The organism is Streptomyces sp. NPDC005706, from assembly GCF_040631045.1.
Classification (GTDB): Bacteria; Actinomycetota; Actinomycetes; order Streptomycetales; family Streptomycetaceae; genus Streptomyces.
In genome coordinates this window covers 1-99,672 of sequence record NZ_JBEXYS010000027.1, presented here as the reverse complement: position 1 = coordinate 99,672, position 99,672 = coordinate 1, and the positions used below count along the sequence as shown (strand labels likewise).

Below are 99,672 nucleotides of genomic sequence, written 5' to 3'. Positions count from 1 at the left end.
CTGTCGCTGCCCGGCTCGCCGATCCTCTACTACGGCGACGAGATCGGCATGGGCGACAACATCTGGCTCGGCGACCGCGACGCCGTCCGCACCCCGATGCAGTGGACCCCAGACCGCAACGCGGGCTTCTCGTCGTCGGATCCGGGGCGCCTGTTCCTGCCCACCATCATGGACCCGGTCTACGGCTACCAGGTCACCAACGTCGAGGCGTCCATGTCGTCGCCCTCGTCGCTGCTGCACTTCACCCGCCGCATGATCGAGATCCGCAAGCAGAACCCCGCCTTCGGGCTCGGGTCCTACACCGAGCTGCAGTCCTCGAACCCGGCGGTGATCGCCTTCCTGCGCGAGTACGAGGACGACCTGGTGCTGTGCGTGCACAACTTCTCGCGATTCGCGCAGCCCACGGAGCTGGACCTCAGGCCGTTCACCGGGCGCCACCCGGTCGAGCTGTTCGGCGGGGTGCGGTTCCCGGCCATCGGTGAACTGCCGTACTTGCTGACCCTCGCGGGCCACGGCTTCTACTGGTTCCGGCTGCGCCGGGACGCGGCGTAGTCCCCACCGGGTGGGGCGGCCGGCGGTTTCCGCCGCCCCACCCTGGGCACGCAACAACCACACCCCGACGATCCGGGGAAAGGAACGTGACGCCCATGGCGGAAACGGTCACCCCCTTCGGCACCGACCGCACGACCGGCCACCTCCTCACATCGCTCGATCCGCTGCTGCGCGAGTGGCTGCCCCGGCAGCGCTGGTTCGCGGGCAAGGGACGCCCGGTCACCGGGTTCACCCAGGTGGCCGTCACCGAACTGCTGCCCCCGGACGGCCGGCTGGGCCTCTACCACCTGCTGCTGCGGGTGCACCAGCCGCCCGTACTGGGCGCGCCGGCGCACCCCGGTGACTGCTACCAGCTGCTGATAGGCGTGCGCGAGGCGCTGCCGCCCCGGCTGGCGCCCGCGCTGATCGGGCATGTGGAGCAGGGTCCGCTCGCCGGACGCACGGTGTACGAGGCCCTGTACGACCCCCGGCCCGCCGAGGTGCTCCTGGAGGCCCTGCGCTCCCGGGCGCGCATCGGCGGGCTGCGGTTCGAACGGGACCCGGACCAGGAGATCAGGAGCGGCCTCGTACCCCGGCTGATGACCGCCGAGCAGTCCAACTCGTCCGTCGTGTACGGCGATACGTTTATCCTGAAGCTGTTGCGCCGGGTGGTCCCGGGGATCAACCCCGACCTGGAGATACCGCTCGCCCTGGCCCGCGAGGGCTGCGACCGGGTGCCGGCGCCGACGGCGTGGCTGCTCGCCGGGCCTGACCCGGAGCCGTACGTCCTGGCCGTGCTCCAGCCGTTCCTGAACGGCGCGGACGACGGCTGGGAGCTGGCGCTGCGCGAACTGGCCAAGGGCGAGGACTTCGTCGCCGAGGCCCGGGCACTCGGCCGGGCGGCCGCCGAGGTGCACACCGCGCTGGCCCGCGCCCTGCCGACGGTCACCCTGGGCCAGGCCCAGCTCCGGCTGCTGGTGGACGGCATGACCGAGCGGCTGGAGGCTGCGGTACGGGCGGTGCCGGCGCTGCTGCCGTACGAGCGCGGGCTGCGTTCCGCCTTCGAGGCGCTGGCGGACCTGGCCGCCGAGGGGCACACCTGGACCGCCCAGCGCGTCCACGGCGATCTGCACCTCGGCCAGTGCCTGCGCTCGCCGTCCGGCACCTGGTCGCTGATCGACTTCGAGGGCGAGCCGGCCCGGCCGCTGGCCGAGCGGCGCATGCCGCAGCCGCCGGTACGGGACATCGCCGGGATGCTGCGCTCCTTCGACTACGCCGCCCACTCGGCGAACCCGCCCGCGCCGGACTGGGCACGGCACTGCCGGTCCGCCTACTGCTCCGGGTACGCGGAGGTCGCGGGCCGCGATCCGCGCACCGACCCGGTGCTGCTGCGCGCCTACGAGACCGACAAGGCCGTCTACGAAGTCGTCTACGAGGCCCGTCACCGCCCCGAGTGGCTGCCCGTGCCGCTCGCCGCGGTCCGCCGCCTCGCCACGTCCGACCCGACCCTCGCCCGGGAGAACCGTCCGTGACGCCCAAGAAGCCAGCCACCTCGAAGAACAAGTCAGGCAAGAGCAAGACGGAGAAGAGCAAGGCGGACCGGCGCACGGTGGACAGGCCCGCGGTGGACAGGCCCACAGGCGACCGGGCCGCGATCCCGGCCGCCCGCAGGCCCGAACCGCCCGACCGGCCGGGCCCGGCGGAGGTGGCGGTCTCCCCGGCGATCGACGCCGGTGACCGCGAGCGGCTGCTGCACGGCACGCACCACGCCCCGCACTCCGTGCTCGGCGCCCACCCGGTCCCCGGCGGTGTCGCCTTCCGGGCCTTCCGCCCCCACGCCCAGGCGGTCACCGTGGTCTCCGGGGACCTGCGGGCGGAGCTGCACGACGACGGCGACGGCTTCTTCTCCGGGCTGCTCCCGCTCACCGACGTCCCCGCCTACCGGCTGCTCGTCACGTACGACGGCACCGTCCACGAGACGGAGGACGCCTACCGGTTCCTGCCCACGCTGGGCGAGCTGGACCTGCACCTGATCGGCGAGGGCCGGCACGAGCAGCTCTGGCGGGCGCTCGGCGCGCACATCACGACGCACCAGGGGGTGACGGGCACCCGGTTCGCGGTGTGGGCGCCGAACGCGCGGGGTGTCCGGGTCGCCGGGACCTTCAACTTCTGGGACGCCGCGGCCTTCCCGATGCGCTCGCTCGGCTCCTCGGGCATCTGGGAGCTGTTCGTGCCGGGCGTCGGCGAGGGCGAGCTGTACAAGTTCGAGATCACCCGCCCGGACGGCTCGCGCACCCTGCGGGCCGACCCGATGGCCCGCCGCACCGAGGTGCCGCCCGCGACCTCCTCCATCGTGCACGCCTCGCACCACGAGTGGGGCGACGCCGACTGGCTGGCCCGGCGGGCCGGCACCCCGGTCCACGAGGCGCCGTTCTCCGTGTACGAGGTCCACCTGCCCTCCTGGCGGCCGGGCCTGACCTACCGGCAGCTCGCCGAACAGCTCCCCGCCTACGTGACGGAGATGGGCTTCACCCATGTGGAGCTGATGCCGGTCGCCGAGCACCCGTTCGGCGGCTCCTGGGGCTACCAGGTCACCGGCTTCTACGCGCCCACGGCGCGCCTCGGCACCCCGGACGACTTCAAGTACCTGGTGGACCGGCTGCACCAGGCGGGCATCGGCGTCCTGATGGACTGGGTGCCGGCGCACTTCCCGCGCGACGCGTGGGCGCTGGCGGAGTTCGACGGACGGCCCCTGTACGAGCACCACGACCCGCTGCGCGCCGCCCACCCCGACTGGGGCACCCTGGAGTTCGACTTCGGCCGCCGCGAGGTGCGCAACTTCCTGGTGGCGAACGCGGTGTACTGGTGCGAGGAGTTCCACATCGACGGGCTGCGGGTGGACGCCGTGGCCTCGATGCTCTACCTGGACTACTCGCGCGAGGCCGGCCAGTGGACGCCGAACGAGCACGGCGGCCGGGAGAACCTGGACGCGGTCGCCTTCCTCCAGGAGATGAACGCCACGGTCTACCGGCGCTGCCCGGGAGTGGTGACCATCGCGGAGGAGTCGACGGCCTGGGACGGCGTCACCCGCCCCACCCACCAGCAGGGCCCGAGCGGCTTCGGCGGCCTGGGCTTCGGGCTGAAGTGGAACATGGGCTGGATGCACGACTCGCTGGAGTACATGAGCCATGAGCCGGTGCACCGCAGCTACCACCACCACGAGATGACCTTCTCGATGGTGTACGCGTACAGCGAGAACTACGTGCTGCCCATCTCCCACGACGAGGTCGTGCACGGCAAGCGGTCGCTGGTGTCGAAGATGCCGGGCGACTGGTGGCAGCAGCGCGCGAACCTGCGGGCCTACCTCGGCTTCATGTGGGCGCACCCGGGCAAACAACTGCTGTTCATGGGGCAGGAGTTCGCCCAGGGCGCCGAGTGGTCCGAGGCGCACGGCCCCGACTGGTGGCTGCTCGACCCGGCCTACGGCGCCGAGGGCGACCACCGGGGCGTGCGGGACCTGGTGCGGGACCTGAACGCAAGCTACCGGACCACACCGGCGCTGTGGCAGCGGGACACCGATCCGGCCGGCTTCCAGTGGGTCACCGGTGACGCGGTGGAAGACAACGTCTTCGCGTTCCTGCGTCTCGACGCCGAGGGGAATCCGCTGCTCGCGGTGTCCCATCTGGCGCCGGTGGTGCGGCACGACTACCGGATCGGTGTGCCGGAGGACGTTCCGGCGTGGGTGGAGGTGCTGAACAGTGACGCGGGGCGGTACGGCGGGAGCGACGTCGTCAATCCGGACGCGGTCAAGCCGGAGCCGCAGGGCGCGCACGGGCGTCCCGCGAGCATCCGGCTGACGCTGCCTCCGCTGGCCACGGTGTGGCTGCGGCCGGCGTAGGGTCTCCGCCCCCAGCCGCCCGTCAGACGCCGGAGGGGCTGGTCCGGTTCAGCCCCGCCGGCAGGTCACCGGTGTGGAGCACGCCGAGGTGCTGGGTGGCGCGGGTGAGGGCCACGTAGAGGTCGCTGGTGCCGTAGCGGGCCGGTTCCACGACCAGGACCGAGTCGAACTCCAGGCCCTTCGACTGGCGGGGGTCGAGGAGGACGACGGTGTGGGTGAGGTCGGGTTCCGCGCCCGCCGTCACGCCGTCGAGCCGGGCGGCCAGCCCCCGGTGCAGCTCGCGCGGGGCGATGACCGCGAGCCGGCCCTCGGCAGGGGTGAGTTCGGCGACCGCCTTGGCGACCGCGCCGGGCAGGTCGCCGCCCGCGTCCCGCACCCAGGGCCGTACTCCCGTCGAGCGCACCGAGCTGGGCGGCTCGAAGTCCGGGTGCTCGGCGCGGACCACGGCCGCGGCCAGGTCCATGATCTCGGCCGGCGTGCGGTAGTTGACGCCGAGCCGGGTGTGTTCCCAGCGGTCCTCGACATAAGGGGCGAGGATGTCCGCCCAGGAGCCGACACCGGCCGCCTCGGCGGTCTGGGCGGGGTCGCCGACGAGGGTCATCGAGCGGGTCGGGCTGCGCCGCATCAGCAGCCGCCAGGCCATCGGCGACAGCTCCTGCGCCTCGTCCACGATGATGTGGCCGAACGCCCAGGTCCGGTCGGCGGCGGCCCGCTCGGCGGCGCTGCGGTGGTCGGCCTCCTCGTGCCGCTCGGCGAACCGCTCGGCGTCGATGATGTCGTGGGCGGACAGGACCTCGCTGGCGTCCGGGTCACCGTCCTCCTTGTCCTCGAACTCGTAGGTGCGGGAGGCGTAGGAGACGTCGAGCACGCCCTGCGCGTAGGCGACCTGTGTCTCCCGCTCGCGTTCGGCGCGGGCCCTGGCGATCCGGTCGTCCTCCCCGAGGAGCTCGGCCGCCTCGTCGAGGAGGGGCACGTCGGCGACGGTCCAGGCCCGGGTCACCGGGCGGCGGATCGCGTCGGCGTCGGCCGGGGGCAGGTAGCCGTCCGGCTCGGCGAGGAAGTCGGCGACCAGCCGCCGCGGGGTGATCCGGGGCCACAGCAGGTCGATGGCGGACCAGACCTCGGGGTTCTCGGCGAGTTCGTCGCGGATCTGGGTGACGTCGGCGGGGTCCAGCAGGCTGCCGCCGTCGTACGGGTCGGTGCCCACGCGCTCGGCGTACAGCTCGGTGAGCGTGTTGAGGATGTGCCCCTCGAAGTACTCGCGGGACGCGTTGTGCGGCAGCCCGGCGGCGCGGGTGCGCTCACGGGCGACGCTCACGAGCCCGTCGTCCAGCATCAGCACCTCGCGGTCGTGCTCGACGGTGACGACCGGATCGGGCAGGGCCTGCCGGTCGTGTACGACGGCGGCGAGCACGTCGGCCATGTCGGCGCGGCCCTTCACGGCGGCCGCCTCGGGCGTGTCGGTGGCGCTGGCCCGTACCCCGGGGAACAGCTCGCCGACGGTGGCCAGCAGCACGCCGGTCTCACCGAGGGAGGGCAGCACCTCGCCGATGTAGCCGAGGAAGGCGGGGTTGGGGCCGACGATGAGCACGGCGCGGCGGGCCAGCAGCTCCCGGTGCTCGTAGAGCAGGTAGGCCGCCCGGTGCAGCGCCACGGCGGTCTTGCCGGTGCCGGGGCCGCCCTCGACCACCAGCACCCCGCGGTGCGGGGCCCGGATGATCTCGTCCTGCTCGGCCTGGATGGTCTGCACGATGTCGCTCATCCGGCCGGTGCGGGCCGAGTTGAGGGCGGCCAACAGGACCGCGTCGCCGCTGGGGTCCTCGTGGCCGGTGCGGGTGGCGTCGCCGAGGTCGAGGATCTCGTCGTGCAGCGAGGTCACGGTCCGGCCCTCGGTGGTGAGGTGCCGGCGGCGGCGCAGTCCCATCGGGGTGTGGCCGGTGGCCAGGTAGAAGGGACGGGCGACGTCGGCCCGCCAGTCGATGAGGACCGGGGTGCGCTCGGCGTCGTCCTCGCGCAGCCCGATCCGGCCGATGTGGTGGCTGACACCGGAGGTCAGGTCGATCCGGCCGAAGCAGAGCGAACCGTCCACCGCGTTCAGCGCGGCGAGCAGCCCGGAGCGCTCGGCGACCAGGATGTCCCGCTCCAGCCGGGCCTGCATGGGCTTGTCGCCCTGCGCGAGGGCGTCCTCGACCGAGGTCTCGGCCTCGCCGCGCAGCTCGTCGACGCGCGCGTACAGTCCGTCGATGAATTCCTGCTCGCGCCGCAATTCACCGTCCGGATATTCGGTGTTTGACAATTCCGCTCCCGCCCGGATATACTCTGCTCAGTGAACTTCACCGCGCCTTCGTCCAAATGAAGTCGCGAATCACTGAATATACGCAGAGAAATCCCCCGAGCGCAATTGCTCAGGGGATTTTTTGGTGTGCGGGGCCGCTTTCAGAGCACGTCGGCCAGCTCCTCCAGCAGCCGCCGCCTGGGCCGGGCCCCCACCATCGCCTTCACCGGCTCACCGCCGCGGAACACCATGAACGTCGGCATCGACAGCACCTTGTACGCGTTCGTGGTCTCGGGGTTGGTGTCCACGTCGAGCTGCACCACCTTCAGCCGGCCGTCCTGCTCGGACGCCAGGGCGCTGAGCACCGGCCCCATCTGGCGGCACGGCGGGCACCAGTCGGCGGTGAACTCCACCAGCACCGGCAGATCCGCCCGGAGCACCTCCGTCCCGAAGTCCGCGTCCCGCACCTCGGCCACACCCGCAGCCTTGATCATTTCTCCCGCCCTCCCAGTTCGCACAGGGGTTCCGGACCGCCCGGAACCAGCGACTCGGCGGCCAGCGCCTCCCGGGCCAGCTCGGCCCGCCCGAGCTGCCCCGCGACCGTCTCCCGCACCGCCGTGAGCTGCCCGATGAGCGCGTCCAGCTCGTCCAGCTTGCGCCGGTAGACCACCAGGGACGCCGGGCAGGAATCGCCCTCCGGGTGCCCGGCCCGCAGGCACTCCACGAACGGCCGCGTCTCCTCCAGGTCGAACCCGCAGTCCTGGAGGGTCCGGATCTGGCGCACCAGCCTGAGGTCGCCCTCGTCGTAGGTGCGGTGTCCCTTGCCGTCGCGCCGGGCGGGCAGCAGCCCCCGCGTCTCGTAGTAGCGCAGGGCACGGGTAGTGGTCCCGGCCCGTGCGGCCAGCTCGCCGATTCGCATGGGTACGACGGTAGGTGTTGACGTCGGCGTCAAGGCAAGGACCGGCCGTGGGCCGCCATTCCGGCCGACTCCTCCACCTCCAGCAGCGAGGCGCTGTGCCGCTCCTCCTCGAACTTCCGGCGTCCGCCGCGCAGGCCGAACAGGCGCTTGGTCAGCGCGATGTAGAGGACCGCGAGGATGTTGAGGACGAGGGTGGCGATCTTCAGCCAGCTGATGTGCTCGGTGAGTTCGTAGATCTCCAGCGGGAGGAAGGCGGCCGTGGCGACCACCGTCAGGTACTCCGCCCAGCGCTTGGCGTACCAGAGGCCCACCGCCTCGACCAGTTCGATCAGCGCGTAGGCCAGCAGCAGTGCCGCCACCAGCAGCAGCGTGGACTGCCGGTAGCCGAAGACCTTCTGCAGGGAGCCGACCACCGGGGAGTGGTCGAGGTCGTAGTGGAAGTGCCGGAACACCGGGCGGAAGACGTTCAGATACTCCTCGAAGAGCCGGCGCACCGCGTTCCGGCTGTTGCTGAACTTCCACACCGCGACCGCGACCAGCACGATGAACACCCCGCGCACGGCCCGCTCGACCGCCAGGAAGCGCAGGACGAACAGATCCCGCAGCACCTTCCCGCGCGGCACCAGCGGTGCGTCCTCGGCCGGCCCCGAGGCGTGCGGCTCGCCGAGCACGAAGTCGCCGCAGCGCAGGCAGCGCCAGACGTCGCCGAGTTCCGTCCGGGCGTGCAGCCGCACCCGCAGCCGGGGGTCGTCCGGCGCGTAGGTGACATGGCCCTTGCGCGCGCAGGTCCGCCGGTCCCAGTCGATCTTCATCCCCCGTGCCCTGCCTTTCGTACCGCGTTCGGGAACGAGCACCGACGTGCCGTTCCGGTCGACCGGAACGGCACGTTAGTGGATGGGAGCCGGGCGGCCGGGTCACGGGGGGAGACCCGGCCGCCCGGGGTCGGCCGGACGCCCGGCCCGGGTTCAGGCGGGGCCGGGCGTCCGGAGTCTCGGATCAGGCCTTGGCCAGCTCCTTCTCGTCGCCCTCGCGGGGCTCGGGCAGCCCGGTGGCGGCGGACCGCTGCTCGTCCAGCAGCGTCGTCTCGTCGAAGGGGAGGTCGCCGGCCAGCACCTGCCGCACCCGGCCGTTGTCGATCTCCTTGGTCCAGGTGCCGATCAGCACGGTGGCCACGGCGTTGCCCGCGAAGTTGGTCAGGGCGCGGGCCTCGCTCATGAACCGGTCGATGCCGACGATCACGCCGACGCCGTCGACCAGCGCGGGCTTGTGCGACTGCAGACCGCCGGCCAGCGTGGCCAGGCCGGCGCCGCTGACGCCCGCCGCGCCCTTGGAGGCCAGCAGCAGGAAGAGCAGCAGCGGGATCTGCTCGCCGACCGACATCGGGGTGCCCAGGGCGTCCGCGATGTACAGCGAGGCCATGGTCATGTAGATCATCGTGCCGTCGAGGTTGAACGAGTAGCCGGTCGGCACGGTGATGCCGACGACCGGCTTGCTGATGCCCAGGTGCTCCATCTTCGCGATGAGCCGCGGCAGCGCGGACTCCGAGGAGGAGGTGGACAGGATCAGCAGGAACTCCCGGGCGAGGTACTTGCACAGGGAGAAGATGTTCACGCCGGCGACGATCCGCAGCACGGCGCCGAGCACGACGAAGACGAACAGGAAGCAGGTCACGTAGAAGCCGAGCATCAGCACGGCGAGGCTCTTCAGCGCGTCCAGGCCGGCCGAGCCGACGACGGCCGCGATGGCGCCGAAGGCGCCGATGGGGGCGGCCCACATGACCATGGACAGGATGCGGAAGACCAGCCGCTGGATGTGCTCGACACCGCGCAGCACCGGCTGCCCCGCCGAGCCCATGGCCTGCAGCGCGAACCCGGTGAGCAGGGCGATCAGCAGGGTCTGCAGGACCTGGCCCTCGGTGAAGGCGGACACGAACGTGACCGGGATGATCGACAGCACGAAGTCGACCGGCGGCAGCGCGTCGGCGGAGACCTGAGCGTGGCCGGTCTGCTTGAGCGCGTCGGTCAGGTGCAGCCCGTCCCCGGGGTGCAGCACGTTGCCGACGACGAGCCCGATGGCGAGGGCGACCAGCGACATCACCAGGAAGTAGCCGAGAGCGATACCGCCGACGGCGCCGACCTTCGCGGCCTTGCGCACCGATCCGATGCCCAGCACGATCGTGCAGAAGATGATCGGCGAGATCATCATCTTGATCAGGTTGACGAAGCCGGTGCCCAGCGGCTTCAGCTCGACCGCGGCATCGGGCCAGATCAGTCCCACGGCGATACCGAGCGCGACCGCCACGATGACGGCGATGTACAGGTAATGGGTCCGGTCCCGCTTGGCGCGGGGTGCGGCAGGTGCCGTATCGGGGGTGCTGGCGGCCACGGCTGCCCTCCTTGACGTCTTCGTCGGCATCACCGGCGTGCGGCTCACGTCCGGGGTGGGGATGCCGTGACTATCTCCCGCCCCTGTGAGGGCGGTCACCCTTCCGTTCATTTAGTTCACGCCTGAATGGAGAGGCACACTGCTGACATGCGCTTCCCGTCCCTCCCCCGGCCCCGCAGCCTGGCGACCCAGCTGTTCGCCGTGCAGGCGGTACTGATCGCGGTGGTGGTGGCCGGGTACGCGCTGTTCACCTACCTCAGCGACGGCCGGCAGGCGGAGGACGCGGCGGCCCGGCACGCGACCGCCGTGGCCCGCTCGATAGCGGACTCCCCGTCGGTCCGCGCGGCGATCCACACCCCCGATCCGACCGCGGAGCTGCAACCGTACGCGGTGCGGGTGATGCGGGACACGAACGTCGACTTCGTGACGATCATGAACCCGTCCGGCATCCGCTGGACCCACCCGGACGAGAAGCAGATCGGCCGGCACTTCCTGGGCCGTATCGCGCCGGCGCGGCAGGGCCGTACCTTCACCGAGACCTACACCGGCACCCTCGGCGCGTCCGTCCGCGCGGTGACCCCGGTGGAGGAGGACGGCCGGGTCATCGGGCTGGTGAGCGCCGGCATCAAGGTGGAGGCGATCAGCGCCCGGGTCCAGGAACAGGTCACCGCCCTGCTGGGGGTGGCCGGCGGGACCCTGCTGCTGGGCGCGGTCGGCACCTACGTGATCAACGCCCGGCTGCGCCGCCACACCCACGGCATGAACGCGACCGAGCTGAGCCGGATGCACGACTACCACCAGGCGGCGCTGCACGCGGTGCGCGAGGGGCTGCTGATGCTGGACGGGCAGTACCGGGTGGCGCTGATCAACGACGGCGGCCGGGAGCTGCTGGGCGTGGGCGACGCGGGTGACGCGGACCTGATCGGCCGCTCGGTGGCGGACCTGGGCCTGCCGGCCCCGCTGACCGGGGCGCTGCTGTCCTCCGAGCCGCGGGTGGACGAGGTGCACCTGACGGCGTCCAGGGTGCTGGTGGTGAACACCTCACCGGTGTCGGGCGGGGAGCGCCGGGGCACGGTGGTGACGCTGCGCGACGTGACCGAGCTGCAGTCCCTGATGGGTGAGCTGGACTCGGAGCGGGGCTTCACCCAGGCCCTGCGCTCGCAGGCGCACGAGGCGGCGAACCGCCTGCACACGGTCGTCTCGCTGATCGAGCTGGGCCGGGCCGAGGAGGCGGTGGAGTTCGCGACGGCGGAACTGGAGCTGGCGCAGGCCCTGACCGACCAGGTGGTCGCCGCGGTGAGCGAGCCGGTGCTGGCCGCGCTGCTGCTGGGCAAGACGGCGCAGGCGAACGAGCGGGGCGTGGAGCTGGTGGTGTCGGCGGACAGCCGGCTGGACGACGGGCTGCTCGAGGGCCTGCCCGCGCGCGACCTGGTGACGATCCTCGGCAACCTCATCGACAACGCGGTGGACGCGGCGCAGGGCACCGGCGGGGCACGGGTGACGGTGACGGCGTACGCGCGGAGCACCGAGCTGGTGCTGCGGGTCTCGGACACGGGGGCCGGTGTCGACCCGGCCCACGCGGACCTGGTATTCCAGCGGGGGTACTCGACGAAACCTGCGGGGCCCGGCGGACGGGGCCTGGGCCTGGCCCTCGTACGGCAGGCGGTCACGCGTCACGAGGGCGCGCTGACGGTGACGGAGGCCGAGGAGGGCGGTGCGGTGTTCGAGGTGCGGTTGCCGCTGCGCACGGCGGTGGGTGGCGGCGCATGACCGGGGAGCGGCAGACGATCCGGGTCCTCGTGGTGGAGGACGATCCCGTCGCCGCCGACGCGCACGTGATGTACGTCGGGCGCGTGCCGGGGTTCGTCGCGGTCGGCAAGGCGCACACGGGCGCGGAGGCACGCCGGTTCCTGGACCGTACGGCGGTCGACCTGCTGCTGCTCGACCTGCATCTGCCGGACGTGCACGGGCTCCAGCTCGCCCGGTCGCTGCGGGCGGCGGGGCATCACACGGACGTCATAGCGGTGACGTCGGCGCGGGATCTGGCCGTGGTCCGGGAGGGCGTCTCGCTGGGTGTCGTGCAGTACGTCCTGAAGCCGTTCACCTTCGCCACGCTGCGCGACCGGCTGGTGCGGTACGCCGAGTTCCACGCGGCGGTGGGCGAGGCCAGCGGGCAGGACGAGGTGGACCGCGCGCTGGCCGTGCTGCGCGCGCCGTCCCCGGCCGCGCTCCCGAAGGGCCTCAGCGGCCCGACGCTGGAGCGTGTGACCGGCGCCCTCCGGGACGCCCGGGAGGGCCTGGCGGCGACCGGCGTCGCGGAGGCCGTGGGCATCTCGCGGATCACCGCCCGCCGCTACCTGGAGCACCTGGTCGACGCCGGAAGGGCCGAGCGGCGTCCGGTGTACGGCCAGGTGGGCCGGCCGGAACTGGTGTACCGCTGGGTTCCGGAGGCAGCGGCACCGGGCCGGTGACCGCCGGTGGCCGTACGGCACGGCCGCCCGCCCGCGCCGCCTCCGGCCGCGTCGCCTCACCCACCGTCGTCTTCCGCCGGGGCCGGGACACCGCCCGGCCCATCCGCCGAACGTCCAAAACCGCGCCCGTCCACCACCCGTGATCCTGTTCGAACCGACCGTAGTCACCCCGGCCGTCGCGGCCCTAGCTTGTGCCGGGTGCGCCCACCTCCGCCTCGTCCCGGTCCCGCCGGCCCGCCCGGTCCCCCGTTCGACGCCCCGGCCGCCCGCCGGCTCCGGGCCGCCCTCGGGATGGGGCCCGAGCACGTCGCCCACGGGATGCGGGTCTCGTACGGGCTGCCGTATGTGACGGCCGGCCTCGTCGTCGCCTGGGAGCGCGGCACCGCTGCCCCGGGCGGCGCCGAACTCACCGCACTCGCCGGGGTGTTGTGGTGTTCTCCGGGAGAGATCGTCAGCCGTCCCCGGACCCTGCGGGAGCACCGCGTCGCCCGTGGGATCGCACCCGAGGACGTCGCCCGAGCGGTCGGTGTGGAGCTGCGCGGGTATCTGCGGATGGAGGAGAGCGGGCAGTGGCGCGGAGACGAGCGCCGGTCGGCCGCCCTCGCGGAGGTGCTGGAGCTGGCCCCGGCCGACTTCGTGGCCGTCACGGGCCGCGAGGCGGGGCTCGCCGGCCTGCTGCGCGGCGCGGTGACGACGCGCTGGCAGGCCCAGGTGCGGCCGGTGACGCGGCTGGTGCCTCTGGACCGGCGTGTGGTGGAGGAGGTGCTGCGGGAGCTGCACCTGGACTATCAGGGGCGCATGGCCGCCACCCTCGGCTGGGGTGGCGGCGGCAGCGGTGCCGGCGAGTCCGGCCGGGAGTTCCTCGACCGGATCGTGGCCAACTTCTGGACGGCGGTGGAGTCCAGGAGTCCGTAGCGGAGTCCGGCGGCCCCTAGAAGACCGACTCCGCCTCGTCCATGCGGTCCTTCGGGACCGTCTTCAGCTCGGTGACGGCCTCCGCGAGCGGCACCATCACGATGTCGGTGCCGCGCAGCGCGGTCATCCGGCCGAACTCGCCGCGGTGCGCGGCCTCCACGGCGTGCCAGCCGAAGCGGGTGGCGAGGACGCGGTCGTAGGCGGTGGGTACGCCACCGCGCTGGACGTGGCCGAGGATGACCGGCTTGGCCTCCTTGCCGAGGCGCCGCTCCAGCTCGTAGGCCAGCGCGGTGCCGATGCCCAGGAAGCGCTCGTGGCCGTACTGGTCGATCTCGCCCTTGCCGTAGTCCATGCTGCCCTCGGCGGGGTGGGCGCCCTCGGCGACGCAGACGACCGCGAACTTCTTGCCGCGGGCGAAGCGCTCCTCGACCATCTTGACCAGGTCGGCCGGGTCGAAGGGGCGTTCCGGCAGGCAGATGCCGTGGGCGCCGGCGGCCATGCCGGACTCCAGGGCGATCCAGCCGGCGTGCCGGCCCATGACCTCGACGACCATCACACGCTGGTGGGACTCGGCCGTGGTCTTCAGGCGGTCCATGGCCTCCGTGGCCACGCCGACGGCGGTGTCGAAGCCGAAGGTGCGGTCGGTGGAGGAGATGTCGTTGTCGATGGTCTTCGGGACGCCGACGACCGGCAGACCGGCGTCGGAGAGCATGCGGGCCGCCGTCAGGGTGCCCTCGCCGCCGATCGGGATCAGCGCGTCGATGCCGAACTCCTCGACCATGTCGGCGGCCCCCTCGCAGGCCTCGCGCAGCCGGTCGCGCTGCAGCCGGGAGGAGCCGAGGATGGTGCCGCCGCGGGCCAGGATGCCGCTGACCGCGTCGAGGTCGAGGGCGCGGTAGTGACGGTCGAGCAGACCCCGGTAGCCGTCCTCGAAGCCGATGACCTCGTCGCCGTACTGCGCCACCGCCCGGTGCACGACCGACCGGATCACGGCGTTCAGGCCGGGGCAGTCGCCGCCTGCGGTGAGAACTCCGATGCGCATCGTGCTGTGTCTCCTGCTCGCTGTCGGTACCTGTGAGCCACTGCCGATTGTTTCACGTCCGCCGACCGGGTGATGTCTTGACGGGCGCCTTAACCCTCATCGGGGGTATTGTCAAGAGGGTTCCGCTCACCTGGGCGGGCGATTTTTGTGCCACGGACTTTGTGCCACGGAAGAGACCGGCGAGACAGAGGAACGGAGTGCACACGTGACGCGCAGCGTGTACGTGACCGGCATCGACCGCGGCGACGGCCGCCAGGTGGTCGAGCTGGGGGTCATGGAGCTGCTGACCCGGCAGGTCGACCGGGTGGGAGTGTTCCGGCCACTCGTCCATGACGGACCCGACCGGATGTTCGAGTTGCTGCGGACGCGGTACCGGCTCTCCCAGGACCCGGCCACCGTCTACGGCATGGACTACGTCGAGGCGTCCGCGCTCCAGGCCGAGCAGGGCACCGACGAACTGGTCTCCACCCTGGTCGACCGCTTCCACCTGGTGGCCCGGGACTACGACGTCGTCCTCGTCCTCGGCACCGACTTCGCCGGCACCCAGCTCCCCGACGAACTCTCCCTGAACGCCCGCCTGGCCAACGAGTTCGGCGCGTCGGTGATCCCGGTGGTGGGCGGCCGCGCACAGCCCGCCGACTCGGTGCGCGCGGAGATCCGCAACGCGTTCCGGGCGTACGACGGGCTCGGCTGCGACGTGCTCGCCATGGTCGCCAACCGGGTGGACCGCGAGGACCGCGACGAGATCGCCCGGCGGCTTGCGGACCGGCTGCCGGTACCCGTGTACGTGCTGCCCGACGAGCCCGCGCTGTCCGCGCCCACGGTCGCGCAGATCGCCCAGACCCTCGGCGCCCGGGTGCTGCTCGGCGACGACTCCGGACTCGCCCGGGACGCGCTGGACTTCGTGTTCGGCGGCGCGATGCTGCCCAACTTCCTGACCGCGCTGACCCCCGGCTGCCTGGTGGTGACCCCGGGCGACCGGGCCGACCTGGTCGTCGGATCACTGGCCGCGCACAGCGCCGGGACCCCGCCGATAGCCGGCGTGCTGCTCACCCTGGACGAGGTGCCGAGCGAGGAGATCCTCACCCTGGCCGCCCGCCTCGCCCCGGGCACCCCGGTGATCTCCGTCGCCGGCAACAGCTTCCCCACCGCCGGGCGGCTCTTCTCCATGGAGGGGAAGATGACCGCGGCCACCCCGCGCAAGGCGGAGACCGCGCTCGGCCTGTTCGAGCGGTACGCCGACTCCGCGGACCTCGCGGACCGGGTCTCGGCCCCGAGCAGCGACCGGGTGACCCCGATGATGTTCGAGCACAAGCTGCTGGAGCAGGCCCGCTCGGACCGGCGCCGGGTCGTCCTGCCGGAGGGTTCCGAGGAGCGGGTGCTGCACGCCGCCGAGGTGCTGCTGCGCCGGGGCGTGTGCGACCTGACCCTGCTCGGCCCGGCCGACCAGATCCGCAAGAAGGCGGCCGACCTGGGCATCGACCTCGGCGACAGCCAGGTGATCGACCCCGCCACCTCCGAGCTGCGCGACGCCTTCGCCGAGCGGTACGCCCAGTTGCGCGCCCACCGCGGTGTGACCGTGGAGCTGGCCTACGACGTCGTGTCGGACGTGAACTACTTCGGCACCCTGATGGTGCAGGAGGGCCTGGCCGACGGCATGGTGTCCGGCTCGGTGCACTCCACGGCCGCCACCATCCGGCCGGCGTTCGAGATCATCAAAACAAGGCCGGACTCCTCGATCGTCTCCTCCGTCTTCTTCATGTGCCTGGCCGACAAGGTGCTGGTCTACGGCGACTGCGCCGTCAACCCGGACCCGAACGCCGAGCAACTGGCGGACATCGCCGTCCAGTCGGCGGTCACGGCCGCGCGGTTCGGGGTGGAGCCGCGGATCGCGATGCTGTCGTACTCCACGGGTACGTCCGGCTCGGGCGCCGACGTGGACAAGGTGCGCCAGGCCACCGAGCTGGCGCGCTCGCGGCGGCCGGACCTGAAGATCGAGGGGCCGATCCAGTACGACGCGGCCGTGGAGCCCTCCGTGGCCGCCACCAAGCTGCCCGGCTCGGAGGTCGCCGGGCAGGCCACGGTGCTGATCTTCCCCGACCTCAACACCGGCAACAACACCTACAAGGCCGTGCAGCGCTCGGCCGGTGCCATCGCCGTCGGCCCGGTGCTGCAGGGCCTGCGCAAGCCGGTCAACGACCTGTCCCGGGGCGCGCTCGTCCAGGACATCGTCAACACCGTCGCCATCACGGCGATCCAGGCCCAGACCCCCAGCGAGAAGGCGGCCGAGCTGTGACCTCCCCCACCCGAGTCCTCGTCCTGAACTCCGGCTCCTCGTCGGTGAAGTACCAGCTGCTGGACATGCGGGACAGCAGCCGGCTGGCGGTGGGGCTGGTCGAGCGGATCGGCGAGCAGACCTCGCGGCTGGAGCACACATGTGTGAGGAGCGGCGAGACCCGGGAGCAGGACGGGCCGATCGCCGACCACGACGCGGCGCTGAAGGCGGTCGCGGAGGAGCTGTCCCGGGACGGCGTGGGCCTGGACTCGCCGGAGCTGGCCGCGATCGGGCACCGGGTGGTGCACGGCGGCATGTTCTTCACCGAGCCGACCGTGATCGACGAGGCGGTGCTCACCGAGATCGAGCGGCTGATCCCGGTCGCGCCGCTGCACAACCCGGCCAACCTGACCGGTATCCGCACCGCGACGGCGCTGCGCCCGGACCTGCCTCAGGTGGCCGTCTTCGACACGGCCTTCCACACGACGATGCCGGAGTCCGCGGCGCGCTACGCGATCGACCCGAGGATCGCGGACCGGCACCGCATCCGCCGCTACGGGTTCCACGGCACCTCGCACGCCTACGTCTCCCGCCGGACCGCGCGGCTGCTGGGCAAGGACCCCTCGGAGGTGAACGTCATCGTGCTGCACCTCGGCAACGGCGCCTCGGCGTCCGCGGTCGAGAAGGGACGGTGCGTGGACACCTCGATGGGCCTGACGCCTTTGGAGGGACTGGTGATGGGTACGCGATCCGGTGATCTGGACCCGGCCGTCATCTTCCATTTGACTCGTGTCGGCGGAATGTCCATGGACGAGATCGACAGTCTTCTCAACAAGAGGAGCGGTCTGTTCGGTCTGTGCGGGGACAATGACATGCGGGAGATCCGCCGCCGGATCGACGAGGGCGACGAAGAGGCCGCCCTCGCCTTCGACATTTACATTCACCGGCTCAAGAAGTACATCGGCGCCTATTTCGCGGTGCTCGGCCGGGTGGACGCGGTCGCGTTCACGGCCGGGGTCGGCGAGAACGCGGCGCCGGTGCGCGAGGCGGCGATCGCCGGCCTGGAGCCGCTGGGCCTGGCGGTCGACGGCGAGCTGAACGCGGTGCGCGGTGGTGAGCCGCGGCTGATCTCGCCCGCGTCCGCACGGGTGGCGGTCGCGGTGGTGCCGACCGACGAGGAACTGGAGATCGCGACACAGACCTACGAGCTGGTCGGAAAGAAGAGCTGAGCAATACACCGGAGTAACACGCCTGAGCGCATGTCCGCCCATTTGTATCTTCCGCCAGACGGAATATTCCGCAGCGAAACAAACCGATAGGATCGCCCCATGCGCCGTTCGAAAATCGTCTGTACTCTCGGCCCCGCGGTCGACTCCCACGAGATGCTCGTCGCCATGATCGAGGCGGGTATGAATGTGGCCCGTTTCAACTTCAGCCACGGCACCCACGCCGAGCACCAGTCGCGGTACGACCGCGTCCGGGCCGCGTCCAAGGAGACCGGCCGGGCCATCGGTGTCCTCGCCGACCTCCAGGGCCCGAAGATCCGCCTGGAGACCTTCGCCGAGGGCCCGGTCGAACTCGAGCGGGGTGACGAGTTCGTCATCACCACCGAGGACGTCCCGGGCGACAAGCAGATCTGCGGGACCACCTACAAGGGCCTGCCGGGCGACGTCTCGCGCGGCGACCAGATCCTGATCAACGACGGCAACGTCGAGCTGAAGGTCCTGGACGTCGAGGGTCCCCGTGTGCGGACGATCGTCATCGAGGGCGGTGTGGTCTCCGACCACAAGGGCATCAACCTGCCCGGCACGGCCGTGAACGTGCCCGCGCTGTCCGAGAAGGACGTGGAGGACCTGCGCTTCGCCCTCCGCATGGGCTGCGACATGGTCGCGCTCTCCTTCGTCCGGGACGCCAAGGACGTCAACGACGTGCACCGGGTGATGGACGAGGAGGGCCGCCGGGTCCCGGTGATCGCCAAGGTGGAGAAGCCGCAGGCGGTCGAGAACATGACGGACGTCGTGATGGCGTTCGACGGTGTGATGGTGGCCCGCGGTGACCTGGCCGTCGAGTACCCGCTCGAGAAGGTCCCGATGGTGCAGAAGCGCCTGATCGAGCTGTGCCGGCGCAACGCCAAGCCGGTGATCGTGGCGACCCAGATGATGGAGTCGATGATCACCAACTCCCGCCCGACCCGCGCCGAGGCCTCCGACGTGGCCAACGCGATCCTGGACGGCGCGGACGCGGTCATGCTGTCGGCGGAGTCCTCGGTGGGCGCCTACCCGGTCGAGACCGTCAAGACGATGTCGAAGATCGTCAGCGCGGCCGAGGAGGAGCTGCTCGCCAAGGGCCTGCAGCCCCTCGTCCCCGGCAAGAAGCCGCGCACACAGGGCGGTTCGGTGGCCCGTGCCGCCGCCGAGATCGCCGACTTCCTCGGCGGCAAGGGCCTGATCGCCTTCACCAAGTCCGGTGACACCGCCCGCCGTCTGTCCCGCTACCGCGCGGCCCAGCCGATCCTGGCCTTCACCACCGACGAGGGCACCCGCAACGAGCTCACACTGAGCTGGGGCGTGGAGTCCCACATCGTGCCCTTCGTCAACAGCACCGACGAGATGGTCGACATGGTGGACCAGGAGCTGGCCAAGCTGGGCCGCTTCAGCCCCGGTGACACGGTGATCATCACCGCCGGCTCGCCTCCCGGCGTCCCCGGCACCACCAACATGGTCCGGGTGCACCACCTGGGCGGCCAGGGCGCCTGACCCGCCCGCCGAGGGTCTCGGCACGCACTGAGGGCGCCCCCCTGTGACAGGGGGCGCCCTCAGCTCTGTGCGCGGCTCCCGAACGGGCTTGTACGCAGGCTCAGTCGGTGCTGTACACGTGCATGCCGGGCACGTGCAGGTTGCCGCCGAACTGGGCCGCCTGGACCACGTGGACCTTGGTCATGTAGATCAGCGGGATGTTCAGCGGCGGCGGGCTGTCCGGGCTGAACGTGACCGGGACCAGCCCCAGCAGGTTGCCGGAGATGCTCTCGGTGTACATCACCGTGTCGCCGCCGGTGATCGTGGACTTCGAGCCCTTGGCCGCCTGCACGTGGTACGTCTTGCCGGCCTGCTTGTCCTTCACCGTCTGGTGCAGGTCGCCGATGTCCGTGCCGCCCGAGATGACGTACTTCAGCACCTTCTTGGTGGTGCCGTTGGCGGTCCTGACCTCGACTATGCCCTTGTAGTCGGCGCCCTTCAGCGTCAGCGAGCTGGCGTCCAGGTACCAGGGGTCGTCCGCCACCGGCACCTTGTTGTCGACGCCGCCCTCGTCGTCCGTGGCGGCCGGGCAGTCGTCGGGGGACGTCGTGGAGCTCGCGGACGGGCTGGGGACGGCCGACTCGGCCGCGTCCTTGACCGCCTGCGTGGTGTCCTCGGCCGTGCTGGAGACCTTGTCGGTGGTGTCCTTGACGGTGTCGGTCGTGTCCTTGACGGTGTCCGTGACGGTGTCCGTGACGGTCTTGGTGGTCTTCTCGACCGTGTCCTTCACCGTGCCGGTGGTGCTGTCCTCGCCGGTGGAACCGGTCGACGGGGACGCGGACGGCTCCGGGCTCGCGGACGTGCCGGAGTCCGTCTTGCCGCCGGTGAGGATGTCACCGAGCGTGTCACCGAGGGTGCCCAGCACACCACCGCTGCTCTTGCTCGCGGACGGCGACGGCGTCGCCGTGTCGCCACCGGATCCGGAGCCCGAATCCGAGCCGGAGGAGCCGGAGGTCGCCGTGGGCTCGGGCGTGGACTTCTCGTCGTCGGAACCTGAATCCGACGAGGAGGTCTTGCCCGGGTCCTGCTTGTCCGTGGCCCCGGCGGACGCCGTGGGGGTCGGCGTCGCCGTGTCCGTGGACTCGCTCGCGGACGGCGAGGGCGAGTCCGAGGCCTTCCCGGAGTCCTTGAGCGCGTCTACGCAGTCCTTGTACTCCGCGGCCTTCTGACTGTTCGACGTCGTCCCGCCGTTGTTGTCGGCGAGGGCGAGCGTCGATGTGAAGCCCATGCCCACGATGACGGCGGTGGGCATCGCCACGGAGGCGATCGCCTTGCCGGCGGGCATGTGGAACCTGGTGAACAGCGGCCGCCTGGGTGCCGCGTGGCGGGGACCGGATCTCGCACGGGACCCGTCCACATCGGCCCCGTGGGTCACCTCGTCAGCCGGCACTGTGCCTCCCGTTCGCCCCGTTGGCGGGGCTCGTTCCCGACAGGTCGTTCGACTCGCTCAGGGTGCCCGCGTCCGATCCCTTGTCCAGCCAGGGCCCGGTAGCGGCCGCCTGTCCCGTGCCGGTCTCCTCCGCGCCCGGTGCCCACGACACGGCCATCGCACCGCCGACGAGGGCGAGCAGGAAGCCGACGATGAAGCCGCCGAAGTTGGACACGGGCAGGGACACCAGTCCGAGCAGGATCGCGGCGACGCCCGCGAAGGTCCGTACGTGCTTCTGGAACCAGAGGCTGACGCCGAGCACGACGAGCAGCACGCCGATGATCAGCGACCCGGCTCCCGCGGTCGTCGACATCGCCAGGGTCAGATGACCGACCTGGAGATGGGCGTACGGGAAGTACATGATCGGAAAGCCGCTGAGCAGGACGAGGAGGCCGGCCCAGAACGGCCGGGTGCCCCGCCAGGCGCGGAACTGCAGCCTCCGGTGGGTGAACTGACCGGGGTCTGCGGCAGGAGTCTCGGCGCTCATGGAAAACAGCTCCCTGGTGCGGCGTTGCTGTGGTGGTGATGTGTGCCGCGTGTGAACACGCGGCCGGAGTGTGGACGGGCGGGGGCGCCACCGGCTCCCCCGCCCGTCAGTGAATGCTTAGTAGCACTCGATGTCCGGGCCACTGCCCTTGTGCAGCGACATGTGCAGACCGCTGAGCTTGAAGGTTCCGGCGGTGGTCGCCCACGCCGTCTGCTTCACGTCGGTCAGGTCCGCCGAGTCCGCCTGCTGGGCGAAGCCGAACGGGTTGGCCTGCTCGCCGTTGCCCTTCATGCCCGGACCCTTGCTGGCGTCCTTGGCGGCAACACCGATGTCGATGTTGTGGAAGACGGCGTCGGCCTGCAGGTCCTCGACGTCGATGTACAGACGGTCGGCCTGGACCTGCTTGTCCTTGTTGGAGCTGTCACCCGCCTCCAGGCGGAGCGTCACATCACCGATGACCGGGAGGTTCGGGGTGACGACCGACTGGCACATCTTCTGGATGGTGGCGCTCTTGAAGGCCGAGACCGCGACCGGGTGAAGCGCCTTCTGGCCGGTCATGGTGTAGCCCTCGTCGAGGGCCCCGTACTGCGCGAAGCCCTCACCGTGGAGCGACTTCGCCGTCACCTTGAACGACTGTCCGGAAACGCTGAACGAAGCAGCGAGAGCACCCTGCGCCAGGGCGACACCTATCGCTGCCGTGGCGGCGACGCTGGGCACCATGACCACAGCGAACCGCTTCCATCTGGTCCCGCCACGCACCTGGGACTCCATATTTCCTCCTTCTCGGACGTACATCTCCTGGCCCGACTCGCCCCAATCGGCGGCTCAGCCAGGCAGGGATGGGAGAAGTGCTACGTCCTCGGAAAGGAGAGCGCCCGTACTCATCAGGCACGAACCGCGCCCGAACCACCGGCGATCACCCCCGAGCGACAACCACTGGTCGCGCCTGACACGCATCACGCACAACCTTCTGGACAGGCTTCGCCGTGCGGCGAAGACCCCCCTGTCCTAGAGCCGGCTCCACTGCCGCCGGCTCTGCTCGGTGGGGACCCAGAGTCTCCCTCGACCCGACCGGCTGCCGGGGGTGCGGGAATGGACCGAGCGTCGCCGATCGTGGTGCATTCTCGGCCTCGGCACAAGGGGGTTCGTTACTCGCTAGTAACGGCCGGATAACCGAACAACGACCCAGTGGTCTCGAAGGGCGACGCTGGGTGTCAGTCAGGGGCAGAGCAAAGCCGTTGATCCTTGGACGAAACCAGACAGATCAACGGCATCGGTTTACTCCGAGTAACAGCGGCCGCAATTGCCAAGTTTTGGCAAAGTGCGGCCGCCCTGACGCCTCGTAGGCAAATTTTTCACTCCGGCATCACATGCCGTGGTGTTTAGCGACTGGTCAGAACAGAGCCCGGGCGAGGGCCCGTCGGGCCGCGACCACCCTGGGGTCCTCCGGCCCCACGACCTCGAACAGCTCCAGCAGCCGGCGCCGTACCGCGTCCCGGTCGTCACCCGCCGTGCGCCGCACGGTGTCGATGAGCCGCCCGAAGGCGTCGTCGACATGACCGCCCACCAGATCCAGGTCGGCGGCCGCGATCTGCGCGTCCACGTCACCCGGCTTGCCGGCGGCCTCCTCGCGCACCCGCTGCGGGTCCATGCCCTGCACCCGCTGCAGCAACTCCGCCTGCCCGAGGCCGAGTTTGGCCTCCGTGTTGCCCGGGTCGTCACTCAGCACGTTCTTGTACGCCTGGACGGCCCCGGCCAGGTCCCCCGCGTCCAGCGCCTGTACGGCGGCCTCGAGGAGGGCGTCGTACGGCCCCGCCGGCATCTCCTGCGGCGCGGCGCCGCCCGGCTCGGCGTCCGGGTCGACGGTGAGGCCGGTCAGCCCGAAGCGCTGCTCGGCGACCTGGACGAGCTGGTCCAAGGTCTCCCGGATCTGCTGTTCGCCGGCCGCGCCCTGGAAGAGGGGCAGCGCCTGCCCCGCGACGACGGCGAAGACGGCCGGGATCCCCTGGACCCCGAACTGCTGCATCAGCATCTGGTTGGCGTCGACGTCGATCTTGGCGAGCACGACGCGCCCGTTGTACTCGACGGCCAGTCGCTCCAGGACCGGGCTCAGCTGCTTGCAGGGCTGACACCACTCGGCCCAGAAGTCGATGACGACCGGTACTTCGGCGGACCGTTGCAGGACATCCCGCTCGAATCCCGCTTCATCGACGTCGATGACGAGGTCGGCCGGGGATACGGCCCCCGCGCCGCCCTGCCGGGCGGCTTCGGCGCGCGTCTGCTCGGCCTTGGCCTTGGCGTCCTGGGCCGCCTTCACCGCGGCGAGGTCGACGACGCCGCTCATGGACATGTTCCGTGGCTGCATGCGTCTATCCTCCCCCGTCTCGGCGCATGAAGAAAAAAAGCGCTGTGTTCGGCGCCGGGTCCCCACCCCACGCCTGTGGTCGTCGCCCGTGTACGTCCCGCACGAGCTTTCGCTACGACCCGTAGCGTAATGCCATGCGGGGGCACCGCGACACCACTCCCCGGTGATCTCCCTCACGACCGCACAGATTTCGCCGGTTATGGTCGACGCATGCACAGCCGCCACCCCGCCAGCCGTACCGGACGCCCGCGCAGCGCCGCCGCGGACGCCGCGATCCTGGCCGCCACACGCGAGGCTCTGGTGGAACTCGGCTGGTCGGGGCTGACCCTGAGCGACGTGGCCACGCGGGCGGGGGTAGCGAAGACGACGCTCTACCGCCGCTGGGCGGGCAAGCACGAACTGGTGGTGGACGCGGTCGCGGAGCTGTTCGACGAGCTCGAACTGCCCGACCGCGGCAGTCTGGCCGCCGACATCGAGGGCGTGGTGCTCCAGTTCGCGGCGATCCTGGCCCGACCGGAGGCCAGAAGTGGCCTGATGGCGGTGGTCGCGGAGGCGACCCGCGACGACGCCCTGCGCGAGCGGATCCGAGCCTCGATCGTGGACCGGCAGATGCGTCTGGTCCTGGAGGGCCGAGCCCGGGCCCAGCGCCGCGGCGAACTCCCGCCGGATCCGGACCCGGCGGAGTCGTCCCGCACGGTGGACCTGATCTTCGACATGGTGGCGGGCGCGGTGGTCCACCGCACCCTGGTGAGCGGCAAGCCGGCGGACGAGGCCTGGGTGCACAGCTTCACCCGGGTACTGCTCCTCGGCCTGACCGCCCAGCCGGGCGGCGGGGCGGCCCAGGACGGGGCTCCAGGGGGCTGAGCCGCCCCCCGGAGACGCCCGCGGCTAGAACCCCGCCGGTTCCGTGTACACCCCCCACTCGTCCCGCAGCACGCCGCAGATCTCGCCCAGGGTCGCCTCGGCCCGTACGGCGTCGAGCATCGGCTCGATCATGTTCGCCCCGGACCGGGCGGCGTTCAGCATGTCGGCGAGGGCGGCGCGCACCGCGGCCTCGTCCCGCGCCGTCTTCCGCTCGCCCAGGACGCGGACCTGCTCCCGCTCCACCTCGTGGCTGACCCGAAGGATCTCCAGGTCCCCGGTCACCGATCCGGTGGCGACGTTGACGCCCACGACCCGCTTCTCGCCCTTCTCCAGGGCCCGCTGGTAGCGGAAGGCGGACTCGGCGATCTCGCCGGTGAACCAGCCGTCCTCGATCCCGCGCAGGATCCCGGAGGTGATCGGCCCGATGGGGTGCTGCCCGTCCGGGTGAGCCCTGAGCCCCCGCTCCTTGATCTGCTCGAAGATCTTCTCCGCGTCCGCCTCGATCCGGTCCGTGAGCTGCTCGATGTACCAGGAGCCGCCCAGCGGGTCCGCCACGTTGGCGACGCCGGTCTCCTCCATCAGCACCTGCTGGGTGCGCAGCGCGATCTCGGCGGCCTGCTCGCTGGGCAGCGCCAGCGTCTCGTCCAGCGCGTTGGTGTGCAGCGAGTTGGTGCCGCCGAGCACGGCGGCCAGCGCCTCCACGGCCGTGCGCACCACGTTGTTGTACGGCTGCTGGGCGGTCAGCGAGACGCCCGCGGTCTGCGTGTGGAAGCGCAGCCACTGCGCCTTCTCGCTCTTCGCGCCGTACACGTCGCGCATCCACCGGGCCCAGATCCGCCGGGCCGCCCGGAACTTGGCGATCTCCTCGAAGAAGTCGACGTGCGCGTCGAAGAAGAAGGACAGGCCCGGCGCGAAGACGTCCACGTCGAGCCCGCGGCTCAGGCCCAGTTCGACGTAGCCGAAGCCGTCGGCGAGCGTGTACGCCAGCTCCTGCGCGGCCGTGGCCCCCGCCTCGCGGATGTGGTAGCCGGAGACGGACAGCGGCTTGTACGCGGGGATGCCGGCCGCGCAGTACTCCATCAGGTCGCCGATCAGCCGCAGATGGGGCTCCGGCTGGAAGAGCCACTCCTTCTGGGCGATGTACTCCTTGAAGATGTCGGTCTGCAGCGTGCCGTTGAGGACCGACGGGGCCACGCCCTGCCGCTCGGCGGCGACCAGGTACATGCAGAAGACGGGCACCGCGGGCCCGCTGATCGTCATGGAGGTGGTCACGTCGCCGAGCGGGATGTCCTTGAACAGGACCTCCATGTCGGCGGCCGAGTCGATGGCCACACCGCAGTGCCCGACCTCACCGAGCGAGCGCGGGTCGTCGGAGTCGCGCCCCATGAGCGTCGGCATGTCGAAGGCCACGGACAGACCGCCGCCGCCCGCGGCGAGGATCATCTTGTACCGCTCGTTGGTCTGCTCGGCGTTGCCGAACCCGGCGAACTGCCGGATCGTCCAGGTGCGGCCGCGGTAGCCGGTCGGGTGGAGCCCGCGGGTGAAGGGGTACTCCCCGGGCCACCCGATCCGCTCGAATCCCTCGTACGTGTCCCCGGGCCGGGGTCCGTACACCGGCTCCACGGGGTCGCCGGAGAGCGTGGTGAAGTCTGCGTCGCGCTTGCGCGCGGCGTCGTAGCGGGCCTGCCAGCGCCGGCGGCCTTCCTCGATGGGGTGAGCGTCCATACCATCGAATTTACTTGGACGTCCTAGTAAATGTCGATGCCAACCGCGTCACGACCACGAGAACACCGCCGTACGGGTGCCGTACGGCGGTGTCACGAGGCTCGGGGTCAGGCCTTGGCGACGGCCGGGGCCCGGTCCGTGACCTTGCCCACCAGCTCGCGGCTGATCCTGCGCTCGACGAAGAAGGCGGCCGTCGGGATCGTGCCCGCGAGCAGCACCCAGAGCTGCTTGCCGACCGGCCACTTCGCCTTGGAACCCAGGTCGAAGGCGAAGATCAGATAGACGACGTACAGCCAGCCGTGCGCGATGGCGACGACCCGGGTGACGTCGGCGGCGCCGTCCATGCCCAGTCCGTACTTCGCGATCATGCTCAGGCACAGCAGGACCAGCAGCACACCGGTGACGTAGGCCAGGACCCGGTAGCGGGTCAGCACGCTCTTCTTCATGCCGTCGAGCGTAACCGCCCGTTCCGGGAGATCTTGCCCCGGGTCACCCCTCGGCGAAGTCGTGTGCCGCGATCCGCAGCGGGCGCAGCATGGCGAAGATCTCCGCGCACTCCTCGGCGTCGTAGGCCCCGAGGCCGAAGTCCATCGCCATCAGGTCACGGGTGGCCGCGTCGACCACCTCACGGCCCTTGTCGGTGATGACGGCGAGCGTGCCGCGGCCGTCGTCGGGGTTGGGGCGCTTGGCCACCAGACCGGACCTGACCAGCCGGTCCACGGTGTTCGTCACCGAGGTGGGATGCACCATGAGCCGCTCACCGATCTTGGACATCGGCAGCGCGCCGGCCTTGGAGAAGGTGAGCAGCACCAGCGCCTCGTAGCGCGCGAAGGTCAGGCCGTACGGCTTGACCACCGCGTCGACCTCGGCCAGCAGGATCTGCTGCGCCCGCATGATCGAGGTGATCGCGGCCATCGCGGGCACGTTTCCCCAGCGCTGCTTCCAGAGCTCGTCGGCGCGTGCGATGGGGTCGAAGGGAAGGCTGAGAGGCTTGGGCACGTCAGCAGACCCTACCGGCCGGTCATATGCCGGTCAGCCCCGTCTCGGCTTTCGGTCACCCGGGGGCCGCGGACGTGGGACGGGTCAGTCCGCGAGGTGCCGTTCCACGGTCTCGACCTTGGAGGTCAGGCCGTCGGTCACGCCGGGCCGGATGTCCGCCTTGAGGACGAGCGAGACGCGCGGCGCCCGCGCCTCCACCGCGGCGACGGCCCGCCGGACGACGTCCATGACCTCGTCCCACTCCCCCTCGACGGAGGTGAACATGGCGTCGGTGCGGTTGGGCAGCCCCGACTCGCGGACCACGCGGACGGCGTCGGCGACGTACTCCCCGACGTCCTCGCCGACGCCGAGGGGCGTCACGGAGAAGGCGACGATCATGCGTTCACGGCCCCTTCCTTGCGGGCCCGGGCGGCGATGACGGCGCTCTCGGCCTCGCGGCGCAGCCTGCGCTCCGCGAAGAAGCCGCCGGTGGGCAGGACGGAGAGGACGAAGTAGAGGGCGGCGGTGCCGAAGCTCCACCTGGCACGGTTCCAGGCGTCCGCCCAGAAGAGGACGTACAGCACGAACAGCACGCCGTGGACCGCCCCCATCACGGGCACCGCGTTGAAGTCCGTGGTCCGCTTCAGCACCGAGCAGAGGAGCAGGACCAGGAAGGACACGGCCTCAGGGGCGGAGACCAGGCGGAGACGGCGGAGGGCGGAGGCGGTCTTGATGTCCACGGATCACCTTCGGTGGAAGTTGCGACGACGGGCCGGCTGCTTTGTGAACACACGCACAAGCTGACCCCATTCTGGCAAACCACACCCCTGGGGGTGCGCTCAGGGTCGTTCTCCACCCACGGGCCCTGTTCCCTCCACCCGGCTCGCCGCTACTTTCCCTCCGTGGCGATGTTCCGACTTCAAGGAAGCAAGGTGCTCGCCGTCGACATGACCGGGGACGCCGTCAAGGCGAAGAACGGCTCGATGGTCGCGTACGACGGGCAGATGACCTTCAAGAAGCTGAGCGGCGGCGGGGAAGGGCTGCGCGGGATGGTGACCCGCCGGCTCACCGGCGAGCAGATGACGGTGATGGAGGTGAGGGGGCAGGGGACCTGCTGGTTCGCGGACCGGGCCTCGGAGATCAACCTGGTCGGCCTGCGGGGGGACAAGCTCTACGTCGAGTCGAGCAACCTGCTCGCGACCGACGCGGGGCTGCGCACGGGCACGACGTTCACCGGGCTGCGCGGCGCCTCGCAGGGCAACGGGCTGTTCACGACGACCGTCGAGGGCCACGGCCAGGCGGCCATCATGTCGGACGGCCCGGCGGTGGTGCTCCGGGTCAGCCCGCAGTACCCGCTGATCGTCGACCCGGGCGCGTACATCGCCCACCAGGGCGATGTACGGCAGACCTTCCAGTCCGGTGTGACGTTCCGCACCCTCTTCGGGGAGGGCGGCGGCGAGGCCTTCCAGATCCGCTTCGAGGGCGACGGGCTGGTGTACGTCCAGCCGAGTGAACGCAACACGATCGCGGGGGACCTGTGAGATGAGCTTCCGGGAGATCAACACCAAGATGGTCGAGGCGACCGTGCTGCCCGGGCAGCGGCTGTTCAGCCAGCGCGGGGCGATGCTCGCCTACCGGGGGGAGGTGTCCTTCACCCCCAACGTCCAGGGCGGCCAGGGCGGGCTGATGTCCATGATCGGGCGCCGGGTGGCCGGCGAGGCGACCCCGCTGATGTCCGTCGAGGGCAGCGGCACGGTCTTCTTCGGGCACGGCGGCCACCACGTCCACGTCATCGGCCTCACCGGGGACACCCTCTACGTCGAGGCCGACCGGCTGCTCGCCTTCGAGGGCACGCTCCGGCAGGGCACGATGTTCATGGGTTCCCAGGGCGGGGTGATGGGCCTGGTGCGCGGCCAGGTCACCGGGCAGGGCCTGTTCACCACCACCCTCCAGGGCCAGGGCTCGGTGGCCGTGATGGCGCACGGCGGCGTCTTCGAGATCCCGATCACCCCGCAGCGCCCGGTGCACGTGGATCCGCAGGCCTACGTCGCCCACCACGGCGACGTGCGCAACAAGCTGTCCACCGCGCTCGGCTGGCGGGACATGGTGGGCCGCGGCTCCGGGGAGGCGTTCCAGCTGGAGCTGAGCGGCAGCGGCACGGTGTACGTCCAGGCCTCGGAGGAGAAGCTGTGAGCGCGTACGGAACCCCCGGCGGCCCAGTAGTGCACGACCCGGTGACCCTGCCCGCCGACGACAACGTGAACAAGTACACGTTCTGCGTCGAGCTCAAGGGCGGGGAGTGGTTCCTGCAGAAGGGGAAGATGATCGCCTACTACGGGGCGATCGAGTTCAACGGCATAGGACACGGCCGACTCGACCGACTTGTCCGTACGTCGTTCCATTCGCCACTGCACGCGAGCGACTGGGTCGTGGCGGCCGGCTCCGGGAAGATGCTGCTGGCCGACCGGGCCTTCGACGTCAACTCCTATGACCTGGACGACGGGAACTTGACCATTCGCGCGGGCAATCTGCTCGCTTTTCAGCCAAGTCTCGCGCTCAAGCAGTCGATCGTGCCAGGTTTTCTGACACTCATCGGAACCGGAAAGTTCGTGGCCGCATCTAACGGTCCGGTGGTGTTCCTGGAACCCCCGATCCGGGTGGACCCCCAGGCGCTGGTCGGGTGGGCCGACTGCCCGTCACCGTGTCATCACTACGACCACGGGTATCTGACGGGTGTCATGGGCGGTCTACGTGCGATGACGGGCCTGGGCGGGGCTTCCGGCGAGGAGCACCAGTTCGAGTTCGTGGGCGCCGGGACGGTCCTGCTGCAGTCGAGTGAGACGCTTATGGCGGAGCAGGCGACAGGGGTGGTTCCGCCCGAACCGGGGGTTCCCGGCGGTGGCGGAGCGGCACCGATTGGACACGGTCCGCAATCGTCGGGCACACCGCGCCTTCCCGGACAGCTCGGGGACCTCCAACGTCGCTTCGGGCTGTGAGCGGTAGTCTGCGGAGTGTGACGGCTCGAACGCGTGCGCACCGTCACACCATCCGAAGTAGTTCGTCATTCAACTTCTTAGGTAGACTTCATTCATGGAGACCGAGACGGCCACGCGCTGGCTGACCGATGCGGAGCAGTGCGCCTGGCGCACCCACCTGGAGGTCAACAGGCTGTTGACGTACCAGCTCGAAAAAGATCTGCAGCCGTTCGGCCTGACGATGAACGACTACGAGATTCTTGTGAATCTGTCCGAGTCGGACGACGTGCGGATGCGCATGAGCGACCTGGCGTCCGCCACGCTGCAGTCGAAGAGCCGGCTCTCGCACCAGATCACGCGGATGGAGAACGCGAACCTGGTCCGGCGCGAGAACTGCGAGTCCGACCGGCGGGGGCTGTACGCCGTGCTGACGGAGCACGGCATGGAGACGATGCGGAAGGTCGCGCCGCATCACGTCTCGTCGGTGCGCAGGCACTTCATAGACCTGCTGTCGCCCGATGCGCTGACCGAGCTGGACAAGGCGCTCAAGCCGATCGCCGAGCACCTGAGGGGGCAGCGGGGGCGCCCCTGACCGCGGTGGTCCCCGGGGCGCGGCCCGCGGCCGCACCCCGGGGACCACAGCCCGGACGCCCGGCGGTCAGCTCTCCGTCAGGCCCGCCACCAGTTCGTCGGCCGCGCGGTAGGGGTCGAGGCCGCCCGCCACGATGCGCTCGGCGAGGGCGCTGAGCCGGCGGTCGCCGTGGAGGTCCCCGATCCGCTCGCGCAGGGCCGTGACCGCGATGGTCTCCACCTCGCGGGCCGCGCGGGCCCTGCGGCGCTCGGCCAGGACGCCGTGCTCCTCCATCCAGGCCCGGTGCTTCTCCAGGGCCTCCACCACCTCGTCGACGCCCTCGGCGCGGGCCGCGACCGTCTTGACGATGGGCGGGCGCCAGTCACCGGGACCGCGGGCCTCGCCCAGGCCCAGCATGTGGTTCAGTTCGCGGGCCGTGGCGTCGGCGCCGTCGCGGTCGGCCTTGTTGACGACGTAGACGTCGCCGATCTCGAGGATTCCGGCCTTCGCCGCCTGGATGCCGTCGCCCATGCCCGGGGCCAGCAGCACCACCGACGTGTCCGCCTGGGAGGCGATCTCCACCTCGGACTGGCCGACGCCGACCGTCTCCACCAGGATCACGTCGCAGCCCGCCGCGTCCAGCACGCGGATCGCCTGGGGCGCCGCCCAGGCCAGACCGCCCAGATGACCCCGGGTGGCCATCGAGCGGATGTAGACACCGGGGTCGGAGGCATGGTCCGACATGCGGACACGGTCACCCAGAAGGGCGCCCCCGGAGAACGGTGACGACGGGTCGACGGCCAGGACGCCGACCCGCCTGCCCTGCTTGCGGTACGCCGTGACGAGGGCGGAGGTGGAGGTCGACTTGCCGACGCCGGGCGAGCCGGTCAGGCCCACCACGTAGGCGTTGCCGGTCAGCGGCGCGAGCGCCGCCATGACCTCCCTGAGTTGCGGGGACGCCCCCTCCACCAAGGAGATCAGCCGGGCCACGGCCCGCGGCCGGCCTTCCCTGGCCTGGGCCACCAGAGAGGAGACGTCCTGCATCAAACAGCTCCGTTCACTTCACCGACTCGACTTCGGACTCAGGCCTTCGGTACCCGCACGATCAGGGCGTCACCCTGACCGCCGCCACCGCACAGCGCGGCCGCGCCGACCCCGCCGCCCCGGCGCTTGAGCTCCAGCGCCAAGTGCAGCACGAGCCGGGCGCCGGACATGCCGATCGGGTGACCCAGCGCGATGGCGCCGCCGTTGACGTTCACCTTTTCCGTGGAAACGCCCAGGTCCTTCATTGACTGGACCGCGACCGCCGCGAAGGCCTCGTTGATCTCGACGAGGTCGAGGTCGGAGACCTCCAGGCCCTCCTTCTTGAGGGCGTGCTGGATGGCGTTGGACGGCTGGGACTGCAGGGAGTTGTCCGGGCCGGCCACATTGCCGTGCGCGCCGATCTCGGCGAGCCACTCCAGGCCCAGTTCCTGCGCCTTGGCCTTGCTCATCACGACCACGGCCGCGGCGCCGTCCGAGATCTGCGAGGAGGACCCGGCGGTGATCGTGCCGTCCTTGGCGAAGGCGGCCCGCAGCTTGCCCAGCGACTCCGCGGTGGTGTCGCCGCGGATGCCCTCGTCCTTGCTGAAGAGGACCGGCTCGCCCTTGCGCTGCGGGATCTCGACCGGGGTGATCTCGGCCTCGAAGATGCCGTTCTTCTGCGCGGCGGCGGCCCGCTGGTGCGACAGGGCGGCGATCTCGTCCTGCTCGGGGCGCTTGATGCCGAGGCGCGTGTTGTGCTTCTCCGTCGACTCGCCCATGGCGACGTTCTCGAAGGAGTCGGTCAGGCCGTCGTGGGCCATGGCGTCGAGCACCTCGACGGCACCGTACTTGTAGCCCTCACGGGACTTCGGCAGCAGGTGCGGGGCGTTGGTCATGGACTCCTGGCCGCCGGCCACCACGATGTCGAACTCACCCGCGCGGATCAGCTGGTCGGCCAGCGCGATCGCGTCCAGGCCCGAGAGGCACACCTTGTTGATGGTGAGCGCGGGAACGTTCATGGGAATGCCGGCCTTGACGGCGGCCTGGCGGGCCGGGATCTGCCCCGCGCCGGCCTGCAGCACCTGACCCATGATCACGTACTGCACCTGGTCGCCGCCGATCCCCGCACGGTCGAGGGCGGCCTTGATCGCGAAGCCGCCGAGGTCGGCTCCCGAGAAGGACTTCAGCGAGCCCAGCAGCCGCCCCATGGGCGTGCGCGCGCCCGCGACGATCACCGAGCTGGTCGTACCGGGTGTTCCAGAAGACATGAGCTGCGATCCCCTTACCGGCCTGCACAGCCGAGGAGTGAACGAGGGTTTACTTCGAATGTACTGAGCGGCACTCCGTGCCGTCATCGGCCCGTCGGTGTGATCGCGCGCACGTTGCGTAACCACGGCGGTGGCGCTGCACTGAATCCATGCTGACGCGAATCGACCACATCGGGATCGCCTGCCACGACCTCGACGCCACTGTCGAGTTCTACCGGGCCACGTACGGCTTCGAGGTGTTCCACACCGAGGTCAACGAAGAACAGGGCGTGCGCGAGGCCATGCTCAAGATCAACGAGACGTCCGACGGCGGCGCCTCCTACCTTCAGCTGCTCGAACCCACCCGCGAGGACTCCGCGGTCGGCAAGTGGCTGGCGAAGAACGGCGAGGGCGTCCACCACATCGCCTTCGGCACGGCGGACGTCGACGCGGACGCCGACTCCATCAGGGGCAAGGGCGTACGCGTTCTGTACGACGAGCCACGACGCGGCTCCATGGGGTCGCGGATCACCTTCCTGCACCCGAAGGATTGCCACGGTGTCCTGACAGAACTGGTCACTTCGGCCCCAGTTGAGTCACCTGAGCACTGACCCTCGTACATATGGGCCGGTAGGGTTGGGGGCGGTCGTCCTCACAACCGGGACGACCGCATGCCGGGGTCCGGGTTTCGGGGGACGAGCGTCGGGGCAGCAGCCCGTGCTCCGCCGTTGATCTGACACCATTCCCCGGGGGCCCCGTCCGGCGGATGGACGGTGCTCGTTGGAGAAGCTCACCAGGGGACGGATGGGACCGCGCAGTGCGGGGCTACGAGAGCCAGGAGCGAGAGCCGGCGGCTGACGTCGACCACCTCTCTCGGTTCGAGGCCGAGATGAAGCGGCTGAGGACCGAGCGGGAAAAGGCGATCCAGCACGCCGAGGACCTCGGCTACCAGGTCGAGGTGCTGCGCGCCAAGCTGCACGAGGCGCGCCGCACCCTGATGACCCGGCCCGCCTATGACGGCGGTGACATCGGCTATCAGGCCGAGCAGTTGCTCCGCAATGCCCAGATGCAGGCCGACCAGCTGCGCCAGGACGCCGAGCGGGAGCTGAGCCAGGCCCGCGCGCAGACCCAGCGCATCCTTCAGGAGCACGCCGAGCAGGCCGCCCGGCTCCAGACCGAGCTGCACCAGGAGGCGGTCACCCGTCGGCAGCAGCTCGACCAGGAGCTGGCCGAACGGCGGCAGACCGTCGAGTCGCACGTCAACGAGAACGTGGCGTGGGCGGAGCAGCTGCGCGCCCGCACCGAGTCGCAGGCCCGCCGGCTGCTGGACGAGTCCCGCGCCGAGGCCGAGCAGGCCATGGCCGCCGCCCGCGCGGAGGCCGAGCGGCTGACCCGGGAGGCCCGCGAGCGGCTGCAGAGCGACGCGGAGGCCGCGCGCGCCGAGGCCGACCAGATCCTGCGCCGTGCCCGCACCGATGCCGAACGGCTGCTGAACGCCGCCTCCACGCAGGCGCAGGAGGCCACCGACCACGCCGAGCAGCTGCGCACCTCCACCGCCAGCGAGTCGGACGCCGCCCGCCGGCAGTCCACCGAGCTGAGCCGGGCCGCCGAGCAGCGCATGGCGGAGGCCGAGGAGGCGCTACGCAAGGCGCAGTCCGAGGCGGAGAAGCTGGTCACCGAGGCCAAGGAGGCGGCCGCCAAGGCGCTGGCCGGCGCCGAGGCCGCCAACGAGACCCGTACCCGTACCGCCAAGGAGCAGGTCGCCCGGCTGGTCGAGGAGGCCACCAAGGAGGCCGAGAACACCAAGTCCGAGGCCGAGCAGCTGGTCGCGGACGCACGTGCCGAGGCCGAGAAGATCGTCGCCGAGGCCGGCGAGAAGGCACGCAGCGTCACCGCCGAGGAGACGGCGACCCAGCTGTCGAAGGCGGCCCGGACCGCCGAGGACGTCCTCGACAAGGCGTCGGAGGACGCCAGGAAGACCATCAAGGCCGCGGCCGAGGAGGCCGAGCGGGTCCGCCGGGAGGCCGAGGCCGAGGCGGACCGGCTGCGCTCCGAGGCGCACGACATCGCCGAGCAGCTCAAGGGCGCGGCGAAGGACGACACCAAGGAGTACCGCGCCAAGACGGTCGAGCTGCAGGAGGAGGCGCGCCGGCTGCGCGGCGAGGCCGAGCAGCTCCGCGCCGACGCGGTCGCGGAGGGCGAGTCCATCCGCGCCGAGGCCCGCCGGGAGGCCGTGGCGCAGATCGAGGAGGCGGCCAAGTCCGCCGAGGAGCTGCTCGCCAAGGCCAAGGCGGACGCCGACGAACTGCGTCAGAAGGCCACCTCGGACAGCGAGAAGGTGCGCACCGAGGCCATCGAGCGGGCCACCACGCTGCGCCGGCAGGCCGAGGAGACCCTGGAGCGCACCCGCAAGGAGGCGGAGCGGCACCGCGCGGAGGTCGTCGAGCAGTCCGACGCGCTCAAGGCGGACGCCGAACGCGCCGCGCGCGAACTGCGCGAGGAGACCGAGCGGGCGGTCGAGGCGCGGCGCGCCGAGGCCGCCGAGGAGCTGACCCGGCTGCAGACCGAGGCCCAGGATCGGCTGGCGTCGGCCGAACAGGCCCTGGGCGAGGCCCGGGAGGAGGCCGCCCGGATCCGCCGGGAGGCCGCCGAGGAGGGCGAGCGGCTGCGCGCCGAGGCCGCCGAGCGGATCCGTACGCTCCAGCAGCAGGCCGAGGCCGAGGCCGAACGGCTGCGCACCGAGGCCGCGTCGGACGCGTCCGCCTCGCGCGCCGAGGGCGAGGCCGTCGCCGTACGGCTGCGCACGGAGGCCGCGACCGAGGCCGAGCGGCTGAAGGTGGAGGCCCAGGACACCGCCGACCGGGTCCGCGCGGAGGCGCAGGCCGCCGCCGAGCGGCTCGGCACCGAGGCGTCCGAGACGCTGGCCGCCGCCCAGGAGGAGGCGGCCCGGCGCCGCCGGGAGGCCGAGGAACTGCTCGGTGCCGCGCGGTCCGAGGCCGACCAGGAGCGCGAGCGGGCCCGCGAGCAGAGCGAGGAACTGCTGGCCTCGGCCCGCAAGCGGGTGGAGGACGCGCAGACCGAGGCGACCCGGCTGGTCGAGGAGGCCGACCGGCGCGCCACCGAGATGGTGTCCGCCGCCGAGCAGCACGCCCAGCAGGTGCGGGACTCCGTCGCCGGGCTGCACGAGCAGGCGCAGGCGGAGATCACCGGGCTGCGCTCGGCCGCCGAGCACGCGGCCGACCGTACGAAGCGGGAGGCCGAGGAGGAGGCGGACCGGGTCCGCTCCGACGCCTACGCCGAGCGGGAGCGGGCCGGCGAGGACGCCTCGCGGCTGCGGCGCGAGGCGAACGAGGAGGCGGAGGCCGCCAAGGCGCTCGCCGAGCGCACGGTCGCGGAGGCGATCGCGGAGTCCGACCGGCTGCGCGCGGACTCGTCCGCGCACGCCCAGCGGGTGCGCACCGAGGCGTCGGACGCGCTCGCCGAGGCCGACCAGGCCGCCGCCCGCACCCGGGCGGACGCCCGGGAGGACGCCAACCGCATCCGTTCGGACGCGGCGGCCCAGGTGGACACGCTCATCACCGAGGCCACCGCCGAGGCGGAGCGGCTGCAGACCGAGACGGCCGCCGAGGCCGAGCGGGTGCGCGCCGAGGCGGTCACGGAGGCGGACCGGGTCCGGGCCGAGGCCGTCGCGAACGCCGAGCAGCTCGTCGGTGACGCCACCGGCGAGGCCGAACGGCTGCGCGCCGAGGCCGCCGAGACGGTCGGCTCGGCGCAGGCGCACGCGGAGCGGCTGCGTGCCGAGGCCGAGCGGCTGCGGACGGACGCGCACGCCGAGGCCGAGCGGCTGACCGGAGCCGCGCGCGAGGAGGCCGAGCGCACCCTGGACGAGGCGCGCAAGGAGGCCAACAAGCGGCGTTCTGAGGCGGCCGAGCAGGTCGACACGCTCATCACGGAGACCACGGCCGAGGCCGACAAGCTGCTCACCGAGGCCCAGCAGCAGGCGCAGAAGACCACGGCGGACGCGGAGTCGCAGGCCGACACGATGGTGGGCGCGGCCCGCAGCGAGGCCGACCGGATCGTGTCCGAGGCGACCGTCGAGGGCAACTCCCGGGTGGAGAAGGCCCGCACGGACGCGGACGAGCTGCTGGTCGGTGCCCGCCGGGACGCGACCGCGATCCGCGAGCGCGCGGAGGAGCTGCGCGAACGCATCACCACGGAGATCGAGGAGCTGCACGAGCGGGCCCGCCGGGAGGCCGCCGAGACGATGAAGTCGACCGGCGACCGCTGCGACGCGCTGATCAAGGCGGCCGAGGAGCAGCTCGCCGAGGCGCAGGCGAAGGCCAAGGAGCTGGTGTCGGAGGCCAGCTCCGAGGCCGGCAAGGTCCGCATCGCCGCCGTCAAGAAGGCGGAGGGACTGCTCAAGGAGGCCGAGCAGAAGAAGGCCTCGCTGGTCCGGGAGGCCGAGCAGCTCAAGGCCGAGGCGGTCGAGGAAGCCCGGCGCACGGTCGAGGAGGGCAAGCGGGAGCTGGAGCTGCTGGTGCGCCGCCGCGAGGACATCAACACCGAGATCTCCCGGGTCCAGGACGTCCTCGAGGCACTGGAGTCCTTCGAGGCCCCGGGGGCCGGCAAGGACAACGGGGTCAAGGCGGGTGCGACGGTCGGTTCCCCCCGATCGGGTGGCAAGTCGTCGGAGGGCTAGCAAACGGGAAGGCTTGAGGTGTCTTCTGGGTGCTTTGCCCAGGTCTTTGGCAAGCCGTCCCGTGATCAGCCACCCGAAAGAGGTGTCATTCTCCAGATCAAACACGTATCCGCTCGATGACACACCGCTTCGGCGCCTAGGATTCCACCTATCACCTCACCGGTCTCATTCGACAGGAACCCCATGAGCGACACTTCCCCCTACGGCTTCGAGCTTGTGCGGCGTGGGTACGACCGCGCTCAGGTGGACGAACGCATCTCCAAGCTCGTCTCCGACCGTGACAGCGCCCTCTCCCGCATCACCGCGCTGGAGAAGCGCATCGAGGAGCTGCACCTCGAGACGCAGAACGCGCAGGCCCAGGTCACCGATGCCGAGCCGTCGTACGCGGGTCTCGGGGCGCGGGTCGAGAAGATCCTGCGTCTGGCCGAGGAAGAGGCCAAGGACCTGCGCGATGAGGCCCGGCGCGCGGCCGAGCAGCACCGCGAGCTGGCCGAGTCGGCGGCCCAGCAGGTCCGCAACGACGCCGAGTCCTTCGCCGCCGAGCGCAAGGCCAAGGCCGAGGACGAGGGCGTCCGGATCGTCGAGAAGGCCAAGGGCGAGGCCTCACAGCTCCGTACCGACGCGCAGAAGGACGCGCAGTCCAAGCGCGAGGAGGCGGACGCCCTCTTCGAGGAGACCCGTGCCAAGGCCGCGCAGGCCGCCGCCGACTTCGAGACGAACCTCGCCAAGCGCCGCGAGCAGTCCGAGCGCGACCTGGCGTCGCGTCAGCAGAAGGCGGAGAAGCGTCTCGCGGAGATCGAGCACCGCGCCGAGCAGCTCCGTCTGGAGGCGGAGAAGCTGCGCACCGACGCCGAGCGCCGCGCCCGCCAGACGGTGGAGACGGCCCAGCGCCAGGCCGAGGACATCGTGGCCGACGCCAACGCCAAGGCCGACCGGATCCGTTCGGAGTCCGAGCGCGAGCTCGCGGCCCTCACCAACCGCCGCGACTCCATCAACGCCCAGCTCACGAACGTCCGCGAGATGCTCGCCACGCTGACCGGTGCCGCGGTGGCCGCCGCCGGTTCGCCGGCCGAGGACGAGTCGGTCTCCCGGGGTGTCCCGGCGCAGCAGACCCGCTAGTCGAGCGACCCGGTGAGGGGCGGTGGGACTTGTCCCGCCGCCCCTTTCCGTGTGCGCGTAGCCTGGCGGAGGAGTGCGGGGCCGGGGCGGACCGGAACCGGGTGCCGGCCGTCCGGCCCGGGCACACGGAAGGGGTCCACCGCATGTCCGACACCGACCGGTCCCTGGAGGACGCCGTCCTCGAACTGCTGGACCGCAGAGCGCCGGGCGCCTCGGTCTGTCCGTCGGACGTGGCCCGCGCGGTCCACCGTTCGGACGACGACGGCTGGCGGGAGCTGATGGAACCCGTCCGCCGGGCCGCGGCCCGGCTCGCGGCCCGGGGACAGGTGGAGATCACCCAGCGCGGCACTCCTGTCGATCCCGCGCGGGCCCGCGGGCCCATCCGGATCCGCCGGCCCTCCCGCTGACCGGCCGCACGGCCGTGGGCCGGGCCGGCCGCCCGAGTGGCAGGGCCCCGGGCCCCGTCCTAGCGTGGCCGCATGATCGAGCTCGAGGGGCTGACCAAGCGGTACGGCGAGAAGGTGGCGGTGGATCACCTCACCTTCACCGTGCGCCCGGGCATCGTGACGGGTTTTCTGGGGCCCAACGGCGCCGGGAAGTCGACGACCATGCGGATGATCCTCGGACTCGACCGGCCCACCGCCGGTGACGTGCGCATCGACGGCCGGCACTACGAACAGCTCAAGGATCCGCTCACCTCGATCGGTGCGCTGCTCGACGCCAAGGCGGTGCACGGCGGCCGCAGCGCCCACAACCACCTGCTCTGTCTGGCGCAGAGCAACGGCATCCCCGCGCGCCGGGTGGCCGAGGTGCTCGACGCCGTCGGGCTCACCGCCGTGGCGCGGAAGAAGGCCAAGGGGTTCTCGTACGGCATGGGCCAGCGGCTGGGCATCGCGGGCGCACTGCTCGGCGACCCGCGGATCCTGATGTTCGACGAGCCGGTCAACGGGCTCGACCCCGAGGGCATCCACTGGATCCGGAACCTGATGAAGTCGCTGGCCACCCAGGGGCGGACGGTGTTCGTCTCCAGCCATCTGATGAGCGAGATGGCGCTGACCGCCGAGCATCTGGTGGTCATCGGGCAGGGGCGGCTGCTCGCCGACACCTCCATGGCCGACTTCATCCGGCAGCACTCCCGGGCCTACGTGCGCATCCGCACGCCACAGCGCGAGCGGCTCCTCGACGTGCTGCACGAGGGCGGTGTCACCGTCGTCGAGGCGGGCGGCGGCACGCTGGAGGTGGAGGGCGGCAAGGCCGAGCGGATCGGGGAGCTGGCCGCCCGGAACGGGATCGTGCTGCACGAGCTGAGCCCGCAGCAGGCCTCGCTGGAGGAGGCGTTCATGCGGCTGACGGCCGAGTCGGTGGAGTACCACGCGCACGCCGAACCCGTCGCCCGGGTCCCGCAGGACTGGGGCGCCGGCTGGAAGGGAGCCTGAGCATGGCCGCCGCACAGGTGATCCGGTCCGAGTGGACCAAGATCCGGTCCGTCTCGTCCACGGTGTGGACACTCTCGCTGGCCGTACTGGTCACGCTGGCCCTCGGGATGCTCATCTCCGCGCTGACGCGCAGCCAGTTCGACAACATGCCGGTGCGCGAGCGGCTCTCCTTCGACGCCACCGTGGTCAGCTTCGCGGGCATGACCCTCGGCCAGCTCGCCATGATCGTGTTCGGGGTGCTCGTCGTCTCCAACGAGTACAGCACCGGCATGATCCGGGTGTCGCTGGCCGCCGTGCCGCAGCGGGGCACCTTCCTGTTCGGCAAGATCGCCGTGGCCACCGCGCTCGCGCTGGTGGTCGGCATGGCCACCAGCTTCGCCGCGTTCTTCCTCGGGCAGGCGATGCTGGGCTCCCTGCGCACCCACCTCGGCGACCCCGGTGTGCTGCGCGCGGTGATCGGCGGCGGCCTCTACATGACCCTGATCGCGATGTTCTCCATGGGCGTCGCCACGATGCTGCGCTCTCCGCTGCTCTCGCTCGGCATCCTCATGCCGTTCTTCTTCCTGGTCTCCAACATCCTCGGCAACGTGGACGCCACCAGGAAGGTCGGCCGCTTCCTGCCCGACCAGGCCGGCAGCCGGATCATGCAGGTGGTGCCGCGGATCGGCGACGACACGCCCTACGGGCCCTGGGGCGGGCTCGGGATCATGGCGCTGTGGGTGGCCGCGGCGCTCGCGGGCGGGTACGCCCTGCTGAAGCGGCGGGACGCCCAGTGAGTCGCTTTGATGACGATGAGTGATGCCCTGGCTTTACTTTTCCTTGGCCGGAACCGTCAGCGCCCGGATATCCTCCTAACCCTTACGGGGGCGTGTGCCCCGCTGTCCTGAACCTTTCGATGGGTGCGGAGCATGATCGAGGCTGTCGGCCTGACCAAGCGCTACGGCGACAAGACCGCCGTGTACAACCTTTCCTTCCAGGTGCGACCGGGAGCGGTGACCGGCTTCCTCGGGCCCAACGGCTCGGGCAAGTCCACCACCATGCGGATGATCCTCGGGCTGGACAATCCGACGTCCGGCACGGTGACCATCGGCGGCTACCCCTACCGCAGGCTGCCCAACGCCCCCCGCCAGGTCGGCGCCCTGCTCGACGCCAAGGCGGTGCACGGCGGCCGGTCCGCCCGCAGCCATCTGCTCAGCCTCGCCCAGCTCTCCGGCATCCCGGCCCGCAGGGTGGACGAGGTGCTCGGGGTCGTCGGCCTCCAGGAAGTGGCGAAGAAGCGGTCCAAGGGCTTCTCGCTGGGCATGGGCCAGCGGCTCGGCATCGCCGCCGCCCTGCTCGGCGATCCCCAGGTGCTGCTCTTCGACGAGCCGGTCAACGGCCTCGACCCCGAGGGCATCCTCTGGGTGCGCAACCTGATGAAGGCGCTGGCCGCCGAGGGCCGTACCGTCTTCGTCTCCTCGCACCTGATGAGCGAGATGGCGCTGACCGCCGACCACCTCATCGTCATCGGGCGCGGCCAGCTCCTCGCGGACATGAGCGTGACGGAGTTCATCTCCGCCAACTCCGCCGACTTCGCCCGCGTCCGCACCCCCGACACCGAGCCGCAGCTCCGCGAGAAGCTGTCCTCCGCGCTCACCGAGGCGGGCGGCCATGTGCTGCCGGAGCAGGACGGCGCGCTGCGCGTAACCGGGCTGCCGCTGCCCCGCATCAGCGACCTCGCGCACGAGGCGGACGTACGGCTGTGGGAACTGTCGCCGCACCAGGCCTCGCTGGAGGAGGCGTACATGCGGATGACACAGGGCGCCGTCGACTACCGCTCCACCATCGACCAGAAGGCGGGGCTGCAGCAGCCGCTGCCGCCCGGCGCCCAGCCGCCCGTGCCGGTTCCCGGTCAGGGCCAGCCCGGCTGGTACGCCCCGCCGCCGCCGCAGGCGGGCGGCCACCCGTTCGCGATGCAGGCGCCCCCGGGGCCGTACGGCGGTGCGCCCTCGGGCGCCTACGGGGCACCCGGCGCGGGCGCACCCAACCCGTACGCCGCCCCCGCCGCGCAGGCGCCCCAGACCCCGCCGGTCCCGCAGCCGCAGCCGCAGCCGCAGCCGCAGCCGCCGGTGGCCGCTCCCCCGGCCCCGGCCGCCGAACCGTCCCAGTCCGCACCCGCGGCCCCGGCCGCCGACCCGACCCAGCCCGAGGACGCCCGATGAGCACCCACCAGCCCCCGATGCCGCAGGCCCCCGCCGCGCCCGAATGGCAGGCGGCACCCGGCGGGAACCACCCCGGCTACAGCTCGCCGATCCCCGTCGTGCGCACCCACCTCGGGCACGCGCTGGCCTCCGAATGGACGAAGATCAAGTCGGTGCGCTCGACGATGTGGACGCTCGGCGTCTTCGTCGTGCTAGTGGTCGGCATCGGCCTGCTGGCCGGTGTGGCGGTCCGGGGCTCCGGCGACCTGGGCGGCCAGAGCCCGCTGACCCTCGGCTTCTTTGGCCTGCTGATCGGCATGATGTGCATCATCACGCTCGGCGTGCTGACCACGGCGTCCGAGTACGGCACGGGCATGATCCGTACGACGATGACCGCGTGCCCGAGCCGGGGCCGGGTGCTGGCGGCCAAGGCGATCGTGTTCTTCGTGCTCGCCTTCGTGGTGACGCTGGCGGTGGTGTCCTTCGTGGCGATGCTCCAGGCGTCCATGCTGGACGGCCAGGGCGCGAAGAGCCCGTCCACCGGGGAATGGCTGAAGGCGACGTTCGGCATCAGCCTCTACATCGCGCTGCTCGGGCTGCTGTCGCTGCTCGTCGGCTCGATGATCCGGCACTCGGCGGGCGCCATCACCATCATGATCGGCGCGGTGCTCGTCCCGCTGGTGATGGCGCTGTTCATGAACGCGTCGTCGCTGGAGAAGGTGCAGACGGCGCTGCTGGAGTACTCGATCCCGAGCCAGATGGGCGTGTTCTACGACAACACCCTGAGCCACTCCGGCCCGTCGGGCTGGGACCCGCTGTGGATCATGCTGGGCGTGACCGCCGCCGCCTACGCGGGCGCCTACGCGCTGCTGCAGAGCCGGGACGTCTGAGTCCCGGGGTCAGAACCTCGGCGCGTTACGGGACCGCTGCACCCTCGTGGTGCGGCGGTCCTTCGCGTTCCAGCACGCCTTGTGCCAGTGGCGGCGGTCGTCCACGCCCGCGTGCTCGGGCCAGGCCACCACGTGCGGGACGGCGGAGGGGATGAGCTGGTCGCAGCCCGGGCAGCGGTAGGTCTTGCCCTCGGCGCTCGCCCCCGCGACATGGCGCACGCTCCACTCCTCGCCCCGCCAGCTCTCCGAGGACTGCCATCCGCCGTACCGGCCGGCCTGATCGTCCTCGGCGATCCGGCCGGACGATCCGGCTGCCTTCGGTCGGTTGCGACGCGGGGACACGGGACACCTCTCGGAGCTATACAGGAAGCACGGGCCGCGTCCAGCGTACGCGGCGCCGGTACGGGTACGCGTAGCGCTCCGAACCGCACAAGTGCCCCCGCCAAGGGGCGCATTCTGCAGACAATCCGCAAATCTCCCCGCCAGGCCGTGTCCTCGGCACGTGTCAGACGGTTATGCCGGGTGGGGGAGCTCCGGTCGGAGCCAAGGAAGCAGGAAGAGCGATGCGCGTAGGAAGCTTTGTGCTGGCGGCCCAGTTCCCGGGCCAGGGTCCCGGGGAGGCACTGCACCGTGCGGTCCGCTCGGCGGAGGTCGCCGAGCAGGCCGGACTCGACACAGTGTGGCTGGCCGAGCACCACTTCGTGCCGTACGGCACATGTCCCTCCGCGGTCACCCTGGCCGCCATGCTGCTCGGGCGCACCGAGCGCGTCCGGGTCGGCACCGCGGTCAGCGTGCTGCCCACCGCGCACCCGGTCGCCCTCGGCGAACAGGCCGCGCTGCTGCACCTGACGAGCGGCGGGCGGTTCACGCTGGGCGTGGGACGCGGCGGGCCGTGGGTGGACCTGGAGGTGTTCGGCGCGAGTCTGGAGGCGTACGAGCGAGGGTTCCCGGAATCACTCGATCTGCTGGTGCGCTGGCTGCGCGAACCGTCCGTCGCGGCTTCGGGTGAACGCTTCTCCTTCCGGGAGGTGCCCGTCGTGCCCCGCCCCTCGGACGGGCTGACGGAGACCCCCGGCCCGGAGGTCGTCGTCGCCTGCACCTCACCGGCCACGGTGCGGCTGGCGGCCGAACGCGGACTGCCGATGCTGCTCGGGATGCACATCGGCGACGAGGAAAAGGCCGAGATGGTCGCCCTGTGGCGGCGGTCCGCGCGGGCCGCGGGCCGGCCGCCCGAGGAGATCGCGGGCGCGGCCCATGTCTCGGCGGGCGTCTGCCAGCTCGCGGACCGGCGCACGGACGCGGTGGAGACCCTGCTGAAGGCGATGCCGGGCTGGCTGAAACAGGGCCTTGAGGCCCATGTGACGGTGGACGGCCGGACACGTTCGATGCGCGACCCGCTCGCCTACACCGAACTGCTCTGCGGGCTGCACCCGGTGGGCACCCCGCGGCTGGCCGCCGACCGGCTCGCGGCCACCTCGGAGCGCACCGGGATCTCCCGTTTCGCCCTGCTCGTCGAGGGTTCGGGTGATCTCGCGGCGACGGAGGAGAACGTGCGGCGAATGGGCGCCGAGGTGCTGCCCCAGCTTCGCTGACGGGCCGCCGGGTCCCTGGCGCCCCGGGGTGCTTGCCGCCCCAGTACGTATGCACCTCCCCCGGGTGGAGCGGCAAGCGAGCGGCTCACTGTGTCAGCAGCCGGGTGTCGTCGCGTCAGCAGTCCCGGAGCTCCGGCGACTGGTTCAGCAACTGGTTGCGCACCGAGGTGAAGCGGGCCAGCGTCTCGTTCACCGAGTCGTCCGGCGGGAACACCGCCACCCGGTGGCAGTTCTGGAAGGCCAGCCGTACACCGAAGTGCCGCTGCAGTGCACCGCGTATGGCGTCACTCGCGAGCGCACGCAGCAGCTGACCCCGCGCCTGCTCGTCCGGCGGGGGCGTCTGGTTGTCGGCGAAGGGTCCGCCGTCCACCTTCAGCTGAGCCACCAGGGAGCTGATCATCTCCCACGCATAGGGCAGGGAGGTCCGGACGCAGTCGACGAATGCTGCTTCGTCGACCTCGCCTCGCTCGGCCTGTTCGAGTAGGGCCGGTGAGACGTCGAGCGACATGGGTTCTCCTCTCGCACCCCCGCCGAGCAGGGGTTGCCGGACAGACGAGGGAGTTCGCGATATCGAACACGCTGGGTACACGGACCGCGACCTCCCGTTCTCTACGGTAGGCAACGGTCGGTGACCACACCAGCAGATTGCGTATATGGAACGGTCCCTTTGGGCGCACAATCGGCCAGAGTTGAACAGGAGTTTCCAGGGATAAAAGGGGTGGTTCCCCGGACCCGCGGTGCCGGTGGGGTCGGCGGAAGGAGGGCGAATCGCGTGCACCACCGGGTGTCGAGTAGCGTTGCCGACCATGCGTCTCGTCATTGCCCGATGCTCGGTCGACTACGCCGGCCGGCTCACCGCCCACCTGCCCTCGGCCCCCCGCCTGATCCTGGTCAAGGCGGACGGCAGCGTCTCCATCCACGCGGACGACCGGGCGTACAAGCCCCTCAACTGGATGTCGCCGCCCTGCACGCTCAAGGAGGGCGCGGGCGAGGACGAGGGCGTGTGGACGGTGATCAACAAAGCGGGCGAGAAACTGATCATCACGATGGAGGAGATCCTCCACGACTCCTCGCACGAACTCGGTGTGGACCCCGGTCTGATCAAGGACGGCGTGGAGGCGCACCTTCAGGAGCTGCTCGCCGACCGCATCGATACGCTCGGCGAGGGCTACACGCTCATCCGCCGCGAGTACATGACCGCGATCGGCCCGGTGGACATCCTGTGCCGGGACGCGGACGGCCGAACGGTCGCCGTCGAGATCAAGCGGCGCGGCGAGATCGACGGCGTCGAGCAGCTCACCCGCTACCTCGAACTGCTGAACCGCGACCCGCATCTGGCCCCGGTCCGCGGTGTCTTCGCCGCCCAGGAGATCAAGCCGCAGGCACGGGTCCTCGCCACGGACCGCGGCATCAACTGCCAGATCCTGGACTACAACGCCATGCGCGGCATCGAGGACGACAAGCTGCGGCTGTTCTGAGCCGCGGCGACACCGACCCGGCCGAGGGCAGGTTCCCCGGGGGAACCGGCCCTCGCGCGCAGGGCGGGAAGGGTCACACCACGGCGCCCTGGCCACCGGCCCGCGGTGCGCTCGCCGCGCCGCCCGACACCGCCGGGGCACCGGACGCCGGGCCGCTCGCCGAGGTGGACGTCCCCGGCGACGAGGACGGGCTGGTGGACGGGGACGGGGACCCCGGCGCGGTGGAGCTGGGCGGCGGGCTGCTCGACGGGGTGGTCCTGGTCGGCGTGGGCGTCGGCGAGCCCGGCCCGGGCGTGCTCCTGGTCGGCTTCGGCGTCGTGCCTCCGCCGTCCGAACCCTTGGTGGTGCTCGGACGGGACGACGGGCCGGAGCTCTCCTCCGGCGGGGCCGGGTCGTCCGAGGTGCCGTAGGTGCCGTCGGGGCCGGGGTTGGTCGGGCTGCTGGAGACCGTTCCGGGGCCGGCGTCGCCGTCGTCGTTCTTCTCCGGGGCGGCGCCCAGTCCGCCGTCGTCGATGTCCTGGCTCACCGACGGGTTGACGTCGACCGTGCCGGCCGGGTTCCGGTCGGCGTTCTGCTCGGAGGTCATGCCGAGCGTGACGACCGTGCCGAGCACGGCGACGAGCAGCGCCCCGGAACCGGCCGCGACCAGATTGCGGCGGGCCAGCCGGCGGATGCCGCCGCCGGTCGCGGCGGCCGGGGACCGGCGGGTGATCAGGGGTTCGCCGGCCGGGCCGGACGGCGCCGTACGGACGGCGGGCACTCCGCCGGGCGGTGACACGGACTCCTCGTGGCGCCCGTCGGGCACCTCCTCGCCGGCCATGGCCGCCGGCCCGGGCGCCTCGCCGGCGAGGTCGGCGACCAGCGCCAGCGCGCGGCGCCCGGCGACGGCGCCCCGCTTGTCGGCCAGCGCTCCACGCAGGCCGCCCGAGGCCTCCAACTCGGCACGGGCCCGGTCGAGCTGCCCGCCGCAGAGCGCGAGGACGCCCAACTCGTGGTGGAAGTAGACCTGTTCGGCGACATCGCCGGCGAGCCGGGAGGCCTCGGTGCCGGAGCGCAGCGAGCGTTCCCAGGCGCTCCAGTGCAGTCCGGCGGCGAAGGCGGGCGCGGCGGTGCGGGCGAGCCGTACCGCGACGCTCTCCTGGCCCTCGGCGGCGGGCTCCGTGGCCGGCACCACCATGGCGAGCGCGGCCAGGACCGCGTCGGCCTCGGCGCACACCCGCTCGGGAGTGACCGAGGGGTGACCGGCCCACCAGGCGTAGTGCTCGGCGGCCGTGCGGGCCTCGGCGGGGACGTCGGCGTCGTACCCGGCGGCCTCGAGCTGGGCCTGCACACCGGCCGCGAGCCGGTAGCGGGAACCGACCGCGGAGACCAGTCCGCAGCCCGCGAGTTCACCGAGCGCGGCGTCGGCGTGGGTGTCACCGACCAGGGCCGGCAGATGCGCCTGGTGCGGCACCTCACCGCCGAGCGCCACCGCGAGGCGGAGGGTGGCGCGGGCGGAGGCGCTCAGCCGGGCGGCGAGCAGCGGGGCGGGCGCGGCGGCCTCGCCGAGGGACGGCAGGGCCACCTGTTCGCCCTCGCCGGCGTCGAACTCCTCCTCGACCGGGGGCCGCAGATCCTCGAAGACGCCGTACTCGTCCACCGCGCCGGTGCTGGCGCGGAGCTGGTCGCGCTGCCGGAGCAGGGCGCCGGCCTGTACGAAGCGCAGCGGCAGGCCCTCGGACTCGAACCAGAGGTCACCGGCCCAGTTGGCCTCCTCCTCGGTGAGGACACGGCCGACGGCCCGCTCCAGGATCTCCACGCCGGCCGCGCGGTCCAGACCGCCGAGGAAGACCTCCTCGACCTCGGAGCCGGCGCCGGGCCCGGGCACGTCCGGGGTGGCGGCGAGCAGGAAGGCGCACTCGGGGGTGGCGTCGAGCAGTTCGTCCAGGGCGGTGCCGCCGAACTCCAGGTCGTCCACGACGACGACCGCGCCGATCTCCCGGACCAGAGCGACCAGTTCGTCCTGTTCCGGGCGGTGTGCCGGGGCCTCGTGAACGGCGTGGAACAGGTCGTGGAGGAGGTCGGCGGCGGTGCGGTGGAAGCCGGTGAGCCGGACCACGCCGTCGGGCGCGAGGTCCGCGCAGTCCTCGGCGACGAGGTCGAGCAGGGCGGTGCGGCCGGAGCCGCCGGGGCCGGTGAGCCGCACCGAGCGGCCACGGGCGAGCAGCCGGACCAGGCGTTCGCGTTCGTCCTGACGCTCCAGCAGGGAGAGCGCGGGCAGCGCGGGGCCGGGCGGCACGGGCGGCCGGGCGGCACGTTCGGTCTCGGCGCGTTCGACGGGCGTGCGCTTGCGGGGCCGTTCGGGCCTCTGGTGCGGCGGGCAGGGTTCTATCTCGCTGCCGTCCACCGGGTTGACGGTGAGCAGGAATTCGCCGGAGACGACCTGCGCCGTGCGGACGATCGCGGGCGCGCTCTGGCCGAAGTCGGAGGTGAGGGATTCCCGGGGCGGACGGCGGCTGAGAGCCTGTCCGTGCTCCTCGGGTCCCGGAGTGATCGGGTCCATGGGTTCAAGCCCCCCAAAAGCGTCGTGTGCTCTCAAGTACCGGCCCCTCCCGGCCTGCCGCACACCGCGCTGTCGCTTCTGGTCCGGGCCCGCTCGAGGGTTGCTTCAGGCAGCGGGCACCGAACCCTAAACCTTCGCACAGTATCCACGACAGGGCGGGGTGCCGCGCGGCCCGAGACGTCACGGTCCGGTGAGGATTGCCCTCGAGGTGCGGTACGGGAGCTGCGCCCGGGTCTCCCCCGTCGCCCCGTTCACCCCTGATCGCGTGTTACACCCGGGGCAGGGACTCGACCCCGATGCCGCCCTCGATGGCGAGGATGCGGTGCAGCCGGGTGGCGACCAGCAGCCGCTGCATCTGCGGCGGGACACGGCGCAGCACCAGACGGCGCCCGCAGCGGCCGGCCCGCCGGTGGGCTCCCATGATGACGCCGAGTCCGGTGGCGTCCCAGGAGTCCAGTTCGGACAGGTCGAGCACCAGGTCGCCGACTCCGCCGTCGACGGCCGAGTGCAGGGCCGTACGGGCGTCCGCCGCGCTGCGGACGTCGAGGCGGCCCCCGACGACCAGCTCGGCGTGGTCGCCCCTGATGTACATATGCGCTCCCCGTTGAGTGCGGTGTGGCGTACTCCGTGACGGTGTTGATGCTCTGACGGTGCGAATGCTGTGCAACGTCTGACTGCCTGAGTGGCTAAGCGGTTGCTGCTTGTAAGCGAACCGATACCGAATTCACCCCCGGGAGTGATGCTCCCGGGGCGTGAGTCCGGATTCGTACGGATCCGTACGGTCAGTACTTGTAGAAGCCCTGCCCGCTCTTGCGGCCGATGTCACCGGCGTCCACCATCCGGCGCATCAGCTCCGGCGGGGCGAACTTCTCGTCCTGCGACTCGGTGTAGATGTTGCCGGTGGCGTGCAGCAGGATGTCGACGCCGGTGAGGTCCGCGGTGGCCAGCGGGCCCATGGCGTGACCGAAGCCCAGCTTGCAGGCGAGGTCGATGTCCTCGGCCGTGGCGACGCCCGACTCGTAGAGCTTCGTCGCCTCGACGACGAGGGCCGAGATGAGGCGGGTGGTGACGAAGCCCGCCACGTCCCGGTTGACGACGATGCAGGTCTTGCCGACCGACTCGGCGAACTCCCGCGCGGTGGCGAGGGTTTCGTCGCTCGTCTTGTAACCGCGGACCAGCTCGACGAGCTGCATCATCGGCACCGGCGAGAAGAAGTGCACACCGACGACCCGCTCGGGGTGCTCGGTGGCCGCCGCGATCTTGGTGATCGGGATGGCGGAGGTGTTGGACGCGAGCACGGTGTCCGGCCGCACGATCTTGTCGAGCGCGCGGAAGATCTCGTGCTTCACCTCGAGCTTCTCGAAGACTGCCTCGACGACGATGTCGGCGTCGGCGGCGGCGTCCAGGTCGGTGGTCGCGGTGATGCGGCCGAGGGCGGTGTCGGCGTCGTGCGCCTCCAGCTTGCCCTTGCTCACGAACTTGTCGTACGAGGCCTTGATGCCGTCGGTGCCACGCTTGAGGGCCTCGTCGGTGACGTCCCGCAGGACGACGTCCCAGCCCGCCTGCGCGGCGACCTGAGCGATTCCGGACCCCATGAGGCCGGCCCCGATGACGGCGAGCTTCCGTGCCACTGTGCGACTCCCCTGATACGCGCTGTCGTCAGGCCCTGGCGTCGCCTTCCCCTGGTCCGCTCGCGGTTCTGATCCCGGCGTCCTGGGGCAGTTGCTTCACCGGACGCCGCCGGGCAGGCGAAAAGGTCACGCCGGGGCCTATCTCTCGGCCGGACACTAGCGCCCGTGAGGGGCGCAGCGGCGGAGTTAGTAACGCGTTTCACGTCTCACGGGGTGAGATGCCGGTCACGTCCGCTGCCCGCCGCACGGCCCGCCCGTCGATATCGATGTCAGTACCGCCTCCTACGCTGGCCCATCACTGACCGAGGAGCCGAGGGAAGAGGCATCGACATGGGCGGCAACGGCTGGACGCACACGGGCCCTTACCAGCAGGACCTGGCGGCGGCGTTCCGCCGGGCCCAGGAGGCGGAACTGGCGAAGGACGACCACGGATTCCCGGGCCGGACCGTTGAGGAGCTGTGGCGGGACCCGGCCTGGCACGAGTACATCTTCACCGGCGGCACGGGCACGGTCCTCGACCAGCCCGAGCTGATCGACGCCACCGATCCCGAAGACGGCCCCTTCATGCACCCGCTGACGGCGGAGGAGATCCGCGTCTGGGCCCCGACGGCCGCCCCACCCACGCCGACTGGGACGCGGCCCTGCACTCGGACCGGCTGGACTTCCCGGGCCGGGCGCAGGGCAGATGCACGGTGCTGTACGAGAACGGTGAGCCGGACCGGATCGGGTACTGGGGAGTGACGGCGGATTACGGCTTTGTCGGCAGTTGATGTTGAGGCGTGCTGGCCCGGGGGTTCGGCTGGTAGGTGATACAGCAGGCCATCGGGCTGACGGGCACGAGTTCGGTGCTCGGCTTGTGCCGGGTGGGCCGCTGGGCGGCGCGGTCCGAGATCAGGCTGGCGACGGCCCGGTGGGTGGCTGCGTAGTGTTCGCGGCGTCTGGTCGTGCATTCTTCCGGGCCGGTCGGCGCCGGACCACAGGGTGCGGCCCTGGTGGTCGCTGATCGTGATGGTCTTGATGGTGTTCTGCTTCTTCTTGCCGGAGACGAACGCACAGCGGCCGGGGTGGTGGGCCTTCGGGCGCCGGACCTGGGTCTCGGTGCCATCGATCCGCAGCTTCACGCCCTCAGCGTCGGCATAGGCGAACCCATCCGCGAGAGTGCGCAGCCGCAGACCGGGCCGGTCGGGGACGGCGAAGCCCCGGTCGGCGAGCAGAGGACGGATCTCTCCGATGGCCTCGGTGACGGTGGAACGGCCCAGCGAGTACAGCTCGGCGAGCGCGGCATGCGGGAGCTGTGCGCGCAGATGGACCAGCGTGACCAGGACCCGGTCGGTGAAGACCAGCTCGTGCTTGCGCCCGGCCCCGGTGGCACGGCGCCGCTCGCCGCCCCGACGCTCACGCAGTGCGGACTCCCGACGGGCCCGCCAGGCAGGAGCCAACTCCTCGATCAAACCGCCGAGATGTGCACGGGAGATGCCGGTGAAGACAGGATGGGACAAGGCCGCACGGGCCCACTTCGTACTCACACCCGAAGAACCCGTGCGGCTGTCTCCACGTCACGGCCTGTCACTGTGCGTCCTTGGTCGGCGGGCATGGGCGGCGTTCCTGCTCCGTCAGCAGGAACGCTGAAATCGCTTCCAAGAACGCCTCCGGCGCCGCGCGGTGGATCAGGTGGCCAACCGGGATGGTGACCGTGTGCCCGCCGGGGATACGCCGGGCCAGCTCGGCGATACCGTCCTGGGGCACATGGCTGCGTGGGCCGCCGGCCACCACCAGGGTCTCGGCGGTGATTTCGCGGAGTCGCTCCAGCCACCTGGGGTCAGGCATGTCGATTTGGCGCCTGATGGCCAGCACCATCGCCCAGTCGAAGGTCAGGTCCCCGTCCGGCCTGGTCGGGGTGGTCTGCTCCCGGGGGCGCGGGATCGGAACGTCCTCCAGGACGAGCCGGCTCACCCGCTGCGGATGGTCCTCCGCGAGCATGTAGGCCACGATCCCGCCCATGGAGTGCCCAATCAGTTCCACTTGACCAAGCCCCAGCGTGTTGAGGAACCGAAGCACGTCGGCCAGCATGAGTTCGAGCGAGTAGTCCCCCGGCCAGTCGCTTCGGCCATGACCGCGAAGATCGAGGGCGTACACCCGTCGGCTGCGGGCGAGGACGGGCACCACCGTCTCCCAGTCGGTGGCATCCTCGCCCAGCGCGTGCAACAGGACGAGCGGCGGAACATCCGACGGACCCGACACCTGATAGGCCAGCCGGACCCCTCCCACGTCGACCGAGCGTTGATCAACCATGTCCCGGACGATATGCGGAACAGTCCTGCCGGAGTTCCGACGTTCACCAACGGCCGAAAACACCAACCACGGTGAGACCTCGGGGGACTGAGCCGCATGGCCCGGCCCCCGGTCTTCAATAGCCGACCACGTCGTTAGCGTCGCCCTCGCCCGGCCCCCGGGACGCCGGGCCGGGCGCCGTGTCCGGGCCGGCCGGCGGCCGCCGTCACGTCGCGTCGGCGGGCAGGGCCACGCGTCCGGTGAACACGCCCCGGTTGTCGGCCCGTACCTCCTGGCTCACCGTGATGTCGCCGCCCTGGAACGGGACGAGGAAGGTGAACGCGTAACGGTGTGACGCGAGCCGGTATCCGTGCGCCGCGTCCAGGTCCCACGTCTCGGTGAAGCTCTTGAGGGTGATTTGGCCGTCGGCCGCCGTCACCCCGGCCTTGCGCAGCTGAGCCAGGGTGGGCTCCGCCTCCCGCACCGCGCGCTTCAGCGCGGGACGGCCGCGGGCGGCGGACAACTGCCAGCCGGACGCGTCGACCTGGAGCCGCACGAGACCGCCGCCCGCCCCCGTGCGGCGGCTCACCTTCGCGCTCTTGGCGTACGCCTCGAACGCGTCCAGCTCCGCGAGGGGATCCTCGACGTCATTGGCGATGCCGGGGTCGGACAGCGGCCCCTTCTTCCAGGCGCCGGCGCCGTCCTTGACGTAACCCGTGCCGCCGACGACGTACACCACCTCGGACTTGCGCTCCCCCTTGCCGGTGGTGACCGTGCCGGTCTGCTGGAGCGCCTCGGGGCCGGTGGTGCGGTGCACCGTCGCGGTGTACGTGGCGCTGGACGGCGCCTGTCCCCGCATGACGGCGGACTCACTGCCGCGCAGGACGAACGTCCACCCCCGCTCATCCTTCATGGCCCGCCGGGCACGGGCGACGAACTGCGCGGCGGTCCTCGGGTCCGGCGCGGCACTCGCCGCGGAACGGGGCGTACCGGTCGCCCCGGATCCGGCCCGCGCGGTCTTCGGAGCATGCTGCTTCCGCGCCGGCTTCGGCTCGCCTCCGAGGGGGGAACAGCCGGTCACGGCCACGGCGGCCACGACCAGGGCGACGCCGAGAGAGCGGTGTCCAACGCGGCTGGGACGTATTCCGGACAGCACGAACGGACCCTTCGGAAGGGGCGGGAGGTTCTTGGGCGGCCCGTTTATACAGCAGCCGCCGACGCGATCGCCAACGCCCGGGCGAACCGGGGCAAACCATCGCCACCGGGGTCCCGGGGCGATGGCTCCTCCCATGCGTTCGGAGCTCGGGCGACCGTCAGTCGCTCAGGCCCAGCACCTCCGGGTGGTCGCGGGGGAAGTTCCGGGGCATGCCCGGCACATCGATGGTGCGCCCGTACACGCCGGTCAGGAACTCGACGGCGCCGACCGGGAACTCGATCCAGTCGGCGTTGTCCGTGCGGACGACCACCGGCCAGGCGTCCGGGTCCGCGGGGCCCGTCCTCCAGTAGAAGTCGTCGCCGGAGTTGGACGACGCCCAGCCGATCAGGCCTCCCGGCCGCGGGAAGGGGACGTAGTCCTCGGTGTCGCCCATCTCGTACAGGTCCTGGAGGATCTCGTCGTCCCGGCTCGCGGAAGCCCACGACACCTCACCCCCGGGCCGGGGAAGGGACACCATCAGGAAGTCGTCGACGACCAGGACCGGATACGCCTCCGCCAGCGAGCGGAAGTCCGAGGGCAGCGCCGTCCCGAGGGCCGCCTCGAGAGCGGCCCAGTCCACAGCGCGGCCTCCTGGCACACGCCACCGTGTCATCGCCGGAAGCACGACCTCCAGCTCTTCGATCCTCAGCATGCCGTCCATGGTCCTCCTCGCCGGTTCACGGCATCGCCGAGCCGGCACATCGCCACCGCCGGCACCAGGAAGGCGGACGCCACCGACAGCAGGACACACCCGGACAGCCGTACGTTTGACAGAGCCGCTATCGGCCGGAGTCGGGATCGGCAGAGTTACGTCTGTAGTGACATGGGTAGGCATAGGAATCCCCCCCGTTCGCCTCGACACTCCCGTTCATACGCAGCTTCCCGTGATCCAAAGTGAAGGTGAGAAGCTTGCTGTCCTTCTGATTCTCGAAATTGAGCATCACATAGGGGGGCAGGCCAGGGTCTTCGCTGACCGCATGCCATTTCCCGCCGACTGAACGACGCGTCACCTGTGCGTCCGGCACGGGGCCGTCCCACTCGAGCGGAAATTCCTTGACGGAAAAGGTGTAATCGTCGCGCAGTCGAATGACCGGAAGCGGCGATCCACATTCCCGCTCTCCGTCCCATCGGCCGACCAATTCGGAATGACGTAGGGACTCCGGGACGACGTGGGCGGGCTCGCTTGTCCCGCAAGCGGTCGAGGCAAGTACCGTCAAGGTAGCAGTCGCAAGGCCTGCACTGATGCGAAATATGTCGAATTTCACGCCATCTACTTCCAGTCGTTACGGGCGGCGAGGTTGCTCCCAGGGTTCCCTGGGAGCAACCTCGCCGTTTTTCAAGGCGCGTCCCGACCGGTCGACCGGCGGTGGCTAGCGCGTCAGCCTGCCGTCAGAAGAGGCTGGAGACCCAACTTGTGATGCTGTCCAGCAGGCCGCCGGACGACGAGTCCGATGACCCTGACGACCCCGATGAACCCGATGAACCCGACGACCCAGATGACGCCGACGGAGCCTTGGGGTCGTTGAGGTCGACCGTCTCCATCCACGTTATGCTCTGCGTTTTCGTGCTGAAACGCCCCGTATCGTAGTACGAATTGAGGGGCTTGGCGATGTGTTCACTCCACCACTCACTGTACCCGCCGAGCTCCGGGGCGATATGCGTCCCGGAATTCATGGTGCTGTCGTTTGCCACATGGAACTGAATGGTCGCCGTTCCCGCCTTCTTGTCGACCGACTTGACCGTGTAGTCCATGGTGTAGGAACCCAGGAACGCCGCGGACATGTTCGACGTGAAGTCCATGAAGACGGTCTTGGAGTTCAGCGAGTGATTCAAGCCGTTGTTGTATGTGACACCCGTGTCCTTGTCCGTGTACTGGGCGACCTTGGCGCCCAGATTGTAGTTTCCGCCGTTGATGTTGTCAGCCGCGATCTCCCGCACCCGCTGGACGTGGTAGTGGTCCATGAGCGACTGCGTGAAGGCGTCGTTTCCGCCGAAGTCCCGATGCTTGGGGCCGCGGCCCGAGACCCATTCGAATCCCAGATCCACTCCATTGGGATCACCGGGAGTTCCGAAGCACCCAGGGCACTTCTCCCGAAGAATCGGCTCTGCGGCGATCACGGGGCTGGCAAGCGTGTCGGCGACAGTCTCGACGGTGCCGACCCAGGCAGAGGCGAAGTTGTCGTCCCAGGGGCAGAGGGCGCCCCCTTCGCACCAGTTGTGTCCGTCGAGCTCGACGCTGCTGATCGGGTTGCCGCCGGTGAAGGCGTAGCGGTTCCCGGTGAAGGGATCCGATCCCAGCTGCATGTCGGCCAGGGCGCCGTTGTACATGTCCCGGCTGGTGAAGCGGTTCAGGCCGGGGCTGTAGTCACGGAAGCCCATGTCGTACGTGCCGCTGGCGGCGTCCCAGCGCTTGGCGTTGAAGCGGTAGGGGTTGTACGCCTCCTTGTCCGGCTGGGCGGTGTCGGGCTTGTCGATGCCGGTGAAGTCGGCGTCGTTGTTGGTGCCGTAGGCCGTGTAGCCGTAGGTGGACTTGGTGTCACCGCTGCTGTCGGTGAGGGTTTCGACGTCGGTGTGGCCGTTGTAGCCGTAGACGCCGAGCTCCTCGGAGCCGTCGGTGTTGTGCTTCAGCTGTGTCAGGCGTTCGCCCCACGGGCTGTACTGGTAGGACTTGGTGACCTCGCCGGCAACGGCCTCGTTGAGAACCTCGCTGGAGGTACCGAGGTAGTTGAAGTCGGTGGTCTTGCCGGCCTCCGTCTTGGATGCCGTGCGGTCCAGGGGGTCGAAGACATAGGTGGTGGTCTTCGTCGTGACCCCGTCGGTCTGCAGCTTGGCGTTCTTGACCACGTGGTCGAAGCCGTCGTAGTCCCGGTCCTCGACGACCTTGCCGCCCGCGACGACCGTGTCCAGTCGGCCGAACGGGTCGTAGTTGTAGTTGTTGGTGGCGGCTCCGATGCTCGAGCTGAGGAGCCGGTTGCGGTCGTAGGTGTAGTTGGTCGTGACGTTCTTGATCGTCTGGGTGACGACGTTGGCGTTGGCGTCGTGGACGTAGGTCTCGGTGCCCGCGCCGGTTCCCGTCTTCACGGACTGGGCGAGCCGGTTGACCGGGTCGTACGTGTAGTCCGTGGTGGAGTTCAGGTACGCGCCGTGGTTGTCGGCGTTCATCTTGGACGCGACGTCCTGCGCCTGGTTGCCGTTGGCGTCGTAGGCGTAGGTGTGCGAGGAGACCAGGGTGCCGTTGGGCTTCTTCTCGGTCTGGCTCTTCAGCGCCGCGTTCAGGTAGTAGGTGTAGTCGACCGTGTTGCCGTTGGCCTTGGTCTCCTTCAGCCGCAGGCCGCGGTCGGTGTAGGTGTAATCGGTGGTCTTCGGCGAGGCGTCCGAGGCGGACTTGCCGACCTTCACCGTCTTGACCAGGTCGCGCACGTCGTAGAAGTACTGCGCGTACTGGTCCGGGTGGCTCGTCGTCTCCTTCTGGCCGTTGGCGTCGTAGGTGAACGACGTGGCCTTCTTCTCGGTGCCGGACAGCGACTCGCTGACCTTCTGGACCTGGTTCAGCCCGGTGTAGGTCATCGTGTACTTGTCGATCTTGGCACCCGAGGAGGCGTCCGCGATCGAGGCGAGGTTGCCGTTGAGGTCGTACGAGTAGGTGAAGTCCTTCTTCTCGTTGTCCGTCTCGGTGACGGTGCGGACGATCTTCACCGCGTCGGCGACGACCTTGCCGGAGGCGTCGGGCGCCAGGGTGATCTTGGACGTGTTCCCCTGCTTGAAGGTGAACGAGCCCAGGGAGACCCAGGTGCCGCCGCCGGTGGTCTGGTTGACGGTCTTGTCGGTGGTACCGCCGTCGTGGGTGACGGTGTACTTCGCCGCCGTGGAGGCGCCCGAGGTCGTCGGGTACTTCGCATAGGCGGTGTAGCTGCCGTCCTGCGGAACGTTCAGAGTCCAGGTGAACGTGTCCGTCGACGTCCCCGCCGCGTGGGTACGGTGGTCGTAACCCTGCTGGCCGGTGGCCGAAGCCGTGGCCCAGGTGCCGGTCGCCGAAGTGGTCTGGGTGTCGGAGTTGTCGGCCACCACCACGTGGGCGCCGACCGGCACGCCGTCATCGGAACGGGCCTGGAGGCTGCCGTCGGGGTAGTACGCCCAGCCCTGGGTCCGCGAGCTCGAGCCGCCGGCGGAGGTGAGGGTGCGCGAGACCTGCTGGCCGGTCTGGTTGTAGCCGTAGGAGGTGACGATGTCCCACGGGTCGGTGGACGTCCTGGTCCAACCGTTGTCGAAGTAGGTGTAGTCGGTGTCGTTGCGGACCGTCTGACCCGCCGACGGCGGCGCGGAGACCCGCGAGACGCGGCCGACCTCGTCGTACGTCGTCTGGGTGTAGACGTTGGGGTCGTTGTAGCGGGAGTCCGCCGGGTCGTAGGGCTGGTACTGCTTGGCCGGACGGTTGAGCTTGTCGTACTCGGTGCGGCTGGTGAAGTCGTCCGCGGCCGCGGTGGCGGTGCCGCGCGGGCTGATCACCTTGGTGGTGTTGCCCATCTGGTCGTACTCGAACTTCGTGGTGCGAAGAGTGGTGCCCGAGTACGGGACCCGCTGCTCGATCGTCTTGCCGCGCTCGTCGTAGACGACCTCGCTGGTGTTGCCCTCCTTGTCGGTGCTCCTGACCATCAGCGAGTCCTTGTCGTACTCGCGCGTGGCGTACTTGCCCGCCGCGTCGGTGACCTTGGTGACTCGGTGGTTGAGGTCGTAGGCGCTCTTGCTGGTGTAGTCGGTGGTGTCGGCGGTGGCGTTCTTCTTCGGGTCGATGACCGTGACCGCGTTGCCGACGTTGTCGTACTCGTAGGAGACCTTGTCGCCCTGGGCGTTCACCACCGACATGAGCTGGTAGATCTCGTTGTAGTTGTTGGTGGTGACGTAGTCGTCCGGTACGGAGGTCGTCGCCACACCCTTGGGCTCGGTCGTGGTCTTGAGATTGCCGACCTTGTCGTAGGTGTAGCGCGTCGTGCGACCGCTCAGGTTGTTGTCCGGGCCGGTCGTCTCGGTCACCTGGTCCGCGGAGTCATAGACCGCGGTGGACACCACGCCGTCCGCGGCGGTGCTGGTGGTGACGTTGTCGTTGGCGTCGTACACCGGGGCCGGAGTGGTGATGAACACCCCCTTTGCCTGCTCCTTGGGCAGCTTGTTGGCCAGCGGACGCTTGAAGATGTCGTAGGTCTGGGTGGTGGTGGTACCCAGCGCGTCGGTCACCGACGTGACCTCACCGCGCTCGTCGTAGACGAACGAGGTGGCGTGGCTCTCCGCGTCGGTGATCGTCTTGGGGTAGCCGACGACGTCGAAGTCGGAGTTGACGGTGGCATTGCCATTGGCGTCGGTGGCCCTGGTCAGCTGCCCGTAGCTGTCGTAGTCGTACTTGGTCGTGTAGTCGTCAGGCACCGACGTCGTTGCGACACCCTTCGGGTCCGTGACCGTCTTCATGTTGCCGAACGAGTCGTAGCCGAACTGCCAGGCGCGGCCCTCCGGTGACGTCTTGCGGAACAGGTCCGCCGAGAAGCCGTCCGCACGCGTCTGGTACTCGTACTTCGACGCGTTCGCCGGCCACTTGGAGCTGTCCGTCACGCAGGTGGTCGTCTGGTCCGGTACGCCCGCCTTGTTGTTCTCCGCGTCGCGCTGCCAGAGCGGGTAGCCCGTCTTCTGGTCGTAGCAGTACGCGGTCTTGGCGCCGTTGTCCTCCTCCAGGTAGGTGACGTTGTTGTCCGCGTCCCAGCTCATCTTCGACGTCTGCGACTTGGCGTTGGTCGTCTGGACCGGGCGCCCGAAGTCGTCGGTCACATACTTCGTGGCGTGCGTCTCGGCGTCGGTGACGGTGGTGTCGGTGAACTTGGTGTTCGCCGTGTCGGCCGCGTAGGCGAAGCCGCTGTCGCCGCCGAGGCGGTCGGTGACGGTCTTCGTCCACCAGTGGTACTTCGGGTCGTCACCCGCCTTCGGCTCGAAGTACGCGAGCTGGGTGCCGTGGCCGCGCGGGTCGGTGGCCTTGACCAGCTTGACGTTCTTGTTGCCCTGGGTGGCGTCGTAGGTGAACTTGAAGTCCTTCGGCTGGGCGGAGCCGTCGCCGTCGGTGAACTGACCGAGCAGGCCCTTCGTCGTGTAGAAGAAGGAGATCTTCCGGCCCGAGATGTCCGTCATGGACTTCACGTGGTCGTAGATCTTGGAGTTGGTCAGGTTGGTGTCGCTGACCTTGGCGCCCGTGTCGTCGATGTAGTCGTACGACGCGTCGCCCTTCTCGTAGTAGTCGACCGTCAGCGACTGCCGGCCCGCCGGGTCGGTGATGTACGTGAGGAACTTGGTCGGCTTGTTGTTGGACTTGCGTTCCTCGTACGTGTACGTCTGCGTGTTGCCGTTCTTGTCGACAGCAGACGTCAGATAGCCGTCGCAGCCGAACAGGAAACGGGTACCGTCCGGGCGCAGCAGGGTCCAGGCGTCGGGTATCGGGTCCTTGTTCGGCGTGCAGTCCAGGCCCGCCTTCATCGTGATGCGGTAGTGGACGCCCGCCGGGGCCTTCCAGGTGCCGTCCGCCTGCTTGGTGAAGACGTGCGTGGTGCCGTCACCGTCGGGCAGACGGATCTCGGTGGCGTTCTGCACCGGGTTGGGGTGGAAGTCCAGCGCCGCACCGAGGCGGATCGGCCCGGCGAGCTGCGCGGACCAGCCCGCACCCGACACCGTGTCGGACGTGTCCAGCGAGTTGTACGAGACGCGGGCGAACGTGGTCAGACCCCGGCCGGGGTTGGTGAACGCGTTGTACGACCACACGCTGTTGCCGGAGCCGAGGTTGTTCATCACGGTCGAACCGGCACCGGTGTTCTTGCCGGTGTAGGAGTAGAACTTCTCCAGGCCCAGCGCGTTGGAGGTGGGGTCCTCCACGGCCACGTTCTGCTTCAGCGGCGGTATGCCACCCGTGCCTGCCGACAGCCAGGTGCCGTCGGAGACCTTCTTGACGTCCCAGCCGAGCACGTAGTCCGTGCGCTTGTTGCCGGAGTCGGAGTTGATCGGCGTCTTCACCGTCGCCTTGATCGTCGCCGACTGACCGGGGCTGAGCGCCGGGATCGCGGTCGCCGCCTGGTTGCCGCCCGTCGTCACGTCCGTGCCGTCGGGGAGCTGCCAGGTGTAGGACAGCTGTCGCTCACCGGCCGCCCACGCGCTCGACGTGGTGTTGGTGACCGTGAAGTCCACCGTGTACGTGGAGTTCGGGGTCATCCGGGCCGGGGTCTGCGGCGCGTAGTACGTGTCCGCGGTCGTGGAGTCGACGTAGATCACGCGGAGCAGCGGGCCGAGCTGCGGGTCGGGCGCCTCCGAGGACAGGAACAGCGACCGCTCCTGCGGCCCGGTCGTCGTCTCGTCCTTCAGCTTGACCAGGGCGCCGTGGTTCGAGGCCGGGGTCTTGATCCAGCCCTGGGTCAGTGAGGTCGCGTCCCACCAGTGCCGGCCGACCTCGGAGACCTGCGCCACCGTGTCGGAGACGGTGCCGGAGTAGTCGCCGCCGGCGGTCGTCCACGCGGTGGTGGAGGTGGCGTTGTTCCAGGTGGCCTGGGTCTCGTTGAAGTCCTTGTTCAGGCCGTGCAGCTCGTAGATCGCGCCGTTCGTGTCGGTCGTCGTCTCCGCGCCCCACATGAACAGCCGCGACTCGAGAACCGTGGCGGACGTCGGAATGCTGGACGTGGTGAACTTCATGGCCGCGCGGGCCTTGCCGTAGGTGGTGGAGTTGTTGCCCACCTCCAGCCACTTCTGACCCACACCAAACGAGGAGATCGTGTCCTCGTTGGTGGTCGGCTGACCGGACGACAACGTGGTGTCGGTGACCCCGGAGGTGCCCTGGATCAGCCGCATGGTGCGGCCGGCCTTCGGCACACCCACGATGCGGGTCGGGGAACCCAGCAGCTGGCCGTTCTTCGTCTTCACGGCGAGCTGGTAGTAGTACGACCGGCCGATCTCGTCCGACGACGTGTCCGGCGTCGGGGTGGCGGTGGTGTCCGTGTACGCGGTCGTCGACTTGCCGATCGGCGCGACCAGGGTCGCCGCGGACGGCGTGAACGTCTGCTGCGTGGAGCGGTGGAGCTGGTACTCCACGATGTCCAGACCGCTGTCACCGGTGGTGTTGGAGTACGCCTTCCAGGACAGCTCCGGGCCCGTGCCATGGACGACCGTCGGCGAGTTCAGCGAGGTGCCGACCTTGCCGTAGGTCACCGTCAGCCGCGGGATCGTCGCCGTCTCGCCGCCGTAGTCACCGTCACCCGACTCATACCGCGGACCGCCGGTCGGCGCGGTCGCCGACTCGTCGGTGGCCTTGAGCACGAAGCCGTTGTTGGTGGACGTGCCGTCCACCCACTGCTGCACGGTGTCCGTCACCGGGAACTTGTGCCACTGGTTGTACTCACCGGTGTTCTTCACGATCGACGCCGGGTTCACGAAGCGCATCGCGTCCGCGATCACCGCATGCGTGGCGTCGGTGTCCTTCAGTACGACCTTGCCCGCGGTGCCCTTGGCGAAGTTGATCTGCGAGCCGCCCTTGAGGGATGCCCACACACCGGCCGTGCCGGCCGTCTGGTCCAACGTGTAGGTCGCGGTGGGGTCGCTGCTGGTCACCGTGAACGGAGCGGCCGTGGACCGGTCGGCGGCCTGCACGTAGTGCGCGTCCACCCGGTACGAGGCGGCCTCCGGCAGGTTCGGCTGCCAGGTGTAGGTGTCCCCGAGGACCGCGTCCTTGTTGTACAGGTAGTCGCCGTCGATGCCGTACGTCGTCGACCCCGGCTTCCACGAGCCCACCGCGGCCGTCGTCCCGGCGTCCCCGTCGTCCACCTGGACGCTGGTGCCGGACAGCTCGCCCACCAGGGAGCTGGTGTTGGACCAGGTCGCCGTCGACTCGTTCCACGCCCCGGTTGCCCGGTAGGCACCGATGGTGACGTCGTTGGCGTTGGTGGTGTGCGCCTGGTCGAAGTACATCTCCAGGCGCGCCGTGTCGATACTCGTACCCGACGGGATCTCGCTCAACGGGAACTTGATCAGTGAACGCGAGATGCCCGTGTCGGTCTTGCCCGCCGACAGCTTCCACGTGGTGTTGAAGTTCGTCGACGCCTGATCCGACAGGACCATCGTGTCCTGCGAGTCCATCGGCGACGGCGCGATCGTGATCGTCGGGTCGATGACGACCGGGTACTGGCGCTCCTTGGCGGCCAGCCACTTCGCGTCCGGCGTCACCGTCAGTGCCCAGGACTTGCCGTCCTTGGTGAGCTTCTGCGAGACGCGCGTGCTGTAGGTCTTGCCGAAGACCGACTTGTCGGCCTTCTTCGCGTCCGTCATGAACGGCGCCGGGATCACCATCACCGGCGTGTGCGGCAGCTCGCCGTACAGCGCGATCGAGCCGTCCTTGCGCGCCTTGGGCGTAAGTCCGTCGGTGTCCAGCGTGAATGTGAACCGCACCGGCCCGCTCGGGCGCTTCGCCAGGGTGATGTTCTCCTTCACCCGGCCCCGGCCCACCCCGTACTCCAGATCCGCGCCTTGCACGGCGTCCTTGTACGTGACCGTCGAGCCCTTCGCCACCGGCCTCAAGGCGTCGGCGTCCTTGAGGCCGAGGGTGACGGAACGGCCGTCCGGCGACTGGAACTTCACCAGCCGGCCGGCGTGCGAGCCGAACCAGCTCCGGCCCTCGTTGGCCGTGTTGGCGAAGTCGAAGCCCTTCGCGTCCGTCGTGTGGACGGCGGTGTCGATCGGCTTCCAGGAGGCCTTCTTCCCCGAGCCCGAGCGGTACGACGTCGGCACCGCCGACAGCTCCGCCTGCACCCGGCCGTCCGACATCCGCCAGAACCGCGCACTCGACGTACGCCGGCTCTTCAGCTCCGCGACCCGCTTCGCCTTGGCCGCCCGCTTGCCCCTCGGCAGCTTCTGCCGGTCGGCGACCTCCAGCTCGTCGTGCGACGGGGGCGCCGCGAGCTCGTGCTCGTCGTCGTCATCGGCACCGAACCATCCCTTTACGGTGTCGACTACCCCCTTTCCGCCACCATCGTCGGAATCCGTTGCCGCATATGCGGCCTGCGGCAACGCGGTACTGACCACCGCGGAGACCACAAGGCACGCGGCAAGCCTGCCCAATTTGGGTTTCACCGCAACCCTTTCTTCGTGTTTGACGTCGTAAAAACCGGCAACGTGCCAACCAGACTGCAAAGAAGAGCCAGGTCAGACGTAGCGGCGCCGCGGTTCTAATCACCCGGGTGATGCCGTGTCAAGTGACCTCTCAAGTCCGACACTTCGGCACTCGCGGGTTTTCTCCGCCCGGTTTGTCCGCCCACTTGCGACCGTCGCGCGCCATCACGTATAAGGAGCCGGTTGCGGAGCTGAAAGGGATTGTTCATGGGCGCGGAAAAGCCGTCGGCGGAGTCTGCCGAGGAGAATTCGGAAACCGTTGAGGAAAGCGCGGAATCCGCGAGCACACCGGAAAAGGACCAGGTGCCGGCCGCCGGTGCCGGCCGCCGTCCGGACCGGGCCGGCCTGCTCGTCGCCGGTGGCGTGCTGGCCGCGTGCGGCGGGCTCGTGCTGTACGGCGTCCTCGGTGGCGACGGGGACGACACCCCGGCCCAGCATCGGACCCCCACCGCCTCCGTCACCTACGAGGTGACCGGCACCGGCACCGCCGACCTCACCTTCCAGGCCCGCAGCGAGTCCGGGACGGCCACCGTGGTCCGGGCCGCCCGGCTGCCCTGGCACCGGACCGTCGAGGTCCCGGTCGGCCGGGACCCGCTCATCAACATCGTGCTCGGCGAGGGCGGCGGCACCGCGCACTGCGCACTCGCCGTCCGCGGCCACCACGTCCAGAGCGCCACCGCCAGCGGGAACTTCGGCCGGGCCACCTGCTCCGGCGCCCTGCCCGCCCCGGAGGGCCCGAAGCAGGGCTGAGCCCCTCGCGCCGGCCGCCCGCCACGCTTCCCGCCTCCCCCGTCCTCCCACCCTCACCTCGATGAAGGATCACCTCGTGCTGTCCGAAACATCCGCTCCGCTCATCTCCCGGCCCGCCCCCTCCCGCCCCCGCAGGCTCCTCGCCACGGCCGCGGCGGGCGGTGCGCTGCTCCTCGTGTCGGGCTGCGGAAGCGGCGATGCCGGCGCCGACCCCGCCGAGCAGGTCGCCGCCGAGGCCACCGTCGAGTCCGGTGCCTCGGCCACCGGGTCCGCGAGCGCGTCCGCGTCCGCGTCGACGTCGGCGTCCGCGTCCGCCTCGGCCTCGGCCTCCGCATCGTCGTCCGCGTCGGCCGAGCCGAGTGCCGGCGCCTCTTCGAAGGAGACGGCGTCCGCCTCCGGCGCCCACGCCCGTTCCGGCGGCGGTTCAGGCGCGGGCGCGGGGAGTTCGGGCACCGGGAGCGCACCCGACTTCCCCGTCCCGGTCGAGGTCGGCGACGCCACTCAGGTCATCACCGTCAAGGCGAGCGGCTCCTACGCCACGGTCACGGCCTGGGCCAAGGAAACCGCCGGCTGGAAGGCGCAGTTCAGCACGGGTGCCGGGCGGGTCGGGTCGAACGGCGTGACGAACGGGGCGACCCGGCGGCAGAGCACGTACACCACGCCGTCCGGGACCTACACCATCACCGAGGGGTTCGGCGTCCAGGCGGGCGGCACGAGCATGCCGTACCACGTGGTCGGGTCCGACGACTGGTGGGTGGAGGACCCGCAGTCGAAGTACTACAACTCGATGCACGGCGAGGCGGGCGCCGACTTCCCGCTCACGGAGTCCGGCGACCGGGGCAGCGAGCACCTGGTCAACTACCCGACGCAGTACGCCAAGGCCCTCGTCATCAACTTCAACCGGTGGCCGGCCACCCCGGGCCGGGGAGCGGGGATCTTCCTGCACGTCAACGGATCGGGGGCGACGGCCGGCTGTGTGTCGGTGCCACGCGCCACGATGGACGGCATCATGTCCTGGATCCGGCCCGCCGCCCACCCGCGCATCGCCATCGGCTGACGCGGGCCGGCCCTGGCCGGCCGCCGGATGCAAGCCCGTGGCCAGATCCTTCAGGCCTTTCAGGCCCCGGCGCGCACCGCGTACGTGAGGACCTGCTCGCTCAGCAGGTCCTCGATGTCGTCGAGGAGGGCGAGCACCTCCCGCGAGACATCGCGCGGATCGCGCCCCCTGACCATCTCGCGGCCGATGACCGCCATGACCGTACTGTGCGCCCAGGCGATCTGGCCGGCCATCAGATGCGGCAGGTCGTCGTCGTCCGCGGCGCCGGTCTCCTCGCGCAGCTCCCGCTCCAGGGTGGACTGCACCTCCTGGCCGATGCCCCACAGCCGGGAGCGCAGCGCGGGAGCCTCCTCGATGACCCTCATGAACGCCGCGTACCCGGGGATGAGCCCCACCCGCGGGGACACCGCCTCGACCTCCTCGCGCAGTTCGCGCAGCACGGCGGCGACCGCCGACTCACCGGCCGGGCGGCCGCGCACCCAGCGGGCGAGCCGGTCGACCATGCCGGCGGAGCGGTCGAAGAACAGGTCCTCCTTGGCGGGGAAGTAGTTGTAGACGGTGTTGACGGAGACGTCGGCCGCCTCGGCGATCTCCGCGACCGTCACCGCGTCGAACCCGCGCTCGACGAACAGTCCCGTGGCGACATCCGAGATGTACTGCCTGGTCTGCCGTTTCTTCCGCTCCCTGAGCCCCTCAGCCATGCCCGCATCCTAGCTTCGCTGGGTCCGATGAAAACTTGGGGTCATTGCAAAATTTAAGAGACTCTGTTTTTCTGTACGCCATGGCAGCAGTCATCAGCGCGGCCGGCCTGGCCCGCACCTTCCAGACGAAAGCCGGCCCGGTGGAGGCCGTACGGTGTGTCGACCTCGCCGTCCGGGAGGGCGAGATCCTCGGCCTCCTCGGGCCCAACGGCGCCGGCAAGACCACCACCCTCCGGATGCTCAACACCCTGCTGAAGCCCACCGGCGGCGCGGCGACCGTCGCCGGGTACGACCTGGCCACCGAGCCGGGCGGAGTGCGCCGGGTCTCCGGATACGTCGCCCAGTCAGGCGGGGTCGACCCGCGGGTCACCGTCCGGGAGGAGCTGGTCACCCAGGCCCGGATGTACCGCCTGCCGAAGGCCGAGGCGGTCAGGCGCACCGCCGAACTCGCCCGCGAGCTGGACCTCACCGAGCTGCTCGACCGCAGGACGGCCGCGCTCTCCGGCGGCCAGCGGCGCCGTCTGGACATCGCGATGGCGCTCACCCACCGCCCGAAGGTGCTGTTCCTCGACGAGCCGACGACCGGCCTCGACCCCGGCAGCCGCGCCGACCTGTGGGACCTGGTCCGCGGGCTCCGTGACCGGCACGGCACGACCGTCTGCCTGACCACCCACTACCTGGACGAGGCCGACGCCCTCGCCGACCGCCTGGTCGTCGTCGACCGGGGTGTCGTGGTGGCCGACGGCACGCCGAGCGCGCTCAAGCTGGCGCACGGCGGCTCGATCGACGCCACCCTCCAGGACACCTTCCTCGCCATCACCGGCCGCGGTCCCGCCCCGGCCGACGCCGCCCCCCTCGCCGTATAGGACGCCCGCATGCTGCTGCACGACACGGCCCTCGTCTACGGCCGCTATCTCCGTCAGTCCCTGCGCTCGCGTTTCGCCCTGCTCTTCGGTGTGCTGACGCCCCTGCTGTACCTCCTCTTCTTCGGGCCGCTGCTCACCGGCCTGCCACTGGGCGGCGACGGCAGCTCCTGGCAGGTGCTGGTGCCCGGACTGCTGCTCCAACTGGGTCTGTTCGGCGCTCTGTTCGCTGGCTTCACCATCATCATGGAGAACGCCCAGGGGGTGCTGGAGCGAATGCGGGTGACCCCCGTCAGCCGTCTCGCCCTGCTCCTCGGCCGGGTCCTGCGGGACGCCACGGTCTTCGTCCTCCAGGCGGTGCTGCTGGTGCTGGCCGCACTCGTGATGGGCCTGCGCGCACCGCTGCCGGGCATCCTCATCGGCTTCGCCTTCGTCGCCCTGCTCACGGTGTCGCTGGCCTCGCTGTCGTACGCGCTGGCGATGAAGGTGCGCACCCCGCAGGAGTTCGGGCCGCTGATCAACGCGGTGTCGATGCCGTCGATGCTGCTGTCCGGCCTGATGCTCCCGATGACCCTCGGGCCGGCCTGGCTGAACCTGCTCTCGCACTGCGTGCCGTTCCGCTATCTGGTGGACGCGGTCCGCGACGCCTACGTCGGCCGGTACACGAGCGCGCACATGCTGTACGGCGGTCTCGTGGCGGTCGGTTTCGCCGTGCTGACCGTGACAGTGGGCACACGCGTGTTCCGGACGGCCGGAGCGTAACTACGCTGGTCACATGGTCAATCTGACGCGCATCTACACCAGGACCGGCGACAAGGGCACCACCGCCCTCGGCGACATGAGCAGGGTCGCCAAGACGGACCTCAGGATCTCGGCGTACGCCGACGCCAACGAGGCGAACGCGGTGCTCGGCACGGCGATCGCGCTGGGCGGCCTGGACGCGGAGATCGTCGAGGTCCTCACCCGTGTCCAAAACGACCTGTTCGACGTGGGCGCGGACCTGTCGACGCCGGTCAAGGAGAACCCGGAGTTCCCGCCGCTGCGGGTCGAGCAGTTCTACATCGACCGGCTGGAGGCGGACTGCGACCGCTTCAACGAGCGGCTGGAGAAGCTGCGCTCCTTCATCCTCCCGGGCGGCACCGCCGGCGCCGCCCTGCTGCACCAGGCGTGCACCGTGGTCCGCCGGGCCGAGCGCTCCACCTGGGCGGCGCTTGAGGCGCACGGCGAGGTGATGAACCCGCTGACCGCGACCTACCTCAACCGCCTGTCCGACCTGCTGTTCATCCTGGCCCGGACGGCGAACAAGGACACCGGCGACGTGCTGTGGGTGCCGGGCGGGGAGCGCTAGCCGGACGGCCGGGGCGACCGGCGAGGCCAGGATCCGGCGGCCCGCGACCTTCCACTTGCGGAGGGCGCGGGCCGTGCCGTTTCCCGGGGCCGCCAGGGCGGCGGCGAGGGGCCGCCCTACACGGAGATCGTGCGGCGTCAGGAGGCGGCGGAGGGCGCGGCGAAGGCGCATGTCAGCCGTCCGCCGGGGAGGCCGGAGCCGCGCGGCCGGGGGCAAACGGGTGCCCGGGAGCAGGAGTTGGGGATCCGGCCGGAGCCGAGGAACAAGTGGTCCAGACCTATTGACCATGTGGTCCAGACCTTTCTATTCTCGCGGCACTGTGGGCGTGAAGGCTCAGTCATGCCCCTGACACCCCCGATGAAGAGGGAGGCGCAGCATGCGCTTCAGACACAGAGCCGCGGCAGGGTTCGCGACCCTGTTGCTCCCCCTGGCCGGCCTGGTCGGTCTCGCGAGCCCCGCCCAGGCCGCGGCGAACGCGACGGCGAGCTTCACCAAGACCAGCGACTGGGGCACCGGCTTCGGCGGTCAGTGGACCGTGAAGAACACCGGCACCAGCGCCATCAGTTCCTGGACCGTCGAGTGGGACTTCCCCTCCGGTACGTCCGTCACCTCCGCGTGGGACGCGGACGTCACGAACTCCGGCACCCACTGGACCGCCAAGAACAAGTCCTACAACGGCAGCATCGCCCCCGGTGCCACCGTCTCCTTCGGCTTCAACGGCGCGGGTCCCGGCTCGCCGTCCAACTGCAAGCTGAACGGCGACAGCTGCGACGGCACCACGGTCCCCGGTGACGCGGCACCCTCCGCCCCCGGCAACCCGACCGCATCCGGCATCACCGACACCTCGGTGAAGCTCTCCTGGGGTGCGGCCACCGACGACAAGGGCGTCAAGAACTACGACGTCCTGCGCGACGGCAAGGTCGTCTCCACGGTGACGGCCACCTCGTACACCGACACCGGTCTGACCGCGGGCACCGACTACTCCTACACCGTGCGGGCCCGCGACACCGCCGACCAGACCGGACCGGTCAGCGGCGCGGTCGCCGTGCACACCACCGGCGGCGGCACCACTCCCCCGCCCACCGGCGACAAGGTCAAGCTCGGCTACTTCACCGAGTGGGGCATCTACGGACGCAACTACAACGTCAAGAACCTGGTGACGTCCGGCTCCGCCGCCAAGATCACGCACATCAACTACGCCTTCGGCAACGTCACCGGCGGCAAGTGCGCGATCGGCGACTCCTACGCCGACTACGACAAGGCGTTCACCGCCGACCAGTCCGTCAGCGGCACCGCCGACACCTGGGACCAGCCGCTGCGCGGCAACTTCAACCAGCTCCGTCAGCTCAAGGCCAAGTACCCGAACATCAAGGTGCTGTGGTCCTTCGGCGGGTGGACCTGGTCCGGCGGCTTCGGCGAGGCAGCGAAGAACCCGGCCGCCTTCGCGCAGTCCTGCTACGACCTGGTCGAGGACCCGCGCTGGGCCGACGTCTTCGACGGCATCGACATCGACTGGGAGTACCCGAACGCCTGCGGGCTGAGCTGTGACACCAGCGGGGCGGCGGCCTTCAAGAACGTGATGGCCGCGCTGCGCGCCAAGTTCGGCTCGAACAACCTGGTCACCGCGGCCACCACCGCCGACGGCTCGAACGGCGGCAAGATCGAGGCCGCCGACTACGCCGGCGCCGCGAGCTCCGTCGACTGGTACAACGTGATGACGTACGACTTCTTCGGCGCCTGGGACGCCAAGGGCCCGACCGCCCCGCACTCCCCGCTCACCTCGTACTCCGGCATCCCGAAGGACGGCTTCACCACCGCCGACGCGATGGCCAAGTTCAAGGCGATCGGTGTTCCGGCGAAGAAGCTGCTCATCGGCATCGGCTTCTACGGCCGCGGCTGGACCGGTGTCACCCAGGACGCCCCGGGCGGCACGGCCACGGGCCCGGCGGCGGGCACCTACGAGCAGGGCATCGAGGACTACAAGGTGCTCAAGACGTCCTGCCCGGCCACCGGCACCGTCGCGGGCACCGCGTACGCGCACTGCGGCGGCAACTGGTGGTCCTACGACACCCCGGCCACCATCGCCGGCAAGATGACCTGGGCCAAGAACCAGGGCCTGGGCGGCGCGTTCTTCTGGGAGTTCAGCGGAGACACCAGCAACGGCGAGCTGGTGAGCGCGATCAGCAACAACCTGTAGGCGAGCGTCACCCGCTCAGAGCCGCATTCGCTCCCCTCGGCCTCGGCCGGGGGAAGTGGGTGCGGCTACGCCACGTTCACCCGCTGTCCGGGCGGGGCCGCTTCCAGCCACGCGAGGAATCCGGTCAGCGCGTCCTCGCTCATCGCCAGTTCGAGGCGCGTGCCCCGGTGGGTGCAGGCGAGGATCACCGCGTCGGAGAGCAGCGCCAGCTCCTCCTCGCCCTCCGGGAGCCGGCGGCCGGCCACCTCGATGGCGGCGCGCTCCAGGACACGGCGCGGGCGCAGGGCGTAGGAGAAGACCCGGTACCACTCGATCCGGTCGCCGTTGTAGCGGGCGACGCCGTAGCTCCAGCCCTTGCCGCCGGCGTCCGGTTTCTCGGGCACGTCCCAGCGCAGCGAACAGTCGAAGGTTCCACCGGAGCGCTGGATCAGTCGGCGGCGCAGCCCGAACAGGAACAGTCCCACCACCACGAGCGCGATCACGATTCCGCACACAGTCAGAGCGAGGACCATCGGCACCGACCTCCTCGTCTCCCAGACAGTGTCACTGCGCTAACAACTGAGTAATGAAACCCAAAAAACACCCACATCTGCCTCAGCCGCGGTCGGTACCGGATTGCTCCGGACCGACCGCGGCTGAGTGACGTCATCACACCGCGCGCTGGATCAACGCGCCGCCGTCGCCGCCCGCAGACGGACGTCGGCGCGGCGCTGTGCCTCCGCGTCGTCCTCCGCCTTCGCGCGCTCGAGCTCGCGCTCCGTGCGCTGGACATCGATCTCGTCCGACAGTTCGGCGATCTCGGCCAGCAGCGACAGCTTGTTGTCCGCGAACGAGATGAAACCGCCGTGCACCGCGGCGACGACCGTTCCACCATCACTCGTACGGATGGTCACCGGGCCCGACTCCAGCACACCGAGCAGCGGCTGGTGACCGGGCATGACGCCGATGTCGCCGGACGTGGTGCGCGCGACGACCAGGGTGGCCTCGCCGGACCAGACCTGGCGGTCGGCGGCGACCAGCTCGACGTGCAGCTCAGCAGCCAAGGGTGGCTCCTCGGGTCACCACCCGGCGGGGATGCCGGGTGTTGGGGTCAATTCTAGAGGGCGTGAGTGAGGGGGCGGGACGCACCCGCCCCCTCACCGAGAGCACGGGGCTCAGGAGACGCCCAGCTCCTTGGCGTTGTTCTTGAGGTCCTCAAGACCACCGCACATGAAGAACGCCTGCTCCGGGAAGTGGTCGTACTCGCCGTCGCAGATCGCGTTGAACGCGGCGATCGACTCGTCCAGCGGCACGTCCGAACCGTCCACGCCGGTGAACTGCTTGGCGACGTGGGTGTTCTGGGACAGGAAGCGCTCCACGCGACGGGCACGGTGGACGACGAGCTTGTCCTCCTCGCCGAGCTCGTCGATACCGAGGATCGCGATGATGTCCTGGAGGTCCTTGTACTTCTGCAGGATCGTCTTCACGCGCATGGCCGCGTTGTAGTGATCCGCGGCGATGTAGCGCGGGTCCAGGATCCGGGACGTGGAGTCCAGCGGGTCCACGGCCGGGTAGATGCCCTTCTCGGAGATCGGACGGGACAGAACCGTCGTCGCGTCGAGGTGGGCGAAGGTGGTGGCCGGGGCCGGGTCGGTCAGGTCGTCCGCGGGGACGTAGATCGCCTGCATCGAGGTGATCGAGTGACCGCGGGTCGACGTGATGCGCTCCTGGAGGAGACCCATCTCGTCGGCCAGGTTCGGCTGGTAACCCACCGCGGACGGCATACGGCCGAGCAGCGTGGAGACCTCGGAACCGGCCTGCGTGAAGCGGAAGATGTTGTCGATGAAGAACAGCACGTCCTGCTTCTGGACGTCGCGGAAGTACTCGGCCATGGTGAGGCCGGCCAGCGCGACGCGCAGACGGGTGCCCGGGGGCTCGTCCATCTGGCCGAAGACCAGCGCGGTCTTGTCGATGACGCCGGAGTCCGACATCTCCTCGATCAGGTCGTTGCCCTCACGGGTGCGCTCACCGACACCGGCGAACACGGAGACACCGTCGTGGTTGTTGGCGACACGGTAGATCATCTCCTGGATGAGCACCGTCTTGCCGACACCGGCACCGCCGAACAGACCGATCTTGCCGCCCTTGACGTACGGGGTCAGCAGGTCGATGACCTTGACGCCGGTCTCGAACATCTCGGTCTTCGACTCGAGCTCGTCGAAGTTCGGGGCCTTGCGGTGGATGCCCCAGCGCTCGCCGTCGTACTGCTCGTCGACGTTCAGCACCTCACCGAGGGTGTTGAACACCTTGCCCTTGGTGAAGTCACCGACGGGCACCGTGATGGAGTTGCCGGTGTCGACGACCGGGGCCTGGCGGACCAGACCGTCGGTGGGCTGCATGGAGATGGTGCGGACCAGGCCGTCACCGAGGTGCTGCGCGACCTCGAGGGTCAGCGTCTTCTTCTGGCCGGCGTTGGCCGGGTCGGCCACCTCGACGTGAAGGGCGTTGTAGATGTCCGGCATCGCGTCGACGGGGAACTCCACGTCGACGACCGGGCCGATGACCCGGGCGACGCGGCCCGTAGCCGTCGCGGTCTCAACAGTGGTGGTCATTATCGGTCACTCCCCGCGGTCGCGTCGGCCAGGGCGCTGGCGCCACCGACGATCTCGCTGATTTCCTGGGTGATTTCGGCCTGGCGGGCCGCGTTGGCAAGACGGGAGAGCATGTTGATCAGCTCGCCCGCGTTGTCGGTGGCCGACTTCATCGCGCGCCGCGTGGCGGCGTGCTTCGAAGCGGCCGACTGGAGCAGCGCGTTGTAGATCCGGCTTTCCACGTAGCGCGGCAGCAGGGCGTCGAGGACGTCCTCCGCCGACGGCTCGAAGTCGTACAGCGGGAGGATCTCGCCCTTGGGGACGGCCTCCTCGGCGACCTCTTCGAGACGCAGCGGCAGCAGCCTGGCGTCGAGCGCGGTCTGCGTCATCATCGAGACGAACTCGGTGTAGACGATGTGGAGTTCGTCCACGCCGCCGTCCGCCGTCTCCTTCTCGATGGCCTCGATCAGAGGCGCCGCCACCTGCTTGGCGTCCGCGTACGAGGGCTCGTCCGTGAAGCCCGTGAACGACTCCGCGACCTTGCGCTCACGGAAGTTGTAGTGGGCGACACCACGACGGCCGACGATGTACGTGTCGACCTGCTTGCCCTCGCGCTCCAGGCGCTCGGTCAGCTTCTCCGCCGCCTTGATGGCGTTGGAGTTGAAGGCGCCGGCCAGACCGCGGTCGCTCGTGAGGAGCAGAACCGCGGCGCGGGCCGGGTTCTCCGCCTCGGTGGTGAGCGGGTGCTTGGTGTTCGAACCCGTACCGACCGCCGTGACCGCGCGCGTCAGCTCGGTCGCGTACGGCGTGGAGGCCGCCACCTTGCGCTGCGCCTTGACGACGCGCGAGGCGGCGATCATCTCCATCGCCTTGGTGATCTTCTTGGTCGCGCTGACGGATCGGATGCGACGCTTGTAGACCCGGAGCTGGGCTCCCATGAGTCAGGTCCCTTCCTTACGTCACTTGGCGGCAGCGGCAGGAGTGTCCTCGCCGAGCAGCTTGCCGTCCGAGGTCTCGAACTGCTTCTTGAACTCCGCGACGGCGTCGTCGATCGCCTGGATCGTGTCGCTCGACATCTTGGCGCCCTCACGGATGGAGGTGAGCAGGCCCGACTCCTTGCGGTGCAGGTAGTCCAGCAGCTCCCGCTCGAAGCGGCGGATGTCGGCGACCGGGACGTCGTCCATACGGCCGTTGGTACCGGCCCAGACGGAGACGACCTGGTCCTCGGTCGACATCGGCTGGTACTGGTCCTGCTTCAGCAGCTCGACCATGCGCTGACCGCGCTCCAGCTGGGCCTTCGAGGCCGCGTCCAGGTCGGAACCGAAGGCGGCGAACGCCTCGAGCTCACGGAACTGGGCGAGGTCCACACGGAGGCGGCCGGAGACCTGGCGCATCGCCTTGTGCTGCGCGGAACCACCGACTCGGGAGACGGAGATACCGACGTTCAGCGCGGGGCGCTGACCGGCGTTGAACAGGTCCGACTCCAGGAAGCACTGGCCGTCGGTGATGGAGATGACGTTGGTCGGGATGAACGCCGACACGTCGTTGGCCTTGGTCTCGACGATCGGGAGACCGGTCATCGAGCCGGCGCCCATCTCGTCGGAGAGCTTGGCGCAGCGCTCCAGCAGGCGGGAGTGCAGGTAGAAGACGTCACCCGGGTAGGCCTCGCGGCCCGGCGGGCGGCGCAGCAGCAGCGACACGGCGCGGTAGGCGTCGGCCTGCTTCGACAGGTCGTCGAAGATGATGAGGACGTGCTTGCCCTCGTACATCCACTGCTGACCGATGGCCGAACCGGTGTACGGCGCCAGGTACTTGAAGCCGGCCGGGTCGGACGCCGGGGCGGCGACGATGGTCGTGTACTCCAGGGCGCCGTTCTCCTCCAGCGCGCGGCGCACGCCGGCGATGGTGGAGCCCTTCTGGCCGATGGCGACGTAGATGCAGCGGACCTGCTTCTTCGGGTCGCCCGAGCGCCAGTTGTCGCGCTGGTTGATGATCGTGTCGACGGCCAGGGCGGTCTTGCCGGTCTGACGGTCACCGATGATCAGCTGACGCTGACCACGGCCGATCGGGGTCATGGCGTCGACGGCCTTGTAGCCGGTCTCCATCGGCTCGTGCACCGACTTGCGCTGCATGACCGTGGGGGCCTGCAGCTCGAGGGCGCGGCGGCCGGACGTCTCGATCTCGCCGAGGCCGTCGATCGGGTTGCCGAGCGGGTCGACGACGCGGCCGAGGTAGCCCTCGCCGACCGCGACGGAGAGGACCTCACCGGTGCGGTGCACCGGCTGTCCCTCCTCGATACCGCTGAACTCACCGAGTACGACGGCACCGATCTCGCGCTCTTCCAGGTTCAGCGCGAGACCGAGGGAGCCGTCCTCGAACTTCAGCAGCTCGTTCGCCATGGCCGAGGGCAGGCCCTCGATCTTGGCGATACCGTCGCCGGCGACGGTGACCGTACCGACCTCCTCGCGCGAGGCCGCGTCCGGCTTGTACGACTGGACGAAGTTCTCCAGCGCGTCCCGGATCTCCTCCGGCCGGATCGTGAGCTCCGCCATCTGGGTTCCCTGCTCTCCTTGTTGGGCCCGAAGTTTCACTTTGGGGGGATGGGGACTCCCCCCTGAATGAGGTGAATCCTCTGCACGGCCCAACCAGGGCCGTAAGCACGTCTTGCGTTTTCTCGATTGCCGAGGTGTCGCTAGCTCGCCATACGGCGGGCCGCGTCCTCCAGCCGGTCCGCGAGGGAGCCGTTGATGACCTCGTCACCGACCTGCACCCGGATCCCGCCGACGACCTCGGGGTCGACGTCCAGGTTGAGGTGCATCCGGCGGCCGTAGAGCTTGGTCAGGGCGGCGCCGAGGCGCTGCCTCTGCCCGTCGCTCAGCGGCACCGCCGACGTGACGACGGCGACCATGCGGTCCCGGCGCTCGGCGGCGAGCTTGGACAGGGACTCCAGTCCCGATTCCAGGCTACGTCCACGCGGCGCGGACACCAGGCGCGTGACCAGACGCTCGGTGGCGGGCTTGGCCCGGCCGCCGAGGAGCCGGCGCAGCAGCTCGGCCTTGGCCGAGACGCTCGCCGAGCGGTCGGTGAGCGCGGCACGCAGCTCGGTGTTCGAGGAGACGATCCGGCCGAACCGGAACAGCTCGTCCTCGACGTCGTCGAGCGTGCCCGTCTTCTGCGCCGAGGTGAGGTCGGCGACGTTCGCCAGCTCCTCCAGGGCGTCCACCAGGTCGCGCGGCTGCGACCAGCGGGAACGGACCAGGCCGGACACCAGGTCGACGGTGGTCGTGCCGACCTGACCGCCGATCAGCCGCTGGACCAGCTCGGCCTTGGCCTCACCGGGCTGCGCCGGGTCGGTGAGGACCCGACGCAGGCTGGGCTCGCGGTCGAGCAGCGCGGTGACGGCCGCCAGCTCGTCCGCGAGCTTCGTCGCGTCCACGGACGTGGAGTCCGTCAGCGCGTCGAGACGCTCGCGTGCGGCTGCCAGGGCCTCGCGGCTCGCTCCGTTCATCGCGTGGCCTCGGCCTTCTCCTCGAGCTCGTCGAGGAAGCGGTCGATCACACGGCTCTGCCGGGCGTGGTCCTCGAGGGACTCGCCGACGAGCTTGCCGGCCAGGTCGGTGGCGAGCTTGCCGACGTCCTGGCGGAGCGCGCCCGCGGCTGCCTTGCGGTCGGCCTCGATCTGGGAGTGACCCGCGGCGACGATCTCCTCGCGCTGCCGCTGGCCCTCGGCCCGCATCTCGGCGATGAGCGCGGCACCCTGCTCCTGCGCCTCCTGGCGCAGACGCGCGGCCTCGTGCCGGGCCTCGGCGAGCTGAGCCTTGTACTGCTCAAGGACGCTCTGGGCCTCGACCTTCATGGCGTCGGCCTCTTCGATGCCGCCTTCGATCGCCGCGCGACGCTCCTCCAGAACCTTGTTGATGTTCGGAAGCAGCTTCTTCCAGAAGAAGAAGAACACGATGGCGAAGGCGATGGTGCCGACGAGCAGCTCGGGGCCGGCCGGGATGAGCGGGTTCTGCTCTTCCTCGGCCGCCAGCTGTACCAGGTTGGCGATCACATCAGTGCCTTTCGTCGTTTCGTGTCGGGTAAGAGGGAATTACTTACCGAACACGAACGGCATAACGATGCCGATGAGGGCGAGCGCCTCACAGAAGGCGAAGCCCAGGATCTGGTTGGCACGGATCAGGCCGGCCGCCTCGGGCTGACGGGCGAGGGCCTGGGTGCCGTTACCGAAGATGATGCCGACGCCGATGCCGGGGCCGATGGCCGAGAGGCCGTAACCGACGGAACCGAGGGAACCGGAGACAGCGGCGAGGGTCTCAGTGGCAGCCATGCTGAATCTTCCTTCTCTTTACGGACCGGTGGGGATTGGCCACCGGACGACTGGGGGGTGTGTTGAGGCTCAGTGGTGCTCGGCGAGAGCGCCCTGAATGTAGGAGCAGGCCAGCAGTACGAAGACGTACGCCTGGACGGCCTGCACGAAAAGCTCGAAGCAGATCATGACCATGGTCATCACGAAGGAGATGCCGGCGGCCGGGATCATCCAGCTGTTCAGCAGGTACCAGGAGGCGACGGTGAACATCACCAGCATCAGGTGACCGGCGAACATGTTGGCGAAGAGTCGCACCGCGTGCGTGAACGGGCGGACGAACAGGTTCGAGAAGAACTCGATGACCATGACGAGCGGCAGCACCGCGCCGAGCGACTTGTCGTAGCCCGTGACGTTCTTGAAGAAGCCGACGAAGCCGTGGCGCTTGAAGGTCAGGCCGACCCACAGGACCCAGACGAGCAGGGCGAGCACGACGGGGAAGGCGAAGACCGAGGCGACCGGGAACTGGGCCAGCGGGATCACCGACCAGATGTTCATCAGCCAGACGAAGAAGAAGAGGGAGACCATGAGCGGCACCCACTTCTCGCCCTCGCGCTTGCCGAGCGTCTCGTAGACGATGCCGCGGCGCACGAAGTCGTAGCCGGCCTCGCCGATCATCTGCAGCTTGCCGGGGATGACCTTGGCATTGCCGAAGGCGGCCCAGAAGAAGGCGATGACGACGACCGTGGTGACGATCGCGAGGAGCATCACCTTGTTGAACTCGAAGCCGCCGACCGTGGCCATCGGCTTGAACAGGAACGAGTGCAGGCCCGGAGCCGGGAAGCCACACCCGTTGTCGGACATGATCCGACAACTCCAGTCAAAGGCGAGCTGGGTCTGGTCAGCACTCACCGCGGGCTCCTTCGGCGTGACGCATGGGTACGGCAACCTCGTTGTGTCGGCGCGGCGCAAGGCCGCTGATCGGCACTGGACTGGTGTTACGGATGTGGGGGCGGCTGGGGGGCATCAAGCCTCGCGATTGAGCAGGCGTCAGCTCGGATGCCCGCGCCCGCGATGCCGCAGTTGGCACCGGACGATAGCAGGAGATCTCACAGGCCTTTATCCCGCCCCTACCCCTCACGACGGCGGCCCCGTCTTCTCGTGCTTCTCACTCTTCGCTGGGTCGGGATCGACATAGAAGATCTTGGCCTTCATGTGTGCGCGCGCCTGCGCGGCCATCCACACGACGGTCGTGACGACCAGCGACACGGCGAACGCCTTGGCGTTGAAGAGAGAGGTGCCCTTGAAGACGGCGACGAAGATCAGGAGGAGCAACAGCTGAGCCATGTAGAGCATCAGCCCCATGGCCTGGAACAACTGCGGGAGCGTTTTTGCCGTCCACTGCAGCACGTAGAGGCCGATTCCCATGAACAGGATGGCCAGCAGCGTGCCGACGGTCGCGCCGAGAGCACCCTTGCCTCCCGCGATCGCGGCGCTCACGGCGACGGCGATCACGCCGGCGGCCGCTGCTGGCACAGCGATCTGCAGTAGGTTCCGGGCGTCATTTGACGGCATGGCGGCAACTCCGCTTTCACAGGGGGGCAGGTGTCGTCATGGACGAGCGTAGTCCCGGGCTGAGTAGTCGAGACCTCACACCGGCGGACCGTCGCACTACGGTCCTTCGGTCCTATCCGGGGTTCTCGTGAACCGTATCACAAACTATTTGATGAGGTCTTTACCTGCTGGGTGTGCTGGCTGTCACACATGAGTGTGATGGCGCGCGTCTGTGCAAAAACCCAGCCTGTTTGTCTGGTATTGGGGGGCTTTGCTCCCCCACGAGATGGCAATGCTCTAGTCAGATTCTTACCTTGTGGCCTTGCCGATACGTGAACGAGGGCCGATGGCGGTAGCCCCGTTGACCCCTGTCGTACCGGCTGCGACGGGGGTCCGCTCCTCTGCCGCCGGCGGCTCCTGCGACGCGGCATCCGTCGTCTCCGCGGGCAGCACCAGATCCTCGCCCGCGCCGCGACGGCGGTACCGCGGCGGCACGAAGTTCTGTGCCCAGGCCGGGACCCGGGGGGTGAAGCGGGGCAGGAGGAGCAGGATCAGGCCGATGGCGCTCAGGAAGACCACCCCGAGCACGATCCACATCGACGCCGAGTTGACCGAGTAGGCGAGCGCGCCGAAACCGATCAGCGCCGACCAGAAGTACATGATCAGAACCGCCCTGCTGTGCGAGTGGCCGATCTCCAGCAGGCGGTGGTGCAGATGGCCGCGGTCCGCGGCGAACGGCGACTGGCCGCGCCAGGTGCGGCGGACGATGGCCAGCACCAGGTCCGCGGCGGGCACGGCGATTATCGTCAGGGGCAGCAGCAGTGGGATGTAGACGGGCACCGTCTGGTGCACCGCCGCCTTCTCCGAACCCGTGAACAGGGCCAGCGCGTCCGGGTCCACCTGACCGGTGATGGAGATCGCGCCGGCGGCCAGCACCAGCCCGATCAGCATCGAGCCGGAGTCACCCATGAAGATCCGCGCCGGATGCATGTTATGCGGCAGGAAGCCCAGGCACATGCCCATCAGGATGGCCGAGAACAGCGTCGCCGGGGCGGCGGCCTCGATGCCGTACGAGTACCAGATCCGGTAGGCGTAGAGGAAGAACGCGGCCGCCGCGATGCAGACCATGCCGGAGGCCAGGCCGTCGAGGCCGTCCACGAAGTTCACCGCGTTGATCGTGATGACGACCAGCGCCACCGTCAGCAGGGTGCCCTGCCACTGGGTCAGCGCCACGTTGCCGACGCCCGGGACGGGCAGCCACAGGATCGTCAGACCCTGCATGACCATGACGCCGGCGGCGATCATCTGGCCGCCGAGCTTGATCAGCGCGTCGATCTCGAACTTGTCGTCGAGGACACCGATCAGCCAGATCAGCGCGGCCCCGGAGAGCAGCGCACGCGGCTCGTTGGACTTGGCGAAGACCTCGTTGAGGTTGGTCAGGTGGTCCGCGACCAGCAGACCCGCGCACAGTCCGAAGAACATCGCGATCCCGCCGAGCCGCGGAGTGGGTTCCCGGTGCACGTCACGTGCCCGGATCTCCGGCATCGCCCCCGCCACGATCGCGAACTTCCGTACCGGCCCTGTCAGCAGGTACGTCACCGCGGCCGTGATGCAGAGCGTCAGCAGGTATTCACGCACGGGCTTCCCCACAGGTCTCGCTGGCCATCACAGCCTCACACCCTAGCGACGGACGCTTGTGGTTGAGGACTTCCGGGTAGCGACGATGGTTGCACGGGTGGCTGTGAGCCACCGCGCGCGTCCGGGTCCACGCCCCTCCCGCCTACCCCGGTTCACTTCGGATACGGCGGGAATCCGCCGGTCAGCTCGCGCACCTCGGCCCGTGTGGGGGCGGCCTCCGCCTCGCCCCGCAGGACGGCGGCCATGAGCGCGGCGATCCGGACCATCTCCGGTTCTCCCATGCCCTGCGTGGTCACCGCGGCCGTGCCCAGGCGCAGCCCGCGGCCGTCACCGTGGGGAAGGACACAGCAGTCCAACACGATCCCGGCGGCCGCGAGCCGTCCGCGCGCGCTGCGTCCGTCCACGCCGAGCGGGGCCGGATCCGCGGTGATCATGTGGGTGTCGGTGCCGCCGGTGATCACGTGGAGCCCCTCGGCGGTCAGATGGCCGGCCAGCACCCGTGCGTTGGCGACCACCTGGTGGGCGTAGGCGCCGAAGGCCGGGGTCGCCGCCTCGCCGAAGGCGACGGCCTTGGCGGCGATGGTGTGCATCTGCGCGCCGCCCTGGGTGAAGGGGAACACGGCCCGGTCCACCCGCTCGGCCAGCTCGGCGCCGCACAGGATCATCCCGCCGCGGGGGCCGCGCAGCACCTTGTGCGTGGTGGCGCAGACGATGTCGGCGTACGGCACCGGGCTGGGCGCCGCTCTCCCGGCGACCAGACCGATCGGGTGCGCGGCGTCGGCGATCAGATACGCCCCCACCTCGTCGGCGACGTCCCGGAAGAAGGCGTGGTCGAGGTGGCGGGGGTAGGCGATGGAGCCGCAGACGATGGCCTTGGGCCGGTGGTTGCGGGCCAGGTGGCGGACCTGGTCGCGGTCGATGAGGCCGGTCTCGGCGTCGACGCCGTAGCCGACGAAGTCGAACCAGCGGCCGGAGAAGTTCGCGGGCGAGCCGTGGGTGAGATGGCCGCCGTAGGGCAGCCCCAGGGCGAGGACGGTGTCGCCGGGGCGCAGCAGGGCGGCGTAGGCGGCCAGGACGGCCGAGGAGCCCGAGTGGGACTGCACATTGGCGTGCTCGGCGCCGAACAGCGCCATGGCCCGCTCGGCGGCCAGGCGTTCGGCGACGTCGACGATCTCGCAGCCGCCGTGGTGCCGGGCGCCGGGGTAGCCCTCGGCGTATTTGTTGGCGAGCGGCGAGCCGAGGGCGGCCAGCACGGCCGGGGAGGTGAAGTTCTCGGCGGCGATGAGCTGGAGCGTCGTCGACTGCCGGTCCAGCTCCCCGAACAGGATGTCGGCCAGCTCGGGATCCTGTTCCCGCAGGACATCGGTCTCGAGGGCGTGGGTGACCGGCATGGCGGGCTCCGGACGGTCGACGGTGACGTGAGTCCAATGTAGGCCCGGGATGTCCGATACGCGCGTATTGCTCCGCCTGCCGCCGCCGTCCCCCTCGCGGGCCGGCGGTGCCCGCCCGCGTCAGGCGCGGGCGGGGACCCCGGTCAGAGCGGTCACCACGGGATCGAGCGCCTCGTGTATCTCGTCGCCGATCGAGCGGAAGAAGGTCAGCGGCGCCCCGTACGGGTCGTACACCTCGTCCGCCTCCGCGGTCGGCGCCAGCAGCCAGCCGCGCAGCGCGGCCGCCGCGCGCACCAGGGCGCGCGCACGCACCACCACGCCGTCCTCCAGCGAAGGCAGCGTGGCGGGGTCTATGGCGCGCACCAGGCGGGTGAACTCCTTCAGCGTGAAGGTGCGCAGGCCGGCGGAGTGCCCCATGGAGATGACCTGGGCGCGGTGGTCGCGGGTGGCCGTGAGGACGAGGTCGGCCATGATGACGTGCTCGTCCAGCAGTTCCCGGCCGGTGAACCCGGAGGCGTCGGCGCCGAACTCGGCCAGCACGGTCTCCGCGTTGGCCTCCATTGGCGCGCCCTCGTGGCCCCAGGTTCCGGCGCTCTCCACGATCAGCCCGCCGCCGAGCACACCGAGCCGCTCCGTCACGAAATGACGGGTCAGCCGCTCGGTGATCGGTGAGCGGCACACGTTGCCGGTGCTGACGTGGAGGATGCGGAAGCAGTCGCGCGGAAGTCCGACGAACGTCGTCGTGATCTCCGCGGCGCTCTCCCTGCCTATGCCACGCCCCGCGTCAGGGGCCGTCAATTCGCCACCTCGAGGTCGGGTACGACCTTCCGCAGCTCCTCCGGGGAGAGCGCGCCCGCCCGCAGCAGCACCGGCACCTCGCCGGTGACGTCCACGATGGACGACGGCACGTTGCCGGGCGTCGGGCCGCCGTCGAGGTAGACGGAGACGGAGTCGCCGAGCATCCGCTGGGCGGCGTCGCAGTCCTCGGGCGCCGGGTGCCCGGTGAGGTTGGCCGAGGTCACGGCCATCGGGCCGACCTCGGTGAGCAGCTCGATGGCGACCGGGTGCAGCGGCATGCGCACGGCCACCGTGCCCCGGGTGTCGCCCAGGTCCCACTGCAGGGACGGCTGGTGCCGGGCGACGAGCGTGAGGGCGCCCGGCCAGAAGGCGTCGACCAGCTCCCAGGCCAGCTCGGAGAAGTCCGTCACGAGGCCGTGCAGGGTGTTCGGGGAGCCGATCAGCACGGGGGTGGGCATGTTGCGGCCCCGGCCCTTGGCGGCCAGCACGTCGGCGACCGCCTCGGAGGAGAACGCGTCGGCGCCGATGCCGTAGACCGTGTCGGTCGGCAGCACCACCAGCTCGCCCCGGCGGACGGCGGATGCGGCCTCGCGCAGACCCGTCACACGGTCGGTCGCGTCGTTGGTGTCGTATCGCCGTGCCATGTCTAGCGGGCCTCCTCGTGCGGGTACTGCGGGCTGGAAGTCGTCGGGGCGCTCACGGCAGCGCCTTGCGGGCGGTCGCGAACCGGGGGCGGTTGTTGAGGTCCGGGTGGTCGGCGGCGTCGGCCCAGCCCCGCTCCTCGGTGAAGATCCAGGGCACCTGGCCGCCCTGGGTGTCGGCGTGCTCGATGACGACGACCCCTCCGGGCCGCAGCAGCCGGTGCGCGGTGCGCTCGATGCCGCGGATAAGGTCGAGGCCGTCCTCGCCGGAGAACAACGCCATCTCGGGGTCGTAGTCACGGGCCTCGGGCGCGACGTACTCCCACTCGGTGAGCGGGATGTACGGCGGGTTGGAGATGACCAGGTCGACCTGGCCGTCGAGGTCCGGGAAGGCGGCCAGGGCGTCGCCCTGGCGCAGGTCGACCCTGGACCCCTCGACGTTCTTACGGGTCCACTGGAGCGCTTCCTCGCTCAGCTCCACGGCGTGCACGCGCGAGCGCGGCACCTCCTGGGCGAGCGCGAGCGCGATGGCGCCGGAGCCGGTGCACAGGTCGACGATGCAGGGCTCGACCACGTCCATGGCGCGCACGGCGTCTATGGCCCAGCCGACCACGGACTCGGTCTCCGGCCGGGGCACGAACACACCCGGCCCGACCTGGAGCTCCAGGTACCGGAAGTAGGCCCGCCCGGTGATGTGCTGCAGCGGCTCGCGCTGCTCACGCCGGGCGATGACCTCCCAGTAGCGGGCGTCGAAGTCGGAGTCCTTGACGGAGTGCAGCTGGCCCCGCTTCACGCCGTGCACGAACGCGGCGAGCTCCTCCGCGTCGGTGCGCGGCGAGGGCACGCCGGCGTCGGCCAGCCGCTGGGTCGCCTGGGCCACCTCGGCGAGCAGCAGACTGCGGGGGCTTGGGGGTCGCCCCCCAGTTGGTGACTGCACGCAAGTCCTCCGTGTATTCGTACGCGCCTCTTACGCGGCCGCCAGCTTCGCCGCCGAGTCGGCGTCGACGCAGGCCTGGATCACCGCGGCGAGGTCGCCGTCCAGGACCTGGTCCAGGTTGTACGCCTTGAAGCCGACGCGGTGGTCCGAGATGCGGTTCTCCGGGAAGTTGTAGGTGCGGATCTTCTCGGAGCGGTCCACGGTGCGGACCTGGCTGCGGCGGGCGTCGGCCGCCTCCCGCTCCGCCTCCTCCTGCGCCGCCGCGAGCAGCCTGGAGCGCAGGATACGCAGCGCCTGCTCCTTGTTCTGCAGCTGGCTCTTCTCGTTCTGGCAGGAGGCGACGACTCCGGTCGGCAGGTGCGTGATGCGCACCGCGGAGTCGGTGGTGTTGACGGACTGGCCGCCGGGCCCGGAGGAGCGGTAGACGTCGATGCGCAGGTCGTTGGGGTTGATCTCGACGTCGATCTCCTCGGCCTCGGGCGTGACGAGCACGCCGGCCGCGGAGGTGTGGATCCGGCCCTGGGACTCGGTGGCCGGCACACGCTGCACGCGGTGCACGCCGCCCTCGTACTTCAGCCGCGCCCAGACGCCCTGGCCGGGCTCGGTGGCGCCCTGGCCGCCCTTGGTCTTGACCGCGACCTGGACGTCCTTGTAGCCGCCCAGCTCGGACTCGGTGGCGTCGATGATCTCGGTCTTCCAGCCGATCCGCTCGGCGTAGCGCAGGTACATGCGCAGCAGGTCACCGGCGAACAGCGCGGACTCGTCGCCGCCGGCGCCGGCCTTGATCTCCAGGATGACGTCCTTGTCGTCACTGGGGTCGCGCGGGACGAGGAGCAGGCGCAGCTTCTCGGTCAGTTCCTCGCGCTGCTTCTCGAACTCCTTGACCTCGGCGGCGAAGTCGGGGTCGTCGGCGGCGAATTCGCGCGCGGTCTCGATGTCGTCGCCGGTCTGCTTCCAGGAGCGGTACGTGGCGACGATCGGGGTGAGCTCGGCGTAGCGCTTGTTCAGCTTGCGCGCGTTGGCCTGGTCGGCGTGGACCGACGGGTCGGCGAGCTTCTTCTCCAGGTCGGCGTGCTCGGCGACGAGTTCATCGACGGCCTCGAACATCTTTCGGCTCCTGATACTGCGGTGAGGACAAGGGCGGGCGACCAAAAACGCCGGTCCCGGGCACGCCCCGCAGGAGGGCGCGACCGTGGACCGGCGATTTGGGGCTCGCTACTTCTTGGAGCCGGCGGCCTTGCCGAAGCGGGCCTCGAAGCGGGCCACACGGCCACCGGTGTCGAGGATCTTCTGCTTGCCCGTGTAGAACGGGTGGCACTCGGAGCAGACCTCGGCCCGGATGGTGCCCGAGTTGATGGTGCTGCGGGTGGTGAACGACGCGCCACAGGTGCAGCTGACCTGCGTCTCGACGTACTCGGGGTGGATGTCGCGCTTCAAGGTGTCTCCTAGGTTTCGGGAGGGCGCCGGGTCGCAGCCGCTGGGTGCGAAAGCGTGAACCGGAGCCGACGTACCAGTCTGCCAGGACTGGCGCCATCCCCCAAAACCGGGGGGCGGGGCCGTCTATTCCCGGGGGCGTTTCCCCGGCGGCTTCCCGGTGATTCCCCGGAGCCGGGTACGGGGGCGGCCCGGTGCGGGGTCAGCCGCTGACGACGCCCTTGGCCCCGCCCGCCGCCGTGTCCTTCGTGGCCGACGCGGGAATGGGCCGGTCGTTCTTCAGGGCCGTCCAGATCCGCTCGGCCTTGGCCTTCTGCAGGAGGACCCGGTTGGGGTCGGCCGGGTCGTACCGGACCGGCATCGTGACCATCCTCATGTGGGAGGAGCCGATGCCCTTCAGGCCGCCCGCGAAGTCCGCGAGGGCGTTGACCGAGCCGAGATCGGAATCGGTGGTGACGGCCTTGGTGGCGGTGTCGGCGAGGTCGTACAGCTTCTTGGGGCTGCTGAGCACGCCGACGTGCTCGGCCCGGTCGAGCAGCGCCTTGACAAAGGCCTGCTGGAGCTGGATGCGTCCCAGGTCGGAGCCGTCGCCGACGCCGTGCCGGGTGCGGACCAGGGCGAGCGACCGCTCACCGTCGAGGGTGTGGGTGCCGGCCTTGAGGTTCAGGTGGCTCTGCGGGTCGGCGATGGCCTTGGTCGTGGTGACCGGGACCCCGCCGAGGTCGTCGATGAGCTTCTGGAAGCCGGCGAAGTCGACCTCGAGGTAGTGGTCCATGCGGATGCCGCTGAGGGACTCGACCGTCTTCACGGCGCAGGCCGCGCCGCCGGTGGAGTAGGCGGAGTTGAACATCACGCCGGACGCCGCCGGGTGGCTGCCGCCCTTGGTGTCGGTGCAGGCGGGGCGGTCGATGAGGGTGTCGCGCGGGACGGAGACCACGCTGGCCTTCTTGTGTCCCTTGTACACGTGGACGATCATCGCGGTGTCGGAGCGGGCGCTGCCGTCGTCCGTGCCGCCGCCCAGCTTCCGGTTCTTCCCCGAGCGGGTGTCCGAGCCGAGGACCAGGATGTTCTCGGAACCGTTGTCGATCTTCGTGGGCCGTTCGTCGCCGAGGGCCTGGTTGATGTCGACGCTCTTCAGGTTGCCGTTGAGCTTGAAGTAGACGTACCCGAGACCGGTGCCGCCCAGCACGACCACACCGGCGGCTGCCCACGCGGTGGCGAGCAGGGCCTTGCGGCGCTTGCCCGGAACGGCGGCCTTGCGGCGGCGGCCCCCGCCTCTTCGCTGCGGGCCGGTGGTGGCCGGCTCCGTTATGCCGGGCTCGGGCGTGCTTTCGGCGGACACGTCACTCCTAGGTCTCGTCTGTCGTTTACCCCCTGCTTTCAGGGTCAGGCGCGGTCGTCACCGCTCCGTCGTCGCTCTGCCTGGTCAGACGGAGAAACTCGGCACAGGGTTGCACAGCGCACGGTGCCCCCCGCGTGCGGCGAGGGGCACCGTGTGTGACCGTGTGGTCCCCGGTGAGCCGGGCTCACCTGCGGATTCAGCCCCAGATGTCGTACGCCTGGAAGCCGGTGCCGGCCGAGACCCTTGTGGCAAAGATCTCGCTTGTGCCCTTTCCGGTGCCCTTGTACAGGTACAGGGTTCCGCCGGGGGTGCGGGCCAGGAAGTCGGCCTTGCCGTCACCGCTCACGTCGCCGACCGCGTCGAAGGCGTTGTAGCCGGTCCAGGCGCTGCGCACCTTGACCCGGGCGGAGAAGGCTCCGGAGCCGGACTTCCCGGTGCCCTTGTACAGGTACAGGTCGCCGTTGCTCGACTTGCGGGCGAGCAGGTCGGCCTTGCCGTCGCCGTTGAAGTCCCCGTGGCCGCGCACCGAGTTGTACTGGTCCCAGCCGGTGCTCACCTTCACCTTGGTGGCGAAGCTCCCGTTGCCCTTGCCCGCGTACAGCCACAGCGCGCCGTTGGAGTCGACGGAGAGCACGTCGGGCAGGTAGTCGCCGGTGACGTCGCCCGGGGTGATGATCCGTTTGCGGGTCTTCCAGCCGGTGAAGATCTTCGTCTCGGCCCAGCTCCCGCTGGTGCGGGCGCTGTTGAGGACGAAGTGCTCCCAGTACACGTCGCCGGTGGAGCCGACCCGGAAGACGATGTCCTGGTAGCCGTCCCGGTTCAGGTCGGCCTGGAGGGCGAGGTTGACCCCGCCCCAGTCGCCCCACGAGATCCGGGAGCCGAAGGACGTGCCCTTGGAGTCCTTCTCGTAGCCGGTCTTCGTGGACGAGGCGCGCACGAAGAGGTCGGCCTTGTTGTCGTCGTAGCTCAGGTTGCTGTCGTCGAGCTGCGGGTAGACCGCGCCCGTGTACTTGGCGACCTTGCTGAAGACGCTGTAGGCGCCCTTCTCGACGCAGTCCACGACGCCCCAGGACACCACGCCGGCGATCCGGCCGTTCACCACGAGCGGCCCGCCCGAGTCGCCGTTGCAGGCGGAGTTGGTGCCGGTGTCGCTGCCGGTGGCGGGCTTGCCCGCGCACACCATGTGGCCCTTGACGAAGTCACTGCCGTAGTAGCCGGAGCAGGTGCTGTCCGACTGCACGGGCAGGGTGGCCGTCTTCAGTGTGTCGGAGATGTCGTCGCTGGTGGAGCTGGTGCGGCCCCAGCCGTAGACCTTGGCACTGGTGCCGGTGGCGTACGAGGCGGTGTCGCCGGAGGTGACCATGCGGATCGGCGTGGCCTTGACCGGGACGGCCAGGGTGAGCACGGCGATGTCGTTGTCGATGGTGGCCGGGGCGTACGACGGGTGGTTCCACTGGCGCAGTAGGCCGGTGGCCTGGCCGCCGTGCAGGTCCGTGGTGCCGGCGGCGTCGGTGGTGGGCAGTCGGTCGGTGCCGGTGACGACGGCGCCGTAGGCCTTCCAGTTGTAGGCCTTGTTCTTCCCGTCCCGCACACAGTGCGCGGCGGTGAGGATCTTCGTCGGCGAGACGACCGAGCCGCCGCAGAAGAAGCCGATGTCGTCGCCGGTGGCGCTCGTGCCCTTGTCGTCGAAGTACCAGAGCTGGGCCATCCAGGGCGCCGAGGAGATGGTGGTCTCGCTGCCACCGATGATCTTCGGCGAGACGGCCGAGGGGCTGCTGGTCTTCGTCGGCTGCTCGGAGCCGGAGGCGCCCGCGATGCGCTTCTCCAGCGTGGCCGGGGACGGCTGGGAGACTGCGGGTGCGGTGCCGGGCTTCGGCAGGGCGGTGGCCGCGCCGGCGGAGGACGTCATCAGCGCGGCGGTCACGGCGGCGGCGACACCGGCCGCGGCAAGGGGGACGGCAAGACGTATCCGGCGTCTGTGCCGCCCGGGCTCGGGCGTGGGCAAGGCGGTTCCCCCCAGGGAGAGATGTGATGAGTGGGGCGCGTGATGCGCTCCCCTCCCTCTCAGCGCCAAAAGGCCGCCCCCCGTCACGTGGTGACGGGGGGCGGCCCTTATTTCTTACCCAGTGCCTACCGGTCAGTCGCCGTTGCCGGGCGTCGGCGTGGTCTTCTGGATCTGCATCAGGAACTCGGCGTTCGACTTCGTCTGCTTCATCTTGTCGAGGAGCAGTTCGACCGCCTGCTGCTGGTCGAGGGCGTGCAGCACCCGGCGCAGCTTCCAGACGATGGCGAGCTCGTCGGGGGCGAGCAGGATCTCTTCCTTACGGGTGCCGGACGCGTCGACGTCCACCGCCGGGAAGATGCGCTTGTCGGCGAGCTTCCGGTCGAGCTTGAGCTCGGCGTTGCCGGTGCCCTTGAACTCCTCGAAGATCACCTCGTCCATGCGGGACCCGGTGTCCACCAGGGCGGTGGCGAGGATGGTGAGCGAGCCGCCGTCCTCGATGTTGCGGGCCGCGCCGAAGAACCGCTTCGGCGGGTACAGGGCGGTCGAGTCGACACCACCGGACAGGATGCGGCCGGAGGCCGGGGCGGCGAGGTTGTACGCACGGCCCAGACGCGTGATCGAGTCGAGCAGCACGACCACGTCGTGACCCAGCTCCACCAGGCGCTTGGCGCGCTCGATGGCCAGCTCGGCGACCGTGGTGTGGTCCTCCGCCGGGCGGTCGAAGGTCGAGGAGATGACCTCGCCCTTCACCGACCGCTGCATGTCGGTGACCTCTTCCGGACGCTCGTCGACGAGGACGACCATCAGGTGGCACTCGGGGTTGTTGTGGGTGATCGCGTTGGCGATCGCCTGCATGATCATGGTCTTGCCGGTCTTCGGCGGGGCCACGATCAGACCGCGCTGGCCCTTACCGATCGGCGACACGAGGTCGATGATGCGGGTGGTCAGTACGCCCGGGTCCGTCTCCAGACGGAGGCGGTCCTGCGGGTACAGGGGGGTCAGCTTGTTGAACTCCGGGCGGCCACGGCCGTGTTCGGGCGCCATGCCGTTGACGGAGTCGAGGCGGACCAGCGCGTTGAACTTCTCGCGGCGCTCGCCCTCCTTCGGCTGGCGGACCGCGCCGGTGATGTGGTCACCCTTGCGCAGGCCGTTCTTGCGGACCTGGGCGAGCGAGACGTACACGTCGTTCGGGCCGGGCAGGTAGCCGGAGGTCCGGATGAAGGCGTAGTTGTCGAGGATGTCCAGGATGCCCGCGACGGGGATCAGGACGTCGTCCTCGGCGACCTGCGGCTCGGCGATGTCGTCGCGGCCACGGCGGCCACGGCGGTCGCGGTATCGCCCGCGACGGCCACGGCGGCCGCCGTCGAAGTCGTCGTCGTCCTGCGGGCCGCTGTTGCGGTCCTGCCGGCCGCCCTGCTGCTGGCCCTGCTGCTGACGGTCCTGCCGGTCCTGACGGTCCTGACGGCCGCCGCCCTGCTGGTCGTCGCCCTTGCCACGGCGGTCGCGGTCGCGGCCGCGCTCGCGGCGGTCACGACGGCCACGGCCCTCGCCGTCACCGGCGTCGCCACGGGCCTCGCCCTGCTGCTGCGCGGGCGTCTCTCCCTTGGACTCACCCTTCGCCTCGGCGGCGACGCTCTCGGCGCCGGCGGCCGGGCTGCCGGCATCGGCGGTGGCACGGCGGCGACGCCGCTCGGCCGGGGCGTCGTCTCCGCGCTCGGCTTCGCCCGCACGGGCGGCGCCACCGGCCGGCTGACCGGGGATCTCGATCTGCTGCTGGGCCACGGCCTTCTCGGCGGGAGCCTCGGCCGCCTTGTCCGCCTTCTTCTCGGCGGCGTCCTCGCCGGTGCGGGCCTTGGAGGTGGCCCGGCGCTTGGGCTTGGTCTCGGTGGCCGCCTCCGCCTTGGGAGCGGCGCCCCCTCCGGCCTGGGCCTCCTTGATGACCTCGATCAGCTGGCTCTTGCGCATACGCGCGGTGCCCCTGATGCCGAGGCCGGATGCGACCTGCTGCAGCTCGGCCAGCACCATGCCCTCGAGGCCGGTACCGCGGCGCCGCCGGGAGCCGGCACCGCTGGCAGGCGCGGAGGCGTCCGTGGCGGGCGCGGCAGCGGTCTCCTCGACACGTGCGCCCATCAGATCGGTGGTGTCGCTCACGAAGGGTCCTTCCCTGGAGCGGACGTCGGCCTGTCTGGCTCGGCGACCGGTTGTGCTGTCCGGACTACGGTCCTGTCTTCGATGAACCGTGCCGGGGCGGTGGTCCGCCAAAGCGGCGGAAGAGAATTTCTGGTGATGGCGCTTCCGCGAGCCGTGGCACCCAGTGTCACGTGGCGTGGTAGCACCGATTCCGGAGCGTGCCCAGAGTCCCGCTCAGTGTCCGCATACGTCGTACTGCCCAGGTACGGCGCACGAGACACGGAGTGGTGTGGGAGGCTCCCGGAAGGATGTCTGTCCCGGACGGGGACACGAAGCACCTCGCCATGGTGGGGTCGGGTGCAGACTTGAGGTTAACACTACCGGATCCAACAAACATTCCCCCTCTCCAAATCCGGCAACCGTGTCTCAGGTCGCAAGCGGCAGCACGCTCGCTCCCTGAACATCGAGGTCCAGCCGGTTGGCGGCCCAGCCCTCACCCGCGAGGCGGGACACCTTGTCGGCGCTGCCGGCGTCGGCCAGCGCCATGACGGTGGGTCCGGCGCCGGAGATGACGGCCGGGATCCCGTCGGCCCGCAACCGCTCCACCAGCGCGGCGCTCTCCGGCATGGCCGGGGCGCGGTACTCCTGGTGCAGACGGTCCTCGGTGGCGGGCAGCAGCAGCTCGGGGCGCCTGGTGAGGGCCTCGACGAGCAGGGCGGCACGGCCCGCGTTGACGGCGGCGTCGACGTGCGGCACGGTGCGCGGCAGCAGTCCGCGCGCGGTCTCGGTGAGCACCGGCTTCCCGGGCACGAAAACCACCGGAACGATGGAATCGTCGGGCTCCATCCTGATGGCCCGGGCGGCGCCGGCCTCCATCCAGGAGAGGGTGAAACCGCCGAGCAGACAGGCGGCCACGTTGTCGGGATGACCCTCGATCTCCGTGGCCAGCGCGAGCAGCGCGGCGTCGTCGAGCCGGGCCTCGCCGCCTATGGTCACCGCGCGGGCGGCGACGATGCCTGCGCAGATGGCGGCGGAGGAGGAGCCGAGGCCGCGGCCGTGCGGGATGCGGTTGGCACAGACGATCTCCAGGCCCCGGGGCTGTCCGCCCAGCAGGTCGAAGGCCGTGCGCAGGGAGCGGACGAGCAGGTGACTCTCGTCCCGGGGCAGGGTCTCGCCGCCCTCACCCGCGATGTCGATGTGCAGACCGGAGTCGGCCACCCGGACGACGACGTCGTCGTACAGCCCCAGCGCGAGGCCCAGGGCGTCGAAGCCCGGGCCGAGATTCGCGCTGGTGGCAGGGACGCGCACCCGTACGGCGGCGGCGCGGAAAGCTGGACCGGCCATCGCTCGAAGACTCTCCTTGAGCTGCGTTTGAGTGTCGAAGGACATCCGATGGGTCGAATGCCGCTCGATAGCTTCGATGGACATTCGATGACGTACGAAGACCCGTCGGGTCGCGTAGACGGCGCGGCCCGTGCCCACACGCGGGGGCATATGCGGTAGGCGGGTTCAGTACAGCCTATCGAAGGAAGGTTCCGCGGCGACATAGGGCGCACAGGAGGCGCACGATGCGTGTCGTGGACCTCCCGTGCACCCTGCCACGGGTCGCCCCGCGCGGCGGGGTGCGGGCCCGGTCTCCCGGGCCCGCGGGCGCTCAGGCCAGGCCGAGGCGCTCGGCCGCGGTGGCCGCGTCGACGGGGACGGTGACCGGCTGCGGCGCGCCGGCGACGGCCCAGTCCGGGTCCTTCAGCCCGTTGCCGGTGACGGTGCACACGATGCGCTGCCCCGGGTCCACCTTGCCCTGCTCGGCCGCCTTGAGCAGACCGGCCACCGAGGCGGCGGAGGCGGGCTCCACGAAGACACCCTCCTGCGCGGCCAACAGCCGGTAGGCGCGCAGGATCTCACGGTCCGTCACCTCGTCGATGGCACCGCCGGACTCGTCGCGGGCGGCGAGGGCGTAGTCCCAGGAGGCGGGATTGCCGATGCGGATCGCGGTGGCGATGGTCGACGGGTCCTTGACCACCTCGCCGCGCACGATCGGGGCGCTGCCGGAGGCCTGGAAGCCCCACATGCGCGGGGTACGGGCGGAGACGCCGTCGGCGGCGTACTCCTTGTAGCCCTTCCAGTAGGCCGTGATGTTGCCCGCGTTGCCGACCGGCAGGACGTGGATGTCGGGGGCGTCGCCGAGCATGTCGACGATCTCGAAGGCGGCCGTCTTCTGTCCCTCGATACGCACCGGGTTGACCGAATTGACCAGCGCCACAGGGTAGTTCTCGCTGAGAGCGCGGGCGAGCGTGAGGCAGTCGTCGAAGTTGCCGTCGACCTGGAGGATCTTGGCGCCGTGCACCAGGGCCTGGCCCATCTTGCCGAGCGCGATCTTGCCCTGCGGCACTAGCACGGCCGAGACCATCCCGGCCCGCACCCCGTAGGCGGCGGCCGAGGCGGAGGTGTTGCCGGTGGAGGCGCAGATGACCGCCTTCGCCCCCTCCTCCTTGGCCTTGGAGATGGCCATGGTCATGCCGCGGTCCTTGAAGGATCCGGTGGGGTTGGCCCCCTCCACCTTCAGGTGGACCTCACAGCCCGTGCGCTCGGAGAGCACCTGCGCGGGCACGAGGGGCGTGCCGCCCTCGCGGAGCGTCACGACCGGCGTGGTGTCGGATACCGGCAGCCTGTCCCGGTACTCCTCGATGATTCCGCGCCACTGGTGGGTCATTGCTGGTTACTCTCCTTCAACCCGCATGATGCTGGCGACACCCCGCACGGTGTCGAGCTTGCGCAGCGCCTCGACGGTCCCGGTCAGGGAGGCGTCGGACGCGCGATGGGTGACGACGACGAGGGAGGCCTCGCCGTCCTTGCCCTGCTGGCGAACCGTATCGATCGACACCCCGTGCTCGGCGAACACGGTCGCGACCTGCGCCAGTACACCCGGCTTGTCCGCGACGTCGAGGCTGATGTGGTACCGCGTGACGACCTCGCCCATGGGCGAGACCGGCAGGGCCGCGTACGCCGACTCACCGGGCCCCGTTGCGCCGTTGAGCCGGTTGCGGCAGACGGCGACCAGGTCGCCGAGCACGGCGGAGGCGGTCGGGGAACCGCCGGCGCCGGGGCCGTAGAACATGAGCTGCCCGGAGGCGTCGGACTCCACGAAGACGGCGTTGTAGGCGCCGCGCACGGAGGCGAGCGGGTGGCTCAGCGGGATCATCGCGGGGTGCACCCGCGCGGTCACCGAGGCACCGTCGGCGGCCCGCTCGCAGATGGCGAGCAGCTTGATCGTGCAGCCCATCTCCGCGGCCGAGCGGAAGTCGGCCGCGGTGACCTCGCTCATTCCCTCGCGGTAGACGTCGTCGAGCCGCACCCGCGTGTGGAAGGCGATACCGGCCAGGATGGCGGCCTTGGCGGCGGCGTCGAACCCCTCGACGTCGGCGGTCGGGTCGGCCTCCGCGTAACCGAGCGCGGTGGCCTCGTCCAGCGCCTCCTGGTAGCCGGCGCCGGTGGAGTCCATCTTGTCGAGGATGAAGTTGGTCGTGCCGTTGACGATGCCGAGCACCCGGTTGACCTTGTCACCGGCGAGGGACTCGCGCAGCGGCCGGATCAGCGGGATGGCACCGGCGACGGCGGCCTCGTAGTAGAGGTCCCGGCCGTGCTCCTCGGCGGCGGCGTGCAGCGCGGCCCCGTCCTGGGCGAGCAGCGCCTTGTTGGCGCTGACCACGGACGCGCCGTGCTCGAAGGCGGTGGTGATGAGGCTCCGCGCCGGCTCGATGCCGCCGATGACCTCGACGACGACGTCGATGTCGCCGCGTTTGACGAGGGCGGTGGCGTCGGTGGTGACCAGGTCCGGGTCGATGCCCTCACGCACCTTGCCGGGCCGGCGCACGGCGACCCCGGCCAGTTCCACCGGGGCCCCGATCCGGGCGGCGAGGTCGTCGGCGTGCGTCGTCATGATGCGCGCCACCTCTGAGCCGACCACTCCACAGCCCAGCAGCGCCACCTTCAGCGGACGCGTACGCATCATCCGACCTCGTTTCCTCTTACCGTCTACGGTTTGGTCCAGTCTCACTCACCGGACGGGAGTTTCTACCCTTCGTCCGGATCGTGAGACATCTATTTCATTTTCCCGGGATGGGAAGACCGAAGATCTTCCGGCCCTCGTCCCGCGGTTCACCAAGCCCCGCGGAACCAGGGATTCCGGCGCCCCGGCCCCTCCCCCCTCGGCCGACGTCAGCGTCCGTGCGCCGGCCCCGGCCGTGCCGGCCCCGTCAGCCGACGTCGAGACGCAGCAGGTCCTCCTCCGTCTCACGCCGCACGATCACCCGCGCCTCGCCGTCCCGCACCGCGACGACCGGCGGGCGCAGCACATGGTTGTAGTTGCTGGCCATGGACCGGCAGTAGGCGCCGGTGGCGGGTACGGCGAGCAGGTCGCCCGGCGCCAGGTCGGCGGGCAGGAACGCGTCCTTGACCACGATGTCCCCGCTCTCGCAGTGCTTGCCGACGACACGGCTGAGCACGGGCTCGGCGTCACTGACGCGCGAGACGAGGGCGACGCTGTACTCCGCGTCGTACAGCGCGGTACGGATGTTGTCGGACATCCCGCCGTCCACGGAGACGTACGTCCGCAGCCCCTCCAGCGGCTTGACGGTGCCGACCTCGTACAGCGTGAACGCCGTCGGCCCGACGATGGCACGGCCCGGCTCGACCGAGATGCGCGGCGTGCGCAGCCGGGCGGCCTCACACTCCCGGCCGACGATCTCGGTCAGCGCCTTGGCGATCTCGTGCGGCTCGCGCGGGTCGTCGGCACTGGTGTACGCGATCCCGAGCCCGCCGCCGAGGTCGATCTCGGGCAGCTCGACCCCGTGCTCGTCCCGGATGTCCTTGAGCAGCCCGACCACCCGGTGGGCGGCGACCTCGAAGCCGGACATGTCGAAGATCTGCGAGCCGATGTGGCTGTGGATCCCGATGACCTCGAGACTGTCGAGCTGGAGCGCCCGCCGGACCGCCTCGGCGGCCTGACCGCCGGCTAGCGGGATGCCGAACTTCTGGTCCTCGTGGGCGGTGGCGATGAACTCGTGGGTGTGCGCCTCCACCCCGACGGTGATCCGGATCTGCACCCGCTGCCGCCTGCCCAGCGACCGCGCGATGTGCGCGACCCGCACGATCTCCTGGAAGGAGTCGAGCACGATCCGCCCGACCCCGCCCTCGACCGCCCGCTCGATCTCCGCCACGGACTTGTTGTTGCCGTGGAAGGCGATGCGCTCGGCGGGCATTCCGGCGGACAGCGCGGTGGCCAGCTCACCGCCGGAGCACACGTCGAGATTGAGCCCCTCCTCGTTCAGCCACCGCACGACGGCCCGGGACAGGAACGCCTTCCCGGCGTAGAACACGTCGGCGTCGGCACCGAACGCGGTGCGCCAGGCGCGAGCCCGGGCCCGGAAGTCGGCCTCGTCGAGGATGTAGGCGGGGGTGCCGAACTCCTCGGCGAGCCGGGTCGCGGGAATCCCGCCGACCGTGAGGACACCGTCCTCGTCCCGGCCGACGGTCTGCGCCCACACCTTGGGGTCGAGGGCGTTGAGGTCGGCGGGCGGGGCGGAGTAGTGCCCCTCGGGAAGGACATCGGCGTGACGGGGCCCGGCGGGGTGGGCGGAACGGCTCATGACGTGACTCTCAGACTCTCTGTCTCTCTCCGGGGCGTCCTGGGGTGGCCTCAGAGGTATTCGGGTGCGTCGATGCCGAGCAGGGACAGGCCACCGGCCAGCACCGTCCCGGCGGCTTCGGCGAGGGCGAGCCGGGCACGGTGGGCGGCCGAGGGTTTCTCCTCGCCGCGCGGCAGCACGGTGGGCAGAAAGGGCAGCACGGCATCGGCGACGGTGACGAGATGCCGGGCGAGCCGGTCCGGGGCGCGATGGGTGGCGGCCGCGGTGAGGATGCGGGGATGTCCGGCGAGCGCGGCGACCACCTCGGGGGCGGCCACGGGTCCGGGCTCGGCACCGAACCCGAGGCGGGCGGCACTGCGGGTCATGGCGCGGGTACGGGCATGCGCGTACCGCACCCGGAACAGCGGATTGCCCTCCCGCTGCACCAGGTGGTCGGCGGTGATCCGGGGCCGGTCGTGCGCCGCGGGGTGCAGCAGCGCCCACTGGGCGGCGTCGGCCCCGAGCGGCGCGGGATCCTCCGGAGCCGGCACGGGCCGCAGATTCACCGGCTCCCCGTGCCCTACCTCGGCCCGCCCGCCCTGGGTGGCCACGATCCGCACGACGGCATCGGCCACGACCTCGGCCCGCACCTCGTACGGCACCCGCAACAGCACGACCTGCCCGGCGAGCGCGGCACCGTGGCCGTAGGCGAGGCCCAGCCGGCCGATCTCGGCGACGAGACCAACTGCCGTTTCCCCACTGTCGGCGAGCGTGATGTTGAGAAACCCCGGCCCGGTGACGACGACGTCACCGATGCCATCGGCCTCGAGAAGCCGCTCGCGGAGAACGCCGGCGACATCCAGGGGCGCCCGCCCGGCCGCCCGGGCGAGCTGAAGGGCGACATTGGTGGCGTAGTCCCCACACCCCCCGGGCCCCGGCTCAGTCACGACGACCCGCTCCGGCAGCACATCCGGCTCCACACACAGCTCCCCGCCGTCCACGGCAGCACGCACCGAGTGCAACACGGTGCGGGAGAGCTCGACGGGGGTCACGGGACAAGCGTAGGGGAGGTGGGGGGTGGGTATGCGAAGTGGTTTTACGGTGCGAGACGGGACGGGGGTGGGGTACGCCCCATCAGTCTCTTCATGCCCCCACTCAGCGCACCGCTACCCCCGCCCCGTCACCGCCTCCGCCCTCTCCCCCGCTGCCCTCGTCGCCGTCCCCCTCTTCGCCCCCCTGGCCTTCGCCGTCGCCGTGCCGACCGGGGCCGCTGCGTACGGGCTTCCGCTCGATGAGCTGCTTGACGAGCCGCACGAGCTCCGCGGGTTCGAAGGGCTTGGCGAGGAAGGCGTCGACACCGACGTCGAGCCCGCTCTCCACCTCGTACTGGGTACACGCGCTGATGATGGCGAGCGGAAGATCGTGCGTACGAGGGTCCGCACGCAGCCGCGCGGCGGTCCGGAAGCCGTCCAGCCGGGGCATCACGACATCGAGGGTGACGACATCGGGCCGAACCCGATGCACGACATCCAGACACTCGGCACCATCAGCCGCGGTCACGACCTCAAGCCCCTCCAGCTCGAGGTTGACCCTGATCAGCTGCCGGATGACCTTGTTGTCGTCCACAACAAGCACCCGGCCCGACGCGCCTGGCACAACTCGAGAGTAGGTCGGCGCCGGCCACCGCGTCCGGCTTTTCCCCACTTCCACCCCGCGCGGGGGAACGTCACCGTCCCACCCCTGCCCACCTCCGCCGACCCATCCCTGCCCACCTCCGTCGACCCGCCCCGACGCACCCTGCGAAACCCGTTCCTGATCACCCCGGCGGACCTGCTAGTGTTCTACCCGTCGCCGCAAGCGAACAGCTCAGCGCCCGACACGCCCCCGTAGCTCAGGGGATAGAGCAACGGCCTCCGGAGCCGTGTGCGCAGGTTCGAATCCTGCCGGGGGCACCCAGCATGAGGTGCCCAAAGACCCCGTCACCAGCGGAAACGCTGAGGCCGGG

General features: G+C 70.4%; 85 protein-coding genes and 1 tRNA gene. 31 read left to right on the top strand and 55 right to left on the bottom strand.

Translation table 11 applies throughout. The annotated features are described in order from the left end of the window. The 3 genes from ABZ478_RS30715 to glgB form a co-directional block, all read left to right on the top strand. Positions 1 to 552: alpha-glucosidase C-terminal domain-containing protein (locus ABZ478_RS30715; protein ID WP_359554277.1), on the top strand; the 552-nt coding region annotated here is incomplete at its 5' end. A gap of 95 nt (positions 553 to 647) precedes the next feature. After that, entirely contained in the window at positions 648 to 2,063 is a 1,416-nt protein-coding gene (locus ABZ478_RS30710; protein ID WP_359554275.1) for a phosphotransferase, read from the top strand. After that, complete coding sequence (gene glgB / locus ABZ478_RS30705; RefSeq protein WP_359554273.1) at positions 2,060 to 4,429, top strand: 1,4-alpha-glucan branching enzyme; 2,370 nt, start codon at positions 2,060 to 2,062, stop codon at positions 4,427 to 4,429. The genes ABZ478_RS30710 and glgB overlap by 4 nt, the downstream gene beginning before the upstream one ends. A 22-nt stretch (positions 4,430 to 4,451) precedes the next feature. Here glgB and ABZ478_RS30700 read toward each other — a convergent pair whose 3' ends face one another. The 5 genes from ABZ478_RS30700 to ABZ478_RS30680 all read right to left on the bottom strand — a co-directional run bounded on the left by ABZ478_RS30700 (position 4,452) and on the right by ABZ478_RS30680 (position 10,038). Beyond that, positions 4,452 to 6,695, bottom strand: a complete 2,244-nt coding sequence (locus tag ABZ478_RS30700; protein ID WP_359554286.1) for a UvrD-helicase domain-containing protein — start codon at positions 6,693 to 6,695, stop codon at positions 4,452 to 4,454. A 170-nt stretch (positions 6,696 to 6,865) separates the two neighbouring features. Then, positions 6,866 to 7,198 carry a thioredoxin domain-containing protein gene (locus ABZ478_RS30695; protein ID WP_359554270.1) on the bottom strand — a complete coding sequence of 111 codons (333 nt, stop codon included), beginning with the start codon at positions 7,196 to 7,198 and terminating at the stop codon, positions 6,866 to 6,868. Beyond that, positions 7,195 to 7,623, bottom strand: coding sequence for a MerR family transcriptional regulator (locus ABZ478_RS30690; RefSeq protein WP_359554269.1), 429 nt, complete (start codon positions 7,621 to 7,623; stop codon positions 7,195 to 7,197). Before ABZ478_RS30690 ends, ABZ478_RS30695 begins: the two co-directional genes overlap by 4 nt. Positions 7,624 to 7,652: 29 nt before the next feature. Beyond that, positions 7,653 to 8,435, bottom strand: a complete 783-nt coding sequence (locus tag ABZ478_RS30685; protein WP_359554268.1) for a DUF2127 domain-containing protein — start codon at positions 8,433 to 8,435, stop codon at positions 7,653 to 7,655. Between the two features lie 184 nt (positions 8,436 to 8,619). Next, entirely contained in the window at positions 8,620 to 10,038 is a 1,419-nt protein-coding gene (locus ABZ478_RS30680) for a cation:dicarboxylase symporter family transporter (protein WP_359554285.1), read from the bottom strand. A 117-nt stretch (positions 10,039 to 10,155) separates the two neighbouring features. Between ABZ478_RS30680 and ABZ478_RS30675 the strand changes: the two genes are divergently transcribed. The 3 genes from ABZ478_RS30675 (at position 10,156) to ABZ478_RS30665 (ending at position 13,394) form a co-directional block, all read left to right on the top strand. Next, positions 10,156 to 11,778, top strand: coding sequence for a sensor histidine kinase (locus tag ABZ478_RS30675; RefSeq protein ID WP_359554266.1), 1,623 nt, complete (start codon positions 10,156 to 10,158; stop codon positions 11,776 to 11,778). Continuing rightward, entirely contained in the window at positions 11,775 to 12,479 is a 705-nt protein-coding gene (locus tag ABZ478_RS30670) for a response regulator (protein WP_359554264.1), read from the top strand. Before ABZ478_RS30675 ends, ABZ478_RS30670 begins: the two co-directional genes overlap by 4 nt. 198 nt (positions 12,480 to 12,677) lie before the next feature. After that, entirely contained in the window at positions 12,678 to 13,394 is a 717-nt protein-coding gene (locus ABZ478_RS30665) for a helix-turn-helix transcriptional regulator (protein WP_359554262.1), read from the top strand. A gap of 16 nt (positions 13,395 to 13,410) precedes the next feature. On the opposite strand, the gene ABZ478_RS30660 is transcribed toward ABZ478_RS30665, so the two are convergent. Beyond that, positions 13,411 to 14,436 (bottom strand): ATP-dependent 6-phosphofructokinase, encoded by a 1,026-nt coding sequence (locus tag ABZ478_RS30660; RefSeq protein ID WP_359554260.1) that lies wholly within the window; start codon positions 14,434 to 14,436, stop codon positions 13,411 to 13,413. A 205-nt stretch (positions 14,437 to 14,641) separates the two neighbouring features. On the opposite strand from ABZ478_RS30660, the gene pta reads away from it, so the two are divergent. From pta to pyk, 3 genes are all read left to right on the top strand, one after another. Continuing rightward, entirely contained in the window at positions 14,642 to 16,732 is a 2,091-nt protein-coding gene (gene pta, locus ABZ478_RS30655; protein ID WP_359554259.1) for a phosphate acetyltransferase, read from the top strand. Further along, positions 16,729 to 17,940: an acetate kinase gene (locus ABZ478_RS30650; protein ID WP_359554257.1), complete on the top strand. Its 1,212-nt coding sequence runs from the start codon at positions 16,729 to 16,731 to the stop codon at positions 17,938 to 17,940. The genes pta and ABZ478_RS30650 overlap by 4 nt, the downstream gene beginning before the upstream one ends. 99 nt (positions 17,941 to 18,039) lie before the next feature. Then, positions 18,040 to 19,467 (top strand): pyruvate kinase, encoded by a 1,428-nt coding sequence (gene pyk / locus ABZ478_RS30645; protein ID WP_359554254.1) that lies wholly within the window; start codon positions 18,040 to 18,042, stop codon positions 19,465 to 19,467. Between the two features lie 100 nt (positions 19,468 to 19,567). Here pyk and ABZ478_RS30640 read toward each other — a convergent pair whose 3' ends face one another. The 4 genes from ABZ478_RS30640 to ABZ478_RS30625 all read right to left on the bottom strand — a co-directional run bounded on the left by ABZ478_RS30640 (position 19,568) and on the right by ABZ478_RS30625 (position 23,787). Continuing rightward, positions 19,568 to 20,896 carry a hypothetical protein gene (locus ABZ478_RS30640; protein WP_359554251.1) on the bottom strand — a complete coding sequence of 443 codons (1,329 nt, stop codon included), beginning with the start codon at positions 20,894 to 20,896 and terminating at the stop codon, positions 19,568 to 19,570. Beyond that, positions 20,886 to 21,422 (bottom strand): DUF6114 domain-containing protein, encoded by a 537-nt coding sequence (locus ABZ478_RS30635; protein WP_359554248.1) that lies wholly within the window; start codon positions 21,420 to 21,422, stop codon positions 20,886 to 20,888. Before ABZ478_RS30635 ends, ABZ478_RS30640 begins: the two co-directional genes overlap by 11 nt. Positions 21,423 to 21,539: 117 nt before the next feature. Next, positions 21,540 to 22,193, bottom strand: coding sequence for a DUF6230 family protein (locus ABZ478_RS30630; RefSeq protein WP_359554245.1), 654 nt, complete (start codon positions 22,191 to 22,193; stop codon positions 21,540 to 21,542). A gap of 622 nt (positions 22,194 to 22,815) precedes the next feature. Then, positions 22,816 to 23,787 (bottom strand): tetratricopeptide repeat protein, encoded by a 972-nt coding sequence (locus tag ABZ478_RS30625; RefSeq protein WP_359554242.1) that lies wholly within the window; start codon positions 23,785 to 23,787, stop codon positions 22,816 to 22,818. A 210-nt stretch (positions 23,788 to 23,997) separates the two neighbouring features. Here ABZ478_RS30625 and ABZ478_RS30620 point away from each other — a divergent pair, with 210 nt between their 5' ends. Further along, positions 23,998 to 24,651, top strand: a complete 654-nt coding sequence (locus ABZ478_RS30620) for a TetR/AcrR family transcriptional regulator (protein WP_359554240.1) — start codon at positions 23,998 to 24,000, stop codon at positions 24,649 to 24,651. Positions 24,652 to 24,675: 24 nt separating this feature from the next. On the opposite strand, the gene ABZ478_RS30615 is transcribed toward ABZ478_RS30620, so the two are convergent. The 5 genes from ABZ478_RS30615 to ABZ478_RS30595 form a co-directional block, all read right to left on the bottom strand. Continuing rightward, positions 24,676 to 26,376 carry a methylmalonyl-CoA mutase family protein gene (locus tag ABZ478_RS30615; RefSeq protein WP_359554238.1) on the bottom strand — a complete coding sequence of 567 codons (1,701 nt, stop codon included), beginning with the start codon at positions 26,374 to 26,376 and terminating at the stop codon, positions 24,676 to 24,678. 107 nt (positions 26,377 to 26,483) lie between these two features. After that, positions 26,484 to 26,822, bottom strand: a complete 339-nt coding sequence (locus tag ABZ478_RS30610; RefSeq protein ID WP_359554235.1) for a DUF3817 domain-containing protein — start codon at positions 26,820 to 26,822, stop codon at positions 26,484 to 26,486. A gap of 43 nt (positions 26,823 to 26,865) precedes the next feature. Beyond that, positions 26,866 to 27,375, bottom strand: a complete 510-nt coding sequence (locus ABZ478_RS30605) for a MarR family transcriptional regulator (protein WP_359554233.1) — start codon at positions 27,373 to 27,375, stop codon at positions 26,866 to 26,868. 84 nt (positions 27,376 to 27,459) lie between these two features. Beyond that, positions 27,460 to 27,753, bottom strand: a complete 294-nt coding sequence (locus tag ABZ478_RS30600) for an MTH1187 family thiamine-binding protein (RefSeq protein WP_137308723.1) — start codon at positions 27,751 to 27,753, stop codon at positions 27,460 to 27,462. Further along, entirely contained in the window at positions 27,750 to 28,094 is a 345-nt protein-coding gene (locus ABZ478_RS30595; protein WP_359554230.1) for a DUF3817 domain-containing protein, read from the bottom strand. Before ABZ478_RS30595 ends, ABZ478_RS30600 begins: the two co-directional genes overlap by 4 nt. A gap of 168 nt (positions 28,095 to 28,262) precedes the next feature. On the opposite strand from ABZ478_RS30595, the gene ABZ478_RS30590 reads away from it, so the two are divergent. From ABZ478_RS30590 to ABZ478_RS30575, 4 genes are all read left to right on the top strand, one after another. Beyond that, positions 28,263 to 28,895 carry an AIM24 family protein gene (locus tag ABZ478_RS30590; RefSeq protein WP_358936075.1) on the top strand — a complete coding sequence of 211 codons (633 nt, stop codon included), beginning with the start codon at positions 28,263 to 28,265 and terminating at the stop codon, positions 28,893 to 28,895. A gap of 1 nt (position 28,896) precedes the next feature. Continuing rightward, on the top strand, positions 28,897 to 29,547 hold the full coding sequence (locus tag ABZ478_RS30585) for an AIM24 family protein (protein ID WP_359554228.1): 651 nt from the start codon (positions 28,897 to 28,899) through the stop codon (positions 29,545 to 29,547). Further along, positions 29,544 to 30,350, top strand: a complete 807-nt coding sequence (locus ABZ478_RS30580) for an AIM24 family protein (RefSeq protein WP_359554226.1) — start codon at positions 29,544 to 29,546, stop codon at positions 30,348 to 30,350. Before ABZ478_RS30585 ends, ABZ478_RS30580 begins: the two co-directional genes overlap by 4 nt. Before the next feature lie 94 nt (positions 30,351 to 30,444). Then, complete coding sequence (locus ABZ478_RS30575; RefSeq protein WP_359554223.1) at positions 30,445 to 30,921, top strand: MarR family transcriptional regulator; 477 nt, start codon at positions 30,445 to 30,447, stop codon at positions 30,919 to 30,921. Positions 30,922 to 30,987: 66 nt separating this feature from the next. Here the strand turns inward: ABZ478_RS30575 and meaB are convergent, their stop codons facing one another. Both meaB and ABZ478_RS30565 read right to left on the bottom strand, forming a co-directional pair. Next, positions 30,988 to 31,944 (bottom strand): methylmalonyl Co-A mutase-associated GTPase MeaB, encoded by a 957-nt coding sequence (gene meaB / locus ABZ478_RS30570; RefSeq protein ID WP_359554220.1) that lies wholly within the window; start codon positions 31,942 to 31,944, stop codon positions 30,988 to 30,990. A 38-nt stretch (positions 31,945 to 31,982) separates the two neighbouring features. After that, positions 31,983 to 33,191: an acetyl-CoA C-acetyltransferase gene (locus tag ABZ478_RS30565; protein WP_359554217.1), complete on the bottom strand. Its 1,209-nt coding sequence runs from the start codon at positions 33,189 to 33,191 to the stop codon at positions 31,983 to 31,985. Between the two features lie 149 nt (positions 33,192 to 33,340). Between ABZ478_RS30565 and mce the strand changes: the two genes are divergently transcribed. The 8 genes from mce (at position 33,341) to ABZ478_RS30525 (ending at position 43,494) form a co-directional block, all read left to right on the top strand. Beyond that, positions 33,341 to 33,781: a methylmalonyl-CoA epimerase gene (mce, locus tag ABZ478_RS30560; protein WP_199212042.1), complete on the top strand. Its 441-nt coding sequence runs from the start codon at positions 33,341 to 33,343 to the stop codon at positions 33,779 to 33,781. A 206-nt stretch (positions 33,782 to 33,987) separates the two neighbouring features. Further along, on the top strand, positions 33,988 to 37,869 hold the full coding sequence (gene scy / locus ABZ478_RS30555; RefSeq protein ID WP_359554214.1) for a polarized growth protein Scy: 3,882 nt from the start codon (positions 33,988 to 33,990) through the stop codon (positions 37,867 to 37,869). 183 nt (positions 37,870 to 38,052) lie between these two features. Next, the gene (locus ABZ478_RS30550; protein WP_359554212.1) at positions 38,053 to 38,988 is read left to right on the top strand and encodes a cellulose-binding protein; all 936 of its coding nucleotides are present in this window, start codon (positions 38,053 to 38,055) and stop codon (positions 38,986 to 38,988) included. Positions 38,989 to 39,131: 143 nt separating this feature from the next. After that, entirely contained in the window at positions 39,132 to 39,395 is a 264-nt protein-coding gene (locus ABZ478_RS30545; RefSeq protein ID WP_359554209.1) for a DUF3253 domain-containing protein, read from the top strand. Between the two features lie 72 nt (positions 39,396 to 39,467). Continuing rightward, on the top strand, positions 39,468 to 40,424 hold the full coding sequence (locus tag ABZ478_RS30540) for an ATP-binding cassette domain-containing protein (protein WP_359554207.1): 957 nt from the start codon (positions 39,468 to 39,470) through the stop codon (positions 40,422 to 40,424). 2 nt (positions 40,425 to 40,426) lie between these two features. Next, positions 40,427 to 41,200: an ABC transporter permease gene (locus ABZ478_RS30535; protein WP_359554204.1), complete on the top strand. Its 774-nt coding sequence runs from the start codon at positions 40,427 to 40,429 to the stop codon at positions 41,198 to 41,200. 132 nt (positions 41,201 to 41,332) lie between these two features. Next, a complete protein-coding gene (locus tag ABZ478_RS30530) occupies positions 41,333 to 42,625 on the top strand; it encodes an ABC transporter ATP-binding protein (RefSeq protein ID WP_359554201.1) in 1,293 nt (430 codons plus the stop codon). Further along, positions 42,622 to 43,494, top strand: a complete 873-nt coding sequence (locus ABZ478_RS30525) for an ABC transporter permease subunit (RefSeq protein WP_358935991.1) — start codon at positions 42,622 to 42,624, stop codon at positions 43,492 to 43,494. Before ABZ478_RS30530 ends, ABZ478_RS30525 begins: the two co-directional genes overlap by 4 nt. A 9-nt stretch (positions 43,495 to 43,503) precedes the next feature. On the opposite strand, the gene ABZ478_RS30520 is transcribed toward ABZ478_RS30525, so the two are convergent. After that, positions 43,504 to 43,836, bottom strand: a complete 333-nt coding sequence (locus ABZ478_RS30520) for an ATP/GTP-binding protein (RefSeq protein WP_359554198.1) — start codon at positions 43,834 to 43,836, stop codon at positions 43,504 to 43,506. A gap of 221 nt (positions 43,837 to 44,057) precedes the next feature. On the opposite strand from ABZ478_RS30520, the gene ABZ478_RS30515 reads away from it, so the two are divergent. Beyond that, positions 44,058 to 45,086, top strand: coding sequence for an LLM class flavin-dependent oxidoreductase (locus tag ABZ478_RS30515; protein ID WP_359554195.1), 1,029 nt, complete (start codon positions 44,058 to 44,060; stop codon positions 45,084 to 45,086). Between the two features lie 115 nt (positions 45,087 to 45,201). Here the strand turns inward: ABZ478_RS30515 and ABZ478_RS30510 are convergent, their stop codons facing one another. Further along, positions 45,202 to 45,594, bottom strand: a complete 393-nt coding sequence (locus ABZ478_RS30510; RefSeq protein WP_359554192.1) for an SCO5389 family protein — start codon at positions 45,592 to 45,594, stop codon at positions 45,202 to 45,204. 298 nt (positions 45,595 to 45,892) lie between these two features. Here ABZ478_RS30510 and nucS point away from each other — a divergent pair, with 298 nt between their 5' ends. Continuing rightward, entirely contained in the window at positions 45,893 to 46,564 is a 672-nt protein-coding gene (nucS, locus tag ABZ478_RS30505; protein WP_359554189.1) for an endonuclease NucS, read from the top strand. Positions 46,565 to 46,637: 73 nt separating this feature from the next. Here nucS and ABZ478_RS30500 read toward each other — a convergent pair whose 3' ends face one another. The 9 genes from ABZ478_RS30500 to ABZ478_RS30460 all read right to left on the bottom strand — a co-directional run bounded on the left by ABZ478_RS30500 (position 46,638) and on the right by ABZ478_RS30460 (position 63,332). Beyond that, entirely contained in the window at positions 46,638 to 49,106 is a 2,469-nt protein-coding gene (locus ABZ478_RS30500) for an ATP-binding protein (protein ID WP_359554187.1), read from the bottom strand. Positions 49,107 to 49,374: 268 nt separating this feature from the next. Beyond that, the gene (locus ABZ478_RS30495) at positions 49,375 to 49,698 is read right to left on the bottom strand and encodes an STAS domain-containing protein (RefSeq protein ID WP_190013268.1); all 324 of its coding nucleotides are present in this window, start codon (positions 49,696 to 49,698) and stop codon (positions 49,375 to 49,377) included. Between the two features lie 190 nt (positions 49,699 to 49,888). Further along, positions 49,889 to 50,737: a 3-hydroxyacyl-CoA dehydrogenase family protein gene (locus ABZ478_RS30490; RefSeq protein ID WP_359554184.1), complete on the bottom strand. Its 849-nt coding sequence runs from the start codon at positions 50,735 to 50,737 to the stop codon at positions 49,889 to 49,891. A gap of 362 nt (positions 50,738 to 51,099) precedes the next feature. After that, positions 51,100 to 52,236 carry a transposase family protein gene (locus tag ABZ478_RS30485; protein WP_359554182.1) on the bottom strand — a complete coding sequence of 379 codons (1,137 nt, stop codon included), beginning with the start codon at positions 52,234 to 52,236 and terminating at the stop codon, positions 51,100 to 51,102. Between the two features lie 67 nt (positions 52,237 to 52,303). Continuing rightward, positions 52,304 to 53,029, bottom strand: coding sequence for an alpha/beta hydrolase (locus ABZ478_RS30480; protein ID WP_359554180.1), 726 nt, complete (start codon positions 53,027 to 53,029; stop codon positions 52,304 to 52,306). Positions 53,030 to 53,234: 205 nt separating this feature from the next. Continuing rightward, positions 53,235 to 53,921: a hypothetical protein gene (locus ABZ478_RS30475; RefSeq protein WP_359554179.1), complete on the bottom strand. Its 687-nt coding sequence runs from the start codon at positions 53,919 to 53,921 to the stop codon at positions 53,235 to 53,237. A gap of 400 nt (positions 53,922 to 54,321) precedes the next feature. Beyond that, on the bottom strand, positions 54,322 to 54,783 hold the full coding sequence (locus tag ABZ478_RS30470; RefSeq protein WP_359554178.1) for an SMI1/KNR4 family protein: 462 nt from the start codon (positions 54,781 to 54,783) through the stop codon (positions 54,322 to 54,324). 199 nt (positions 54,784 to 54,982) lie between these two features. Next, positions 54,983 to 55,468 carry a hypothetical protein gene (locus ABZ478_RS30465; protein ID WP_359554177.1) on the bottom strand — a complete coding sequence of 162 codons (486 nt, stop codon included), beginning with the start codon at positions 55,466 to 55,468 and terminating at the stop codon, positions 54,983 to 54,985. Between the two features lie 124 nt (positions 55,469 to 55,592). Next, positions 55,593 to 63,332 carry a DNRLRE domain-containing protein gene (locus tag ABZ478_RS30460; protein WP_359554284.1) on the bottom strand — a complete coding sequence of 2,580 codons (7,740 nt, stop codon included), beginning with the start codon at positions 63,330 to 63,332 and terminating at the stop codon, positions 55,593 to 55,595. 1,350 nt (positions 63,333 to 64,682) lie between these two features. Here ABZ478_RS30460 and ABZ478_RS30455 point away from each other — a divergent pair. Continuing rightward, complete coding sequence (locus ABZ478_RS30455) at positions 64,683 to 65,129, top strand: hypothetical protein (RefSeq protein ID WP_359554175.1); 447 nt, start codon at positions 64,683 to 64,685, stop codon at positions 65,127 to 65,129. A gap of 61 nt (positions 65,130 to 65,190) precedes the next feature. Beyond that, positions 65,191 to 66,186 (top strand): L,D-transpeptidase family protein, encoded by a 996-nt coding sequence (locus ABZ478_RS30450; protein WP_359554173.1) that lies wholly within the window; start codon positions 65,191 to 65,193, stop codon positions 66,184 to 66,186. A 59-nt stretch (positions 66,187 to 66,245) separates the two neighbouring features. Here ABZ478_RS30450 and ABZ478_RS30445 read toward each other — a convergent pair whose 3' ends face one another. Beyond that, positions 66,246 to 66,887 (bottom strand): TetR/AcrR family transcriptional regulator, encoded by a 642-nt coding sequence (locus ABZ478_RS30445; protein WP_359554171.1) that lies wholly within the window; start codon positions 66,885 to 66,887, stop codon positions 66,246 to 66,248. Between the two features lie 80 nt (positions 66,888 to 66,967). Between ABZ478_RS30445 and ABZ478_RS30440 the strand changes: the two genes are divergently transcribed. The 4 genes from ABZ478_RS30440 to ABZ478_RS30425 all read left to right on the top strand — a co-directional run bounded on the left by ABZ478_RS30440 (position 66,968) and on the right by ABZ478_RS30425 (position 71,295). After that, positions 66,968 to 67,753 (top strand): ATP-binding cassette domain-containing protein, encoded by a 786-nt coding sequence (locus ABZ478_RS30440; RefSeq protein ID WP_359554170.1) that lies wholly within the window; start codon positions 66,968 to 66,970, stop codon positions 67,751 to 67,753. A 9-nt stretch (positions 67,754 to 67,762) separates the two neighbouring features. Next, positions 67,763 to 68,512 (top strand): ABC transporter permease, encoded by a 750-nt coding sequence (locus ABZ478_RS30435; RefSeq protein WP_359554168.1) that lies wholly within the window; start codon positions 67,763 to 67,765, stop codon positions 68,510 to 68,512. Positions 68,513 to 68,525: 13 nt separating this feature from the next. Further along, complete coding sequence (locus ABZ478_RS30430) at positions 68,526 to 69,098, top strand: cob(I)yrinic acid a,c-diamide adenosyltransferase (RefSeq protein WP_358935958.1); 573 nt, start codon at positions 68,526 to 68,528, stop codon at positions 69,096 to 69,098. A gap of 376 nt (positions 69,099 to 69,474) precedes the next feature. Then, the gene (locus ABZ478_RS30425) at positions 69,475 to 71,295 is read left to right on the top strand and encodes a glycoside hydrolase family 18 chitinase (RefSeq protein WP_359554165.1); all 1,821 of its coding nucleotides are present in this window, start codon (positions 69,475 to 69,477) and stop codon (positions 71,293 to 71,295) included. A gap of 65 nt (positions 71,296 to 71,360) precedes the next feature. Here the strand turns inward: ABZ478_RS30425 and ABZ478_RS30420 are convergent, their stop codons facing one another. From ABZ478_RS30420 to ABZ478_RS30295, 26 genes are all read right to left on the bottom strand, one after another. Continuing rightward, positions 71,361 to 71,807: a DUF2550 domain-containing protein gene (locus tag ABZ478_RS30420; RefSeq protein ID WP_358935954.1), complete on the bottom strand. Its 447-nt coding sequence runs from the start codon at positions 71,805 to 71,807 to the stop codon at positions 71,361 to 71,363. Positions 71,808 to 71,960: 153 nt separating this feature from the next. Further along, on the bottom strand, positions 71,961 to 72,338 hold the full coding sequence (locus ABZ478_RS30415) for a F0F1 ATP synthase subunit epsilon (protein ID WP_061927131.1): 378 nt from the start codon (positions 72,336 to 72,338) through the stop codon (positions 71,961 to 71,963). A gap of 111 nt (positions 72,339 to 72,449) precedes the next feature. Further along, positions 72,450 to 73,886 (bottom strand): F0F1 ATP synthase subunit beta, encoded by a 1,437-nt coding sequence (gene atpD, locus ABZ478_RS30410; RefSeq protein ID WP_359554162.1) that lies wholly within the window; start codon positions 73,884 to 73,886, stop codon positions 72,450 to 72,452. After that, the gene (locus tag ABZ478_RS30405; RefSeq protein WP_359554160.1) at positions 73,886 to 74,803 is read right to left on the bottom strand and encodes a F0F1 ATP synthase subunit gamma; all 918 of its coding nucleotides are present in this window, start codon (positions 74,801 to 74,803) and stop codon (positions 73,886 to 73,888) included. Before ABZ478_RS30405 ends, atpD begins: the two co-directional genes overlap by 1 nt. Before the next feature lie 21 nt (positions 74,804 to 74,824). Continuing rightward, positions 74,825 to 76,417: a F0F1 ATP synthase subunit alpha gene (atpA, locus tag ABZ478_RS30400; protein ID WP_359554159.1), complete on the bottom strand. Its 1,593-nt coding sequence runs from the start codon at positions 76,415 to 76,417 to the stop codon at positions 74,825 to 74,827. Between the two features lie 140 nt (positions 76,418 to 76,557). Continuing rightward, complete coding sequence (locus ABZ478_RS30395; protein WP_359554158.1) at positions 76,558 to 77,373, bottom strand: F0F1 ATP synthase subunit delta; 816 nt, start codon at positions 77,371 to 77,373, stop codon at positions 76,558 to 76,560. Then, complete coding sequence (locus ABZ478_RS30390; protein ID WP_359554156.1) at positions 77,370 to 77,918, bottom strand: F0F1 ATP synthase subunit B; 549 nt, start codon at positions 77,916 to 77,918, stop codon at positions 77,370 to 77,372. The genes ABZ478_RS30395 and ABZ478_RS30390 overlap by 4 nt, the downstream gene beginning before the upstream one ends. A 39-nt stretch (positions 77,919 to 77,957) precedes the next feature. Next, entirely contained in the window at positions 77,958 to 78,194 is a 237-nt protein-coding gene (locus ABZ478_RS30385; protein WP_199212019.1) for a F0F1 ATP synthase subunit C, read from the bottom strand. A 69-nt stretch (positions 78,195 to 78,263) separates the two neighbouring features. Continuing rightward, on the bottom strand, positions 78,264 to 79,034 hold the full coding sequence (gene atpB / locus ABZ478_RS30380) for a F0F1 ATP synthase subunit A (protein ID WP_199213661.1): 771 nt from the start codon (positions 79,032 to 79,034) through the stop codon (positions 78,264 to 78,266). 273 nt (positions 79,035 to 79,307) lie between these two features. Beyond that, positions 79,308 to 79,745 carry a hypothetical protein gene (locus ABZ478_RS30375; RefSeq protein WP_359554155.1) on the bottom strand — a complete coding sequence of 146 codons (438 nt, stop codon included), beginning with the start codon at positions 79,743 to 79,745 and terminating at the stop codon, positions 79,308 to 79,310. A gap of 288 nt (positions 79,746 to 80,033) precedes the next feature. Then, positions 80,034 to 81,362 carry an MraY family glycosyltransferase gene (locus ABZ478_RS30370; RefSeq protein WP_359554153.1) on the bottom strand — a complete coding sequence of 443 codons (1,329 nt, stop codon included), beginning with the start codon at positions 81,360 to 81,362 and terminating at the stop codon, positions 80,034 to 80,036. 152 nt (positions 81,363 to 81,514) lie between these two features. Then, complete coding sequence (gene glyA, locus ABZ478_RS30365) at positions 81,515 to 82,753, bottom strand: serine hydroxymethyltransferase (RefSeq protein WP_359554150.1); 1,239 nt, start codon at positions 82,751 to 82,753, stop codon at positions 81,515 to 81,517. 120 nt (positions 82,754 to 82,873) lie between these two features. After that, positions 82,874 to 83,551 (bottom strand): protein-tyrosine-phosphatase, encoded by a 678-nt coding sequence (locus tag ABZ478_RS30360; RefSeq protein WP_358935936.1) that lies wholly within the window; start codon positions 83,549 to 83,551, stop codon positions 82,874 to 82,876. Beyond that, positions 83,548 to 84,195 carry an L-threonylcarbamoyladenylate synthase gene (locus tag ABZ478_RS30355; RefSeq protein WP_358935934.1) on the bottom strand — a complete coding sequence of 216 codons (648 nt, stop codon included), beginning with the start codon at positions 84,193 to 84,195 and terminating at the stop codon, positions 83,548 to 83,550. The genes ABZ478_RS30360 and ABZ478_RS30355 overlap by 4 nt, the downstream gene beginning before the upstream one ends. Before the next feature lie 52 nt (positions 84,196 to 84,247). Continuing rightward, entirely contained in the window at positions 84,248 to 85,087 is an 840-nt protein-coding gene (prmC, locus tag ABZ478_RS30350; protein ID WP_358936068.1) for a peptide chain release factor N(5)-glutamine methyltransferase, read from the bottom strand. A 72-nt stretch (positions 85,088 to 85,159) separates the two neighbouring features. Next, entirely contained in the window at positions 85,160 to 86,236 is a 1,077-nt protein-coding gene (prfA, locus tag ABZ478_RS30345) for a peptide chain release factor 1 (protein WP_359554148.1), read from the bottom strand. A gap of 108 nt (positions 86,237 to 86,344) precedes the next feature. Further along, a complete protein-coding gene (rpmE, locus tag ABZ478_RS30340) occupies positions 86,345 to 86,566 on the bottom strand; it encodes a 50S ribosomal protein L31 (RefSeq protein ID WP_040248322.1) in 222 nt (73 codons plus the stop codon). Between the two features lie 199 nt (positions 86,567 to 86,765). Further along, positions 86,766 to 87,905: an LCP family protein gene (locus ABZ478_RS30335; protein ID WP_359554146.1), complete on the bottom strand. Its 1,140-nt coding sequence runs from the start codon at positions 87,903 to 87,905 to the stop codon at positions 86,766 to 86,768. Between the two features lie 196 nt (positions 87,906 to 88,101). Next, positions 88,102 to 89,814: a trypsin-like serine protease gene (locus ABZ478_RS30330; RefSeq protein WP_359554281.1), complete on the bottom strand. Its 1,713-nt coding sequence runs from the start codon at positions 89,812 to 89,814 to the stop codon at positions 88,102 to 88,104. Between the two features lie 228 nt (positions 89,815 to 90,042). Next, positions 90,043 to 92,061, bottom strand: a complete 2,019-nt coding sequence (gene rho / locus ABZ478_RS30325; RefSeq protein ID WP_359554145.1) for a transcription termination factor Rho — start codon at positions 92,059 to 92,061, stop codon at positions 90,043 to 90,045. Between the two features lie 405 nt (positions 92,062 to 92,466). Beyond that, a complete protein-coding gene (thrB, locus tag ABZ478_RS30320; protein WP_359554144.1) occupies positions 92,467 to 93,384 on the bottom strand; it encodes a homoserine kinase in 918 nt (305 codons plus the stop codon). A 310-nt stretch (positions 93,385 to 93,694) separates the two neighbouring features. Then, positions 93,695 to 94,753 (bottom strand): threonine synthase, encoded by a 1,059-nt coding sequence (gene thrC / locus ABZ478_RS30315; protein ID WP_199212012.1) that lies wholly within the window; start codon positions 94,751 to 94,753, stop codon positions 93,695 to 93,697. Between the two features lie 6 nt (positions 94,754 to 94,759). Continuing rightward, positions 94,760 to 96,052, bottom strand: a complete 1,293-nt coding sequence (locus ABZ478_RS30310; protein ID WP_351662904.1) for a homoserine dehydrogenase — start codon at positions 96,050 to 96,052, stop codon at positions 94,760 to 94,762. A gap of 244 nt (positions 96,053 to 96,296) precedes the next feature. Continuing rightward, positions 96,297 to 97,688, bottom strand: coding sequence for a diaminopimelate decarboxylase (gene lysA, locus ABZ478_RS30305; RefSeq protein ID WP_359554143.1), 1,392 nt, complete (start codon positions 97,686 to 97,688; stop codon positions 96,297 to 96,299). A gap of 50 nt (positions 97,689 to 97,738) precedes the next feature. Then, a complete protein-coding gene (gene nrtL, locus ABZ478_RS30300) occupies positions 97,739 to 98,719 on the bottom strand; it encodes an ArgS-related anticodon-binding protein NrtL (RefSeq protein ID WP_359554141.1) in 981 nt (326 codons plus the stop codon). A gap of 103 nt (positions 98,720 to 98,822) precedes the next feature. Further along, positions 98,823 to 99,371 (bottom strand): response regulator, encoded by a 549-nt coding sequence (locus tag ABZ478_RS30295; RefSeq protein WP_359554279.1) that lies wholly within the window; start codon positions 99,369 to 99,371, stop codon positions 98,823 to 98,825. A gap of 176 nt (positions 99,372 to 99,547) precedes the next feature. On the opposite strand from ABZ478_RS30295, the gene ABZ478_RS30290 reads away from it, so the two are divergent. After that, a tRNA-Arg gene (locus tag ABZ478_RS30290) sits at positions 99,548 to 99,619 on the top strand. Positions 99,620 to 99,672: the final 53 nt, after the last annotated feature.

Coding starts and splice junctions, on each gene's coding strand:
- ABZ478_RS30375 (WP_359554155.1), bottom strand. CDS start 79,745: ATGCCGTCAAATGACGCCCGGAACCTACTGCAGATCGCTGTGCCAGCA.
- thrC (WP_199212012.1), bottom strand. CDS start 94,753: ATGACCCACCAGTGGCGCGGAATCATCGAGGAGTACCGGGACAGGCTG.
- ABZ478_RS30710 (WP_359554275.1), top strand. CDS start 648: ATGGCGGAAACGGTCACCCCCTTCGGCACCGACCGCACGACCGGCCAC.
- lysA (WP_359554143.1), bottom strand. CDS start 97,688: ATGAGCCGTTCCGCCCACCCCGCCGGGCCCCGTCACGCCGATGTCCTT.
- ABZ478_RS30425 (WP_359554165.1), top strand. CDS start 69,475: ATGCGCTTCAGACACAGAGCCGCGGCAGGGTTCGCGACCCTGTTGCTC.
- ABZ478_RS30690 (WP_359554269.1), bottom strand. CDS start 7,623: ATGCGAATCGGCGAGCTGGCCGCACGGGCCGGGACCACTACCCGTGCC.
- ABZ478_RS30675 (WP_359554266.1), top strand. CDS start 10,156: ATGCGCTTCCCGTCCCTCCCCCGGCCCCGCAGCCTGGCGACCCAGCTG.
- ABZ478_RS30445 (WP_359554171.1), bottom strand. CDS start 66,887: ATGGCTGAGGGGCTCAGGGAGCGGAAGAAACGGCAGACCAGGCAGTAC.
- ABZ478_RS30600 (WP_137308723.1), bottom strand. CDS start 27,753: ATGATCGTCGCCTTCTCCGTGACGCCCCTCGGCGTCGGCGAGGACGTC.
- ABZ478_RS30385 (WP_199212019.1), bottom strand. CDS start 78,194: ATGGCTGCCACTGAGACCCTCGCCGCTGTCTCCGGTTCCCTCGGTTCC.
- mce (WP_199212042.1), top strand. CDS start 33,341: ATGCTGACGCGAATCGACCACATCGGGATCGCCTGCCACGACCTCGAC.
- ABZ478_RS30405 (WP_359554160.1), bottom strand. CDS start 74,803: ATGGGAGCCCAGCTCCGGGTCTACAAGCGTCGCATCCGATCCGTCAGC.
- atpD (WP_359554162.1), bottom strand. CDS start 73,886: ATGACCACCACTGTTGAGACCGCGACGGCTACGGGCCGCGTCGCCCGG.
- ABZ478_RS30585 (WP_359554228.1), top strand. CDS start 28,897: ATGAGCTTCCGGGAGATCAACACCAAGATGGTCGAGGCGACCGTGCTG.
- ABZ478_RS30395 (WP_359554158.1), bottom strand. CDS start 77,373: ATGAACGGAGCGAGCCGCGAGGCCCTGGCAGCCGCACGCGAGCGTCTC.
- ABZ478_RS30430 (WP_358935958.1), top strand. CDS start 68,526: ATGGTCAATCTGACGCGCATCTACACCAGGACCGGCGACAAGGGCACC.
- ABZ478_RS30615 (WP_359554238.1), bottom strand. CDS start 26,376: ATGGACGCTCACCCCATCGAGGAAGGCCGCCGGCGCTGGCAGGCCCGC.
- ABZ478_RS30565 (WP_359554217.1), bottom strand. CDS start 33,191: ATGTCTTCTGGAACACCCGGTACGACCAGCTCGGTGATCGTCGCGGGC.
- ABZ478_RS30545 (WP_359554209.1), top strand. CDS start 39,132: ATGTCCGACACCGACCGGTCCCTGGAGGACGCCGTCCTCGAACTGCTG.
- ABZ478_RS30660 (WP_359554260.1), bottom strand. CDS start 14,436: ATGCGCATCGGAGTTCTCACCGCAGGCGGCGACTGCCCCGGCCTGAAC.
- ABZ478_RS30355 (WP_358935934.1), bottom strand. CDS start 84,195: ATGGCACGGCGATACGACACCAACGACGCGACCGACCGTGTGACGGGT.
- ABZ478_RS30590 (WP_358936075.1), top strand. CDS start 28,263: ATGTTCCGACTTCAAGGAAGCAAGGTGCTCGCCGTCGACATGACCGGG.
- ABZ478_RS30420 (WP_358935954.1), bottom strand. CDS start 71,807: ATGGTCCTCGCTCTGACTGTGTGCGGAATCGTGATCGCGCTCGTGGTG.
- ABZ478_RS30550 (WP_359554212.1), top strand. CDS start 38,053: ATGAGCGACACTTCCCCCTACGGCTTCGAGCTTGTGCGGCGTGGGTAC.
- ABZ478_RS30535 (WP_359554204.1), top strand. CDS start 40,427: ATGGCCGCCGCACAGGTGATCCGGTCCGAGTGGACCAAGATCCGGTCC.
- ABZ478_RS30480 (WP_359554180.1), bottom strand. CDS start 53,029: ATGGTTGATCAACGCTCGGTCGACGTGGGAGGGGTCCGGCTGGCCTAT.
- ABZ478_RS30525 (WP_358935991.1), top strand. CDS start 42,622: ATGAGCACCCACCAGCCCCCGATGCCGCAGGCCCCCGCCGCGCCCGAA.
- prfA (WP_359554148.1), bottom strand. CDS start 86,236: ATGTTCGAGGCCGTCGATGAACTCGTCGCCGAGCACGCCGACCTGGAG.
- ABZ478_RS30450 (WP_359554173.1), top strand. CDS start 65,191: ATGAAGGATCACCTCGTGCTGTCCGAAACATCCGCTCCGCTCATCTCC.
- nucS (WP_359554189.1), top strand. CDS start 45,893: ATGCGTCTCGTCATTGCCCGATGCTCGGTCGACTACGCCGGCCGGCTC.
- atpA (WP_359554159.1), bottom strand. CDS start 76,417: ATGGCGGAGCTCACGATCCGGCCGGAGGAGATCCGGGACGCGCTGGAG.
- ABZ478_RS30610 (WP_359554235.1), bottom strand. CDS start 26,822: ATGAAGAAGAGCGTGCTGACCCGCTACCGGGTCCTGGCCTACGTCACC.
- meaB (WP_359554220.1), bottom strand. CDS start 31,944: ATGCAGGACGTCTCCTCTCTGGTGGCCCAGGCCAGGGAAGGCCGGCCG.
- ABZ478_RS30695 (WP_359554270.1), bottom strand. CDS start 7,198: ATGATCAAGGCTGCGGGTGTGGCCGAGGTGCGGGACGCGGACTTCGGG.
- atpB (WP_199213661.1), bottom strand. CDS start 79,034: ATGTCCGACAACGGGTGTGGCTTCCCGGCTCCGGGCCTGCACTCGTTC.
- ABZ478_RS30500 (WP_359554187.1), bottom strand. CDS start 49,106: ATGGACCCGATCACTCCGGGACCCGAGGAGCACGGACAGGCTCTCAGC.
- ABZ478_RS30440 (WP_359554170.1), top strand. CDS start 66,968: ATGGCAGCAGTCATCAGCGCGGCCGGCCTGGCCCGCACCTTCCAGACG.
- ABZ478_RS30685 (WP_359554268.1), bottom strand. CDS start 8,435: ATGAAGATCGACTGGGACCGGCGGACCTGCGCGCGCAAGGGCCATGTC.
- pyk (WP_359554254.1), top strand. CDS start 18,040: ATGCGCCGTTCGAAAATCGTCTGTACTCTCGGCCCCGCGGTCGACTCC.
- ABZ478_RS30310 (WP_351662904.1), bottom strand. CDS start 96,052: ATGATGCGTACGCGTCCGCTGAAGGTGGCGCTGCTGGGCTGTGGAGTG.
- ABZ478_RS30330 (WP_359554281.1), bottom strand. CDS start 89,814: ATGACGTCCTCCGCCGGCGCGGCCACCGCCCTGCCGAAGCCCGGCACC.
- ABZ478_RS30540 (WP_359554207.1), top strand. CDS start 39,468: ATGATCGAGCTCGAGGGGCTGACCAAGCGGTACGGCGAGAAGGTGGCG.
- thrB (WP_359554144.1), bottom strand. CDS start 93,384: ATGGCCGGTCCAGCTTTCCGCGCCGCCGCCGTACGGGTGCGCGTCCCT.
- ABZ478_RS30475 (WP_359554179.1), bottom strand. CDS start 53,921: ATGAAGGATGAGCGGGGGTGGACGTTCGTCCTGCGCGGCAGTGAGTCC.
- ABZ478_RS30495 (WP_190013268.1), bottom strand. CDS start 49,698: ATGTACATCAGGGGCGACCACGCCGAGCTGGTCGTCGGGGGCCGCCTC.
- ABZ478_RS30435 (WP_359554168.1), top strand. CDS start 67,763: ATGCTGCTGCACGACACGGCCCTCGTCTACGGCCGCTATCTCCGTCAG.
- ABZ478_RS30670 (WP_359554264.1), top strand. CDS start 11,775: ATGACCGGGGAGCGGCAGACGATCCGGGTCCTCGTGGTGGAGGACGAT.
- ABZ478_RS30680 (WP_359554285.1), bottom strand. CDS start 10,038: ATGCCGACGAAGACGTCAAGGAGGGCAGCCGTGGCCGCCAGCACCCCC.
- ABZ478_RS30630 (WP_359554245.1), bottom strand. CDS start 22,193: ATGGAGTCCCAGGTGCGTGGCGGGACCAGATGGAAGCGGTTCGCTGTG.
- glyA (WP_359554150.1), bottom strand. CDS start 82,753: ATGCCGGTCACCCACGCCCTCGAGACCGATGTCCTGCGGGAACAGGAT.
- ABZ478_RS30625 (WP_359554242.1), bottom strand. CDS start 23,787: ATGCAGCCACGGAACATGTCCATGAGCGGCGTCGTCGACCTCGCCGCG.
- ABZ478_RS30635 (WP_359554248.1), bottom strand. CDS start 21,422: ATGAGCGCCGAGACTCCTGCCGCAGACCCCGGTCAGTTCACCCACCGG.
- ABZ478_RS30515 (WP_359554195.1), top strand. CDS start 44,058: ATGCGCGTAGGAAGCTTTGTGCTGGCGGCCCAGTTCCCGGGCCAGGGT.
- ABZ478_RS30530 (WP_359554201.1), top strand. CDS start 41,333: ATGATCGAGGCTGTCGGCCTGACCAAGCGCTACGGCGACAAGACCGCC.
- ABZ478_RS30460 (WP_359554284.1), bottom strand. CDS start 63,332: ATGGTCCTGTCGGATCAGGCGTCGACGAACTTCAACACCACGTGGAAG.
- ABZ478_RS30575 (WP_359554223.1), top strand. CDS start 30,445: ATGGAGACCGAGACGGCCACGCGCTGGCTGACCGATGCGGAGCAGTGC.
- ABZ478_RS30620 (WP_359554240.1), top strand. CDS start 23,998: ATGCACAGCCGCCACCCCGCCAGCCGTACCGGACGCCCGCGCAGCGCC.
- ABZ478_RS30510 (WP_359554192.1), bottom strand. CDS start 45,594: ATGTCGCTCGACGTCTCACCGGCCCTACTCGAACAGGCCGAGCGAGGC.